Consider the following 110,553-nt stretch of genomic DNA (forward strand, 5'->3'; position numbering starts at 1 on the left):
CGGCGTTGTTGACCAGTCCGGTCACCGCACCGAACTCGGCTCCGGCGATGTCGAAGAGCCGCTCCACGCCGCACTCCTCGGAGGTGTCGCCGCGTACGGTCACGCATCGGGCGCCGGCCTCCCGCACCCGCTCGGCGGTGGCCTCGGCGGCCGCGTCGTCGTGGAGGTAGCCGAGGACGAGATCGTGCCCGTCGGCGGCGAGCCGGACGCAGGTGGCGGCGCCGATTCCGCGACTGCCTCCGGTGACGATGGTGACCGGTCGACGTGACATGTGAGCCTCCTGTGTGACGCATTACCCCGTGTCGTGCCCACACCTGGGATCGCCGCAGAGTAACACCGGGATATGTGCTGGACCAGCGGAAATGGCGTACCGCAGAGTGCTGTCGGAGCGGCGGCTCCGGCCGATTCCGCCTACCGATCCGCCCCACCGATCCGCCCTACCGAGGAGCACCCCGATGTCGACCCTGCGGGTCACCGCCGAAGAGCTCGTAGTCCATCCGCACCCGAACGCCGACGCGCTGGAACTGGCGCAGGTCGGCCTCTACCGGGCAGTCGTGGCCAAAGACGCCTACCGGACGGGCGACTTCGCGCTCTACATCCCCGAACAGTCCGTCCTCCCCGCCGAGCTGATCGAGGAACTCGGACTGACCGGCCGCCTGGCCGGCTCCGCCGCCGACCGCGTCAAGGCCGTTCGGCTGCGCGGCGAACTGTCCCAGGGCCTCGTCTGCCTGCCGCGCGCCCTGCACGGCGTGGACCTCGCGCGGGCGGCCGAGGAGGGCACGGACTTCGCCGGACTGCTCGGCGTCCTCAAATGGGTCCCGCCCGTCCCGACGATCATGAGCGGCGACGTGGAGTCGGCCCCCGAGCTGCTCCCGTGGGTGGACATCGAGAACATCCAGCGCTACCCGGACATCTTCGAGCCCGGCGAGCGGGTCGTCCTCACCGAGAAACTGCACGGCACCGCCTGCCTGTTGACCCATCTGGCCGAAGACGGTCGGGTCCTGGTCTCGTCGAAGGGCTTCGGATCCCGGGGGCTGGCCCTGCGGGAGGACGAGCGCAACCTCTACTGGCGGGCCGTACGCGGCCACGGGGTGCCCGAGGCCGCGGCCCGGCTGGCGGAACGGCTCGGGGCGACCCGGGTCGGGATCTTCGGCGAGGTGTACGGCAAGGGCGTCCAGGACCTGGCGTACGGAACCGACGTACGAAGCACGGCCGACGCGCCCCCGGGGTACGCCGTCTTCGACGTCTCGGCCGAGATCGACGGCCAGGTGCACTGGCTGGACCCGGCGGAGGTCCTCAAGGAGTCCGGACTCCCCCTGGCGCCCCGCCTGTACGAAGGCCCGTACGACCTCGACAAGGTCCTGGAGCGGGCGAGCGGCCGGGAAACGGTGTCCGGCCGGGCCGTGCACCTGCGCGAGGGCGTAGTCATCCGTCCCGCGACGGAGCGCCACAGCCCCGTCCTCGGAGGCCGGGCCATAGCGAAGGCGATCAGCCCGGCGTACCTGACGCGCAAGGGGGGCACGGAGTACGAGTGAGGCGGGGCGAGCAGCCATAGCCCCCGGGCTAGCCTGGTCGGATGCTCCGATCCGACCCCCTCGCCCGCGCGCTCGACGCCCCGGCCGACCCGCCGCTGCGCCCGCTCCCGGAGGCCGTGGCCGCGCTGCTGCGCGAGTTGGCGGCGCCGCCCCGGCTGGCGGCGCACCTGCGGCTCGTGCACGACGTGGCGTACGCACTGACGGACTGGTTCGCCCGGTCCTGCCCGGAGCTGACCTTCGACCGCGAGGCCGTGCTCTTCGGCGCGGCCACGCACGACATCGGCAAGGTCGTGCACACGGCCGAACTCGAAGGCCCGGGGTCGGCGCACGAGCCGGCGGGGCGGGAGCTGCTCCTCGCGCACGGGTTCACCCCGGATCAGGCCCGCTTTGCCGCCACCCACGGCGCCTGGGAGGACCCGGCGGTGAGCCTTGAGGAGCTGCTGGTCAGCACTGCCGACAAGGTGTGGAAGGGCAAGCGGGTCGCAGGCCTGGAGGACCTGCTCATCGACCGTCTGCTACGGGCCTCCCCGCCAGGGGCCGAGCGCTGGGAGGTCTACCTCGCACTCGACCCGCTGCTCGCCGGGATCGCGGAAGGGGCAGACGCCCGCCTGGCCTTTCAGGCGGCCCACCCGGTCCGCGTCGGGCGAACCGGCTGAGATCGCGGCAGCTCCGGGGGGCGGTCGGGCGCTGAGGGTGGGCGGCTACAGTGCCGATATGGACGCAGCGAGCACGGCCACCGGTACCGGCACCGGGACGGCCGCCGGTACCGGAACGGCCCCGACCCTGGAGGACGTGGCCCGGGCCGCCGGTGTGTCCCGGGCCACGGTGTCCCGGGTGGTGAACGGGGTCCGCAATGTGGACCCCGCCATCCAGCAGGCGGTCCAGCAGGCTGTCGCCGCGACCGGATACGTGCCGAACCGCGCGGCCCGCTCCCTGGTGACCCGCCGCTCCGGCGCGGTGGCGCTGGTGGTCTCGGGCGCGGGGGCGGACACCGGCCGGGTGTTCCAGGACCCCTTCTTCGGGCGGGTGGTGAGCGGGGTCGTACGGGCCCTGCGCCCGCGCGGCGTGCATCCGGTGCTGCTGTTCGCCGACGGGGAGGCGGACCGCGCGCAGGTGGTCGCGTACCTCAGCCAGGGCGGTGCGGACGGAGCCCTGCTCGTCACCACCGACGGCCGCGACCCGCTGCCCGGCCTGCTCGCGCGGGCCGGGCTGCCCGCGGTGCTCTTCGCCCGTCCGGCACCGGAGATCCCGCTGGACTGGGTCGACCTGCGCCACCGCGAGGGCGGGGCGCTGGCCGCGCGGCACCTCCTCGCCCGGGGCTGCCGGCAGCTGGCCGCGATCGGCGGCCCGGCGGACGTCCCGGCGAGCCGGGACCGGGTGGAGGGCTTCCGGGAGGCGCTGGCCGGAACGCCGGTACGGGTGGCCGAGGCGGACTTCACGCTGGACGGCGGCGAGCAGGCGATGCGCGCCCTCCTCGCCGAACACCCGGACCTGGACGGAGTGTTCGCGGCGAACGACCTGATGGCCCAGGGTGCCTGCCTGGTGCTGCGCGAACACGGCCGGCGGATCCCCGAGGACGTGGCGGTGGTCGGCTTCGACGACTCCGGCGCGGCGGTGGCGGCGCGTCCCCGGCTGACGACGGTCCGTCAGCCGGTGGAGGAGATGGCGGCGGAGATGGTCCGCCTCCTCCTGGACCGCGTGGCCGGAGCGGCCGCGGCGGACCCGGCGGCCGTGCTCTTCGACCCGGAGCTGGTGGTCCGCGACTCGGCGTGAGCGCCCCGCGGCACGGCGAGCCCCCGGACCGGGCACGCTCAGCAGTCGAAGGCCCACCAGCAGATGGAATTGCGCAACCGCTGGTCGTCGAGGACCAGTTCGCGGATCGGCTCCGGGAGCTGCTCGCGCTGCCACAGGCATTCCCGCCGCCCCGCGCCCATCGCGTGGCCGCCCGCCGCGCGCGACTGCGTCATCGTGACCTCGCCCCGCACCCGCGCCCGGGCGTGCTCGATCGCCTCACGCGGCCGCCGGTCCTCGGGCCGGACCGCCTCGAAGAGGCCGAGGACGTGCTAGGCGCTCCTTCGGCGGGGCCGGCTCCCGGCAGCAGCCCCGGCACTCTACCCGCGTGCCGAACCGCCGCGGGTCCGGAGGGAGGTCTGCCAGCCCGGGGCCTCCGCCGCGGGCTCCGGGGGCGTGCGCCGGCCGCCCGTGGTGAAGAAGGCGGCCAGGGGGAGGGTGGCCGCGCCCACCGTGACCGCGTCCGGGCCCAGCGAGCCCATGTCGATGGTGACCCCGGCGGCCGGATGGCGCAGCGCGTAGCGCGTCGCGTGCTCCCGTACCGCCGGGAGGATGTGCGGACCCAGCATCAGGCCCGCCCAGCCGCCGATCAGGATCCGCTCCGGCCGGAAGAGGTTGATCACGTCCGACAGGCCCGCGCCCAGGTACTCCGCGGTCTCGTCGAGGACCTCGCGGGCGACCGCGTCCCCGCTGCCCGCCGCCGCCAGCAGCGCGGCCACGCCGTCCTCCTCGTCCCCGCCGGCGACCGCGTCCCCGCCGCCGCCCCGTTCCGCCCACCGTGCGAGGAGGGACTCCGCCCCCGTGTACGCCTCCAGGCAGCCCAGCGCCCCGCAGCGGCAGCGCCGCCCGCGCACCTGCACCGTGAGGTGGCCCCACTCCAGGGGCGCGCCCTCCGTGCCGGGCCCGTCCGGGGATCCGTCGGTGATCAGGCTCGCTCCGATGCCGGAGCCGAAGAGCACGACCACCGCGTCCCGGGCGCCGCGTCCCGCGCCGAACCACATCTCCGCCTGGCCGAGCGTGCGCGCCCCGTTGTCGATGAGGTACGGGACCCCGGGGGGTACGGCTCCCGTCGCGCGCAGCAGGGCCTCCAGCGGGACCGCGTCCCAGCCGATGGTCTGCCCGTGGACGACGGTCCCGCCGGGCGCGTCGCGGTCCACGATGCCGGGGACACCGATGCCGACCCCCAGCAGCCGGTCCGTGCCGACCCCGGCCCGCTCCAGGACGGTGGCGATCCCGCTCCGTACGTGGTCGACGATCGGGCCGACGTCGTAGCAGCCTCGCGGCTTCAACGGCAGCTCGGTGCGCGCCAGTTCGGTCAAGGTCAGGTCGAACAGCTCGACCCTGACCCGGGTTTCGCCGACATCGACGCCGATCAGGTGCGCGCTGCCGGGCGCCACGCGCAGCAGCGTACGCGGGCGGCCGCCGTCCGAATCGACGATGCCGGCCTCTTCCAGCAGTCCGTCCGCGACGAGTTCACCGACCACGTTGCTGACGGACCCCGAGCTCAGCCCGGTCGCGGGTCCCAGTTCCTGCCGGCTCATGGGCGCGCCGAAGTACAACTGCCGCAGCACGGCGCTGCGGTTGCCCGTTCGCAGGTCCCGCACCGTACGTCCACCGCGCCCCGCCGCCATCTGGCTCCTTCCGCCCTGACCTCCCTCGCAAGATACCCCGGCCGGTGGGGGTCCGGGCCCGATGCCGCCGCGCCGTACCCGCCGCTCCTCCCCGGGCGGGCGCGGGTCCTCGTGGTGGGATGGGGGCGGGGGCAAGCGACCGGCTCACGGAGAGGCGAGAAGGTATGTCCGAGGACCAAGAGGGCACGATGCGGGCGATGACGTACGACAGGTACGGCGGAGTGGAGGTGCTCTCCGAGACCCGGATCCCGGTGCCCAAGGTCGGACCCAGCGAGGTCCTCGTCCGGGTCCGCTGCGCCTCCGTCAACCCCGTCGACTGGAAGATCATGGCGGGCGGCCTCGACGGCCTCATGGACGTCGTGTACCCCGTCGTCCCGGGCTGGGACGTGGCCGGCACGGTCGAGTACGCGGGCATCGACACCCCCGAGTTCACCGCGGGCGACGAGGTCGTCGCCTATGCCCGCAAGGACTACGTCCACGGCGGCACCTTTGCCGAGTTCGTCACCGTGCCCGTACGGGCCCTCGCGCCCAAGCCCGTCTCCCTGACCTGGCAGCAGGCCGCGGGGCTGCCGCTGGCCGGCCTCACCGCCTACCAGCTGCTGACGCGCCTGGACACCGGCAAGGAGGACACCGTACTCGTGCACGGGGCCGCGGGCGGCGTCGGCTCCCTGGGCGTGCAGATCGCCCGGGCGCTCGGGGCCCGTGTCATCGGCACCGCCTCCGCGCGCAACCACGACCGGCTGCGGGAGCTGGGCTGCGAACCCGTCGAGTACGGGGACGGGCTCGCCGACCGGGTCCGCGCCCTGGCGCCCGACGGGGTCACCGTCGTCGCCGACTTTGTCGGGGGAGTCCTCGACACGACCCTGGCTGTACTGGCCGAGGGCGGCCGGCACGCCTCCATCGCCGACCACACCGTCCTGGGCTCCGGGGGCCAGTGGATGTGGGTACGACCGGTCGGCGCCGACCTCGCCGAGCTGGGCCGGCTGGCCGACGCCGGGCAGCTCACCGTCACCGTCGCCGAGACCTTCCCGCTCGCGGAACTTCCGGCCGCCTTCGAGCTCAGCCGGGAGGGGCACACCGCCGGGAAGATCGTCCTGGAGGTCTGACAGAGGTGGAGTCGTGGCCCCGCCACCCCGGCGGTCAGCGCCGGGGCGGCAGGGCCGGGGGTGGTTACGGGAGGCGGCCGTCGGGGCCCAGCACGGTGCCGGCCTCCGGGTGGAACTGGTCGTAGCCGCGGTTGTTGCACTGCAGCCCGCCCTTGATGCAGTGCTCGACCATGGCGTTCAGGGTGCGCTCGTCCCACGCGTTGAAGAAGTCGTAGTGGAAGGAGTGGCCGGACCCGCTGGAGAGCCTGACCTGCGACATGTCACCGCTGACCGGGAAGGCCATCTTGAACTCGACCATCGGGACGGCGACCGGGTGGGAGGTGGGGCAGACGTTGTCGTTGTTGCCCGGCTTCGCGACCGGGTAGGCCATGTGGGCCTTGTGGTCCGGCGTGTCGAGGTTCTTGCCGTCCCAGCAACTGGGCGCCTGCATACGGATGTTGAGCTGGGTGCCGGCCGGGCAGTTGGCCGGGAACTCGGTGTTCTTGAAGCTGTCGCCGCACTCCCAGCCCTCGACCCAGCCCTTGTGCGAGCGGAACTCCGCGGCGGTCTGGGTCGGGCTGCCGACGAGGAAGCGCAGGCCCTTGGGGAAGGGGCGCACGCTCGTGTAGTCGGTGACCCCGGTCTTGTAGTAGATGACCTGGGGGCTGGTGGGCAGGATCTTCTGGTTGCCGTTGAAGAGCGTTGGCATCCAGTAGCCGGACAGGTCGCCGACCGCGGTACAGGCCGTGCCGCCGGCGCTCAGGGAGGCGGTGGTGCTGTTGGCGTCCGTGCCGGTGTTGCCCATGAAGGTGTGGTCGTGCGAAGCGCCGGGCCGGCCCGCGTACACGATCGGGTCGTCCGGTGCGGTCTTGGTGACCGAGCAGTTGGCCTGGAACTCGTGGAAGTACCGGTCCGGCGGGTTGTTCCAGGACGGGGTCACGCCGGTGACCTGCGGAACGGCCGGGATGTAGCCGTCGCCGTCGGGGTCGTCGCCCCCGGCGACCGCCGCCACGGCGGAGTGGTCCATGTTCATGTGGACGGCGCCGGAGTCCGGCGAGGCCTGTGCCGTGAGCGTGCCGGCGCCCAGGCCGGCGGCGGCCGTCACGGCGATGGCCGCCGAGACCAGGAATGCGGACAAGGTCCGCGGTCGCAGATGCATCGTTCAGCTCCTTGTAGAGGGAGGTGGGGGGGCGAGAGGGCGCCGGGTTGGGAGAGCGCTCTCTCGGATGGCCCGGAAAACGCGGGGCGGCCGGTGGCCGCCCCGCGAGCCGGGGGTCAGGGGTGGATCAGGGGAAGGAGACGACGGTCGAGGGGACGGTGGAGGTGCCGGAGGTCGGCGAGCCCGTGTTGTTGATGACGTGCTCGTACTGGCCGTTGCCGCCGAGGGAGACCACGAGGAGGTCGTGGAACTTCACGCCCGGCTTCACCGGGACCTGGAAACCGTGATCCTGACGGATCGTCGGGTCGACGTTGTAGTAGCAGTAGCTGCCCAGGCCCCAGCCCTCGTGCGTATTGACCGAGTCGGCGACCTTGTAGGCGGCGTAGCCCTTGATCGAACCGTTCTGGATCGCGGCCTGGTTGGGGGCGTCGTACGCCTTCTCGTTCTGGAAGAAGATCGTGCGGCCGCGCTCGCCGTTCCACTCCACGTCGTACTTGTTGAAGTGCTCGACGAACAGTCCGGTGGCCAGCACGTCGTCACCGTTGACGCGGAACCCGTAGTCGGAGCGGTTGGTCTCCCAGCCCACTCCGTCGCCGTGGTCGGCGCGCCAGATCCAGGTGTGGTCGACGATCGTGTCGTGGTTGTTGACGACCATGCCCACCGTGGCCTTGCCGGCGCCGGCGCCGCCGACGCGGATGAACACGTCCTGGACGGTGGTCGGGTTGGCCGCGTGGTCCGTGGTGGTGCCGGCCGGGCCGACCTCCAGCAGGGTGGGGGAGTTGACCTGGCCCGCGTCGATCAGGAAGCCGGCGAGCTTCACGCCGTCGACGTCGGCGACCTTCATCGCCGTCACCCCGTTGTCCGGGATGACGGTGGCGAGGCCGAGGCCCAGCACGACCGTGTCCGGGCGGTTGACCTGGATGGTCTGGTCGACGTGGTAGACGCCCGGGGTGAAGAGCAGGTGCAGGCCCTGGGCCAGTGCCTGGTTCATCGTCGCGGCGCTGGTGCCGGGCTTGACCACGTAGAACTGGCTCAGCGGGATCGAGGAGCCCTGCGGCGCCCCGTTGCCCCAGGAGGTGCCGCGCGCGTTGGTGCGCTTGGCGGGGACGAACACCTTGTACTCGGAGCCGTCGAGGTAGAGGAACGGCTTCTCGCGGGAGACCGGGGTGGTGTCGAGGGTGGTGTAGCGGGGCTCCGGGAAGCTCTGCGCGGGTGCGCCCTGGGTGCCGGAGAAGACCTGGTTCCAGACGCTGTTGGACCAGCCGCCGATGGAGCTGTCGCGGGTGTACCACTGCTGCTGCGAGTAGTTGCCGACCTGGCCGTCGATCTTCGAGTCGGCGATGTAGCCGCCCGAGGCCCAGCCGTAGCCGTTCGGGGCGAGGTTGAGGCCGCCCTTGATGTGCATCCGGCGGAAGGGCGCGGCCTGGGAGACGGCCCAGCGGTTGGTGCCGCTGACCGGGTTCAGCGCGAGGTTCTCGGCCGAACGCCAGAAGTTCTGGGTGGCGTTGCCGCCGAACCAGCCGGCGTCCACGGTCACGTCACCGTTGATGGTGGTGTCGTCGGGGTTCAGTCCGAGGCCGGAGATCGAGGTGTAGAAGCCGATCTGGGCGTTGAGGCCGTTGTAGGTGCCCGGCTTGAAGAGGAACTGGTAGCGCCCGGAGCCGAACTGCGCTGACTCCTGCTGGGTGAAGACCTCGTCCAGCTTGGCCTGGATGTTCGGGGTCGACGGATCGAAGACGATCACGTTGGGGCCGAGGTCGCCGCCGCCGGGGAGCGTCGGGCCGCCGCCGGCGGTGCCGTAGACCTGGAACTCCCAGAGGGAGTAGCCGTATCCGGTGGTGCGCTGGGTGCCGTAGACGCGGACGTAGCGGGCGGTGCCGGTGATGTCGTGGGTCTGGACGCCACCGGTGGCGTTGGCGGCGGAGTAGGCCGTGGACCAGTTGGTGCCGTCCGTGGACAGCTCGACGCGGTACGCCTTCGCGGCGGCGGTCTCCCAGCGCAGGACCACCTGGCTCAGCTGGGCGGAGGCGCCGAGGTCGACCTGTATCCACTGCGGGTCGGAGAACTGGCTGGACCAGCGGGTCCCGTTGTTGCCGTCGACGGCCGCGGAGGCGGGGGTGCCGGCTCCCTCGATGGAGGAGGCGGTGACGGCCTTGCCCTGGGAGAGGGGCGTGGGCGCGGCGGTCGCCGCGGTGCTCGGCAGGAGCACGAGGAGGGCCGCGACGAGCGCTCCGGCGAGCGTGGCCACGGTCAACCGGGACGGGCGCGAGGGGTGACGGGATCCCTGACGCGAAGGGTGGTGCGGGGGGTGGGGAGGGTGAGCGGAGAGGAGGGGCATGCGGGGCTACTCCTGACGTTGTGGATCCGGGGGGGATCGAAGCGTGAGTGAACTGCCCGGCGCCGGGGCCGTCAAGGGTTTGAGCGTTCATGAACTGAAGATCCAATGAGGTGTCAAACACGCATCAGGCCTGTGAACTTGGAGTTTCTTCAATCCTTGTGAAAAGTATTGACGAAAAAACTTTGCACGACTCTACTGAGGCTCTGACCGCTCCGTCCCGCCATGCCCGCTGCGGCGGGGCGGAGCTCTGGCCGGGAACCTTCGTCCTGTTCGGAGGATGCGGTCCGAAGGGTGGTTGGGCGCTCCCGTGCGTTCGTTACTTGTCGTCAGGGAAGGTCGGGGACGGCACCGCACTCCGCCCGGGCCACCTCGGTGCCGGGGAGCGTCGCCGACCAGGGTGCGGCGTGGGCCTCGAGGGTGCTCGCGTCCGGCGGCGTCGGGCCGAGGCCGATCGCGTAGCGGGCCAGGGTCGCGGTCCGCTCGAAGGGCCGGGGCCAGGCGTGGGCCTCCGTGCACCCGGCCTCCGCCAGGGCGCCGAGCAGCGCGCGCAGCCGTCCGCGGGTGCGGCCCAGGTTGTCCTCGAAGTCGCGGGGCCGGGGGCCGGTCACGGTGACCACGGCCCAGGCGGCGTGCCGGCGGTGCGGGGGCATGGCGTCGATCCCGGCGACAGTGGTGAGGGGCGCCCCGGGACTCTCCTCCAGTGCTTCCCACGTGGCGAACAGCTCCCGCGTCAGCAAGTCGGCGATGCCGGAGGTGACTTGAGCGGTGCAGCTGCGCACCGGCGCGGTGGGTGTCAGGACGGTCAGCACGGAAACGGGGCTGCCGGGGTCGGCCGCCGGCGCGGCCTGCGGCAGGTCCAGCCCCACCGGGGTGCGCCAGTCCCAGGCGGCCCAGGTGGCGAAGAAGGTGCGGAGCAGGGGGCCGGGGGAGAGGTCGGGGGCGGAGCGGACCGTCCGGGCGGCCAGTACGGACCAGGCGAGTCCGGGCAGGCCGCCGAAGGGCGCGGAGTCCAGCCCCCGGGACCGGGCCCAGGCCTTGACCTCGCGCGCCAGCCGGGCGAACGCCGCGTGCTCCGGGCCCGCGAACTCCCGTACCGCCTCGGCGTCGCTCACCGCACTCAGCGCCACCGCCGCGGCCTCGCCGAGCTCCCCCCGCCGGGCGACGGCCCGCTCCGGCGGCACGGCTCCGGTGGCGACCACCACCAGGTCCACGTCCAGCCCGGCGACGCTCAACCGCAGGCCCGGTACCCGCGCGCCGGTAACCTCACGGAGCCGCTCCGCCTCGGGCAGGGCCGCCGCGACCCGAGCCCGTACCCCCGCCAGGTCGACGGCGCCGGGCAGGGCGGCGACCAGGTCCAGATCCGCGCCCGGCAGCGCGCAGTCCATCCGGCGCGACCCGACCGCATGCACGCTCCCCTCGGCCAGGGCCACCGCGATCCGGGCCGCGACGGCCTCGGCCTGCGCGGAGTTCGTGGCGGCCCGACGGGGTGTCGTGGGGTGGGCGGGCTCGGGGCTCCAGCGGATTGCGCCCGTGCCGAGTTCCACCGTGGCGCGGATCCGCATGGGACCGTCGCCGCGGCGGGACAGGATCGCGAGGGAGTCCACGCGCGCCGACCGGGCGCCGCCGAGGCGGGCCGCGAACTCGCGTTCCGCGCGGCCGGGGTCGGAGCTGCGTCCCAGGGTGAGGTGGGGCGTGAACCCCTCGGCGCGGCCCCGGCAGCCGGGGAACCGAGCCGTCAGGGCGTTGCGGAGCTGCTGCCACGGGGCGTCACCGGCCGCCGCCGGATCCAGCCACAGGGTCGGGCCGAAGCTGTCCACGCCCTCGAGGCGCGCCGTGAACGGGGCTGTTTCCGCGGCCGCTTCGGAGAGGAGGGGCAGGGCCGCTTCGAAGGAGGACTCCGGGACGAAGCCGAAGAGCAGGTTCACGTGTGCGGGCCAGCGCTCCGCCTGCGGGTCGTGTGCGCGGCGCAGCGCCTCCACCGCCTCGTCCGGCGGCGCCGGCCAGGCCACCGCCGTCCGTGCGGTGGCGGGGACGTCCAGGACCGCGCGTCCGGAGTCGGCGCCCGGGGCGAAGTCCAGGGAGGCTTCGACCCCGTAGTGGTCGGAGATGAACAGCCCGTCGGCTGCCGGTGAGTCGCCGCGCAGCGCGGCCTGCGCCACACGAACTCCGGTGCACCGCAGCAGGATGCGGTCCAGGCGGGCTGCCCGGCCCGACAACGACCCGACCGCCGCCAGGGGATTGGCGACCGGATCGAAGGTCGGGGCCCCGTCGCCCGGCCCGTGCACCTCGGTCCACACGTCCCGCAGTCCCAGCACCGCGGCCGGACCGTCTGCCCCCGACCGGCCGTCGTTGAAGTCGCCGAGCAGGGCCACGTCGGCCGCCTCGATCCCGGACAGCCCTTCCGCGAGCTGCGCCAGTTCGGCCGTGCGGCGGTCCCCGCCCCGCTCGGTGTGATCACTCGTCAGATGCGTGGCCGCGACCACCAGTGGCCCGCCCGCCGTCTCCACGGTCACCGCGACGACCGCCTTGTGCGGCCCCAGTACGTGAACTCCGGCCTCCCGCACCGGCAGTCGGCTCAGCACCAGCAGCCCGCTCTCCGTCACGTCCCGGCCGCCCGGGTCGGCGGCGACCGTGTACCCGGACCGGACCCACGGTTCGGCGAGCAGCATGCGGAGCAGCTCGCGCTCCACTTCCTGGAGCGCGATCACATCGGCGTCGGCCGCCGCCAGGTCGGCCAGCAGGAGCGGCCTGCGCCGCTCGGTGGCGATGCGCGGGGCGTCGTACCGGTCCCAGAGGGTGTTCCAGGTCAACAAACGGATGGCGGAAGGGGGTTGGGGGCAGAGTGCGGCCTCCGGTGCGGCCCGCCACCCGCCGCCGCCGGACGGGTCCCATGCGTACGGGGTCCGTGCGGTGAAGAACGGCGCCCGCAGCAGCCTCGGATCGCGGACGCGTCCCGCCGAGGTGGTGTCGATGGTGTCGACACCCGTCGCCCGGTCCCACACCAGCTCGCCGTCGGCCTCCACGAACAGCACCCGGTGCCAGGGGATGTCGCCCCCGGGGACGAAGGACGGGAGGGACACCCGCTTGGGCGCGGCTCCGCGCTGCAGCAGTCCCAGCGTGAACCGGGCGGGATCGAAGCGGGGGTCCCAGCGGACCTGGTGGTAGAGCTCCTCGCTGGTACGCATCAGCCCTCCTCGCGGCTCGTCGCGCCGATCGTGCCCGCCGTGTCCCCGACGGTTCCGTCCGCCCCGATGTACCACGTACGGTGCGCCTCGCCGGGGTACGGCGGAGCGAACCGGCGCAGCTGCGAGGTGAGCACGGTCTCCGGCACCGGGTGCGCGCGCGTGGAGTTGCGGCGGATCAGCTCCGCCTCCTCGACCAGCAGCACGGCGTGGGTGACCAGCGCGTCCCGCCGCCGGGCGACCGCGCCGGCCAGCCCGCGCTGCTGGGCGGTCAGGGAGGTGGCGTCCCACACCACCGTGCCCCCGCGCCGCGCGGCCGAGGCGAGTGCGGAGTCCAGCCGGTCGAGGCCCTCGCGGAGCACGTCCGCGTTGTCCCGCTGATCCGCGCGCGAACCCCGGGCGCCGCGCAGGTCGTCGAGGCTGATGCAGGCCTCCACCCCGGGCAGGTTCCGGACGTAGGTGCTCTTTCCGCTGCCCGAGGGGCCGCAGAGCTGCACCAGCCGGGGGAAGGAAGTGCCGTCCCGCCACCGCCAGGTCGCCGCGACGGCTTCTTCGGGGCCGGTCAGTTTGCCCTGGCCGTAGGCGAGGCGGGCTTCGGCCCAGCAGCGGTCGGCGGCATCAAGGCTGTCGCTGTCACCGTCGCTGCCGTCGCCCATGCCGGCCTCGGCGAGGGCGGCTCGGAGCCCCGCCCGCAGCGGCTCCAGCGGCGCCGGCCCCATCAGCCCCGCCTCCTCGGCGTGCAGCGCGGACCACTCGACGCACTCGCGGGCCCCGCCGTCCCGCTCCCCGTCCCCGCCGAGTGCTCCCGCCAGCGCGTGCAGCACTCCCAGGTCGGCCGCCTCCGCCATCCGTACGAGCCCCGCCCGCCGTTCGGCGTCCGGGTACGGGAAGGGCCTGCGCAGCACCGGATGGAGCCCGGCCAGGTCCGCGACCCGGCGTGCGGTGGCCATCCCGAGCGGTCCGGCGGCCAGCCGTGACACGAGCGCGGCTCGCGGTACGCCGTGCAGGGCCGCCGCCAGGAGTCCGGACAACCGCTCCTCGCCGGACCGGCGCACGCTCAGGCCGTCGATGTGGTCCGCCACTTCGGCGACCGGTCCCTCGATTCCAGCCGCCTCGACGACCGTGTCCGCCCCCACCGCGCGGAGCAGCCCGGCCGCATCCGGATCCCCGCCGGACCGGGCGTCCCACAGGGCGGCCGCCGGACCGAGTCCGTTCGGCACCACCGGGGCGTACATCCAGTGCGTGTCCGTCCGCACGTGCCCGCCCCGCACCCATTTGGCCACGCACCGCCCGAAGTCGGCCCGCTCGAAGCCGGCCGCCGTGCGCACGACGTACCCCTCCTGCCGCTCCGTGTCGAGCCGGAGTCGCCGCAGGGCCCGCTCGTCGAAGACCCCGCGCCACAGGACGCGCGGTACCGGGACCCCGAGACCGTGCAGGAAGCGCACCGTACGGTCCCAGTCCAGGCAGTGGTCGCCGTCCCACACCGAGAACCCGTAGAACCAGGCGTCGAGTTCCTCGTACGCGAGCGAGTGCCGGGCGTAGAGGTTCTCCCCGCACACCCGCCGGCCGGCGGGGATTCCAGGGCCGATACGGCTCTGCAGGCCCTTCACCCAGGCGCGCGAGGGATGGTGCCCCGAATCGAGCGACCGCGCGTGCAGACCGTCGGAGTACAGGGTGGTGTTCTCGCCGTCGAGCTTCTCGGTGACCACCACCTCGCGCCCGGCGAAACCGGAAAGCATGCCGGGCCCGGTCGTGCGCACGTCGTCGGACGTCGCACCCGGTGACCAGGGCAGGTGCGGGGTCCGGGGGTAGTGCGTGCGCATGATCCGCTCCCTGCGGGCCGGGACTGGGGCCCGGCCACTCTAGGGAGGCGGAACCCGCCCGGACCAGCGATTATCGGCGAGCGGGGAGGGGCGGGGAGGGGGTCAGTACCCGACGGTGAACCGCTTGCCCCCGTGCGCGTCGCGCTCGATCTCGTCCAGCAGCGCGACCGCGAAGTCCTCCGTGGAGATCAGGCTGTTGCCGTCGTCGTCCACGACCAGGTCGTCGAGCCCCAGCCGGTACGTGCCCGTCCGCGAGCCGGGTTCGATGGTGGCGGCCGGACTGAGGCTGGTCCAGTGGACCTCGTCCACCGGGACGGTCCGCAGGAAGTCGAGGGCGTCCCCGTGGGCGTGCATGACGGCGAGCACCGGCGCCGGGATCCCCGCCTGGTCCCAGACCTTCGGTCCGCCGGGGGTGCGCAGGGAGCCCGCCCCGCCGACGGTGACCACGCGCGGCCGAGGCCCGTCCTCACCGAGGGACTGCACGCCGCCGATCAGGGCCTTCGCCGCGCCGACGAGGGTGCCGGGGTCCCCGGAGCCCGGACCGTACGCGCTGACCACCACGTCCTGGCCGGCCGCCGCCCGGCCCACGGAGGCGGGGTCGAGGACGTCGCCGCGGACGACGGTGACGTCGGCGGAGCTGGCTTCGGACTCGGCGAAGTGCGCGGGATCGCGTACGACGGCCGTGACCTCGTGTCCGCGTCCGAGTGCTTCGTGCATCACCCGGGATCCGATGGTGCCGGTCGCGCCGAAGAGGGCGATCTTCGCCATGGCCACTCCTGGAGGTGGGGGCTGGAGGGGCCCCGGTCGGGGTCCGCCGCGCCCATCCAAGCGAATCCCGCCGCCCGCACCCGGCAGCGCCACGCGGTCAGGGCGACGCAGAGCACCACGCGGTCAGCGGCACAGCGCGACGATGGCCGGGTCCACCCTGCCCCGGGCCGCCGCGCACAGCGGCGCCATGTCGTACGTACGGTTCGGCGCGGGCCGGGTGCCACGGGACTTCGCGGCGGGCGCCGCCGGCTTCTTCGGCTTCTTCGGCTTCTTCGGCGCGGCCCGCCGGGGCCGCTCCGGCCGGTGCCGCGGCGCGGCGGCCTTCACCCGGCTCCGCGCCCGGGCGGCGGGCGCAGCCGGCGGTGCGACCGCGGCCGGCGGCACGGGAGCCGAGGCACCCCCCGGCACCGGACCGGCATCCTGCGCGACCTCGGGCAGCGTGCCCAGCGGCCAGGCCTCGCCGACCTCGCCCGCCGCTCCCGGCAGGCCCGTCGGCAGCTCCGGCGGCAGTTCGGTCCGTACCTCGGTCAGCGCGCCGGGCCGTACGCCCTGCCGCCCGCCGGTCGGCGGCTCCGTAGCCGCCGACCGTGCTCCGGCCCCCGGCCCGGGCGGGCCCACGGTCACACATCCGGTCACACACCCGGCCGCCAAGGCCAGCGCGAAGATGATCAGGGGCACCCGAGGTCCCCGGCGCGACTCCATCCGCCCACCCTGCCCGACGAAGGCCGCCGCCCCCGCACGCGCTCACCCGCACGGGTGGTCCGGATCCCTCGACGGGAGGCCTCAGCCGCAGGTCACGCTGTCCCTCGGCGTGTAACGGGTCTTCATCGTCTCGCGCTTGACCTCCTGCCCGCCCTTCACGAACACCCGGTCGACGGCGACGTCGAAGCCCTCCAGCGGGGACTGCGGTTCGCACTTGGGGCCGGTGTCCGTGCGGGTGGCGGGCGGCTTGACGTTCGTCCGCGGGCCCTTGACCGCGCGGATCTCGTCGTACTGCTTCGTTCCCAGGAAGGTGATGGTGATGGAGGTGTCGGTCGCCTCCGCCTGGATGTAGAGGGCCTTGCCCGAGTCGTTGGCGAAGCGCAGGTCGAGGCTGCCCCACGCCACGGTGGCCTCGCGGCCCTCCGGATAGCGCTCGATGTAGAAGGAGTGCGCCCCGTACTCGACGGGCTTGATCCCGGAGAAGAACATCGCGTTGAAGACCGTGGTGGCCACCGCCGACACGCCGCCGCCCGAGGCCTTCTCGTACTGGCCGTTGTTGATGATCAGGCCGTCGACGAAACCGTTCTCCTTCGTGCGCTCGCCGACGCGGCGGTTGAAGCTCCACGTCTCGTCGGGCAGCACGAGCGAGCCGTTGATCAGCTCCGCGGCCCGCCCGATGTTCGTCGTGCGGTACGGGGCCTTCTCGAAGTCGACGGTGAAGGAGGACACCTCCTCCTTGATGCCCAGCTGCCCGACGGTGTTGGCCGTCAGCTTCGGCTGGACCTCCTCGGTCGGGACCTCGCCCGTGCGCTCCGCCGCGCCCGCCCGCGTCAGCAGCGGCAGCACGGCGGCGGACAGGCCCTCCTCGGCGACCCGGCGTCCGGCCCGGCCCTCCTCGGTGACGGAGACCGCGCCGGCGGAGTCCGTACGCAGCTTCGCCTCGACAGGGCCGGGCGTTGCCTGCCGCAGCAGGCCGGCCAGCTCCGGGTCGGCGAGCAGGGCCTTGGCGTCGAGGCCGGGCGCGAGGCGGCCCTGGCCGTCGTCCTTGAGGGTGAGGTGCTTGGCGAGGACGGCCGGGCCGACGGGTATGCGCTTGCCCGCCACGGTCAGGGTCACCGGGGCCGACACCGCGGGTTCGGCGAACTCCTTCAGCGCCCGCTCCGTCTCCTGCTGCCCGATCCGGGGCTCCGTGCTCCGGACGGGGAGCACGACGGGCCCGTCGGCGGGCCGGGTCCAGGCGGACCGGAGCACCCCGAGGGAGCCGTCGACGTCGAGGTCGGTACCGGTGACCGGGGCCACCGCCCTGGCCTTGCCCTTCTCGAAGGAGACCGAGCCCTCCCGGGCCTCCACCCGCGTCTTCGCACCGATCCCGCCCAGGGCGGAGCGGGCCGCCTTCTCGTCGAGCCGGACCACGGGCTGCACGTCGGGATCGCCGGAGGAGAACAGCCGGCCGATCACACTGACGGGGTCGGAACCGGAGCGGGCCGCCCGGTCGGCGGTGGCGCCGGTGTCCAGGGACAGGCCGAGGGTCGCCGGCTGCGCCTGCTCGGTCCGCTCCCCGATCCGCAGGGCCAGCGGGGAGGCGGCGGACGGGCCGAGCGCACGGTTCAGGGTCTGCCGGGCCTCGGCCCGGCTCATCCCGCCTATGTCGACACCGCGCACCTTCGTGCCGGCGGCTATGTCGTCGCCCGCCAGCAGCAGGCCCGCGGCGTACAGCCCGCCGAAGCCGAGGACCGCGACGCCGCCGGCCACGCTGGCCACACCCGGGACGGTCCACCGTTTGCCGGGGGCCGACGGGGTGCCCGTACGGGGTGCGCGTCGCATGGGTGGGTTCCTCCTCGGGCCGGTGACGTGGTCGGACCGGCGGTTTTCATGCCGCCAGTCCGCCCCGGGAACGTAGCAAGATCCGTGTAACCAGGTAATAAGGAGGTATAGGGGTGGCAAAGAGGAACGAGTGGATCTCCGTAACCAGGCGACCGCCCGCGCTGTTGCACAGCCCGCGGGCCCACCCGTGCGGAACGCCCCGGCGGGGCCCGCGCGATGGCCGCGCCCGGCCCGGACGACGGGGCCGCGCGGCGCCCGTGATGCCCGCGCGGTGCCCCTACGGTGAATGGAGTCCGATGCCGCAGCTGACCGACGAGGACGTGACGCAGGACACGGGCGCCGCCCCGCGCCAGGACCCGCCCCAGGCCGCGTCCCCGCCCCAGGACCCGCCTCCGCGCCCGGGCACGTGGATGACCCCCGAGGAGTACGGGGCCTCCCGCGCCACCCTCTGGACGGGCGCCGTCGTGCTCGTCACCGATGCCGACGGGCGGGTCCTCGTCCAGAGCGTCGACTACCGGCCCGACCGCCTCCTGCCCGGCGGCGCCGTGGACGCCGGCGAGGCACCGGCCGCGGCGGCCGCCCGCGAGATGTACGAGGAGCTCGGCGTCGAGGACCGCTACCCGCGCGGCCTCGCCGTCGACTGGATCCCGGCCGACGCGCCCGGCATGCCGTCCGGGATGGGGTTCCCCGGCGAGATCCTGCACGTCTTCGACGGCGGCACCTGGGCCCGGGAGCGCATCGACTCCGTCCGCCTCCCCGCACAGGAGATCACCGGCATCCACTTCGCCGAGCCGGCCGACCTGCCCGCCCTGATGGACGCGGGCGACGCCCGCCGCGCCCTGTCCGCGCTGCGGGCCCGGATCAACGGCGGCGGCGCCGCCCTGCTGGAGGACGGCCGCCCCACCAGCCCCACCGCCCTGGACCGGCTCGGTGTCCTGCGCGGCCGCCGCGTCCCGCTGCACGGCACCTGGCACTCCGGTCCCGCGCCCGCGCACCTGACGCCGCACGACCCCGCCGGCTGGCTCTTCGCCCCCGACGGGCGCGTCCTGCTGCTCATCGCCCGCGCCACCGGCGCCGCCCACCTGCCGCCCCCGACGGCGGGCCGCACCACGGGCGCGCTCGCGCTCGGGTACCGGTACGCCGACCAGGGCGCCCATCCGCGCACCGCGGCCCGGCTCACGGCGCTGCCCCCGGGCCAGGACCCGGCGTACGCCCGGCTGCTGGCCACCCCCGAACAGGTCCGCGAGCTCAGCGACTGGGGCCCGGCCGGCCACGAGGAACTCGCCGCCGTCCACGCCGCCCGCGCCCTGCTCGCCCTCCCCGCGCCGCCCCGCACCCCACCCGTGGAACTCCCTGCCGAGGGCTGCCACTGGTGAGCGCGGAACGGCTCAATCCCCGCCCGGCGGGCCCCGGTCCCGCAGCATGAGGGGATGAGCGAGACTGCGATCACCTACACCGTCTACGTCCAGGCCGACCCCGAGCGGGTGTGGCAGGCCCTGACCGAGCCCGCGTTCACCCGCCGCTACTGGGGGCTCGACTTCGAGACCGACTGGCGCGTGGGCTCGACGATGGACTGGGTGGAGCGCGGGGCGCGGACCAGCGATCCGGAGCAGGTGGTGCTGGAATGCGTACCGAACCGGCTGCTCTCCTACACCTGGCACACCTTCACACCGCAGTGGGCCGCCTCGGCGGGCATCGGCGAGGAGCTGCGCGCCGAGCTGGCCCGCGAGCGGCGCACGAAGGTGACGTACGAGATCGAGCCGGTCGGTGACACGCTCGCCCGGCTGACCATCCTCCACGAGGGCTTCGAACCGGGCGGCACCCTCATCGGCATGTGCGGGCGGGCCTGGCCGATGCTCGCGTCCAGTCTCAAGACCCTGCTGGAGACAGGCGCCCCGCTCCCGGAGGAGGGGCACGCGAACGAACAGGGTTCCGGCGGCTACGAGGCCCACGACCGGCGGGCCTGAAGCGGCCGCCGGGGCCCGCCGGGTCCCGCCGGGCCCGACCGGGTCCGGTCAGGTACGGGAGGGGACGATGCAGCGCAGCGGGCCGGCGGGGATGTCGGTGGTCTCGTCGTACGGGTCGACCACTGGCCACGGCCGGTCGGCGGCCTTCGCCTCCTTCGAGAAGTAGGGGTGGACGAAGCCGTCGACCGTGCCGCAGTCGTGGTTGCCGAGCTGCCGGCGGTAGTCGGCCGGGACCAGCTTCCCGGCCGTCACCCCGGAGGACCCGGCCGGAGCGTAGAGCAGGACCAGCTGTCTGCGGACGACGACCCGTGCCACCTCCTCCGTGTCGGGCGCCGGCCCCGGCTCGGAGGCCGGCGCCGCGCGCTGCAGGGCGTAGACGAAGGTGTAGTCGGCGTTGATCCGCAGCTGTCCGGGGACCCCGCCGGGTTCGAAGGACATCGCGCCGCGCACCCGGACGCCCTCCTCGGCCACGGTGAGCTCGGCGGGGTTGAAGCGCGTGAACATCTCGGTGGGGTCGCCGTCCGGGAGGCCGGGGGCGCGCAGGTGCTCCGCCAGCCGGTCCCGTGCGGGCTGCTGCGGATCGAGCAGCTCCAGGGCCCGGGCGGGATGTCCGCCCCGGAGCACCTCCGGATCCAGATTGGCCGCGACCACGAATTCCCGTGCCCGGCTCAGCCCCTCCGCGACCTGCTGCCGGGACAGGGAGCCGACCGCCGCGGGAGCGGGCAGCGGGAGCTCCTGCGCGCCGGTCGCCCAGCCGCGGGCCGGCGAGCCGCGCAGCGGCAGGTTGGTCGTCGCCGGCCAGGCGTCGGGCCACAGCTGCTCCTCGAGCGCGGCGGCGGCGAACGGCTCGTCAGCGGGCCGCGCCCCGGTGTTGGTCACCAGCCAGGTGGCGAGGCCGGCCAGCGCGAGGGCGGCGGCGGCTCCGACGGACGCGCGCCGCCTGCGCCGCCTGCGCCGGTCCGCGCGGAAGGCCTCCTCGCGGTCCGGGTTCCGCGCTTCTGTCCGCAGCCGCGCGATGTAGTCCACCGGATCCGACATGCTCGGCCCCCGCCCTCGTCCGTCGTTCCGGCCATCCCACAGGCGGTCGCGCAGGTGGCACAAGACATCCCATGATCACGTAATGTTCCTGTGACCTGCCTGGACGAGGGGCCCCGAGGTGTGCATGGCCGTGCGGCCGGGTCCCTGGCGACGGCGCCGCGTCCTTGATGCCACCCTGACAACCTCTCGTTCACCGGTGTCGTGTGGAATGGCCGCATGGGGAGAAGCGAGTACCTGATACGCCAAGGCGGCCCGGAGCGCCGCACCGAGGGGGCCTCGGGCCCGGTCGCGGTGGACGCGCCGTCCGAGCACTGGCGCTACGCCCGGCACCTGGAGTCCCTGGCGGCCGTCTCCGGTCAGCCCGCGGAAGCCGAGGCCGTGGCCGCCGTCCTGCGCGACCCCGACCTGGTGATGGCCGAGAGCGCGGTGGTGACGCACCTCGACCGGCGGGCGGCCGGGCTGCTGGCCGACGAAGCCTTCCCGGCCTGGGCGCAGGCCGTGGGAGCCGCCCTCGGCGGCCGCACCTTTGCGGCCCGCCGGCTGCGCGAGTGGACCCTGCTGAAGGCCGTCACGCGGGGCGAGCCCTGGTCCGCGGCGGAGCTCCTCGCCGCCTCCGACTGGTGTCAGCGCACGGCGGCCCAGTCCCTGCACGCGGACGAGGCCCTGCGGCTGCTCGCGGAGGGCGCCCGGACCCGGCGGGTCCGCAACGCGGCGGCGCAGCGACTGCTGCGCCGGGCCGCGGTGGGCTCGTGACCTGACCTGACCTGGACGTACGGGAGGGCCGGAACCGCACTGCGGTCCCGGCCCTCCTGTCGTCCTGCTCCGCCCTGCCGCGCGCTACTTCGTGCCGCGCCGTACCCGCGCCGCCGCGCGGGCCTCGGCGGCCTGCCGGGCTTCGATGGTCTTGCGGGACTCCTTGCCCCTGCCGGGCCGCCCCGGCCGGGTGCCGATCCCGCGGAAGCCGAGCTCCGAGCCCGAGGGCCGGCCCTTGGCGTCGGTGGCCGCGGCTCCGGCCAGCGGTACGCCGGAGGGGGCCTTCGCCCCGGTGATGCGGCTCAGCGCGGCCTCGCCGGAGCGGACCTGGGTGATGGTCGGCCGGATCTTGGCGTCGGCCATCAGCCGGACGATGTCGCGCCGCTGGTTCGGGGTGACCAGGGTGACGACCTTGCCGGACTCGCCGGCGCGCGCCGTGCGCCCGCCCCGGTGCAGGTAGTCCTTGCTGTCGGCCGGCGGGTCCACGTTGACCACGAGGTCGAGGTCCTCGATGTGGATGCCGCGGGCGGCGACGTTGGTCGCGACCAGGACGTTCAGCAGGCCGTCCTTGAACTGGCCCAGGGTCCGGGTGCGCTGCGGCTGCGACTTGCCGCTGTGCAGCCCCTCCGCCCGTACGCCCATGGCGCGCAGGTGCTTCACGAACTGGTCGACCCCGTGCTTGGTGTCCAGGAACATCAGCACCCGGCCCTCGCGCGCCGCGATCTCGGTCGCGGCCGAGACCTTGTCGGCGGCGTGGATGTGCAGCACGTGGTGGTCCATCGTGGACACCGAGGCGGACTGGGGGTCCACGGAGTGCCCGACGGGGTCCTTCAGGTACCGCTGGACGAGCTGGTCCACGTTGCGGTCCAGCGTGGCCGAGAACAGCATCCGCTGGCCGGCGTGGTGGCACTGGTCGAGGATCTCGGTGACCTGCGGCATGAAGCCCATGTCGCACATCTGGTCGGCCTCGTCGAGGACCACGATCTTCACGCGCTCCAGGTGCACGTCGCGCCGCCCGATGAGGTCGCTGAGCCGCCCGGGGGTGGCCACCACGATCTCGGCGCCGGTGCGCAGCGCCCCGGTCTGCTTGCCGATCGACAGTCCGCCGACGACGGTGGCCATGCGCAGCTTGAGGGCCTGCGCGTACGGGGCCAGGGCCTCGGTCACCTGCTGGGCCAGCTCGCGGGTCGGTACGAGGACCAGCGCGAGCGGCCGCTTCGGATCGGCCTGCTGTCCCGCCGTCCGGGCGAGCAGGGCCAGGCCGAAGGCGAGCGTCTTGCCCGAGCCGGTGCGCCCGCGGCCGAGGATGTCCCGGCCCGCCAGCGAGTTGGGGAGGGTCGCCGCCTGGATGGGGAACGGTTTCGCCACCCCCTGGTCGGCCATGGTCTTCACCAGCTCAGGGGGCAGGCCGAGCTCCGAGAAGGACTCCACCGGCGGCAGGGCCGGCGTGGTCGTCCGGGGCATCGAGTACTCGCCCTGGGGGCCGAGGGTCCGCGGGGTCTTCCCGCCGCCCTTCGTACCGCCCTTCGGGCTCGCCTTGGCTCCGGCCTTGATGCCGAAGCGCCCATGAGCTGACGGGTTCTTCATGCAGAACCTTCCGTGAGACGTACGAGATGTTCGAAAGCGCGGCGTGAACGTCGCGAAAAGGCAAATTTTACCATCGGGGCTATGGGGCCACCGGCCCGAGCTCCGCGGCCCGCACCCGGTCCAGATGGGCGGTGACCTCGGCGGTCGCCCTCCCGAACCAGTCGGCGATGACGGCGATCTCGTCCGGGGAGTACTCGGCGAACACCGCGCCGAGCCGTGCGTAGAAGGGCTCGTAGACGGCGAAGACCCTGGCGGCGGCGGCCGGGTCGGCGACCACCCGGACCCGGCGCCGGTCGGCGGGGTCGGGCTGCCGGCTCGCGTAGCCGGCGCGCTCCAGGCGGTTGAGGACCCCGGTCACGGCCCCGGTGGTGAGGTTCGTGAGCTCGGCGAGGTCGCCCGCGGCGAGGGGAGTGTCCCCGGCGCCCAGGATGTGGCCCAGGCAGGTCAGGTCCGTGACGTTCAGCCCCAGGAGCTGTGCCACCTCCTGCTGGCCGAGGATGCCGAGAGCGACGTACCGGTCCATGCGCGCGAGCGCCTCCTGGACCGTGGCCGCGGGGCGGGGCTTGCCCTGCACGCGGATACTCCTTAGCATCTAAGTTACTTAGCTCGTGAGATAAATGGCTTCCTCTGCAAGAGAAAGCCATTCGAGCCTACTGAACCGACGAAGCAGGGGGAGAACGATGAGCGCTCACGGCCACGTGGACCTCGGCCACACTGTGGCGGGTTGGACCGGAACCGCGATCGCCCTGGTGGGCAGTACGGCGGCGGGTGCGGCCCTGTGCCTCTCCTGGACCCCGGGTATCTGGATCGGCCTCGCGGTCGTGGCCGCGTCGGGGATCGTGACCTGGCTGCTGCACCTCGCCGGATGGGGCAAGCCGAGCGGTCCCCGCCCGGAGAGCCAGTGGGACTGGCGGGTCCGTGACACGGCCGCGCGCACCGGCCACGCCGACTGCCTCGGATGCCGGGTCAGCGGGCCCCGGCGAGCGCCCGCAGCAGCCCCTGCTCCTCGATCCGCCGCGTCGTTGCCCGCTCCGGATAGCAGCGCATGAACATCCGGGTGAAGTGCTCCCCGTAATGGATCACCGCGCCGCCCTCCCCGGTGGTTTCCCCGGCACCTTCCCCGGTGCCCGGGAGCGGGCGGATCCGGGCGCCGAAGCGCGGCTCGTGGAAGTAGGCGAGGGCGTACCGCTCCCGGTCCGCCAGCTGCACCCGGTGCGGAGTGGAGAGCAGCGCGCCGCCGGTCATGAACTGGAGGATGTCCCCGGGGAACACCGTCAGCACCCGCGGCACGGGCCGTACCGGGGTCCAGCCGGGCCGGTCCTCGGCGAAGCCCGCCGTGCTCTCGCCCGGCAGCCAGTTGCGCGGGCGGCGCTCGCCCGCCACCGGAGGCCGTACGAAGAGCCCGCCCACCTGGTCCTGGGCGGCGATCACGAGCAGCCCGTAGTCGGTGTGGGCTCCGATCCCGCGCTCCGTCGTCCGCCCCGCGGCGGGGAACCGCAGCACCCGCATGTGGTGCCAGCCGCCGCGGGTCGGGCCCGCGAGCCGGTCGATGCCGGCCGGTCCGAGGCCGAGCCCGAGGGCCACGAGCCGCAGCAGCCGCTCGCCGAGCCCGCCGACACCCGCCAAGTAGGCCTCCATGGCCGCCCGGTAGCCGGGGGAGGGCCAGGGGACCGGGCCGTGGCAGGGCAGGCCGCCGGCCGCCGCCGCAGGGACGTCCGGGGTGATGGTGAAGATCTCCGAGGCGTCCGGCCTGCCGGCCGTCACCTCCTCGCCCGAGGCGATGTACCCGCTGTACGAGGTGTCGTTGACGCACGCCGCCTTCTCCGCCGCGGGCCGGGCGAAGAACCGCCGGCTCGCCGCCAGCGCGGACCGCGTGCGGGCCTCCTGCCGCCCGTCGGCGGTCACTTGGAAGATCCCGTCGCGCTGCCAGGCGCGGACCATCGCCCCGCCGAGCATGATGTCCGCCGTCGTTCCCGTGATCCGAGCCGGCACCCGGAACGTCGCGAGCTCGCCCATGTCCGTCCCCTCCCGAAGACTCCCCGGAGTGCCCCCGCCGAAGCCCTTCCAAGGGCCGGTGCGAAGGCCTGCTCCCTCGTTCCACGGACGGGGCGGAGGAAAGTTCGAATACCCGGAAGCACCCCGGTTGGCCGCGCTTGGCGTGTGCTCGGGCGGATGAATGGGCAGGATCGGGTCCGGCCGCGTGTGCGGCCGGTGGAACGTTGTGAAGGATCAGTACAGATGGCAACAGGCATCGTGAAGTGGTTCAACTCGGAGAAGGGATTCGGGTTCATCCAGCAGGACGACGGCGGTCCCGACGTGTTCGTGCACTTCTCCGCGATCCAGACCAGCGGCTTCAAGGCGCTGGACGAGGGGCAGAAGGTCGAGTACGACGTCACGCAGGGGCCCAAGGGCCCCCAGGCGGAGCGGGTGGTCACTCTCTAGCGCCGCTTCACGAGCCAGGCCCGTGAAGGGAGCCCCGCCGGAACTTCCGGCGGGGCTCCCGCACGTCCGGGGCGGGCGGGTAGCGTGGGCCGGATGATGACCGGCACGCCGGACACCCGGCTGATCGTGCTGCGCGGCAACTCCGCCGCGGGCAAGTCCTCCGTGGCGGAGGGCATCCGAGAGCGGCACGGCCGGGGCGTCGCGCTCGTGGGCCAGGACAACCTGCGCCGGGTCGTCCTGCGCGAGCGGGACGTTCCGGGCGCGGCGAACATCGGGCTCATCGGCAGCGTGGCGCGCTACGCGCTGGACCACGGCTTCCACGTCATCGTCGAGGGCATCCTCTACGCGGACCGCTACGGCCCCATGCTCGACGCCCTGCGCCGGGCCCACCGCGGGCCGACGCACTTCTACTACCTCGACGTGCCGTTCGAGGAGACCCTGCGGCGGCACGCGGGCAAGCCGCAGGCCTCCGAGTTCGGCGAGGCGGAGATGCGCGAGTGGTACCGGCCGCTCGACCTGCTGCCCGGCGACTGGGAGAGCGTCATCGGTGCGGAGCACTCGCTGGAGGACACGGTCACCCGGGTCATGGCCGAGACCGGACTGCCCGCGGAGAGCGGCCCGGCCGGCCGGTAGACGTCCGTCCGGGTTGTGGGAGGGGAACCCTTTGAACACGGCACGATCCCCGCGCAGCGGGCTGTTCCTGGGCCTGGCCGTCACCATCGGCTGCCTGGCCGGCCTCGCGCTGCTCGCGGCGGCGTACCAGCTCTTCTACGGGTCGGAGGGCTCGTGCGAGGAGAACCGGGCCGTCGCGCGCATGGCCCAGGTCTCGGCCGCGGCGCCCGCCGCCGCGGCCGGCGGCACGCCCGTGCCGGAGCAGCCCCGTGTCGAGTGCATGGACGACAGCGGCGAGCCCTGGGTCGTCGCGGACAGCACCTACGCGTACGACACGGACGCCCGGTCCTTGGCCACCCGCTACTGGGACACCGCGAAGGGGGAGGGGTGGAAGGCGGACCGGGGCCGGGCGGACGCCCTGGACGGGTTCCGGAGCGGATTCGGCATGTGCTTCCAGAAGGAGGTCGCCGGCGAGCCGGCCACGCTCCGGGTGACGGCCGCCGGGCCGGGGCGGTTCGTCGCGAGCGTGGAATCGGCGCTGGACGGATCCTCGATCTCCTGCGACTGAACGACTGAACGACTGAACGGCTGGACCGCTGAGCGGCTGGACCGCTGACCGTCGAATTCCGGGAGTCAGCCCGCCCTGTGCAGGGCGGCGAGGAGCAGCCAGATCCGGTCCGCCAGTCCGTCAGGGTCGGCCAGGTCGGCGGACAGGTCGCCGTGCAGCCAGTCCGCCAGCACGGCGGTGAAGGTGGCCGCCACGGCCGAAGCCACCAGCTCGGGGCGCGGGGCGCCCACCGCAGCGCGTTCGGCCCGGCTGCGCTCCCGCAGTTCCCGGTACAGGCGTTCGCCGAGCGGGCCGCCGCCGCCCGGCAGGAGCAGGGTGCGGTAGAGCGCCGCCCGGTCGGCCGCGCCGCCGAGGAAGCCGGCCAGCGCGGCCGGGGGACGGGCCGGGGGGAGTGCTGACGGGGTCGTCTGCCAGGCGTGCAGGGCGTCGACCGCCGCATGGACGACATCGGCGCAGGCGTCCACCGCGAGCGCGGTGAGGTCCTCGTAGTGCAGGTAGAACGTGGCCCGGCCGACGCCCGCCCGGCGGACCACCGCCGAGACGCTGACCTCGCCGAGCGGCCGGTCCGCGCACTCGGCGAACAGGCTCTCGCGCAGCCGCTCTTTGGTACGGGCGGTCCGGGGATCGGTCCGGGGATCGCTGAGGGAGGTCATCCGGCGAGCAGGGCCGCGCCCAGCGCGAGGGCGCCGGGCAGGGCCTGGGCGAGGAGGATGCGGCGGTTGGCGGTGGCGGCCCCGTACACACCGGCGACGATCACGCAGACGAGGAAGAAGATCTGCGTGGCGAGCGAGTCGATGACGAGGGACCAGACCAGGCCGGCGGCGAGGAACCCGTTGTAGAGGCCCTGGTTCGCGGCGAGCGGGGCGGTCAGCCGGGCCGTGTCGGCGTCGAAGCCGGACAGGGCGCGGCCGGGCGGCCGCTGCCACAGGAACATCTCCAGGACCAGGAAGTAGGCGTGGAGCGCGGCGACGAGGCCGATGAGGATCGTTGCGACCGTGTGCACGGCCACCTCCCTGGGGGCGGAGTGGGTGGAGGGGAGTCCCTCCGACTTCCTGGACAACTGTACAGGAAGTCGGGTCGCGGCCGACGGCCCGCGGCGCGGCTACGCTGACCGCATGACTGCGCTCGTATATGAAGACTTCGCCCCCGGACGCCACCGCGAGGCCACGCTGATCCGGCACGCGCTCGGCAGCGTGCACGAAGAGGCCCTGGTCGCGGGCCTGGCGGGCGGTATCGGCTTCATGTACTTCGTCTTCGAGTACGCGGGCCACCCGCCGATGCCGACGATCGTCGCCCAGGCCCACCCCGACCCCTGGGTCCAGGTCGCCCTGGGCCGCCTGCACATCCCGTACGAGGCCACGCGCAGCGCCAAGCCGCGCTGGAACCGGGTCGAGGCGGCGCTCGACGCCGGCGCCCCGGTGTTCTGCACCGTGGACCGGTCCGCCCTGCCCTGGCACGGCCCCGCTCCGATGGCCGAGCTGGCCGCCGCCGATCCGTACGTGGTGGCCGTGGTCGGCTACGAGGGAGACACCTTCCAGGTCGACGACCCGGCGGCCGGCCTGGACGGGGCCGGCGGTCCGTACGCGATCGGCCGCGAGGAGTTCGGCGCGGCCTGGTCCGGGCACAAGAAGGGCCGCCACCAGATGGTGGTGACCACCGGGAAGCCCGCCGGCGAACCCGATCTGGACGCGGCGATCGCGGCCACGGTCGCCCGCCTCACCGGGCCGGTGCTCGGCAACCACTTCGACGTCAACTTCGGCTTCTCCGGCATGGAGAAGTTCGCCGCCCAGCTGCGCGACACGAGCACCAAGACCGGCTGGGAGCGCCGCTTCGCCACCCCCGAGGCCTTCGCGCTGGGCACGCAGCGGCTGTACGCCTGCCTGGAGGAGGAGTGGACCGCCCCGGGCGCCACCCGGCCGCTGTACGCGGACTTCCTCGACCTCGCCGGGCACGGGGAGGCGGCCGCGCTCTTCCGTGAGTCGGGGCAGCAGTGGTCGAGGCTCGCGGAGCTGGCCCGTGCGGCGGACCCGGAGGCGGACGCCGCGGGGCGGCGGGAGCTCTTCGACGCCTGCGCCGGACTCGTGGACGGCGCCCTGGTGCTGGAGCGGCAGGCTGTAGCACTGCTGCCGGAGGCCGCGCCGGGGGAGTGAGTGTGACGCGGTCCTCCAGCAGGGGCCGCGTCAAAAGTTGAGTCGCTCAATTTTTGACGCGGTGAAACCTCGGGGCGTACGGTGGGCAAATCGGCCCCAAGCACCCCTAACGCCCCTGAGGTCCCGTACCGCACATGGAAATGACCCTCGTCTCGATCGTCGGCGTCAGCAGCATCGTCGCCGTAGCCGCCTTCTCGAAGCGGCTCGGCCTGGCTGCCCCGCTGAGCCTGGTGGTCGTCGGCATCGCCCTCAGCTTCGTACCGGGCGTGCCGGTGCTCGCCGTCGAGCCGGAATGGGTCCTCGCGGGCGTGCTGCCACCGCTGCTGTATTCGACGGCCGTGAACATGCCCGCGTCGGACTTCCGCCGCAACATCAAGGCGATCAGCGGTCTCGCGGTCCTGCTCGTGGCCGTCACCACGCTCGGGGCGGGCTGGCTCTTCCACTGGCTCATGCCCGGCCTCGGCTGGCCCGCCGCCTTCGCCCTCGGCGCCGTGGTCAGCCCCACCGACGCCGTCGCCGCGACCTCCATGGGCAAACAGCTCGGCCTGCCGTCCCGGCTGCTGACCATGCTCGAGGGCGAGGGGCTCGTCAACGACGCCTCCGCGCTGGTGCTGCTGCGCTCCGCGATCGCCGCGATGGCCGGCACGGTCTCCCTTGTGGGAATCGCCGGGAACTTCCTCTTCTCCGTGGCCCTCGCCACCGTCGTCGGCCTCGTCGTGGGCCTCGTCAACGTCCGGGTCCGGGCGCTCCTCAAGGACAGCCTGCTGAACACGGCGATCTCATTCGTCGTGCCCTTCGTCGCCTTCCTGCCGGCCGAGGAGTTCCACGCCTCCGGCGTCCTCGCGGTGGTCGTCGCCGGCCTGGTCACCGGCCACCAGGCCCCGCGCTTCCTCAGCGCCCAGGACCGGCTGGCCGAGGCCATGAACTGGCGCACCCTCGCCTTCCTGCTGGAAAGCGCGGTGTTCCTCCTGATGGGACTCGGCCTCAAGGGGCTCCTCGACGAGGTCGCGGCGGACGGGCTGAGCGCCTGGCGCGCCCTGTCCATCGGCCTGGCGGCGTCCGCCCTGGTGATCGTGGCGCGCATGGTGTTCGTCGCCCCGCTCATCGCCTCGCTGCGCAAGGACGCGCAGCGGGCCGCCGAGAAGAAGCCGCGGCTCGACTGGCTGATGGACCGGCTCGGCGCCCCGGAGTCCGAGCAGCCGGCCAATCCGCTGCGGCCCCGCAGGGAGCTGTCGCCCCGCCGCAGGGAGCAGATGAAGCAACGCGTCACCCGGGTCTCCGCCGATGTCGACTTCAAGGTCAACGAGAACCTCGGCTGGCGCAGCGGAGTGGCCCTGGCCTGGGCGGGAATGCGCGGGGCGATCACGGTCGCCGCGGCCCAGACCCTGCCCGAGGACACCCCGTACCGCCCCCAGCTGCTGCTCATCGCCTTCGTGGTCGCCACGACCACCCTGCTGCTGCAGGGCCTGACCCTGCCCGCGGTCATCCGGTCGGTGAAGATCCCCGGGGACGACCCGGTCCGCTTCGAGGAGGAGTTCCGGCGACTGCTCGACGAGGTCGCCGCCGCGGGCCGGGCCGCGCTGGAGGAGCCGGGCCTCGTGCGGAGCGACGGAAGCCCGTACGCCCCCGAGATCCTCGCCAAGGTCCGGGAGGACGCCCGGCTCGACCGCGGGGACGGGGAGGAGGGCGTACCCGTGGTCGAAGGGGCGCGCGAACAGTACGTGGACCTGCGCCTCGGTGTGATCGCGGCCTCGCGGGACGCCGTCCTGGCCGCCCGCTCGACCGGGATCTACAGCTCGCAGGCCGTCAACCAGGCCCAGCAGGGCCTGGACCTGGACGAGGCCCTCTTCCAGCGGCTGAGCGCCGGCCCCCGGCACTGAACCATAGGGTGGGGACTGTGTCGCCGTCGGGCGCACCCTCTACGCGGCCTCGGGAGATGAAGTGGCGCTCGGCGTTGTGCTCGTCCCCATGATCTTCGCCATCGGGGTGCTCGTGGTGTGCGTCGCCATCGCCTGCTTCCAGCCGAAGGAGACCCGGGTCGGGTGCCTTCTGACCTCGGGCGGTCTTCTCTGCGTGTGCCTGGTCACCGTCGCCTGGTTCTTCCTCTCGGTGAACACGGGCACCTGATCACAGATGGGCGGAGAGGAACGCCCGCAGCTCCGCGGCCGTCATCGGGCCCGCCTGGGCGGCCACCGGCTCGCCGCCCGCGATGAGGACGGCCGTCGGGGCTCCCGTCACCTCGTACCGCCTGGTCGCCCCGGGGCAGCGGGTCATGTCCACGCGCACCGCCGTCAGCCGGGTCCCGTACTCCTGGGCCAGGACGGCGACGACGGAGTCCATCGCGCGGCAGGGCTCCAGGGCCTTCGGCCAGCTCCCGCAGAAGTAGGCGAGCACCGGCCCGTCCGTCATGCCGAGGATGAAGTCGAACTCCTGGTCCTCCAGCGGCTGGTGTACCCGACGTGCCATGGATGGTGCTCCGCTTCCCGTGCCGTGCGATCCGAACGGCTCCCATCATCGCTGCTGGGGCCCGTTGTCAGTGCCGTCTGTGAAGCTGATCGTCATGGACGACAGGATGCTCCGGCGCCGGGTCTACGGCGCCGACCACGACGACCCCGACCCGGGTCCGCTCCCGGGGCACGCCTACGGCGAGCTCGTGGGCGGCCCCCTCGACGGACTGCTGCTCGACATCACGGGGTGGAGCGGCCCGCAGCTCGCCGAGGAGGCCCGGCTCCCCACGGAGATAGGGCGCTACGGGCCCGGCGGCCGGGCCCACTACCGCCGCCGCGCCGCCGATCCCGGCCACTGGGACTGGACCGGCGACAGCCGCTGACACGGGGGCGGGTGGGCGGGACAGCAGGGACGGGGCAGCGGGCTGCGGGCGGTGTGCCGCCTCAGCCCGCCGCGTTCCGGCCGACCTTGCGGGCCCACAGGACCAGGGGGACCTGGAGCGGCAGCCGGCCCAGGGCCGCGGCCCGCAGGGCGGGGGAGCGGTGGCGGGCGTCGGCGGCCATCTTGACGTTCGCGGGGAACACCCCGACGAAGAACGCCGCCGTGGCCAGCGCCGCGACCCGGCGGGTGCGCGGGTGGGCGACCCCGGCCGCGAGGGCGAGCTCCGCCGCGCCGCTCGCGTACGTCCACTGCCGCGGGGTGCCGGGCAGTGAGCGCGGCACGATCGCGTCGAACTGCCGGGGGGCGACGGCGTGCGCCACCGCCGCACCGGCCAGCAGACCGGCGAGCAGGAGCGGTGAGGACGGTGTGCGCGGCATCGGGGGATCCTCTCGGAGGGGCCTGGGCCCGGCGATCCTACTCGCCGGTAGCACGATGTGGGGCGGTGCCCGGAATCTCCGCCGCCGCGCGCGTCCCGAAAGTCGCCGAAGATTTTTCCGGGAAGCTGTCGATCCCGGCGTCGCCCGTTCGACGCAGGGGTGAGAGGCGGGGAAGGGCCCCGTCCTCCACCACCGAGGAGTCACCATGCCGCGCTTCCTTTCGATGATCCGCATCGACGAGCAGTCCCTCACCCCCGACACCCCCTTCCCCGCCGACTTCGGCGACCGCATGGGCGCCCTGCTGGAGGAGATCACCAAGGCCGGGGTCATGCTCGACACCGCCGGCCTGCGCCCCACCTCCGAAGGGACCCGGGTGACCTGGTCCGGCGGCAAGCTCAGCTACACCGACGGGCCCTTCACCGAGACCAAGGAGGTCGTCGGCGGGTACGCCCTCATGCAGTGCAAGGACAAGGACGAGGCGCTGGAGTGGACCAAGCGCTTCCTGGAGATCCACCCCGAGAACTGGACGGTCGGCGCCGAGCTCCGCCAGCTCGACGGAAGCTGACGGCCCCCGCCGCGCTGCGCGGTTTGCCCTGCCTCGTCACGGCTGCTCTGATGGGTAGCCGTGACGGCAGTGAGTACGACCCGAGCGGTAGAAGCGGTGTTCCGGATCGAGTCCGCGCGGATCATCGCGGGCGTCGCCCGGATCGTGCGCGACGTCGGCATCGCCGAGGAGATCACCCAGGACGCGCTGGTCGCCGCGCTGGAGCAGTGGCCGGCCTCCGGAGTCCCCGACAAACCGGGGGCCTGGCTGATGACCACCGCCAAGCGCCGGGCCATCGACCTCGTCCGCCGCAAGGAGACCTACGCCCGCAAGCTCGCCGAGGTGGGCCGCACCCTGGAGGACGTACCGCCGCCGGAGGAGGAGGCCGGGCTCGCGGACCCCGAGTCCATCGACGACGACCTGCTGCGGCTGATCTTCACCGCCTGCCACCCCGTCCTCGCCACCGAAGCCCGGATCGCGCTGACCCTGCGGCTGATGGGCGGCCTGACGACCCAGGAGATCGCCCGCGCCTTCCTCTGCCCCGAACCGACCGTCGCCCAGCGGATCGTCCGGGCGAAGCGGGCCCTCGCGAAGGCGGCGGTGCCCTTCGAGGTCCCGTACGGAGCCGACCGCGAGGAGCGCCTCGCCTCCGTACTGGAGGTCATCTACCTCGTCTTCAACGAGGGCTACGCGGCGACGGCGGGAGACGACCTCGTCCGCCCCGCCCTGTGCGAGGACGCCCTGCGCCTGGCCCGGGTCCTGGCCGGCCTGATGCCCAAGGAACCCGAGGTGCACGGCCTGGCGGCGCTGCTGGAGTTCCAGGCCTCCCGCATCGCCACGCGCACCGGCCCGGACGGGGAGCCGGTGCTGCTCGCCGACCAGAACCGGTCCCAGTGGAACCGGCTGCTGATCCGGCGCGGCGTCGAGGCCCTGCACCGGGCGGGCACCGGCCCCTACTCCCTCCAGGCCGCCATCGCCGGCTGTCACGCCGACGCCGTCCGCTACGAGGACACCGACTGGCCCACGATCTCCGCCCTCTACGGACGGCTCGTCCTGCTGATCCCGTCACCGGTGATCGAGCTCAACAGGGCCGTCGCCGTCTCGATGGCCGAGGGCCCGGCCGCGGCGCTCCCGCTGGTCGACGCCCTGACGGCGGAACCAGCCCTGCGCTCCTACCATTTGCTGCCGAGCGTACGGGGAGACCTGCTGGAGCGGCTCGGCCGCCCGGCGGAGGCCCGCGCGGAGTACGAACGCGCCGCCTCGCTCACCCGCAACGCCCGGGAGCAGACCCTGCTGCGCGACCGCGCCGCCCGCCTCTGAGGCCGCCCGCCTCTGAGGCCGACTGCCGGACGCGGCCGGCCCGGATCAGCCGCGGCGGGCGAACGCCGCCACGTCGAGCGGGGTCAGCACGGGCCGGCGCGGCGGGGTCAGCGCGATGGGGCGGCGCAGCGAGCCGTGGCGGGCGATCTCCCGGACCGTCTCGCGCAGGGCCTCCAGGAAACCGTCCATCGTGCGGCGGGCGGCGGGGGTGTCCGAGTAGATCGAGTTCATGTGCAGCCCGTCCGCGTCCCGCTGGAACCAGGAGCAGGCGCCGTTGGCCTGGGCCGACCACACGTGGGAGGTGGGCCGCCAGTCCTCGTGGCGCTCGGCGCCCGGACACTTGCGCATGTCGATGTACGAGAAGAAGTTCACCGGGTACGGCCAGGAGCGGGCCGCGAACTCGCGGGGGGCGAGCAGCTCCCAGGCCCGCACGAACGGCACGTCGACATGGCTGATCATCTCGTCGAACCCGGCCCGCACCGAAGCCATCACCTGCTCGAAGTCCCGTCCCGGCGAGGCGTCGAACTCGATGGGCATGGTGTTCACGAACCAGCCCACCGAGTTGCCCCAGCCGGCCCGGCCGCGCTCGCTGACCGGCATGAAGCCCCGGTAGACCCCCGGCCCGCCCGCCTCGCGCAGGCAGACCGCGACGGCGGCGAGGACGCCCATGAACGGCTTGCCGCCCACCGCGAGACAGGCCTTCTCGAAGACCTCCGCCTCGGCAGCGTCCAGCAGCGGGGAGGCCTCGTTCACGATCGAGTACATCCGGCCGGGCTCCACGCCCAGTTCGAGCGGGAAGCGCGGGAAGAACTCCCCGCCGCCGCTCGCCATGAACTCCTTCCAGTAGTCCAGCCGTTCGTCGTCCGCGTCGATGGCGAGGTACCGGCCGCGCTGCTCCTCGGCGAAGTCGAGGTAGCTGGGGGCGGGCTCCTGCTCGGGCAACTCGCCGCGGCGCAGGGCCTCGTAGCCCTGCTCGACCTCCTGGACCACGATCGGCATCGACATGCCGTCGCAGACGATGTGGTCGAAGGCCAGGTAGACGGTGGCCGAGTCCTCGCGCAGGACGGCGCCCATCGTGAACAGCGGCCAGGACAGCGTGTCGATGCTCCGCTTGAACCGCTCCACCAGGAAGACGGTCAGTTCCTCGGTGCGGTGGAAGTCGGCGACCTGGACGGTGTCCAGGGCCAGTTCGGCTGCGGGGATCGGGGCGCACGCCAACTCCCCTGCCAGGCGCCGGAACTCGCAGCGCAGTACCTCGTGGCGGCGCACGAACGCCAGCAGCGCGCCGGTCAGGGCCTCTTCGTCCAGCGGGCCCGCGACCTCGAAGGTGACGGCGATCCAGGACGCGGTCGGGTCGTCGGCCGCGCGGCTCTCCTCGGCGACGGTGAAGTGCTTGTCCTGGTTGAAGGAGGCCCGCCTGTCCGCCGCGCCGTCCGGACCGTCCGGACCGGGCGACTGCGCCCCGGCCGTGGACCGCAACCGCCACTCGACGACCCGGCCGGGTGCCATGTGGTGCATCTCCAGAGGAAACTGCCGCATTCCGTCATCCCTTCGACCCCCGAGTCAACCCCGAGCGCCTAACGACACCCGGGGCACGGAAGTGACGCGCGGCGGGCGGTCCACCGGGAGGCGCGCCGCCGTGACCGCTCTCTGGCAGACTCGGCGGATGCCCACCGATCCCGTCGTCTGCGAGGTCCCCGACGGCCTCGGTCTCATAGAGGTGACCGGGAACGACTGGGCCAGCCTGCTGCTCATCGGGGGCTGGCCCGTCGTGCTGGAGGGCAGCGACTGCTGCGGCAGCATCGGCTGGCTGGCCTCGCGGGCCACCGGCCCGGAAGCTCCCACCCCCGCGGAGGCCAAGGCGCTCACCGCATGGCTGGCCGCACCGGAGCTCACCGCCGACCCGCTCACCGGCAACTTCCCGCCACCGGATCCGGAACGGCTGCGGCCCCTGCTCCAGCTCCTCGCCCCCGGCCGGTACACGATGACGGCCGCCCGGGCCCCGCAGCCGCTGCGCGTCGTCCACCCGCGCTCCGGGCACATCGAGAGCTGGTACGCCGACGAGGAGCTGGCCCTGCTCACCACCGACCACTGGCCCCCGCCGGACCGGGACGCCGTACGCGCCTACGTGCGGCGGATCCGGGCAGGAGAACGGCCCGCGCTGGTGGCCCTGAGCCCCGCCGGGGACTCCCTCGCCGCCTACCTGCTGGACGGTCACCACAAACTGGAGGCCTACCACCAGGCCGAGGTTCCGCCCCTGATCATCCGCCTGACCCCGGTCGACCCCGCGCCCTTCCGGCTCCAGGACTGCGAACCCGCCCACGAGGTCTTCCCCGGAGAGCCGCTGATCCGGACCTTCCGCTACATCCGCGAGGAGCGCACGGCCTGAGCCCGTTTGGGTCAGCCCGCGTCGTCGGGACGCAGCTCGATGTGGTCCGCCGCCAGGTCCACCGCCACCCGGTGCTCCATGCCCAGGGCCTCCAGGAACTTCTGCGGGAGCTGCACGCGCCCCGTGCGGTCGAGCATCACGTACTCGCGCTCGGTCACCGACTCGGCGCCGTGCTCGTCGGTGACGGTACGGCGCAGGACCTCGCTGCTGGTGCGGCCGTCGCGCATCGCCACCGTGCGCCGGACCTCGCCCGCGACGAGCGGGTCGTGGGTCACGATGACCACGGTCGCGCCCAGCTCCCGGTTGACGGTGCGGAAGGCCTCGAAGATCGCCCCGCCCGTCTCGGAGTCCAGCTCACCGGTGGGCTCGTCGGCGAGCAGCACCGCCGGATCGTTGGCCATGGCCACCGCGATGGCCACGCGCTGCTGCTGGCCGCCGGAGAGCTCGGCGGGGCGGCGGTCCGCCAGGTCGCCGATCTCCAGCGCCTCGAGGAGCTCGCCGGTCCGGACCGCGTGGCGCTTGGCGGCCGCCCGGCGCCCGCCCTTCAACTGCATCGGCAGGGCGATGTTCTGCGCCGCCGTCAGGAAGGGAAGCAGGTTGCGGGCCGTCTGCTGCCAGACGAAGCCGACCGCCTCCCGCCGGTAGCGCAGCCGGTCGCGCGCCGACATCTCCAGCAGGTCGTAGCCGCCGACGCTGGCGGTGCCGGCCGTGGGCACGTCCAGTCCCGCGAGGATGTTCAGCAGGGTGGACTTCCCGCTGCCCGAAGCACCGACCAGGGCCATCAGATCGCCCTGAGCCACGGTCAGTTCCAGCCCCTGCAGGGCTTGGACCTCGACCCCGTCGGTACTGAAGATCCGTACCAGGCGGTCGCAGGCGATGGCGGTGTCCGCGCCGTGCCGGCGGGGCTCGGCGGCGGCCAGGGCCTGCCGCTGCAGCTCCTCGTAGGTGGGCTGTTCGCTGTTCACCGCTGGTCTCCCGCTCTCAACTCGGTCGTGATCTGTCGCCTGCCGGAGACCGCCGCCTCCGCGAGCACGGCCCCCGCGACGAGGACCCCCAGGCCCAGCGCCTGGATCAGTACGGGCACGGCGAGGACCTGAAGGCCGGTCGGCACCCGGGTGCCGACCAGCGTGGACAGGTCCACGGCCGGGCCCAGCAGCGCGACGGCGCCCGCCGCGAGCAGTGCTCCGCCGAGCGCGGCGGCCAGGGCCAGGGGCACCGACTCCACCAGGATCAGCAGGACCCCCTGCCGGGGCCGCAGGCCCATGGTGCGCAGCCGCGCGAGCAGCGCCGCGCGGTCGGGAGCCGCCCGGACCAGCGTCAGCAGGACCGCCAGCAGCGCGAAGCCCGCGGCTCCGGCCAACGAGGCCCAGAACAGCCGCTCGGCGGAGCGCTGGAGCGGGTCCGAGCCCAGTGCGGCCGCCTCGGTGGAGCTGGTCCGGACGCGGTAGCGCTCCTCGGCGGCCGCCGGGTCCCCGGTGCGCACCGCCCGCTCCAGCCGGTGCTGGTCGACCTCGCCGAGCCCGAACCAGTGGTTGGGCAGCCCCATCTGCGGCACCACGGCCAGTACTTGGGGGGCGGGCAGGACCACCGTGGTGGACCTGGCGCCCGCCCGGGCGGGGGTGCCGTCGATCTCTCCGACGACCGCGAGCTTCAGCTCCCCGCCGTTCTCCAGCCGCAGCACGTAGCCGGAGGTGTCGCCGTCCGCGAGGTCCCGGCTGATCAGCGCGGGAACCGTCGAGCCCGAGGTGCCCGCGGCTCCGGCGGCCAGGAGCGCCGGATCGAACCGGCCCTTCCCGGTCGCCTCGGACAGCTTCGCGTACTCCACCGGGTCAGCGGTGATCACGGAGATCTGCGTACTGCCCGCTTTGGTGCCGTAGAGGAACACGTTGTCGTCGCTCCACACCTTCACCGAGGACCGTACGCCGGGCACCGCGGCGACGGCGGTCGTCAGGGACTCGGGGAGGGTGCCGCTGGGCGCCGAGACCTGGGCGTCGCCGCCGACGGCCGAACGGGCCGCCACGAAGCGGGCGTCGGCCACCCCGGTCAGCACCGTGGAACCGAAGCCCCCGGTGGTGACGGCCAGCAGCATGGCGATCAGCGGTAGTACGGAGGGACGCGCGCGGCCCCCGGTGCCCCGCGCGGCGCGCGCCAGCCCGAGGAAGCCGATCAGCCCCGGGCCCCGCCCGGCCGCCCGGGCCAGCGCCCCGACCAGGGCGGGCTGGAGCCGGGCCAGCAGCAGCCCGCCGCAGAGCGCGAGCAGCAGCGGGGCGGCGACCAGCAGCGGGTCCACCCCGGCGCCGGCCGGGGCGACCCCGCGCGAGCGGACCTCGAACACGGCGGCCGCGGTGGCCGCCAGAGCGAGCACCTCGGCGACGAGCCGCCGCCGGGGGCCCGGCCGGCGCTTCGGAGACAGCAGCACGAAGGCCCGTACGGGGACGGCCAGCAGAGCCAGGAGCGTGGCGGCCGAAGCGGCCAGCAGGGTGCCCTCCCAGCGGGGGGTGGGCAGCAGGAACACCGCGAGCGCCGCCGCGAGCGCGGCGGCCGGCAGGACGGTGACGGCGTTCTCCGCGAGCAGCCGGCGCACGATGCCCGCGCGGGAACCGCCGCGGGCCAGCAGGAGCCGCAGTTCGGCCTCCCGCCGGTCACCTGTGAGCCCGGCGGCCAGGCAGAACACCACGAACGCCACTCCGGCCACCCCGGCCGGGCCCATCGCGGCGAGCGGCGCGGCGGCCTGGCGCCGGGCCTCGGCCAGCGTGAACAGCTCGGGCAGGCGGGAGGTGATGTGCAGATCGCTCCGGTGGGTCTCCTGGGTCAGGCGCGTCGCGGTCGGGCCGCTCACGTAGGAGGCGACCGCCTTGGCGGTGGCGGGCAGCCGGTCGGCCCGCAGGGTGCTGGGGTCCAGGGGGATGCGCCAGAAGTCGCGGGTGCCGGTCTCGCCCCAATATCCGAACTGGTCGAGGGACTCCGGGCCGGTGAGGGCCGAGGTCTGCCAGTACGGGACCGGCGGGTGGGTGGAGGTCTGGAGCAGGCAGGCGCGGGTGAGGCAGCCGGTGTCGGCCCAGAAGTCCTCGGCCTCGTCGTTCGGGACGTAGAGGCCGACGACCTCCGCCTTGATGGTGGTCATGGTCATACCGGTGGTGGTCTCCAGCACCATCCCGACCCGTACGCCGAGGGTCTTGGCCGCACTCTGGGCCAGGGCGATCGGTACGGGGCCGCCCGGCACGGAGGCCGCGCCGGGCCGGCTTCCCTCGACGAACCGGACGTGTTCGAAGCCCTCGCGCAGGTGGTAGAGGCCGAGCCGGGGCGGGACGCCCTCGGGGGCGGCCAGTCCGGGGGTGCCGAGAGCGCGGGAGTCCGCGGAGATCCCGTGGACGGGGCCGCCGGGAACCACGCTGAAACCGGGGGCGGTCCGGGCGAGCAGGGTGCTCAGTACCTCGTCCAGCTCCTGCGGGCTCTGCTCTCCGTACCGGGGGTGGGCGCTGACCATCAGGCTGGTCTGGCTCGGCCCGCGCGACTCCAGGAAGGAGCGCAGCGCCTGGTCGGTGCCCCGGTCCATGGCGCGCGGCAGGGCCGCGGCGAGCAGGACGGCGACGAAGGCCAGGGCCGCGCCGAGCAGGGAGCTCAGGGGGGTCGCGCGCAGCCGGGTCCGCACCCAGGGCGCGGGCGGCGGCACGGCGCGCGGGGCGGACCCCCGCGGTGTCCGCGGCCCGGTCCCGCCGGGGGTGCGCCGGTCGGCGTCGGTCGCGGCCGGCCCGGTCATATGTCCTCCACGTGCCGCAGCCGGTCGGCCGGCTTCGAGCGGTTCTGATTGCGCCGGCCGCCGAAGACCGCCGACAGCAGCGGTACGGCGGCGATGGCGGCGGCGAGCAGCAGGGTCCGCGCCGCGGGCAGGTCCACCAGCACCTCGGGCACCGGGCGGCCGGCGGCCGGGGTCAGCACGGTCAGCGGTACGACGAGGTGGACGATGACCATGCCCAGCCCGATCCCGACCGCGGTGCCGAGCCCCACCAGCACGCAGCTCTCGGCGGTGGCCGTCCGGGCCAGGTCCCGGCGCCGGGCACCCAGCGCCGCCAGCACCGAGAACTCCCGGGACCGCTCGCGGGCGGCGGCCGCGGCGGAGGCGGCGAAACCGATCGCCGCCAGCACCGCGCAGGCCACCGCGAGTGCGGCCAGCGCCCCCTGCGGGCCCGCGCTGAGCGGATCGTCCAGCAGGGTTGCGGCCACCTCCTCGCGCAGCCGCACCTGCTGCGAGCCCGCGCCGGAGCGCAGTTCCGCGGCGGCTCGGGCGGGCGCCGGGTCGTCTGCCGAGGCGGCCGGCAGCCACCATTCGTCGGGCGGCGGCAGGTCCCGGCCGCCCGAGGCGAGCTGCCGGCCGGCGGTGGCCAGGTCGACGGCTATCGCCGTGTCACCGGCCACGGGAAGCGAGTCGATCGCCGCGGTGACCCGGACCGGGAGGGTGATGCCGCCCAGCTTGACCGGCACCAGATCGCCCGTGCTCCCGCCGATCGCGGACAGGTACGCCCGGGTGGCGATCCCCGGAACCTCGGCGGCCGGAGAGGGGCCCGGCACCAGGTTGGCCTGGACGCCGCCGCGTTCGCCGGAACCGTCCCGGTAGCGCAGCTTGACCAGGGTCGGGACGCCCGGCGCGGGTTCGGAGCCCGGGAGCAGTTCGGCGGCGGGGGAGCCGTCGGTGAGCGGCGGTACCGACAGCTTCCAGTCGGGCGCGGGCACCGCGAGGGGCACCGCCGCGCCGTCGCGGGTCTGCGCGAGCGCGAGGCCGCGTACGGTCAGTTCGTCGAAGACCTTGGCGGTGGCGCCGGGCTTGTCCGGGCTGGGGCCCGCGTCCGGTTCGGTGCTCGGATCGGTACCGGGGAGAAAGCCCTCCCGGTCGTACGAGAACACGAGCCCGGCCAGGCTCAGCGGGGCGGCGGCCGATCCGATGGGGGAGCCGAGCATCGGGCCGATGTGCACCGACACGGTGGCGTCGCCGTTCTCCGGGAGCTGCACCATCGCGGCCCGGTAGGTGATGCCGAACCGGTCGCGCAGCAGCAGCCCGAGGCCGGGACGGCCGCCCGCGCCGGCGGACTTCACGGAGACCGAGAGGTCGATGCGCTCCGGGGTGCCGGGGAGGGGGACACCGGTGGCGGGCGCGGAGGCGGCGGCGGGGGCCAGCGGGGCGAAGAGCTCCCGCATGCCGCGCCCGTCGCGCAGGTCGGCCCGCAGGGTCAGCCGGTCGGCTGCGGCCGCCGCGTCCAGAGCCATCACCTGGCCGGTGCGCCCGCCGGGCAGTTCCTGCGGGGCCCGCAGGACCGGCAGGGCGCGCTCCCCGCCGGGCAGCGCCGCGTACCGGCCGCCCCGGCCCAGCGGGGGCAGGTCGCTGCCGGAGATCAGCAGGCCCCCGGCGGTGGTGAAGTCGGCCTGGTCGCGCTGGGACTGGGACCAGGCGGTGTGCTGGCCCAGCGCCAGGACCCCGCTGGACACGGCGAGTACGAGCAGCAGCACCGGCCCCGTGGCTCGTCCGGGCCGGCGGGCCAGCTGCCAGCCGACGAGCGCCGGACCCAGCCCCCGGCCCCGGGCGGCGACGCGGGCGCCGAGCCGCGCCACGAAGGGGAGCAGGCGCAGCACGAGCAGGGTGCCCGCGCACAGGGCCAGCGTCGGGGCGGCGACCAGGACCGGGTCCACGCCGAACAGTCCGTCGGAGCGCGTTGCCGGGCCGGAGCCGCCCGCGCCGTACCGGGCGAGCTGCTGGTAGGCGAGTACGGCCAGGGCCACCAGCGCCAGGTCCGCGCCGGAGCGGGCGGCCCCGGCGACGAGCGCCTGGCGGCGGCCGGTCCGGTGCAGGGCGGCCGCGGCGGCCCCGCGCAGGACGACGGGGAGGGTGGTCAGCACGACGCACCCGAGGGCGCAGCCCGCGGCGACGGGCCAGAGCAGCCAGCTCCGGGTGACGGCGAAGGGGACGTGGGCCAGGGAGCCGTAGCCGCCGAGCAGGCGCAGCAGCGGCGGGGTCAGCAGCGGCGCGAGGAGGGCGGCGGGCAGCGCCAGCAGAAGCGACTGGGCCGCGGTCAGGACACCGAGCCGGCCGCGGGAGGCGCCGCGCGCGGCGAGCAGGGCGCGCTCGCCCTCCTGGCGCTGCGTCAGCAGGTGCGAGACGAGCAGCAGCGCTGCCCCGGCGAGCACGGCCAGTTGCAGGGCGCCGACCAGCAGGGTCGAGCGGGCCACGGTCAGGCCCGACCGCAACTCCCCGAGCAGCGCGGGAAGCTCGGTGGAGGGCCGCAGGCCCGCATCCCGGTGGAGTTCCTCCAGGGCCTTGGCGGAGCGGCCGCGGACCGCCTCGGCGGTCGCCGCGTCCACGGTGGAGAAGTCGGCGGTCAGGAGCACGGCGCGGCTGTCCTGGACCAGCCCGCCCGCGGTGAAGGCGGAATCGTCCACCAGCAGTGGCCCGTAGGTGGCGAACCCGGCGACCTGGAGGCCGCGGGCACCGAGCGGATCGAGCCGCCAGTACGGGGCGTCGGGGTCGGCCGCCCGGTAGACGCCGGTCACCAGCACGTCGAGGGGGGAGCCGCCGTACCGGTCGTCGAGCCGCACCCGCGCGGGCAGCGCCCCCTCGGCCAGCCCGAGCCGGTCCAGCGCCGGCTTCGGCACGGCCACGGGAACCGGGGCGCCCGGGCCGGAGACGGGCCCCGCGACGGGCTCCGGCCAGGTGCCCGCGAGAAGGCGTACGCGGTCCTTGGCGAAGGCCGCCAGCAGGGTCAGATCGGCGTCCTTGCCGGGGGTGTGCGGGCCGGGTAGCCCGTACGAACGGCTGCGCGCCACGCTCTCGGAGGCGGCCGGGAGCGGGCCGAACAGCCCGCGCGCGAAGCCCCGTAGCGCCTCGTCGTCCTTGGCGCGGTCGGCCGTCGGGTGGGAACCGGTGACCAGGACGGTGCCGCGTGCGAGACCGGGGCCCTGGAGGGCCTGGCGCAGTCCGGCGTCGCCCACTCCGCGGGTGAAGGCGAAGAGCGCCGTGAGCACGGTCGTGGTGATCAAAACCGTCAGCAGAACGACGGCTGCGAGCGGCAATCGCCCGCGCAGCCGGCGCACGACGAAGCCGAGCATGTGCCTGTTCCTCCCCCGCACCGGACTGGAGACCCCGGATAGCGGACGATGCTGCCAGATTCGAACAGATAGCGGAAGGGACTTGCGTGAATGGTGCAACGGATGAACAAATCGGCGGGGCGGGATTGCAGGAACGCCGTTTTCGTCCGTACGTACGCTTGTTGGACGCTTGGAGGGGGAGCCGCAGCATGACGCAGGACGAGGGCCGGGACCGGGACGAGGACTGGGGCGAGGACCGGAGGCAGGGGCAGGAACCGCCGATGGTGGTGGTCGACGACGTGCGGCGCAGCTTCGGGACGGGGGAGCAGGCGGTGCACGCCCTGCGCGGCGTGTCCTTCGAGGTCCGCCGCGGCGAACTCACCGCCCTCAAGGGGCGGTCCGGATCCGGCAAGACCACCCTGCTGAACCTGGTCGGCGGCCTCGACACCCCGACCGGCGGCAGCGTCGCCCTCGACGGCACCGACCTGGCCGGCCTCGACGAGGACGGCCGCCTCGCGCTGCGCCGCGACCGGATCGGCTTCGTGTTCCAGTCCTTCGGCCTGATCCCCGCCCTGACCGCCGCCGAGAACGTCGGGGTCCCGATGCGGCTGCGCAAGGTACCGGCCAAGCAGCGCGAGGAACGGGCCCGCACCCTGCTCGCCCTCGTCGGCCTCTCCGAACAGACCGAGCAGCGCCCCGGCGAACTCTCCGGCGGCCAGCAGCAGCGGGTCGCCGTCGCACGGGCCCTGGCGAACGAACCCGATCTGATCATCGCCGACGAGCCGACGGGCCAGCTCGACTCCGACACCGGCCGGCAGATCATGCGGCTGCTGCGCGCGGTGGTGCGCAGCGAGGGGGTCACGGCGCTGGTCGCCACGCACGACCCGGCGCTGATGGAACTGGCGGACCGGGTCGTGGAACTGCGCGACGGACGCATCGTGGAGGCTTCGGCGGAGGAATGAGCCGGGCTTCGGTGGGCTACTCGGTGTGCAGGGCCGCGGCGATGGTCATCCGGGCCGCCGAACGGGCCGGGACCAGGGCACCCAGGACGGCGATCGCGACCCCCGCGCACAGCATTCCGGCGAGCTGCGGCGCGTGCCAGACGGCCTTCATCGACTCGGGGAAGGCGACGATGCCCACGTTGTCCACGACGAACCGGTGCGCGACGATCCCGAGCGGGATCCCGAGCAGGCCGCCGACCAGGCCGAGTCCGGTCACCGAGGTCACCGTCATCGCGACCACCTGGCGCGGGGTCATGCCGATGGACTTGAGCATGCCCAGGTCGCGGCGCCGGTCACGGGTGTTGAGCAGCACGGTGTTGAAGACGCCGAGTGCGGCGACGAGGGCCAGCATGACCGAGAAGACCGAGGAGAAGCCGACGACCGTGGCGGTGGCGGCGTTGACATTCACCGAGTTCCGCACCTCGCCGTGCAGTCCGGGGTCGACCGCGTCGACGGCGTCCGCGTAGGCGCGGGCGTCCGCCCCCGGGGCGAGCCGGACGGTGTACTCGACCGCGCGGCTGTCCGGGGCGAGTCGGCCGAGGGTCTCCCACGTGGATTCCAGGGCGCGCGCGTCGCTGTCGATCAATTGCCCGACGATGGTCGCGGCCACCCGCCTCCCGTTGGCCTCCAGGGTGACCCGGTCGCCGACCGCCAGCCCGCGTTCGGTGAGGAAGGCGGGGCCCACGGCGATCTCGCCGGGTCCGGTGGGGGCCCGGCCCTCCACGAAGGCTTCGGCCGGGGACGGTTTCCCGCGGTAGAAGCTTCCGAACGCGGGCTGCGCGTACCCGACCAGCCCGACCTGGGTCAGCCAGCGGCCCTGCACCTCCTGCGCACCCAGCGACCGCAGCCGATCTTCGATCTGCACGTCGCTCAGCAGCGGCTTGACGGAGTTGTTGCCGTGGCCGCCGACCAGGACGATGACCACCGGTCCGCCGGCGTCGTCGCGGCCGGACTGCGCGTACGAGACCATCGTGCTGGTCAGTCCGGTCGCCAGCGTCACCGTGGTGACACCGAGGACGATGGCGGCCATCGTCATGAAGGCGCGGCCGGGGCGGGCGAACGGGTGGCCGAGACCCAGGCTGACGGAGCGCGGCAGCCGCGAGGAGGCGAGCAGGCGCTGGACGCGCAGCCCGCGCCCGGTGCGGGGCGCGCCGCCCGCGCTGATGGCCCGCGCGGCCGGCAGCCGGTGTGCGCGCAGGGCCGGTACGAGCGCGGTCAGCACGACCAGGGCGGGCATCCCGGCCAGGCACGCGGCGCTGAGCCAGGGGGAGAGGGTGCCCACCCCCGCCATCCCCGTCTCGATGCCGGAGAACGCGATCTGCAGAATGGGCCCGGCCAGCGCGTTTCCGAGCAGGGTGCCGAGAACGCAGCCGGCCACGGCCGGGACCGAGACCATCGTCAGGTAGACGGCGACGACCTGGTTCGGAGTGAAGCCGATGGCCTTGAGCACGCCGATGTGCCGGTTGCCGGAGACCACGGCGCCGCTGACCACGTTGGCGACGATCAGGGCGGAGACGAGCAGGCCGAGGACGCCGAAGAGGGCCATGAAGGGCAGATAGGCCTCCGCCCGGGCGGAGAAGGCCTTCTTGAGGGTGAGGTAGGTCTGTGCGGCCGTCACGGAGTCCGCGGGAAGTCCTTCTGTGGCCACGGCGAGCGAGTCGCGCAGCTGCGCACTGGTGGCGGAGTCGGTGAAGCGGTAGAGCATCTGCGTGGACGTGGGGTGGAGGGCGGCTGCCTGATCGGGCGTCACCCAGGCGGCGGCCGACTTGCTCATGCTCGTCGCGAAACCGACGACGGTGAGCGTCGGGCGCCCGGGCACCTCCAGCTTGGTGCCGAGGAGATCGGCGTCCGGGGTCCCGTCCACGGCCCAGTCGACGACGATCTCGCCCGGGCCTTGCGGCCAGTGCCCCATCAGGACCTCGACCCGGTCCACCGGACCCGCCGGATCGGCGCGGCCCACCACGGTGAGCGGGCCGGGCGGCATCCAGAGCCAGCTCTCGGGGACATCGACGACGGCCTGGCGGAACGGGCCCGCCGCGGCCGCGACCCCCGGTCGGTGCGCCGTCCGCTCGAGCTGGGCGTCGGAGACCTTCGCCGGGTCGTACGTGGCCACGGTGTGCGCGCCGCGCTGCGCGGTGTACGCCTTGTCGAAGGGGCCCGAGGCGGCGGAGAGCAGGCCGAGGGCGAGCAGGACGGTCGTGGTGGCGCAGAGGACGACGAGGCCGATGACGAAGGTCTGGACCCTGCGGCGCTTCACGGCGGCCCGGGCGGCCCGCCACACGGCGCTCACGCGGAACGCTCCAGGATCTCGTCGCCGGTCTCGCCGTGGCTCTCGCCGTCGAGGGCGCGTTGGCGGGCGACGCGGCCGTCGGCCATCTCGACGAGGCGGCCGGCGCAGCGGGTGGCCAGGTGGGGGTCGTGGGTGACGATCAGGAGGGTCTGGCCTATCTGGTTGAGGTCGATCAGCAGGTCCATCACCTGCTCGCCGGAGCGGCTGTCGAGGGCGCCGGTCGGTTCGTCGGCGAGGAGCAGTGCCGGACGGTTCATCAGCGCGCGGGCCACTCCGACGCGTTGGCGTTCGCCGCCGCTGAGGGTCGCCGGGTAGTTGTTGCGGCGGTCGGCGACCCCGAGCTCGTCGAGGAGCTCCAGGGCGCGGCGGCGGGCCTGGCGCGCGGGGGTGCCGGTGAGCTGGGCGGCCAGCGCGACGTTGTCGAGGGCCGGGAGGTCGTCGATGAGGTTGAAGAACTGGAAGATCATGCCGACGTCGCGGCGGCGGTAGAGGGCGAGGCCGGTCTCCGTCAGGGTGCCGAGGTCCTGGCCGTGGACGTTGATCGTTCCGCCGGTGGGCCGGTCCAGGCCGGCCACCATGTTGAGCAGAGTGGACTTCCCGCAGCCGGAGGGTCCCATCACGGCGACGGCCTCGCCCCGGCGGATCTCCAGGGACAGGGCGTCGAGCGCCAGGGTGTCGCCGTACTCCTTCGATACGCGGTCCAGCCGGACGACGACCTGGCCGGAACTGTCGTGATGAGGTGTCATGGCACGAACCTAGAAGGGCGGCCGGACCTGCGGCGTCACCCCCCGGATGTAAACGGGGGGCGGGGTCATCCTGGAGATGTAGGCGGGAGCAGAACCGGGAGGGGGATGTGGACTACACGGGGTGCCTGCGAGGGTCGGGTGGGCGAAGATCTTGGGGTGAAGATCTTGGGGTGAGGGTTGCAGGGGGAGGGGGAGTCGTCGTGACGGAGGGTTGGGTCATCGGAGTCGTGGTGGCCGCGGGGTGCGCGGTGCTGTCGGCCGGGCTCGGGCTGACCGTGGCGCTGCTGCGGGCCCGCGCGGCGCACCGGGCGGCGATCGAGGAGCGCGGCTGGCTGCTGGAGCGGGAGCGGGAGACCGCGGCCCGCACCGCGGTGGACGCGGAGCGGGCCCGGATCGCGGCGGAGCTCCACGACATAGTCAGCCACAACGTCAGCCTGATGATCGTCCAGGCCGGGGCCGCCCGGGAGGTGCTGGCGACGATGCCGGTGGAGGCGGCGGCCGCGATGGCCGCGGTGGAGAAGGCCGGGCGCACGACCATGACGGAACTGCGGCACCTGCTGGGCCTGCTCGCTCCCGCGCAGGACGGACGTGACGAACCGTACGGGGGCGGCGCTGGCGAAAAGCGTGATTCTGTAGTGGAGTTGGCGCCGCAGCCGAGTCTGAGCCGCCTCAGTCCGCTCATCGACCGGATAGCCTTCGCCGGGCTGCCGGTGGAGGTCCGGATATCCGGCGAACCGAGGCCGCTGCCGGCCGGGATCGACGTCACCGCCTACCGGATCATCCAGGAGGCGCTGACCAACGCACTGAAACACGGGGACGGGGTGAAGGCCGAGGTGACGGTGAGATACGCCGACCAGGCGCTGAGGGTCGAGGTGCTCAACAGCGGACCGAGCGTGCTCTCCGGGGACCGGGCGGGGGACCGGGCCGGGGATCGGGAGCGGATACCCGGGCATGCCGGGAAGCCGGCCCCGGCCTCGGCGGGGAAGCCCGCCCCGGCCGCGTCCACCGCGGCGCGGCCGAAGGCCGATGGCGCCGGGCACGGGCTGGTCGGGCTGCGCGAGCGGGTCGCCGTGTACGGAGGCGACTTCGACGCACGGCGCCGCCTCGGTGGCGGCTACCGGGTGCGTGCCCGGCTCCCGCTGGAGCGGCCGTGACCACCCACGCCACGGCTGCCGAGCCGGACGCGAGGGCCGCCTCGCCCCGGGTGGTCATCGCCGACGACCAGGAACTCGTCCGCACCGGGTTCCGCATGATCCTCACCGCGCGGGGGATCGACGTGGTGGGGGTGGCCGCGGACGGGGTGGAGGCCGTCTCGGAGGTGCGCCGGCTGCGCCCCGACGTCGTCCTGCTCGACATCCGCATGCCGCGGCTCGACGGGCTGGAGGCGGCCCGGCAGATCCTCGCCGAAGCACCGGAATGCCGGGTGATCATGCTGACCACCTTCGACCTCGACCAGTACGTCTACGCCGCCCTCGCCGCGGGAGCCAGCGGGTTCCTGCTCAAGGACGTCACCCCCGAATACCTCGCCAACGCCGTACGGCTCGTCAACACCGGCGACGCGCTGCTCTCCCCCTCGATCACCCGCCGGCTGGTGGAGCGCTGCGCCTCGGCATCGGCCGCGCGCGGCGGCGGGGCCCCCGCACTCCACCCCGACCTGGACGCCCTCACCCCGCGCGAGCGCGAGGTGCTGACCCTCATGGGCCACGGGCTCTCCAACGCCGAACTGGCCCAGGAGTTCACGCTCAGCGAGGCCACCGTGAAGACCCATGTGGCCCGGATCTTCGCCAAGCTGAGCCTGCGCGACCGGGCCCAGGCGGTCGTCCTGGCCTACGAGACGGGCCTGGTCACCCCTGGTACGGCCTGACCCGTCTGCGGCAGCTACCCGTCTACGGCAGCTCGCGGGTGAGCCATATGTGCTCACCCTTGGCGTCCGTGGCCACGCGGTCCTGCTCGAAGTCGAGCTTCTCCAGGACGCGGAGCGAGGGTGCGTTCCACGGGCCGACGGTCGACCAGAGCCGCTTCCGCCCGGTCGCGACGGCGGCGTCGACCACGGCCCTGGCCGCCTCGGTGGCGTAGCCCTGCCCGTGCACGCGCTGGAAGAGCTCGTAGGCGATCTCCGGCTCCTCCAGGGTGGAGCGGCCGATGATCAGCCCGCAGTAGCCGATGAAATCGCCCTCCGCGCGGCGCTCGACGGGCAGCAGGGCGATGCCCGTCTCCGCGGTCGCGGCGAGGAACTCCGCGATGGACTTCCGGATGTCCTCGACCTCGTGGGTTCCCTTGCCGCGTTCGGCGAGCAGGTCGCACAACGCGGCGGCGTCCGACTCGGCCCAGGGCCGCAGGATCAGCCGCTCGGTCTCCAGGTGGTACGCCATCGTCTCGTACGTAGTCATGCACCCCACTCTGCCCCACCGGCCATCGCGCTCCGCGGGCGGAGTGCGGGGTATGCCCTCCGGTCAGGCCGCGGGCGGGCCGGAGTCCGCCAGGAGGTGCAGACGCAGGGCGAGTTGGAGCTCCAGGGCGCGGGCGGGGGAGTTCCAGTCCTCGCCCAGGAGCCGGCCGATCCGTTCGAGGCGCTGCACGACGGTGTTCACGTGGATGTGCAGCGCCTCCTTGGCCTTGGAGAGGCTCGCCCCGTGGACGTAGTAGGCCTGGAGGGTGCGGACCAGCTCGGTGCCCCGCTGGGCGTCGTAGTCGATGACCGGGCCGAGCACCTGGTCGACGTACCCGCCGACGTCACCCTGCTCCCCGAGCAGCAGGCCGACGAAGCCCAGGTCCGGCAGGGCGGCCCCGTGACCGGTGTGGCCCAGCGCGTGCAGGGCCCGCAGGCAGCGCACGGCCTCGGCGTACACGGCGGGCAGCCCGCCCTGGTCGCCGGCCGGTCCCGCGGAGCCCACGGTGACGGGCGTGCCCACCGCCTGCCCGAGCTCCGCCGCCAGCGACCGCGCGAGCTCCCCGGGCCGCTCGGCGGGGGCGAGCAGCACGACGTGCCCCTCGTGCAGCCCGGCCAGACCGCCCCGGTCACGGGCGCGGCGTGCGGCCTCCGCCGACAGCCGGGGCCGCTGCGCCGCGTCGCAGTGGAGCACCAGGAGGGAGTGCGGGCGTGCGAGGTCGACGCCCAGTTTGCGGGCCCGGATGGTGCGGCTGCCGCTGTCGGGGGAGTGCCCGGGGCTGCGCGGAGTCAGCAGGTCGCTGAGGAGCTCGCCGCGCACCCGGTCCTCGGCGTGCGCCACCGAGCGGCGCAGCAGCAGGAGGAGCGCGGTGACCAGGCCGGTGCGCTCGAACAGCCGCCGGTCGCTGTCCGACAGGTCGGCCCGGCCCGTCAGGGCGATGCTGCCCAGCAGTTCGGGCCCGGCCAGGACCGCGCAGACCCACACCCCGTCGACCGGTACGGCCCGGCCGCCGGAGCGGGAGGCAGCCACCCCCTGCGCGGGGGCGTCGATCGGGTCGGTGGCGACCCGGGCCAGCTCGGCGCCGTCGGCGTCGTGCACGACCAGCCCGCCCCGCAGCAGCGCGGCCACTTCCCGGGCCACATCGGTGACGTCCCCGCCGCGCAGCACCAGATCGGTGAGCCGGTCGTGGGTCTCGGTGGCCAGCCGCGCCGCCTCGCTGTGGGCCCGGGCGGCCTGGGTGGCGGCGTTCAGCTCGACCAGCGCCGTACGCGTCTCCTCCAGCAGCCGTGCCCCGTCGATGGCGACGGCGGCGTGGTCGGCGAGCGAGGAGAGCAGCGCGACCGCGTCGGGGGTGAACTCGCGGACCGACCGGTCGGCCGCGTAGAGCACCCCGATGACCCGCGAGGCGACGCGCAGCGGTACGCCGAGGATGCCCCGGAGCCCCTCCTCGCGCACCCCGGAGTCGATGGTGCTGGTGTGCCGGAAGCGGTCGTCGGCGCGGTAGTCGGCGCTGGCGTACGGCCGGGCGGTCTGCGCGACCAGGCCGCCGAGGCCCTCGCCCATGCCGAGGCGCAACTGCTGGAAGGCGGCGGAGACGGAGCCGTCGGTGACCCGCATGAACGTATCGCCCACGACGGGGTCGTTGAGGGTGAGGTAGGCGCAGTCCGTGCCGAGCAGGGTACGGGCCCGCCGCACGATGGCCCGTAGCACCGCGTCGAGATCGCGCAGCGCCGCGAGGTCGCCGGCCGTGTCGAACAGGGCGGTGAGCTCCGCCTCGCGCCGGCGGTGCTGGTCGAGCGTGCGCCGGATGCCGAGGGCGACCCGGGTCGCCTCCTCCACGAGGGCCTGATCGGCGGCGCCGGCACCGGCGGTACGGGCCTGCGCGCCGGGCCGGGCGAAGTCCTCGACGGGCGCGCCCTGGGCGAGCAGGTCCAGGAGCTGCCGCAACGCGGCCGCGGGCGCGGTGGGATCGTTCACGGGAGCCATGCTGGCAGCCCTTCGGTGCGGGGTGACGAGCGGGTCCGCCCGCCGGACCGGACGTACCGGTCACGGCGGGCGGACTGCGGGGCGGGCGGACGAGGGACGAGCGGACGACCTCAGGCGGAATCGGAGACGGAGGCCGCGTACCCACTCCTCCCCGCGGCCACCTCGGCTTGCTGCTCCGCCGCGCCCGCCTTCGGGACGGACAGGTCGCGGCCCCGGGTCTCGCGGGCGAAGAGCACGGTGAGCGTGGTGACGAGGGCGGCCGCCGACAGGTAGACGGAGACCGGCACGGAGGATCCGTAGTCCTTCAGCAGCTCGACGGCGATGATCGGGGCCAGCGCCCCCGCGATGATCGAGGCGAGCTGGGAGCCCATCGAGGCGCCCGAGTAGCGGACCCTGGTGTCGAACATCTCCGAGATGAAGGCGGCCTGCGGCCCGTACATGGCCCCGTGCAGCAGCAGCCCGGCGGTGACGGCGAGGGTGATGACGGTGAACGACTCCGAGTCCACCAGCGCGAAGAACGCGAACGCCCACACGGCCATGCCGACCGAACCGATCAGCGTCACCGGCCGGCGGCCGATCCGGTCCGACAGCGCGCCCCAGGCCGGGATGGTCAGGAAGTGGACGGCCGAGCCGATCAGGAGCGCATTGAGCGCGGTGGTCTTGGGGAGTCCGAGGTGGGTGGTGACGTAGACGAGGAGGAAGGAGGTGAGGACGTAGTACGAGATGTTCTCGCCGAAGCGGGTGCCGATGGCGCTCAGCACCTGCCGCCAGTCCTTGCGGAACACCTGGACCACGGGCGCCTTCTCCGTCTCGCCCCGCGCCGCGGCCGCGGCCTGGGCGGCGAGGAAGACGGGCGACTCCGACACCGAGAGGCGGATCCACAGCCCGACCACCACGAGGAGCCCGGAGAGCAGGAAGGGGATCCGCCAGCCCCAGGCGAGGAAGGTGGCGTCCGACTGCACGGCGGCGAGCAGCGCCAGCACTCCGGTGGCGAGCAGATTGCCCCCGGGAGCCCCGGACTGCGGCCAGGACGCCCAGAACCCGCGGTGCTCGGCCCCGCCGTGCTCGGACACGATCAGCACCGCCCCGCCCCACTCGCCGCCCAGCGCGAACCCCTGCACCAGGCGCAGCAGGGTCAGCAGGATCGGAGCCCCGACCCCGATGCTCGCGTGGGTGGGCAGCAGCCCCATCGCGAAGGTCGCTCCGCCCATCATCAGCAGACTCAGCACCAGCAGCTTCTTGCGCCCGACCTTGTCCCCGAAATGCCCGAAGACGACCCCGCCGAGCGGCCGGGCGAGGAACCCGATGGCGTAGGTGAGGAAGGCGATCAGGGTGCCCGTGAGCGGATCGGCGGTGGGGAAGAACAGCTTGTTGAAGACCAGGGCGGCGGCGGTCCCGTACAGGAAGAAGTCGTACCACTCGATGGTGGTCCCGATGAGACTGGCGGCGACGATCCGTCTGATGCCGGACGGGTCCTTCGATTCGGTTCCGGGGGAGACCATGTGCACCACTTCCAGGGTGTCTGCGGGGACGTCGGGTGTGGGCACAACGTAGAAGTCCGCAGGTCAGTGGCATATGTGGCGCGTCATCACAATCAACCCCACCTGAGTGTGCCGCACCACCATACGGCCCGGACCGCCCCCCGAGACCCCTCCGGAAGCGGCGGAAAGTCCCTGTCCGAATTGCAGATTTGCACCGGTTTCCAGGGGAAGAGTGCGTTGACCTGTCATTTCATGCCGCCCCCGGCCGGGTGCAGGGCGCGCGGCCCCCTTTCCGCTTCTTGTTGCCGAAGGGGGGAGGGTCGTCGGACATTGATCCGACGGCCTTCGGGGGTGCGCGATCGAGTCTCAGGTGTTGCAGGCTGTAATCAGCTCTGGTGGGACGAATACTGACCCCCCAGGGCCCCGAGGTCGTGCGCGTAGCGGCCGGCCGCGTGGGCGATGACGTCGATGTTGACGTCGAAGGAACGCATGTCGATGTTGGCGAGGTCGTCGCCGGGCTTGTGGTGGTTCACGTCGTACGCAGTGCCCGCCTGGCCGCCGAACCTGGCCGCCTGGGCCTCGGTCTTGAGGCCGTCGGAGCCGGTGAAGGTGCCTCCCGAGGGGATGCCTGCCGCGAGGAAGGGCGCGTAGTCCGACAAGCCGATGAAGTCGGTGCCCTCGTGCGGGACGCCCTTCGCGTCGAGGAAGTCGGTGATGCCCTTCTCGAGCTGGGCGGAGCCCTCCGGGCCGGGGCCCGCGCCGACGCGGTCGGAGTCGTCCCCGTCGCTGACGAAGAACGCGCCGTTCGGCGAGGCGATCGTCTCGAAGTTCAGGTAGAGCCGGATCTGCGCGCGCTGCTCCGGCGTCAGGGCGGAGAGGTACGCCTGCGAGCCCGCGACGCCGAACTCCTGCGCCGACCACCAGGCGAACCGCACCTTGTTGCCCACCTTGCCCTGCGACTTGGCGAGTTTCAGCGCGACCTGGAGGAGCCCGGCCGAGCCGGAGCCGTTGCCGTTGATGCCGGGGGTGCCGTGCTGCGAGTCGAGGTAGGAGCCGAGGAGGACCGTGTTGGCGGCGTCCCCGCCGCGGGTCTCCGCGACCACGTTGAAGCTCCGGCGGTTCTCGCGCAGTTCGTGGATGTCGAGAGTGACCGTCACCGGCCCGGCGGCGGCCTCCGCGGTCAGCGCCGCGCCGTCCTCCTGGCTGATCCCTCCGGTGGGGATGCGGGCGAGGGAGGAGTCCCCGATGGTCCCGTTGATCTTGCCGGAGGTGTTGTTGTAGACGATCGCGCCGAGCGCGCCCGCCGCGTGGGCATTGCCCTGCTTGACGGCGAAGGAGCAGCCGCCACGCTTGACCAGGGCGATCCTGCCGGTGAACGCGCCCGCCGCGAAGTCGCCCGGCTCGCAGCCGTGGGTGTTGTCGGCGTCGACGGGGACCACGGCCAGCTCCCCGGTGACCCCGCCCTCGGGGCTGCGGGCGGTGAACGCCATGAGCTGTACGGTGACCTCGCGCGGGGTGGGCGAGTCGACGGTGAGGGATTCGGCGAGGTCCTCGGTGTAGACGAAGTCGAACTCCTGGCGGGAGGTCCGGTAGCCGGCGTTGCGCAGCACCCCCTCCACGTACGCGGCCGAGGCCTCGTGGCCCTTCGAACTCGCGACCCTGTTGCCGCCGTTGTAGTCCGCGGCCGACTGGAACACCCGCAGGTGCCGGAGGGCGTCCTTGGCCGTGGATTCCCGGACGAGTTGGGCCGCCAGGGCCGTGCCGCGGGCGGCGGCGGCCCGGCCCGGGTCTTCGGCGCCCGCGGCGGCGGGGCCGGCGAGGAGCAGCGGGGAGAGGAGTGCGGCGGCGGCCAGGGTGGCGGTCGCCGCTGCGGTACGACGTGCGGACATGGCTGGGTGCCCTCTCACGGCAGGTCGAACGGACCGGTCGGCAGGGCCGTGGTCGGCGGTCGACGATCGGGAAGAACGTGCGTGTCGGGAGGAGATCGAGGCACGCTAACCCTGCGGCGGGCCCCTGCCAAGGAGAAGATCCGAGCCGGGCCGGGCGCCCGGATTATTGGCCGAGATGCGGCGGACATACGGCTGAGGACGGCTGCCGGTTCGCAACTCAGCGGTCTTTAGAGGCAGTTGGCTGGTTCGCCCCCCTGACACCCTCACGCGTGATCCCGTATCCATTGTCGTGAGCGCCGGTGAGACCCACCGCGTGCCGACAGGACAGTGCGCCCGAGGGCGCCGGTAGCGCGAGGGTGGCAGACCAGTGCTGGCCAGAACCGAAAGATCCTCGTCAGATCCCGTCCACGGTCCTCCGGCGGACCCCGATTTACCCGGTTGTCCCGGGCCCGCCCCGGACCCGACCGGCGGGGGCGGGCCGGCCGACGGGCCGACGTACCGGATCCTGGGACCCCTGGAGGTCCGCCGGGGCGGGGTGCCGTGCACGCCCAGCTCCCTGAAGCGGCGCGCCCTGCTCACGCTGCTGCTGCTGCACGCCAACCGCCGTTTCCCGATCTGCTCCCTGATCGGCGAGTTGTGGGACGACCGGCCGCCGCGCTCGGCCGTGGCGACCGTGCAGATGTACGTGTCCGGGCTGCGGCGCGTGCTCGCCCCGGAGCACAGCAGCGGGGGCGGCGACCCCCGCAGGCACCCGCTGCTGCTCACCTCCGGCAACGGCTACCTGCTGCGCGTACAGCCGGGGGAGCTGGACCTCGACCGGTTCCGCACGCTGGCCGCGCGCGGCCGGGAACTGCGGGCCGCAGGCCACTGCACCACCGCGGCAGAATCGTTTCACCGGGCCCTGGCCCTCTCGCGGGGCACCCCCTTCGGGGACCTTGGACCGGCCTGCCTGCCCGCGCACTACACCGTCCGGCTCGAAGAGGAGCGGCTTGCCCTCGTCCACGACCGGATCGGCGCCGACATCTGCAGTGGCCGGGCCCGCGAGGTTGTCGGTGAGCTGGAGGAACTGTGCGCGCGCCACCCGCTGCGCGAGGACTTCCACGAGCAGCTGATGCTCGCCCTGGCCGCCACGGGCCGCCGCGCCGAAGCCCTGCACGCCTACACCCGGGCCCGGCGCGCCGTGGTGGAGGACACCGGAATCGAACCGGGACCGGGCCTGCGCACGGCCCAGCAGGCCCTGCTCAGCGGGGCCCGGCCCGACAACACCCGGCACGACGGCTGCCGCCCGGCGGGCGCACTCCACCCCGTGGCGCTCGGCGGCTGAGGGCCGCACGGACGCGCATCCGCAGGGCCACGAGTACGTACGGCTGCGGGTTCGCACGACCGTACCCGCACGCAGCCGTACACCAGCTCGCGCAGACAGCAGTACGCCGGTATGCGCGCTCCGCGTACCGGCGTACTCACCCTGCTGACCCGCCTACCCCGCTCAGCCCCCGAGGCTCCAGTCGAGCCGCCGCCGGAAGTACACGAGGGGGTCGTCCTCCGCCACCGCGCAGCCGACCACCTCGCCCACCACGATCACGTGGTCGCCGTGCGGGAGCACCGCCCCCGCACGGCACTTCGCGAACACCGGGACGCCCGCCAGCCGCGGCACCGTGCCGTCCCAGTCCCAGACCACGTCGGCGAACTTGTCCCCGGAGCTGCCCGCGAAGGTCCTCGCCAGCGCCGCCTGGCTGCGGGCCAGCAGGTGGACGCCGAAGTGCGCGTCCGGCCCCGCCGTGATCTCCCGGCAGGTCCGGGAGGTGCGCGCCAGCGCGACGAGCACCGACGGCGGGTCCGCGCTGTACGAGCAGACCGAGGAGACGAGCAGCCCCGAGGGCCGGCCGTCGCCCCGCCGGGCGGAGACCACCGCCACCCCCGAGACCAGCCGCGACATGGCCTCGGTGAACGCGGCCCCGGACACGGCCCCGCCGGTCCCGCGCTCCCGCTGCACCTCCCGCTGGCGCTTCCGCTGCATCTCCTGCTGACGGAGGTCCATCCCGGCCCCTACGATTGCGCGCGCTCGGTCGCGCGCAGGCAGGTCTCCCGGCGGCTGCGGGCCTCTTCGTCGTCGGTGACGGCGAGGACGGCGTCGAAGTCCGCCACAGCCTGGACCAGGCTGCCCGCCGCCTCGTGGACCACGCCCCGGTTGAACCGGAACTCTGGCCGGCCCTCCAGCTCCACCGCCCGGTTGAAATCGGCCAGTGCGGTGGCCAGATCGCCTTCCCCATAGGCGAGTTCGCCCCTGATCGCCCAGGCCTCGGCCAGCTTCGGATCGTGGCGCAGGGCCGCGTCGAGGGAGTCGCGGGCCTCGGACGTACGGCCCTCTTCCCCCCACAACCGGCCCTGGAGGCAGAGTAGATGGGGGTGCTCGGCGTCGACCAGCAGCCCGGCTTCGACATCGGCCAGGGCCGCCTTGGCCTCGCCCTGGTCGGCGAGCAGGCCCGCGCGGGCGAGGAGGGCCTCCAAGTTGCCCGGCTCCAGTTCGAGGGCCCGGTCGAAGTCGGCCAGTGCGCCGTCGAGGTCGCCGAGTTCGAGCCGGGCCTCGCCGCGGTTGTAGTGCACCTCGGGGAAGGGCGATTCCAGGGCGATGGCCTGCTCGTAGTCGGCTATGGCCTCCTCGATGCGGCCGAGCCGGCGGAGCATGCTCCCGCGGTTGAAGTAGTGGTCGGCGAAGTCGTGGTCCATGTCCATGATGGAGGCGTAGTCCTCGAGGGCGTCCTCCAGCCGGCCGCTCATGCCGTTGACCTGGGCGCGGTTGTAGCGCAGGCCGACGCGGTGCCAGGTCCGCTCGCCGATACCGAGCTCGCGGTCGAGCCGCTCGATGCCCTCGTCCAGCAGCCGCAGGGCCTCGTCGATGCGGCCGGCGCGGACCTCGACCAGGGCCAGGCCGTTGCGGTTGAACACGGAGAAGAAGGCGCGTTCCTTCAGGTCCGGCAGCAAGTCCGAGATCGCGATGGCCTGGTTGACGTACGCGCGGGCCCTGCGCTCGTCGCGCAGCTCCGGCGGGAAGTGGCGGGCGTACAGCATGCCCGTCTCGTAGGCGAGGCTCATGTGGTGCTTGGGCATGGTGGTCTGCGAGCGCGCCTCCTCCTGGACGACGGCGGACTCCTCCGGCCGTCCGGCGGCGGCCAGGCACACGCCCGTCTCGCGGGTGAAGGGCCACCAGAGTTCGGGCCGCACGTCGGGGCCCGTACGGTGGCGGCCCTCCTCGCCCATCTCCGCCGCCGCGTGGTAGAAGCCCAGGTACTTGCAGCGGAGCTGGGCCGAGCGCAGGGCGTCGAGTCCGGCGCCGTCGCCGTCGCTGCCGCGCAGCAGGTGGTAGGGGAGGGTGCCCAGCCGGAGCGAGGGCTCCTCCTCGGCGCGGGCGGCGACCTCCTCGGCCCGGCGGTCGTGCAGGGCGGCGCGCTCGGGGCCGGTGAGGGCCTCGTACGCGGCGCGCAGTGCGGGCTCGTCGCTGATGCAGTCGCCGGCCACGTACCGGGCGGCGGCATCGGCCAGGCTGCCGGACCCGGCGCCGTCGGGGGCCGGCCCGTCGGGCTCGGCGCCCGAGGGGGCCCCGGGGCGGTGGACGCGGGTGGTGCGCACGGCGAGTTCCGCGGGCAGGGACACGGAGACCATGCCCGGCGGATCTTCGAGCTCCGCGGTGTCGGTGGCGACGACCAGGGTCAGGAGCTCGGCGGGGATCCGGCGCAGGGCGGCGGCGAGGAACTCGTGGTCGGTGACGTCGGCGTGCTGCACGTTCTCCACGACGAGGGTGCGCGGGCCGTCCCCGGATCCGGGGAGGGCCGCGAGCAGGAAGTCCACGATCCCGTGCGAGACGCGCAGCGAGTGCAGCCGGGCCGGGTAGCGGCTGGCCTCGCCGGGTGCATTGGCTATCTTCTCCAGGGCGCGGATCCTCTGCGGTACGAGGGGCGCCAGTTCCGGGGTGCTCTCCTGGAGCTCGATGTAGTGGCGGGCGGCCAGTTCGGGCATGCGGCGCAGCGCCTCGGGGGCGACCTGGCGCAGCAGGGCGCCCGCCGCGGAGTAGGGGCCGCGCAACCGCCGGTGCGCGTCGACCACGGCCAGGGGGGCGGGCAGGCCGAGTCCGGCCCGCAGGCGGTCGCGTTCGCGGCGCAGGGGCGCCGCGATCCAGTAGTGGCCGGTCATCAGGACTCCTTCGTGGATTCCGCGGCCTTCGGGCCGGGGAGGATACGGAGCTCCCGCGTTGCGGGACAGGGGGAGCCGGTTCGCCTGCTGGGTGGAGCGGTCGGGGGATCGCGGCCGGAGTCCTGGCGAAGCGGGTGGTCACCGACGCGAAGCGAATGCCCGGGCGGGCGTGGCTCGTCGAGGTGGGGGGCCGAGCCGACGGGGGCGTCCGTCAGCCGATGACGTGGTGGGTGCGGGAGGAGCGGGAGGTGCGGGCGCGCAGGCGCTCCCGGGCGGCGATCCAGATCGTGAGGGCGGTCTGCCAGAAGGCCATGATGAGGAAGGTCGAGGAGTCCAGCAGCTCGACCCAGCTGGAGTCCTCGCCGCCGAAGCGGCTGACGGCTCCGGAGATCATCTCCACGAAGACGGGGGCGAGGGCCAGCAGGAAGGTGCTGAGGCTGAAGGTGTAGCCGGCCACGATCAGCCAGGAGTACCAGCGGGCGGCCCGGCGGTCTACGGGGTGCCACAGGGATTCGTCCGCCAGCCCCTCGGTGCGCCCGCGCAGCCGCAGGAAGCGGTTGCGCAGCAGGCGTACGGACGTGGTGTGCAGGTCCACGCAGCCGAGCATGGTGGTGATCAGCACGTACACGTCGGTGCGCAGGTAGAGGAAGAACTGCCACAGCACCCGCAGCACAGCGGCGAAGGCCACCGCGAGGCAGACGCGGCTGGCGGTGGTTTCGGCACCGCCGGGGCCGCGGGCGGCGTCGGCGACGGTGATGAGGAGGGAGACGAGGACGACGTCGACGACCATCCCGGCGACGATCGGCAGGTAGCGCTTGCGGCGTTCCACGGCGACGAGCCCGTCCAGGGCCGTTTCGACCACGAGGAAGTAGAAGCGGTGCGACAGCCTGGTCTTGGAGCCGATGCCCAGACGCCGGGCGGCCAAGGCGTGGAAGGCCTCGTGGATGGCGATCAGGGGTACCGCGGCTACCAGCATGACCAGGCTGATGACGGCGTAGTACTCGCTGAACAGCATGTCTTCCGCGGCCGGTACGAGGTCCGGGGAGCGGATCATGCACCAGAGCGCCCAGGCGGTGATCAGCCCATAGCAGATCCAGGCGGGCGGGGAGAACAGGGCGCGGCCGAGCCGCTGCCAGCGCACCGGGCCCGTCTGCGCGGGCTCCTCGCCCTCCTCGCGGACGAAGCCGAGTTCGCGCAGGGCGCCGATGATGTCGTCGATGTCGACCTGTTCGCCGTACTCGGCGGAGTACCAGTCGGCGGCCTGCGACGGGGTGGCGCCGGCCTCGAGGCGGCGCACGAGGTGGGCGCCGTCGACCGGGAAGATCCCGTAGGAGTCCGTGTCGGGCCGCCCGATGGTGACCTCTTCGCCGTCCTCCAGGTAGACCAGCGGGTGGAACGGCAGGGGCGTGTCCGCCTCACTGCGGATGCCGTGCTCCGGCATGGGGCCTCCCTCGGCTTGCGGTCCGGACCGGCCGCGGGCAGGGCCCGCCGCCCGGGAGGCGCCGTCGTGCCGACGGACGGCCCGAGTCGCCTCGGGCGGTCCGGGGCACGACGGCGCCGGGCCCCGGCCGATCAGGTGCCGGGGCTCAACTCGGCCAGGATCAGCTCGGGTTGGTGTAGACGTCGCACGCCGAGGAGGTCAGACGGACCGGACCGGCCTTGCGGACCTGGATCTTCTTCATGGGAATCTCCTTCACATCAGTGGGTGATGCGGACGTGCCCATCCTGGCGAGGGCCGCCATCGTTTCCCCAAATCTCCGCCAAACGCTTCACGGGGCGCGCACGAGGCGGTCGACCGGGAGCGGGAGCGGATCGACGCCGTGTACGGGCTCCCGGCCCAGCTGCTGGGCGGGCGCGCCCGGGCGACATCGCCCTGCCCGACAGCTCCACCCACGCCTGGAGCTCCGCCTTCTACGCCCTCGCGGACCTGATCGACGAGCGCACCCGGCTGGTCGGCGTGGCCCACGTCCCGACCAGCGGCGGGCTCGTCAACCCGGCCGCGCGGATCGCAGAGATCCCCCGGGCCGCCGGGGGTCCCCTACCTGCTCGACGCCACCCAGTCGGTCGGGCAGTTCCCCGTGGACGTCGAGGCGCTCGGCTGCGACATGAGCAGGCCAACCGTCTCATCGAGGCGGGATAGGGGCGGGAGAAACTGGTGGCCGCGTGCGCGTCGTAGCGAGGCGCGCACGGTCTGGGTGTCGGCCTGTGGCTCCTGAAGGCAGATCCGACGGAGGCACCGGTCAACCCGAACTCCAGCTGCGTTGCCGAGGTCGAGCTGCTGCTTCCTCAAGGGCGGCGGTCACGCGTCTTGCCGACTGCTTCCAGGATGTGTACGGCTGCGGTCCGGAGCTGAGGCCGCTCTCGCACGAAGCGGCGGACAGCACGTGCAGGCTCGCGGCTGAACCAGTGGAGAGCCGCACCGGGACTGCGCCGCAGAAGAGCGCCTTCATGAACCGTCAGCTCTCCTGTTTTGAGGGAATCCTTGTAGGCGGCGTCACCTCTGCCGAGGTCGAGCATTTCGATGCCGGCGGCAGCAGCCGCCTCGATCGTGCGGAGATGGAGAACGAGACCGGGGGAGAACTGGGCGAAACCCCGGTCGTAGGCGGGGAACCAGTACGACAGCACGGTGCGTGAGCGCAGCCCGAAGTGCGCGGCGACAGGCCTGTCGCCTGCGTAGAGCACCGATAACAGGCCCGAACAGTCGGGTGTGTCCGTGTTGGCCAGGATGCTTACCAGGTTGTTGATCCAATTCTGGGCGAATCGGTCGCGCCGGCCTGTACGGCGGTACTGGGCGGATTTCCATGCCACCAGCGTCCGCAAGGCCGCCGGATCTCGTTCGTCGAACACGAACCTCAGCGGCCCGACCCGGCGTCCCAGCCGGCGGTCCTGCGCCCGGGTCGACTTCAGGAACGTGCGGGAGCGTGTTCGGAGCAGGTTCTCGTAGTGGGTGTAGCCGCCGCTGAGATCGATGACGGGGGAGGCGAATCGCCCTGTGGCGAACGGCAGGAACAGGTCCTGGCCGCTTTCGAGATGGTTGAACTCCCAGACGCTCAGGGAGCTGGCGCGCAGGAGTTGGTGCGGATCCACGTGTACGTCGGGGTGCAGGACGGCGCCTTGGCAGTCGGAAACGCCCAGGCCGATCGCACGGCCGCGGCCCCACCGGCCCCGCTCGAAGGGGAAGAAGCCGGCGGGCTCGCCGTCTTGGCGCACGACCGCGACCCTGGCGCCCGGCCGGACACGGCCGACCGTCTGGCAGAACTCAGGGCTCATGAAGGGATTGGCGACGGGCGCCGTCCTGGCCCGCAGCGCGCTCCACAACTGCAGGTCTGTCGGGCTCATGTCGGCAGGGTGCAGCACGTCGATGCGTTGATTGGGCACGTCGGCTCCTGGTTCATTGGATTGCTCGCGGGGCCGTGGGCCGACCTGCCCACACGAGCGGTGGGTAGCGGCCGGGCCGGGCACAACCGCCGCACGGGCAAGGCCCCGGCCTGCGTCAGCGGCCCGCGCGGGGTCCCCCCTCCGGCTGCCCAGCTCGATGGCGAAGTGGCGTCGAGACGAGTGGGCTCCCATGGCCTCGCGACTGCCGAAGTGTCGGACAGCTGCAGGCGGCGACGCCGAGGCCGACCGCGGCGCACCACCGTGTCGGCCAGGAGGGCTTCGCGAGAGGGCGCACCTGTCCGAATGCTTCGAAAGCCGACGGACGGCCGTGGATCCCGCGAGCCGTTCGGGGTGATCCAGGGGACGAAGGGAGCGCCCAGACGTACGGCAAGGGAATCTAGCTCGCCTTGCACGGAGCTCCGGTGCCGTGGGCAGGTGGTGTCGACCATGCGCAGTGTCCAGCCGAAGACGGCCGTCAGCGCGAGACCATCTCCCAGGTGACCGAACCATCAGCGGGTGCTTGCCTGGGCGACGGCCATGGCACTCAGGTCGGTGGTCAGTGAACTTCTCCTTCCGGTTCGCGGCAAGGCTGCGGCGAACACGACAGTAAAGGGGGCAGCCCACGTCACACTTCTTCCGGACGCCGAAGCGAAGCGAGGGAGAAGAGGTGGGTGAAAGAAGAAGGAGCGCGCAGTCATGACCGTACCCATACTGGTCGAGAGGGTGCGTGCGGCGGCCTGGAACAAGAAGGCTGGTGTATCCGAACCTTCGCTCTAGGCCCCCTTCTAAGGGATTAGCCTGGCCGCGTAGCCCCCAGACGGCGTGCCTCACGATTCGATGTTGTGGTTCGGGCGGAACAGGTTGCCGGGGTCGTAACGGCGCTTCAGGGACCGGAGCCGGTCGTGGTTCTGCCCGTAGTTGGCGGGCACACGGTGCTGGGCCGCCGGCGCCCTGGCCACCCTGACGCTGATGCGGACGGTGCAGGACGTAGAGCGCGACTGCGCGGGCCAGGCCGAGCAACCCCAGCGCCACCCACGGCAGTGTCGGCACTCCGGCATCGCGCGCGGCGTCCAGCGCCACGCCTGTCAGGAGGTTGCCGACCGTGATGCCGATTCCGCAGATGGTGTTGTCCAGGCCGTAGTGCGTGGCCACGAGACGGTTGCCCGCGAGGCGGACGATGGTGTCCATCTCGAAGGGGTAAGCGATCATCGTGCCGAATGCGAGAAGCAGCGCCGAGAGCGCCGAGGGCGTGCCGGCCATGAGCCACAGGCCCGGCTCCTCACCGCCCAGGCGGCTGACCTTCAGCGGCAGGGACAGGTAGACCTGGAAGGCCATGACGTACGAGCGGGTCATGGCCAGCGAGATCAGCCGGGATCCAACCTTCAAGGGCCAGCCCGCGTCGTCCAGGGGGCGGGAGGCGTGGGCGAGGTATTCCTCCTTGGGCGGGGCGCTGGTCCCGCTGTGGTCCGCGCCAGGCTTGGCCCTGTCTGCACCGGACGCCGCGACCGACATCGACGTGAGCCTGCGCGACGGCATCCAGGCAGCCATCGAGATCCGCCGCCGGCTCCTCAAGGGGCACCCGACCTCCGCGGCCTCTACAAGGTCACCGCGCTGCTGGCGAAGATCCAGCTCCGTTTCAGTGGGATCGAGTGCCCCTCCGACGGTGACGCCTGACCGTCCTCCTTGACGTCGACCGGCAGGATACGAGCGACGTCACTACCGTCCGCACGGAGCGGCCCGCCGCCGAGGCGCTTGCGACCCGCGTTCTCCAGTGCTGGTTGGGCACCCTTCCCGGGGAGACGCGGTGAGCACAAGCATCAGGCGGTCCCCGACGACAGCGGTCACCTTCCACAAGCCGGCGGCGACCCGCGAAGAGGCTGACGTCGAGGCGAAGGGATGGGCCAGACCACGGGCGGGAGCGGCCTTGGCGACAGGCACACGGAGCGGTTGCTGCGGACGGTCGGGCCGTTGGGGGCGACGACGGTACCGAACCGTGACGTGAGCCGTCGGCGGCGTGCGTGTCAGCCGTGGCGCAGAGACCCCAGCAGGCCTTCCGGGAGGTGCTCCGAGTGGGCGTCGGCCACCGCCGCCGGGTCGGTGTGTCAGTCGAGAGGAGGGTGCTCGGGCCGGCGCGGCAGCGGCACGGGCTCGGCGCTTCCGAGTCGCCGGGCGACGTCCTCGCGCAGCTTCGGCAGCAGCGCGTAGAGCGTGTCACCGGGACACGCGGTGCTGTTGAAGTCCCGGTGCCCGTAGATCTCGGAGGCCGGCACGTCGTACTGGCGGCACACGCGGGCGCACAGGTCGGCGAGGACGGAGAACTGCGCCGGCGGAGGCTGCACCGTCATGTAGGTGCCCTCGTTCTCGATGCCGATGGCCACGTTGTTCTGGCCGACGCAGTGGGCGCCCCGTACCGTCTGGGCGCCGGCGTCCAGCGCGGCGAGGCTGTGGTGCCGCCCCTCGAGGACGAAGGCACCCCTGCTGATGGTGAAGTGCTGGCCGGTGTCGATCCAGCCCTGCATGTCCATGTGGTACGTCTGGATGGCACGGGCGAGCCTGAGGGCCCGGTCCCGCGAGTAGTCCGTGACGTTGGCCGTGGCCGTGTGGTGGATGATGATCTTCTCCGGCCGCGAGGCGAGCAGTACGACGGGCTCGGACGCCTCGCGGGCGCCCCAGCCGGCGCAGTCGGTGATCTCGGGTGCCGGGTGGTCGTCGCGGCGCTGGAATGCACGGGGACCGGTGGAGGCCCTGGCCGGGGAGGCGGCGGCGGGGGGCAGGATGGAGGCGGCTCCGACCGCGAGCGCGGCGGATACCAGAGCCCTGCGGGTGAGCCGGGAGTGCGGTGTGAATGTCATGGAGCAGCCGTTCCGGTGGGGGAGACGTCCCATGGAACGAGGCGGGGCCCCTGGGGGGCACGCAGGCGCTCCGGGGGCGCGGTCCGTTGATCCTTTGGGAGGACGGCGAGTCGGCCGCACGGTGTAGGGCGGCTCAGCTGCCCGGCCGGCCGGGTCACGGCCGACCCAGGTCTTGGCCCGGCCCAGGGCCCGGAGTCGTCACCGGTGGCCGCGGTGCCGCGGAGGCTCACACCCGGCCGGCACGGACGACGTCCGGCGCCGGCCCGGCAAGGCTCAGTCCGTAGGGTGAGGGTCCGGCGGGTAGCGGGTAGCGGGTAGCGGGTAGCGGGTGGCGGGTTCGCGGCTCGCGGTCCGGTCGCCGCCGCTTCTCAGGAGCCTTTGTTGAGTTCCGCGACGATCGAGGCGGGGGTGTGTCCGCTGCCGTCGGACAGGCGGTGGAAGTCGACGGAGACGAAGTTCGGAGTGCGGCCCCCGCTGGCGGTCCGGCACTGCTCCGCGATGCGGTTCCTGAGCTTGGCCCCGTTGTCCAGGGACGCGGTGAGGACCGTGGGCACGTTGCGGTGGTGGCTCATCGTGAACAGCCGCCGGAATCCGGGTTCCTGCCGGTCCAGGGGCACGTCGGGCCAGCGGGTGACGCACGCGAGGTCGTCGCCCAGGTCGCCGAGGCTCCAGTAGTTGCTCACGGTCCAGGACCTGTCGTACATGACGCCCAAGTGCTCGCGGTCGGACCGGTCCGAGAAGACGATCAGGCGCTTGCCGGTGGTGACGAGGTCGGCCACCTTCGGCCAGCCCTGCTGCCGTACGCCCCACTCGTCGGGCCGGAACAGCAGCGGGTCGATCCCGCGGACCCTGCCGAGTGACTGCCGGAGTTGCTCGGCGCTGACGTAGTCCTCGAGGAATACGGTCACCACCTCCTGCGGATGGGAGGCCAGGAAGTCGACCACTGTCTGCATGGTGCCGTGGAAGGACTGCCTCGGGAGCGCGTACGTGACTCCGGCGAAGGTCTTGCATTCGCCGTGGCACAGGTAGACGTCGCTCGGGTAGCAGTCGCTGCCGAAGCTGATGACGCACAACCAGGTGCTGCGCTCGTACCAGTGCGTGTCCAGGCTCAGGGCGCGGACACCGCCCTCGAGCTGTGCGCGCACCGACTCGGACTGGTTCACAGAACTCCAGCGGGAGTCCTCGTAGTTGGTGAAGGAGTTGTGGGTGGTCAGGAAGGAGGCCTCGTCGAGGCGGCGGTCGCCCCAGCGGGCGGCGGCCTCGCCCGCCGCCCGCTGGGGGGCGGGGGAGAGGGGTGGAGGGGCCGCGGCGGCGCCCGGTGCGCAGAGGAGGGCCAGAAGGAAGAGGCACACCAAGAGGCGGAGCCCTCTTCTTCGCGCCGATGAGGTGCCGGGCCGCCGGAGGGGCGCGCCACCCTTGGAAGGCGTGTCCATGTCAAACATGGCCGGGAGGGTACCGTGTCCGGCGAGGACATGCCTCCCCTCGGACGGCCTCGGCCGAATCCGCCCGCGGTGCGGCCTGAGGCACGCGTCGGCGGGGAGGGCGCGTTCTCGGCGTTGCGGGTGCAGTCGGTGTCGCGGTCGCCACCCTCGGCCTGGCTCCCGGACCGGACTGAAACAGAACCGCAACAGGACCTCATGGCGGCGGAATCAGGGTCGCACCGGTCCGGAAGCACGTCTCCTCGAAGGTGAATTCGGGTGCGGGAACCGCACTCGTTCCTTTCCGGAGGTGCCCCCCATGTCCGCCACCCGCTGCCGCTCCGGCTTGCGCAGGTCGCTCGCCCTCTCGCTGTCCGCCGTCCTGGTGACCGGCGCGGGCACCTGGTACGCCTTCGGCGGCGACGAGCACCCCAGCCCGAAGGCTGCCTTCGTGACCTCCCTGGCCATGTCGATGGACCTGCCGTGGCCGACGGAAGGCCAGGCGAGCGCGGAAGTCGAGGGGATCGGCAGCCTCGGCACCAAGGGCGAGCAGACGCCGGTACCGATCGCCAGTGTCACCAAGGTCATGACCGCCTACGTGATCCTCGCCGGCCACCCGATGCCCGGCGAAGCACCCGGCGCAAAAGTGATCGCCGACCAGCAGGCGGCCGACGAGTCCTACTCCTCGGTCGAGTCGACCGCCCCCGTCGTCGCGGGGCGCGAATACACCCAGCGCCAACTCCTGGAACTCATGATGCTGCCCTCCGGCAACAACGTCGCCAGGCTCCTGGCCCGCTGGGACGCGGGCGGCCAGGAAGAGTTCGTCCAGAAGATGAACAAGGCCGCCGCGGCACTCGGCATGGACCGCACCACCTACACCGGGGCCTCCGGTATCGAGTCCAGCACGATGAGCACAGCGGCCGATCAGCTGAAGCTGGCCCGCGCCGTCATGAAGAACGAGGCCTTCCGTCAGATCGTGGCCACGCCCGCCGTCACGGCCCCCGGCGTCGGCGTGCAGATACACAACAGCAACAAGCTCCTCGGGCAGGACGGGGTCATCGGGTTGAAGACCGGCTCCTCCACCCCGGCCGGCGGCAACCTCATGTGGGCCGCTACCCAGGAGGTGGCGGGCGTCCCCCGCCTCATCCTCGGAGTCGTCCTCCACCAGCGGGCCGACACCAACCCCACCGCCGGCATGGCCGCCGCCTTCGACTCCAGCCGCACCCTGATCACCGCCATCCGCGCCGCCCTCCCACAGGCCCTCGCCGCACAGACTCCGCAGACCTGACCTGGCGCAGCCGCAGCAGGACTGGGTGGAGGGCCGACGTGACCCCGTGCTGGTTCTGTGCTGGTTCAGGTGGCCCGTTCGCCGAGAAGCCGCAGGTGGTAGCTCTGATCGGATGAGTTGTCGTACCACTCGATGGTGGTCCCGATGAGACTGGCGATGACCACCACACCTCCTGAGGAGGGCTGCTTCGGACCTGCCTCAGGCGGGTGGACGGGCTCGTGCCTCGTGGCACCTGCTGGTTGAGGCCCGACCGCTCGGTGGCGAACACCGAATACCGCAGGGTCCCAAGGCCCTCGCCCGATGCGGCCATGCACTCTCCAGGGCCGAGTCCGGGCGGTACGGTCACAGCTGCTTGTCGAAGTGGAACGCCGTCACCGTCAGGCGCTCGCGGAAGTAGAAGCGGTGGGCCTCGGTACGCTGGGTCCCCGAGTCCAGGGACAGCTCATGGCACCCCAACTCCCGTGCGCGTTCCTCGAGCCGGGTCAGTAGTGCCCTGCCCACCCCCGCGGACCGCTCCGCTTCGGCGGCGACCAGGTCGTCGACGTAGAGCATGCGCAGGGTGCTGGAGTTCACGACGACCCGCCACCCCGCCACGCCCAGGCAGCGCTCGGCGTTCCCGTCGTCCGCGAAGGCCGCTGTGAAGCGCAGCCCCTGCCGGTGCCCCTTCGCGTACACGTCATGGAAGAGGTCCTCGGTGAGATGCGGGCGGAGCTCGCGCAGCACGGGCAGCACGGCGGCGAGGCGCGGATCTCCGGGCTCAAGGTCGACGATCTTCATACGGCGACCTTAGGGGGCGTGAACTGTCCGCCCACCGCGGCGGGAGTGCGACACTCACAGGCATCCGCGGACGCAGGAGCCCTGCACGCCGGCCTCCAGCCGGCTCCCGGCCTCGTGGCCGACGACTCCAGGCAGGGCAACGTTCACCACCAGGCGCCGGCGGACAGCGGTCCGACCGGCACCCTGGCGAGGGAGCCGATGTCGGATGCGCGCGCCCCGCCTTCGCTCTCCCAGGCGTCTTCCCTGTTCCGGAGGTCGGGCCGCCGGCCGATGACGGCTTCGGCGGCGATCAGTGCGCGGGGGGTCAGGACGCTGCCGGGGACGGCGGCGGCGGCCATCAGCCGGGCCGCGGCGGCGGGTGCGGCCTGGGGTGGGACGACGAGGAGGTCCCAGCGACCGACGGTGTAGGAGAGCAGGATCAGCTTGTCGGGGTCCTGTTCGGTGAACCAGCCCACGTGCACGGTGTGCCCGGCCACGGGGACCTTGGGCGGGACGACGGGCCAGCGGGTGGGGTTCACGGTGACGCGGGTGATGCGCCCCCAGGGCTCTGCCAAGGCAGCGGCGAGAGAGGCAAGTTCGGCTGCGAGGTCACGGGAGCGGGGCCACCAGGCGCCGTCCAGCTGCCCGGCGAGGGTGGTCTTCGGCGTGAGCAACAGGCGGGCGGGGCGAGGAGGCGCGGCAGCGGGCGGCGCGGGTGACGCGGCAGGTGTGGCGCGGTCCAGGGTGACGGTCATGGTGGAGACCTGTCCCCGGGCCGCTCGCAGTTCGACGGCCCGGCGTATTGATCGCCGGAAATGACACCTGAGTTGCATCCGATGCGCGAAATACTCCCGGTATTTCCATCCTACTCCGGTGCGGAGATCAAAAGGGGTTCTGACCAGGTACTTCCGTTGAGGCCGAGGACTTGTGCTCCGGCAGTCTGCGTGGCCGACCTGGTCAGGGCGCAGCTGACGTCGACCACGCACCCTGTCCTGCGCGAGCGGGAACAGCCGGCCGACCGCCTCGCGAAGGTCGTGCCGGGCGGCCCGCGCCACGACGACCTGGCCGGGGCGAACCCGTCGCGCGTCCAGAAGACGTGACGGCGACCGTGCTGACGTGGGGGCCGGTCGGCCCCCTCCTCTGGTCCCGTCGGCCCTGCCGAGCCAACGTCCCACGGGGTGACTCTGGAGTGCGGACCCCTTCCGGTTCCGCTCCCGAAGAGGTGATCCGCCATGCCTCGCATCCAGATCTCGGCACCCCGGCCACGGCCGCACCGCCCCCTGCCCCTCGACTTGCGCACGCCGTCGGGGCGCGTCCTGCCGTACTGAGAAGGCAGTAGGGAGGCAGGCCCGTGAGCGCACAGCGGATCCGCGCCGCGGCCCGTCCGATCGGCGCCGAACTCGCGGCGACCCACTGAGCGCGCCGCACCGCAGTCGGCACCGCCGCGCGGGTCCCGGTGAGCCGGCCGAAGCGGAACAGCACGCCCTGCTCGTACTGCTTGACGATCTTCAGGGCCATCGGCAGCTCTATCAGGGCAACCACGGCCACGGCGATCAGCGCGAACTGACGCAACGCCTGCTTCAGACGGGCTCTGAACGTCAGTGAGCGCCGTCCGACGTCATGAGTAAAGGGCCATCGCGTCGGAGTCGAGTCGGCCGTTCAGGTGGATGCTCGCGTCCCGGGACCCTTGGTGGCGCGTCCCGCCGGAGGTGCTCGCCCTCCCTGTGGTCCTGGTGGCTACTTTGCGGGTACGCCTTCGCCGCTGAACCACTCGCCTGCCTTGAGGCCGACGGAGTCGGCACTGATCAGGGTGCTGCCCGAGGGTGTGGGCCCGTGGGCGCCGCCCGGCAGGGACCACAGGGCGCCCTGGCCCACCGCGCCGATGAACAGTTCGGGCCGGCCGTCCTTGGTGACGTCGGCCGCCGAGAGGGTGCTGCCGAACTGGTCGCCGGTAGCGGAGGTTCCGGGGATGCCCGGCGTTCCTTGCGTCAGGTTGTAGGCGCCCGCGCCGGGCTTGTGTGAGGCGATCCCGGGGATGACGGTGACCGAACCCGCATCGGTGGCTTCGGCGATGTCCTCGCCCGGCGCTCCGATGATGATCTCGGCCTTGCCGTCCCGGTCGAGGTCGGCCACCGCCACCGAGCTGCCGAACCGGTCACCCTTCTCGTTGACGCCCGGGATGCCGGCGGAACTCTGCGAAAGCTGCACGGGCGTGGTGCTGACACCGATGCCCTGTGCCGATCCGTACCAGATGGAGATCCGCCCGCCGATGTTCGCCGTGTCGCCTGCGGTTTCGGGCTCGGACGGGTGGCCGAGGACGACATCGTTGTGGCCATCGCCGTTGACGTCCCCGATCGCGGGCATGCCCCCGCGGGCGGCCGACATCGGCAAATCGTTGGCCGGGTCACTGGTTTTGTGCGGATCCACGTACACGAGGCCGCCGCCCAACCCTTGGACATGGCCCGTGACGACGACCGATTCAGCCGTGCCGTCCTTGTTCAGGTCGCCGAGAGTCACCTGCCGGCCGCTCACTTCGACGACCTGCCGATTTCCGACCTGACCCGTGCGCCGGAACGGCCCCGTGTAGCGCAGCAGGCTGTCCTTCCCCCCGACCAGGACCACCGGCTTGCCGCCGAGACTGGTCGCGGCGACGTCCTCACCGTAGGCATGCTCTCCGCTGCCCGGTGTGTAGAGGTTGATGCCCGAGGTCAGGCCGGACTTACTGCCCCAGAGCACGGTGACCGTTCCCGCGTTCCTGTAGCCGTCCCAGTCCTCCCAGGGAGTTCCCACGACGAGGTCGGAGAACCCGTCGCCATCGAGATCCGCGGCCGAGACCGAGGAGCCGAACCGGTCCCAGGCCGCCGCCGTACCCGGAACACCCGGTGAGTTCTGCGTGATCACAGCCCGACGGGAAGCAGAAACCCCGCTGGCCGAGCCGTACAGCACCACCACAGCTCCTGCCGCCGACAGATTCCCGACTGCCGCATGCGGCGCGGGAATCGCCACGTCCCGGTACCCGTCCCCGTTGAAATCGCTGGCGACCGGACCGGTCGCAGCCTGCGCCACGCCCGCGGGCAGCACCGTACCGATCGCGGCCGCGACGATGAGCGGCGCGCTCAGACGGATCATTCTTCGCATGTGCATATGAACCCCTCCCCGACGCGCCCCATTCGCAGGGCGCGTATTGCGGTCACAGTAGAGGCACGAGGATGCCGCTCCCGAGCCGGGTTGCGGGTCAGGCGCTGTCTTCAAGGGGTCCGGGATTGTCCGTCGCCTCCCTCACTGGAGCACGACGGTGACGCCGCGCTTGCGCAGGAGGTCCACGATCACCTCGACGTAGGACAGGCCGCCGAGGTGGTGCAGGACGTGTCCGGCGAGGGCTTGGCGGGCGATGTCGGCGTGGTGCCAGACGAGGGTGAACGGGGGGACGACGGAGAGCCCGCCGCACAGGCAGTCGTCCACATCGTCCAGGTCTCTGCCGTAGTTGGCGCCAGGGCCGAGCAGGGCTTCACCGAGCGCCAGGAGCAAGCCATTCCTGTCGGTGGCGTGCTGTCCGTCCAGGTGGTACGTCCCGCCGGAGAGGTCCTGCAGCCCGTACGGGCCGACGCGGGTGAGGTCCAGCCACTCGGACCGGCCTTTGGCGTCGAACTGTGCCCACTGGTTGGGCAGGGTCGGAACACCGTCGGACCAGATCTCCCAGACTTGGCGGGCGGCCAGAGTGGGGCGGTCGTCGCCAGGGGCGGTGATGGTGACGTCGATCAAGGCTCCGCCGAGGACGGACGGGCGTGCCTCGACGGTGTGCAGGTCGAGGCGGTACCTGGTCATCATTCGGCCGTGGCGGTCGAGGGGCCAGAGCGTGATCGGGGCGCCCTTCTGTGGAAGGGGACGACTCAGCAGGGCCAGAAGCGGTGCGGCGGGTTCGCAGCCGATCAGGTGCACGGGCTGGGTGGGTCGCTGCGGGCGCGGGGTGAGCAGGCCGTCAATGGAACGGCAACTGCCCGATGGGCTGTCCCCCCGGATCGAGGGGAACCACAGGTCGAACCGCGGGCTCGAAGGCAGCCGCTTGCTGCCCCAGTAGTCGTCCTCGCTGACGCCGGTGCCCACGACGATGTCCCAGCGCCCGGGATCGCCCGGGGTGGGCCAGTGGGCCAGGACAGTCGTGTCCTCCAGGTCCCAGAAGCGGGCCGGCCCGTCGTTCGAGGGATCCACAGGCTCGATCGAGAGCATTCCTTCCCCCAGCAGCCGCACCGGTTCGGCGCTGTCCGCCACGGCCTGGACCAGCAGGCTCTCGCGTGGGCAGCCGCGCAGCGTCAGGACCTCTCGCGGCAGCGGAGGCACGTCCATGAACAGGCCTTCGACCTCCGCGCACCGCCCCCACAGCGCGGCCTCCTCCTCACCGCTGATGTCGTCCCGCACCAGGAGATACCGGACCGGGAAGTCCCGCTCCCACCCCACATGTTCCTCAGACCGCACGCTTCTCCATTGCTACCAGGCTGTCTTGGCGCGCCAACCCTACGGCTCGCTGACGCCGAAGCCCTCCGAATATCGCGTGCTTGGAATGACGCTCCCCGCCAGTCGAACAAGCGCCGAGGTCGCCGGCGCGGCGGGAGGCGTACGCCAACGACCAGAACAGCCCGGACACCCTGATCGCGGTCTCCGCCGCCCGCGGAAGACTGCCCGAACACGACCGTCGTCTACGAGAGCGCCCCGTAGGCCGCGGGACGGGACCCGCTTCCCGAACCAGCGTGGCCGCCGCGTACAGGTGTGCGGTCCTGGCAGGCTGGTTGGTGGAGCTCGTCCGGGTCTGCCTTCGCACGTCGGTCCGGGCGGGCTGCCGCCTTCGCACGGTCCAGCGTGGTCATCGGTACGGACTCCACCGTCCGAAACGGGCCATCAACCTCAACCTCCGGATGGGCGGCTGGCACGACACGTCACAGCTCGAGAGCTTCCTGACCCACCTCGGCCAGGGGGCAAGCGCCATGCTGTTCCGCTGCACCGTCTGCGGCACCCACCTCGCCTACGCCGACGCTTCATAGCCACGACCTGCCCAGCGCGCACCCTTCCCTTCAAAGGAACCGCACCCCCCCCGCGAACGGCCCCTGACCAGGCAGGAGCAAGCAGCGTCCTGCTGTTCCGCCACGCGCCCGGGCGGGCCGGAGTCCCCCACCGGCGCCCATCGGAAGGGGAACATGTGGTCATGACCACTGAACATCCTGCCGACCGGGGCGGCACCGGGCGCGACCTGTTCGCCGCCTTCTCCGAGCGGGCATCGAACGTCACTGGCTCGCCCCTGTTCTCCGCCCTGTGCGTGCTTCTGCTCCTGGGCATGGTCGCCATGCACCTCTTGCACCTGCCGTTGCCCTGGTTGATCTTCGCCGGGGACGTCTTGGCAGCCGTCAGCCTGTTCTTGCTCGCGCTGCTGACGAACACCGAGCGCCGTGACGCGCGTGCCGTGCAACGGAAGCTGGACGCCATCGCCGCGGCGTTGCTGGAGCAACGCGAAGGCACGACCCACACCGCGGCCGACGAACTACAGCGTGTCATCCGTATGGAAGAGCATCAGTAGGCCAGGTACACCGACGTCCTCATGGAGTCGCTGGAGAGAACCGCAGTTCAGCGACGTGCGGCTGCCTGTTGGCGACTGAAGCGACTCAGGCTGGGACAATCGTCCTCAAGGAGCGACGACCACCTGCCCGGGAATCCTGCTTGGACGTCCGCTTGCTGCGCGGGGCGTTCCGAGCGGTCGGTTTTGCGGCCCTTGCTGCCGGCGGCCGGTGCGGTCCTCGGTCTCCGCGTAGGCGTTGGTGGCGATGCGGACGGGTGCGGGGCCGGTGAGGTCCTTTTCGCCGGCGAGATTGTCGATCTTCAGGTCGTCGGGGACGACTTTCTCGAAGGGGACCAGGCGCATGCGCCGCCGGAACGCGAAGCCGGCGGAGCGGTGCGGGTGCGGGTGTCGTTGGAGTGGGCCGTGAGCCGGTCGATGACCGCGACCACGCCGTCCAACTGTCCGGCGAGCCGGAGCGCTACGGGAATCTGGCTGCTCTTGGACAGTCGGCCGTCCAAGGTGACGACCCCGTCGACGACACGCACGCCCACGGCATCGGCACCGATACCCATCGTGTCCGCCAGCACGTCCTCGACCAGCACGCGGCGTATCTCGTGGTCAGGGCGGAGGAACACGCGCAGCAGGTCCCGTCGGGTCACGATGCCGACCAGAGGGTCCTCCTCGTCGACGACCGGCAGCCGCGATACGCCGCGTCGGGCGATGAGGCGGGCGGCCTCGGTGACGGTCTGTTCGGCGTGGACCGTGACGGCCGGCGCGGTCATCAAGTCTTGAGCGGCGAGGTCGTCTTGGACGAGCAGATCGGCCCGCGAAATGACCCCGAGGACGCGTTCGTCCGCGTCCAGGACCGGCACGCCGCTGATGTCGTGTTCGACGAGCAGCGCGGCCACATCCGCGCACGGAGTCCTCCCGACGACCGAGACGACCTCGTCGGTCATCAGGAAGCCGACCTTGGCGTGCTTCATCTGCGGCCCTCCTGTCGGCTTCGGCCAGTGAGCGCATCTTGTGGAGCGCCCTCACCAGCCACCATCCGCCGCGTCCGCCTGCGGTGCGAGTGCCGAACGGGCCCTGTGCCAGGACTGACCGGTCCCCGGCGTCACCGCGCAGGCTCGCTGCCCCGTCGTCGTGGTGAGCGGTCCCGAGCGCATCGCCCGGAGGCCGGTGGGCAACGGCCTGCCCGGATTCGCGACGATCCGACCCCTCATGCCCGTCACCCAGGGTTCCGGCCGTGACCGGCCGACAGGGGACTACGCTGAAGACCGGGCTGGTGCGCAGAGCCCCTCGATGCCGGCGGAGGTGTCCATGGGCGGGGACGAACGCGATGCGCCGGCGAGCCGGAGTCCGCAGCCGAGGCTGGACGCGCTCCAGGCGGAGATCAGTGACGCGCGGGGTACCCGTGACCGGCTGACGGGCCTGCTGGAGGCGGTCATGTCGCTGGGGCAGGAGCTGGACCTGGCCCAGGTTCTGCGCGGGATCGTGGAGGCCGCGGTCGTCCTCGTGGACGCGGAGTACGGCGCGCTGAGCGTGGTCGGGGACGACGAAAAACTCGCCGAGTTCATCCCGGTGGGTATCAGTGACCAGCTCCGGGCGCGGATCGGTTCCCTTCCCGCCGGCCGCGGACTGCTGGGCGAGCTGAACAGGCACCCGGGGCCACTGCGCCTGGGTGACCTCTCGGAGCACCCGGCCTCGGCCGGCTTTCCCGAGCATCACCCGCCCATGCGCTCCTTGCTCGGCGTACCGATCCGGGTCCGGGACGAGGTGTTCGGCAATCTGTACCTGACGGAGAAGCGGGGCGGGAAGGGCTTCGACGCGGAAGACGAGGAGGTCTTGTCCACCCTCGCCGTTGCCGCGGGCGTCGCCGTGGACAACGCCCGTCTGTATGAGGAGGTCCGGCTACGGGAGCGCTGGCTGGCGGCCAGTTCCGATTTCACGAGCGCGCTGCTGTCGGGCTCATCCGAGATCGAGGTGCTGGAGGGCATGCTGGAGCGGGCACGGGACATCATCTCGGCCGAGATGTGCGTCTTCTACCAGGTGGGGCCCGGCGGCGAGCTGCGCGGCTCGCTCGCCTTGGGCGAGGGAGCCGAAGCGCACCGCGGGATCGTGCTGCCCGGCAGCGAGGGGATCCTGGCCGCGGTCGCCCTGGCGCGGGACGGACTGGTCACCTTGGCCGATGTGGCCACCGACGCCCGGGTCGCGGCGCAGCCGGACGTCTGGACGGGCTTCGGGCCGGCCGTGGCCGTCACGGTGGGTACCAAGGCGAAGTTGCGGGGGGTGCTGATGCTTGCGCGGCGTACCGGGCGGCCGGCGTTCGCCGCGGCCGAGGTCGCGCCCCTGCCCGGCTTCGCGGGGCAGGCGGCCCTGGCGCTGGAGCTGGCCGACCGGCGCCGGGACAGCGAGCAGGTGAGCCTGCTCGCGGACCGTGACCGGATCGCCCGCGACCTGCACGACCTGGCGATCCAGCGGCTCTTCGCGACGGGGATGACCCTGCAGAGCGCCCGACGCTTTGTGGAGCATCCGGAGGCTTCCGAGCGGCTGGACCGTGCGATCGACGACCTGGACGAGACGATCAAGACGATCCGTACGACCATCTTCGGACTCCGCGACCACGAGGTGGCGGGCGGTACCCCGAGACTCCGGGTGCGCGCGGTGCGGGCCGTGGGTGAGGCGGCGGCGCTGCTCGGTTTCGCGCCCGCCCTGCGCATGGAGGGGCTGATCGACACCGATGTGCCGGTGCCGGTCGCCGACGATGTGGTGGCTGTGCTCGGAGAGGCCCTGACCAACACGGCCCGGCACGCGCGGGCGGCGCGGGCGGAGGTCGCGATCGTCCTGGCGGACGGCGTACTGACCGTTACGGTGAGTGACGATGGTGTGGGTGTCGCGGAGGGGGGCCGTCGGAGCGGTCTGCGCAACCTCGCGGAGCGCGCCGAGGCCCGCGGAGGCGGGCTGGCCGTCTCGCCGCGCCCGGACGGTGGCGGAACCCGACTGGACTGGCGGATCTCGATTCGACCTTCCCGGTGAGCTCGGGCCTCAGCGGCCGGTTCCGTCGTGCTCGCGCACCTCGGCGGCGATGACGGCGGCCTGCACGCGGCGTTCGACGCCCAGCTTGGCCAGCAGCCGCGAGATGTGGTTCTTGACCGTCTTCTCGGACAGGAAGAGCCGTTTGCCGATCTGGCGGTTGGTGAGGCCCTCTCCGATGAGCTCCAGCACGGCGCGCTCCCGCTCGGAGAGCACCGTCAGCCGCTTGTCCCCGGGCGGCTTCCCGGCGGTCGGGTCCCGGAGTGAACTCATCAGGCGGGCGGTGGTCGCAGGGTCGAGCATCGACTGGCCCGTTGCCACCGTCCGGACTGCCGCGACCAGGTCGGAGCCCTTGATCTGCTTCAGCACGTACCCGGCCGCTCCGGCCATGATGGCGTCGAGGAGGGCCTCCTCGTCGTCGAAGGACGTCAGCATGAGACAGGCGAGGCCCGGCATGCGCGAGCGCAGCTCACGGCAGACGGTGATGCCGTCGCTGTCGGGCAGCCGGACATCGAGCACGGCTACGTCGGGCCGCAGGGCGGGCCCCCGGGCGAGGGCCTGGGCGGCCGTCGCCGCCTCGCCCACCACCTCGATGTCCGGCTCGGAGTCCAGCAGGTCGTGCAGCCCGCGCCGGACGACCTCGTGGTCGTCGAGGAGGAACACCCGGATGGGCGCCGGGGCAGCAGCTGGTGCATCGGACATCCACGCCACACCCTCGGGTCGGATACGTCTGGGAACAATTGTCTCAGATGTGGCTTCCGCTGCCGTGGGGCGCGTACAGGTCGAGCAGCCGGACGTGGGCGGAGACGAGCCGGTGGGCGAGCACCTGACCCACCCACTGCCACATCGCGGAGGCGAGCGCGGGGTCGGCGTCCATCAGCTCGCGCACGGCGGTGGCATCGAACTCGTCGGTGCGCACCGGCGTCATGGCCTCGGCGCCGAAGTGCCAGGTGTAGGGAGAGAACAGCCAGGACCAGCCGACGAGCTCGCCGGGGCCGACGGTCTCGACCACCGCGGCCTGCCGACCGGGTACGTGCACATCCATGCCCACGTTGCCCGACCTGAGGACCCAGAACCGGGCGGCGTGTCCGCCCTGGTTGAACAGGCGCGCGCCGACGGGGAAGTCCACCTCGTGAGCAAGGGCCGACAGGCTGCCGCGGTGCTCCGGGGAGAAGGCGCGGGAGAAGACGTTGGGGGAGGAGGTGAGCCGGTGGAAGGAAGAGGTGCTCATGGCGGTTCTCCGTTCGGGTCCGGTCTCCACCCTCCGCCCATGGCGGCCGGCCCGGGAAGGGCCGTTCGGTACCTTCCCCGCCCCACAAGGCCCACCCGTACCGCCCAGGGCGGGCGATCAGTAGGGCTGGTCGCACATGCTCTGGCGCAGGGCCGCCGCGCGGTCGGGGAGTCCGGGACCGCACGCTTCGTTCGTGTGGTGACGGCGAGAGGCCGGCGGGGCGGCTGATCGGGGAGGATGGGCCGTTCCCGCCGGCTGTCAGGGGCCGGTCGGAGCAGGGGCGCTCACATGCGCAGCAGCCGCAAGATGATCTCCCGGTACTGGCGCAGGGCGAGCCGTAGGTCTTCCGTCTCGGCTTCGGTGCCGCGGTCCTGGTGGGTCGAGCCGATGGCGCGCCGGCGTTCCACGAGTGCGGCCGTGACGCGGGTGGTGGCATCGGCGAAGGTGGTGTCGGCTTCCTCGACCGCTTCGCGCGGGCTGTGGACGAAGGTGCCGAGGGCGTGTTGGAGGTGCAGGGTCAGCCTGTCCCGGTCGCTCTGCGCGAGCAGTGACACCGGGACCGGGGTGTCTGTGCGGGCCTCGGGCGGCCCTTCGGAGGGTGAGGCGTGAGGAGCCGGGCCCCCGCGGGGGTCGAGCCGCCTGGGGAGCGGGGTCCGGGCCGGGGATTGCCGTGCGCGTTCCTGGTCGTAAATCATCGCGTGCCACTTCCCTCGGCGTGCTGACGCTGCGGACGGTGCCGGCCCGAGTCGGCCGGATGCCGTGCGACCAGGGCGTCGAAGAGGTTCCGGGCCCCGGTCATGGCCCTGCGGTTCTGCTCCGTGCTGCCTCGGCCGTGGACGGCCCCGTGCAGGCCGCGATAGCCGTCGACGTGCTTCGCGTGGTGCACGGAGAGCGCGGCGAGCTGCTCTTCGAACGGCCCGCCGACCGGAAAGCCCCGGTCCGACGCCAGGCGTGCCAACAGCGTGTCGGCCTCGGCGACCGCCTCCTGCGGGGATTCGACGAACCGCTTCTGGATACCGGCCCATTGGGCCGCGTACTGCTCCCGGGAAGCCGATGAAAGCGGCCGTTCCCTGACGGAACCGTGCTGCTTCAGGCGCTCGCCGAGTTCTCGGTCCGCGGCCTCGGTGTCACCTTCGTGGCGGGTCACGAGGCGTTCGTACTCGGGGCCGAAGCGCCGTTGCAGACCGCGCCCGATCCGGCGGTGGCCGAGCGTGGCCACGAGGATGACCGTCACGGCGACGAGCGTCGCGGCGACGAGGGCCGCGATGATGATCACGGCCCCGGACACGGCGGCCCCCCGACGTTCCCGGCTCGTAAGTCGTTGTGCGGCATACCGTCGACTCTCCTCGGTTGATGGCGCATCGGTGCCGGCAGGAGGAGATTCCGGAAGGGCATGGCCGGGACCTGCACAGCGGTCACAGGAGGTGGTACCTGCGTTCCGCGGGGTCCGGGCGAAGCGGAGGGTGGAAGGCTTGGCTCCGGAGCTTTCCCGGGTGGTACGGCCCAACACCGTCTGCGTCAGTCAACGCCGGGCGGTGTCGCCTGTCAATGGGCCCGAAGACTGCAGCCGGACTCCTCGCAGGACTACGCTGCGGATGAAGCCCTGGCCACCGCGGACGGCGGGGCGGCTCGGGCCGTCAGGGCGACCACCGCGGCTACGACGACGACCGCGAAGAAGCGCACTGAAGGTCAGCCGATCGGGCCGGCGAGGGGTTCGGTTCCGTCGATGAAGGCGCCGGCCAGCTCGGACAGGCGCCGGTTGTGCTCGCGGGCGTAGCTGCGAAGTGCCGTGAAGGCCTCCTCCATGCCGATGCCCTGGCGTTCGGCGAGCTTGCCCTTGGCCTGCTCGATCAGCACACGGCTGTTCAACGCGGTCTGCAACTGTTCGTTGAGGACGGTGCTCTGCTGGGAGGAGCGCTGCTGCAGGAGGCTGATGGTGGCGACGTCGGCCAGGGCCTGAGCGACGGGCGTGGCGGCCGGATCGAAGGGTCCGGGGAGGGCGCGGAACAGGTTCAGTGCTCCGACGACCTCGTCCCGCAGGCGCATCGGCAGGGCCTGGACAGCGGAGTATCCGCTGTGGCGGGCCTGCGCGGCGAAGCGTGGCCAGCGGGCGGTTTCCGTGCTCAGGTCCGGGATGGTGACGGGTGCGCCGGTGTGGAAGCACTCCAGGCACGGGCCTTCGTCGTTCTGGAGCTGGAACAGTTCGAGCAGGCGGACTTGCTCGTCGGAGGCGGCCATCACGCGGAGTTCACCGTTTCGGTCCGCGAGGAGTACGCCGGCCGCGTTCACATCGAGCATGCCGACACATCTGTCGGTCAGTATGCGGAGGAAGTCGATCAGGTCGAAGTCCGCGACCAAGTTGTCCGCAAGTTCGACGAATGCCTTGGCGAGGAGCTGCTCGTTCATCGTGTACACCTTCTGTTGTCAGGCATCGTCGGCGGCGCTCCGTTCCTCGTCCGCGTCCCGGGTCCGGCGAGAACCGCAGCCTGCGGGCCACCACGTCGGCGAGCCGCCGTCCGTGGGCATAGGCGACCGGCGCACCGGAGTAGAGGTCCAGCACTCCGGGGCTGATCCCACCGATCCGCAAGGGGAACGCGAACACCGCCACCGCGCCGGCGGTGACGGCTTCCAGGGCGAACACGGGTCATCGGAACCGTTCCCCGCCGGCCCGCAGATCGGGCGCCAGGACCCGGATCCTGGCCGGCCGGCCACCCGTCACCGCTCCGGCCGCCGGGTGCCGGATGGGAGCCCCTGGCCGTACGCGGCTGCCGGCGCCCTCCCGAGGGGCAGTACCAGCGCCCGGTGCAGCCCTGCGCCGGGCGGCCTGTGGACCTCGCCGACCTCGCGCCATCCCCAGGACAGGAAGGCCGCCACGCTCCTGACGTCGGACTCGGGCACCAGGGTGGCGCCGAGCGATGCGCGATGGTCGTCCAGCAGCCGCTCCTGCAGCCGTCGGCCGAGGATGAGGGCCTGTTCGTGCGGGGCCACCACGACGTCGGTGACGGCGAATACGTGGCCGGAGGCGGTGAGTTGCTCGATGTCCCGGGGAAGGGGCCCGAGGAACCCCCTCCACCAGGAGCCGTCGCGCCGCAGGGGGAAGCCGAAGACGCATCCGAGCAAGGTGGCCCGCTCGGCGACCAGCATGGCGAATCCGGGCTGCCGGACATCGCCCGTCAGGCGGTGCAGGAAGGCTTCCCGGCTGCTGTGGGCCGTACCCGCCAACGGGTGGGAGGACTCCACGTACAGGTCCGACACGTCCTCCCTCAGTCCCTCGGCCTGCCATCGGTTCAGCCGCCGCAGGCGGATCGAGGTCATGTCGGCGGGTCCGTACGGAGCCCCGCGGCGGCCCCTCTGAGAACGCCCCAGCGGCGACGTGTCCGTCACAGCGCACCGCCCGGGGCGGCGGGGAGGGCGGGAGCGGGACGGTCGCCGAGCAGGAAACCGGAACGGGTGATGTGGATGATCCGGACCAGTGCGGGCGGCGGGTGGTGCAGCCTCAGGACTCCTCCGGCCGCCGTGATCCGCCACCACGATGAAAGGAGGACGCTCAGGCCACTGCCGTCACAGAAGGTGACGGCGGACAGGTCGATGTCGATGGTACGGACGCCGTCGTCCAGGCATCGCGCCAGTGACGCGCGCAGCGAATGGACGGTGGAGATGTCGAGCTCACCGGCCGGAGCGATCAGAACCCGGCTGTTCTCGTCGTACCTGGGGGCGTTCGGATCGGGGACACGCATGATGGGGCGCCTCGGTTCGGGACCAGCCGGGCAGTACCGGTCGGCGCCGGACTCCCCGGCTCCCCTCCGGTCACTTCCCGGTGCGGATGTGCGCGCGCGGCGGGCAGGGCCGGTCCGGCAGCCTGCGTTCCAGGATGGGGACGAACCATGCCCTCGGATGCGTCGGGGCCGGCGGATCGTGAGTCCGGCGGCGACGCGGAGATCTGTTGCAGGCAACGCGCCGTCAGGGTCTGGAACGGGGACGTTCTGTTCGCAGCATAGCCCGGTACCGGTGCCGGCGGAGGGGCGCAAGCAGGCCTCCTCTGGCTGGTTGCCGACCGGCGCGCGGGCTTGACCGACTTGCGCCCCTGCTGCGAGCGGGCGCGGAAACGATCCGAATCCGGGTTCGGGGGCGTCGAGGACGTGGACGCGGGGATGAAGCTCGATCACCGACGTCGCCGGGGGCAGCTCGACCCAGGACGAAACGGATGGTTCGCCTCCCGACGCCGCCACACCGGGGACGGACGTCACCCGTGTGCCTCGCTCCGTAGTCGAAATGATGCAGACCGTCACTGTGCGTGTCAGCGTGGTCCGGGAGGAATCCGTACCCCACCCCCCCCGCATCAAGAGGAGTCGCCGTCATGGGCGGTAGGCAGGACAAACGCAAGGAGTCGGGTAAGGGCCGCGAGGCGCAGGAGCACCATCGCCCCGGAGACCCGGCGCGCACCCAGCCGGGCAAGTCGTCCGGCGAGCAGGGACAGAAGCCCGGCGAGAAGGAGACCTCGCGCCGTCGCGAGGACGACCTGCTGCGCGAAGAGGACCTGCACGACGAGACGTTCTGACCAGAGCACCACGCACCCCCACGCTCAGAGCCCGGCCGGCCCACAGTCACCCCGGCCGGGCTCTGTCACGTCCCGCCCTCACATGTGCCCCGGCCCGGTCGTGGGGGTGTCAGTGCCGGACCCGGGCGATGAGCAGGGCGACGTCGTCGTGGTCGCCGGGGCGGCGCAGTGCGTGGAGGAGCATGTCGCAGGTCTCCTCCAGGGATCGCGGCGGCTTTTCGAGGAGGGCGAGGAGAGCGTTCAGGCGCTCGTCGATGGCCTGGTCGCGGGTTTCGACCAGGCCATCGGTATAGAGGACCAGTTGGTCGCCCGGGTGGAGATCGAACGTGGTGGTGTGGAAGAGGACGTCGCCGACGCCGAGAGGGACTCCGGTGGGCAGTTCCAATAGTTCGGGCGGCCGTCCCGGACGCATCAACACAGGGGGCAGATGCCCCGCGTTGGAGATGAGGCAGCGGGCGTGATGGGGGTCGTAGACGGCGTAGACGCAGGTCGTGATGGTCTGCCCCATGGGGTCGGCCAGGCGGTCGAGGTGACGCAGTACCTGCGCGGGGTCGAGGTCGAGTTCGGCCAGTGTGCGGGTGGCGGTGCGGAGCTGGCCCATCGTCGCTGCGGCGCTGATGCCGCTGCCCATGACGTCGCCGACGACGAGGGCGGTCTTGTCGCTCGTCAGGGGGATGACGTCGAACCAGTCGCCGCCGACCTCGTCCGCCGCTTGGGCCGGCTGATAGCGGTAGGCGATCTCCAGGCCGGGCGGGTCCGGTGGCTCCTGGGGGAGGAGGCTGCGCTGGAGGGTGAGGGCGGTGTTGCGTGCGTGCTGGTACCAGCGGGCGTTGTCGATGCACACGGCGGCCCGCGCGGCCAGCTCGCCGGCCAGGACCTCGTCGTCGGCGGTGAACGGTTCCGGATTGCGCAGACGCTTGAGGTCGAGGGCGCCCAGGACTTCGCCGCGGGCGATCAGCGGCACGGCCAGGTAGGAGTGGAGGCCCGCGGCGGCCAGCATGCCGACGGCTTCGGGACTGCTGGCGATGCGGATCAGGTCATCGGCGTCCACGCGGGGCACGCGGACCGGGCGGCCGGTGTTCACGCACTGGGTGACCAGCCGGTCGGCGTCGTAGCGCGCCACCTCACCGGGCGGATCGGCCGCACGCACCGCCTCGCTGGGGTACGCGGCAGCCACGGCCAGGGCCCTGAACACCGCTGCCCCTTCGTGTACGGCAACGGCCGCGCGGCTGTGCAGGATGCTGTCGAGCACGTCCACCGCGGCCACGTCGGCCAGTTCCGGCACGGAGACCTCGGCGAGTTCGCGGGCGGTCTGGTCGAGGTCGAGCGTGGTCCCGATGCGCAGGGAGGCGTCGGCTACGAGCGCGAGGCGCTGCCGCGCCCCGGCTGCCTCGGCCGTGGCGCGATGCCGTTCGCTCACGTCGACGACAGAGGTCGCGACCCCGAGCACCTTCCCGTTGGGGGCCTCCAGCCGGTAGAAGGACACCGACCACACGTGCTCACGGCCCGGGTCGGCCGGGGTGCGCCCCGTGGACTCTCGGTCAAGGATCGGGATTCCGGTGGCCAGAACCTCACGCATCGCGGACTCGATGGCCCCGGCGTCCAGAAAGGGCAATGCCTCTCGGATGTTCCGGCCGACATGCTCGGCAGCCGGCAGGCCGTTGATGCGTTCCAGCGCCGGATTGACGGTCACGTACCGCAGATCGGTGTCGATCATCGCCAGCCCGATCGGGGACTGCGAAATCAGCCGGGTGGACAGCGCCAGATCCCGCTCCACCTGCCGCAGCGTCGCCTGGTCGGTGGCAAGGCCCAGGGCATAGACGCCTTTGTGGCCGTCCTCCAGCCTCATGTTCCGGAACTCCACCAGTCGCGTGGCGCCATCCTTGTGCCGCACGGGAAACACGCCCGCCCAGCTCCCCCCGCCCGCCATGACCCGGGCGAACAGCTCCACCACCAGCTCCAGGTGCTGCTCGTGGACCAGCAGCCGGCCCGCGAACCGGCCGAGAGCCTCAGCGGAGGTGTACCCGAACAGCTCCTCGGCCTGCGGGCTCCACAACGTGATCCGCCCCTCCGCGTCGAGCACCACAGCGGCGACCTTCAGGACGTCCAGCAGGCCCCCCGGCTCAGGTGAACCACCATCCGCGGGCTGGCCCGGGTAGGCCGGGAAGGATTCGGCTGCTCGCATCCCAAGGCTCCTTCCACGCCCGCCCCCGCTGGTGACCCGTACTCTCCTCGTCAGCGGAGTCGATGTGTGCCGGAGCGGCGCCAGGAAGAGCAGCCCGTCGGCGACGGCGCCGATGACCGTACGGACCCGCTGGCAGCCGCACTCCCAGCCTGCCCCCGGCTGCCGGTCGACACCACCCCAGGGACGTCACCTTCCTGGCCTCAGTTCGCCATCGGACCGGAAAATACCTGGTCAGAACCAGCTTCCGGGGCCGTGGACCGGAGTAGGGTGAAGGAACCGGGAGTATTTCGTACCTCTGCCTCCACGCGGACGTCGTTTCCGGCGATCACTGCACCGGGCCGTACGCCAACAGCCCGGGGACGGGTCCGCGCCATGACTGCGACCATCGACCGCGCGGCGTCCCGCGTCCAGGCTCCCTCTCTCCCGGCCCGCCTGTCGCTCACGCCCAAGACCACGCTCGCCGGCCGGCTGGACGGCGCCTGGTGGCCACGCTCCCGCGACCTCACCGCCGAGCTTCCGTTGCTGGCCGACGCGTTGGAGGAGCCCTGGGGGCGCGTCACCCGTGTCACGGTGAACCCCACCCGCTGGCCTCTCGTACCGCACACAGTGCCCGCCGGCGGGAACAACCTGCACGTGGGCTGGTTCACCGAACAGCACCCCGACACGCTGATCCTGCTCTCCTACACCGTCGGCCGCTGGGACCTGCTGGTGATCCCGCCCGAGACCGAACCCGCTGCGGCGGCCCGGCTGATGGCCGCCGCCGCGATCCCGGGCAGCGTCCTCACCGCCGGCGACCTCCTGGCCAACGAAGCCACCATCGGTCGTGGCCTACGGGACTCCCGAAGCCGCGTAGACGACTGGGAGGCCGAAGGCGGGGCGTGCATGTCGCCCTTCGGGAACCTGCTCGGGTCACGGGCCCTGCCCCTGCCCGGAAGCACATGGAGGTGAGGAGCGTGGAGACCATCGTCCTCATCGCAGCGGTCATCCTCATGACCGGCATCGGGATGCGCCTGATCCACCTGCTCAACGCACAGCACGACGCGCGGATCACCGCCTACCGCTGACCGGCCCAGCGGGTGGGCGCCCGCGCCCACCCGCCGACTTCTCCGCCCACTACAAAGGGAACACGCCAACGTGAAGTACATCGAGACCCAGATATCGCCGTCGCTCGGACACGCCGAGGTACGGATCATCGCGCACACCCCCGAAGCCGCCCGAGCGGTCGCGGAGGTGCTTCGCCACTGCTTCGCCGGCGCGGAACAGCGCAGCTACCCAGGTCTCGACGGCGACACCCGCCTCCACCTCACCGTGGACACGGCAACACCGGCCGGCCCCGCCCGCTCCTGGCTGGCCACCAGCAGAACCCCCGTCGGCGCCGGCATCCACTCCGACGAGACCTGAGAGCCAGGGCCCGGAAGCCCACCCACCCCGCACACGAGAGGACGCGGTCATGGCCACCCTGCACGAACGCAAGACCTACCGCGATCAGGTGCTCCGGGTCCTGTACGAAGCAGTCGAAGGCAACCGCCTCCTCGGCATCACCGGAGCCCAGCTCCGCCATGACCTCCACGTGCCGGAACAGGACCTGGCCGCCGCCTGCACCTACCTGGCAGGCGAGGGCTTGATCACGGTCGACTGGGAGCCGGGCAACACGCCCGCGATGGTCACCCTCACGCACGAGGGAATTCGGCGCATGGAGGCCGAGGAGGAAGAACGCGGCTGAGCGGTCCTTCAGCCCCGCCGCTCGGCCGCGCACGGCCGGCGGCCAGGCGGATTTGGCGTGCCGCAGGACGACCGGGCGCCGGGGGCGCCCGGAGTCATGGCGTCGCCTGGTGCTGGTGACCGACCTCGCGTACGAGGTCCAGCCCGAGCACGCGGTCGAGGAAGGCGAACGTCTCGAACTTGGCGCCGGCCGGTACATCAGCGCGTGTCGCCACGTCGGCCAGCAGGTCCAGGACGGCGGGGACGCCGAGATCGTCGGCGAGCACGGCCTGAGCCTGCCGCAGCTCGTCGGCAGGAATCGGCCTGGACGGCTGCTGCGCCCATTCGGCCACCTGCTGACGCCAGTGCGTCAAGGTCCGCCGGGCCTCGGCAAGCGCGGAGCCGGTGACCGTGACCGGCAGGCCGTAGGCATGGCCGAGCAACAGCATCCTCACAGCCAGCGGATCGGTCCCAGCCGGGGCGAATCCTTCCGGGGGCGGCGGGCTGACCTGGCCCACCTCGATCCGGACTCCGTCGGCCGCGTCCGGCAGGACGGTGTCGTGCGCGAGGACCTGCACGTCGGCAGCCGCGCAGAACGTCTCGGTCAGCTGGTGAACACCGATGGTGGCGGGCGGGTGGATGCCGAGAGCAGCCACGGCCCGATCGAGCACCTGGTCTTGCTCATGCGGGAGGTCCGGCGTGGTGAGGGCCGTAAGAACCTGCAGGCCGTGCAACTCCGCGGCGCGCGCCAGCACGTCGCCGACCAGAAGGGCCCGCAGATGCGCCAAACCGATCCCCGTATCGATGACCGGCAGGTGGACACAGATGCGCAGCAGATGCCGGTGGGCGGAAGGAATCTCCACGAACCGGCCGGTGCGGGTGTCGGCGAAACGAAGCATGATGCGGAGGCTAGTCCTGGAAACCTCCGGTACCGGGGAGGACCCGTTCCTGCGTGAGAACCAGTTGTGCGACCGGATCCGGGGGCGACCCGGTCTGGTGATCTTGCAGGCTGAGCCGAAGACGGACGTGGCACTGCCCCACGTGGTGCGGATCGCCCAGGGGAGTGAGGTGTGGCTGTATCTGCAGCCGACGATGTCCACGCGTCACCGCACGGAGACCGTGGAGATCATCGACGGAGCCCGTCTGGACAAGCCCCAGCTCCACAGCCAGGCCGCACATGCCGCCTTAGCGCATCGGCGTAGTCGCGAAGGTGCACTGCTCCGCTACGCGGGCAGTGGACCGGCGAGGAAGTCGGCGTCTTGGGAGCGCTGTGCGCGTTGCTCGATGAGGCGGCGGAAGCTCGCTACGGTGTAGCGCTCTCCGGTGGAGGAGCCGGGCCCGGGGATGCCGGCGACCTGGGCCATGAGCTGCTGGGGCTGGGGCTGCCAACCGACTGCCAGGAAGCGAAGACCAAGGCATTCCGCGCGCCGGTGCAGGTCCAGAAGGTGGAGCAGGCCGGAGGCGTCCATGGTCACCACGCCGTGCAGATCGACCATGAGGTCCCGTGCATCGACGGCGATGCCATCCAGCGCCTGCTGGAACACCACCCCCGCGTGCTCGTCGAGCTTACCTCCGGCGCTGATCAGGACCGAGCTGCCGCTGTGCTGGACGTCCGTGGTGATCACGCAAACTCCTTCCCCCGGAGGCACCAAGGCCCACGGGGCTCCCATCTTGGCCCGGCGCTCACCAGCGGGGGTGAGGGACGCGCTGAACCGTGGGTTCGAACGCTCGGCGATTCGCTCGGCGGTGCGGCCCCGCCGTCGGTCGCGGCTTGGCGGGCCAGGCCGTCGGGACGATGCGGACCGCCCTCCCCTCACCATTCGGCCAGGAGATGCCTCCGGCATGTGAGAGGTCGGGCTGGGCCACGGCGATCCCTTGCTGGAGCACCGGCTTGAAGTCCCAACGGGAGCAGAGTCGTTCGCCCGTTGCGATGGGGATGGTGGTGGAGCGTACGACCTCGCCGATGCGGGCGCTCATCTCGGGACCACAGGTTTCTCGACGAAGAACGGCAGGTACGGCTTCAGCAGGGGGAGCACCCGTCGAGCCATGGGGCGGCAATACGGTGCGCGGCCGGGTTCGGCGGCGTCGGGTCGGTGGCTGCTTGGACTAGGCGCACGGTGCAACCGCCCCTCTGGCATTCGCGGTTATGATTTCGGGCAGCGTCGCGTGCCGGTGGCGGATGAATCGTCAGGCATGGAGGCGTCGTATCGAAAGGTGGCTACGGCCATTCCCACCCCAATTTCACCGAAGGTCACGCTTTACCCCGCTGAGGACCGGTTCCTCGGCACCCGACCCGCCGTCCTCGTCCTGCCCGGCGGCGGCTTCCGGGAACTCCCACCGCACGAGGGCGAAGGCTACGCGCGCTGGCTGTCCGGCCTCGGCATCCACGCCTTCGTCCTGTCCTACCGGCTACTGCCGGACCGGTTCCCGGCCCCGCTCGAAGACGCCCGGGCCGGGTTGGATCACATCCGCAACGGCGACCACGGCCTCGACGTCGGCCGGGTCGGCGTCATCGGGTCAAGCGCGGGCGGCCAACTCGCCGGCCTGCTCATGACCGGCCGGGTCCTGTCCATGGAGGAGAGCGTCGCCGACCCGCCCCGTCCGGACTTCGCGATCCTGGCCTATGCGCTGGCCGACCTCGACCTGCTGCCGCCGTCGGTGGTCGAGAACCTGCTCGGTGACCTGCTGCCCATGAAGGACGAGCTGTCCCCGGCCAAGCATGTGGATGCGTCGGTCTGTCCGACCTTCGTATGGGCCACCGCTCAGGACCCGCCGGGCCTGCCCAACGCCCTGGAGTGGACCCGGGCGCTGGCGGCGGCCGCGGTACCGGTGGAGTTGCACGTGTACCCGGGCGGCAGCCACGGCATCGGCCTGGCCGACGGCGTGGAATACGCTGGCGAGCCACATAAGTTCATTGCGCACGAGCCGCATACCGCGTCCTGGACGACCGCGTGCGCGGCCTGGCTGCGACGGGAGGGCGTTCTTGTCGACTGACCGCGTCACCGCCTGGGGCGGGGAGCTGAAGAAGGTGCACGGCAAGCTGCGCACTGCGTTGGCGCTGGCGCGGGCGGCACTGGACGGCGGTGACCCCGCCGACGCCGCCACCGACCTGCTGTTGTTCTGCCACGGGTTCTGCGCTGCACTGTCCGGCCACCATCGCGCCGAGGACGGTTCGCTGTTCCCGGAACTGGTGCGGGCGCGACCCGACATGGCGCCGGTGGTCGCGAAGCTGAGTCAGGACCACAACATGATCGAGTACCTCATCGGTGGATTGCAGAAGGCGTTGGCCGACTTGACCGACCCGGAGGTGGCACACCGCCATCTGGACGGGATCGAGGCGGTCATGGAGACGCACTTCAAGTACGAGGAGAAGCAACTGGGACCGGTGCTGGACGGCATGGATGCCGACTTCGACCGCACCGAGATCTTCGGCCCGATCAACTGAGCCGCGTCCCGTTCGCGCCGCCCGCCGACGGCGCGAACGGGAATCCACCTGGGTTCGCGCGGAACCTGACGGGCATCGCCCTTGGCCTGCTCGGTCTTGGCTCGGGCCTTCTCGTCCTTCGACACGGCCGACACCAGGTCAGGCGGGCGGGACAATGAACGGGATGCGGGAGAGGTAGTGGGTGCCCAGGGCTTCGCGGCGGTGGGAGTTCCCGAGGTTCTTGTCCTGATGGAACTCCGGGGCGGACTTGATCTGTTCCTTGGTGCGGTCCACGTAGACCTTCTCCGCCATGTGGTCGATCCGGGTCACCAGACCGGCGGGCAGCAGGACCTCTTTGCCGAGGATCCACACGCCGGTGTCGACGACCAGATAGGCGTCGGTGACCTCGTCGGAGTGCTTGTCGACCTTGCCGATGCTGCCGTCGAGCGCCTCGACCCCGTAGCCGGTGAGATCGCCTGCCAGATGGTCGACGCCTGCGCGGTAGGCCCACACGTTCTCCGCCATGCCAAACAACTCCTTCGATCGGAACCGTGGCCCCTCCATCCCGTATCCCAGGGAAGGCAGGAACCTCCGTCTACGGCGCGCCTGCCCCGGGACCCGCAGCTCCACTCCCCCCATCCGGGGTTGTCGGCTCGCTCTGACAAACAGTGGGCTTCGACCGTTTGGGCCGACGAGGAGTGGCCATAAGCGTGGTCATGGGAGTCCGCGACGGTGAGCGGCGCGGATTTCCGGGCAGGCCCGAGTCGCGTGGTGGCATCCCCCCCGCCATCACGCGACCGGGACTCCTCCGCACCACAGGCACGACAGCCGGCCGTCCTGGCCCCGCACGGTGACCGAACGCTTTCGGTCGGTGCTCTTCCCGATCGATTCGCGCAGCGGCTCGGTACACCCCCGTCGCCGACGCTTCAGCAGTCGGCCGCGGGCGGCGAGGACCAGGGCGGCAGCTCGGCAATGTCCTCCACGATCTTGTCGTCATCGGTGCGGGATACGGCAATGCCGTCGTCGACGACTCGTTTGCTGATCTGGACGTCAGGGCGCTCTCGCCCTGGTCTGATCCCTGGTTGCAAGGGACGGCGGGTGCTGACGCGTCTCAGTTCGTGATGAGAGGCCCGTAGGGGAAACCCTCCGGCGCGAAGATGAGGATGAAATCCTTGCGCATCCGAACGGCTACCGCCCACAGGCGGGCCAAGACGTATGCCTGGGACGGAAGGTCGAGGCCAAGGGCTGCGGCAGCACGGTCTCTCCGGGGTACGAGGTCTGGCACGTCCCGCAGGTACTCGGCTTCGAGCTTTCGACTCTCCTCGTCCGTGAACGTTCGGCTTGAGGTCGATCGGGGGATTCCCACGACCACGCCGACACGGAAGGTAACTCTTCGCGCCATTGGTGTCACGGTGCGTCGTGAGTGGGTCGCGATCCCAGCCCGTCGTGTCGGCAGGCGCACACTCGCCCGGCGTGAGGATGAGCTCGCGCAGCCCCTTCCACCCTGACCCACAGGAGCCCTGTCATGCTCGAGCGCACGCTTCGCAAGGACCACACCGAGGTCACCTTCATCCTTCCCGCCGACACCCCGCCAGGGCCGGTGAGCGTCGTCGGGGACTTCAATGAGTGGCAGCCCGGGGCTCATACCCTCATGCCGCGCAAGGACGGTAGGAGGGCGGTCACCGTGATGCTGCCGGCCAAGACCACGCACTCCTTCCGCTATCTGGCAGCCGGCGACTACTGGTTCAACGACGAGAGCGCAGGGGACCGGGAGGGTCCCAACAGCCGCCTCCACACCTGAGGCCGCAGCCGACCCCGTCACGCGCGCCTGCCGGCGCCGCCCCGGAGCACGCTGCCCGTACGGATCAAACCCCCGGCCGGGGTGGGCCGCGCGGGGCCGCACCGGGTAGACGGAGTCTGGGCGGTGGGTCGCACTGCCCGGCCGGCCGATGCTGAGGAGGACCCGGTGGACGGGATCGTGCTGCTCAAGGAAGACCACAAGACGGTCGAGAAGCTGTTCAAGCAGTTCGAGAAGGCCGGCGACGGCGCGCACGCGGAGAAGCGAAAGATCGCCGACAAGGTGATCGACGAGCTGACCACGCACACCTGGATCGAAGAGAAGATCTTCTACCCGGCCGTTCGGGAGGCCGCTCCCGAGACCAAGGACCATGTTCTGGAGAGCATCGAGGAGCACCACGTCGTGCTGTGGATGCTCTCAGAGCTCAAGGACCTCGACGCGGCCGACGAACGCTTCGACGCCAAGATGACCGTCCTCATGGAGAACGTCCGCCACCACGTCGAGGAGGAGGAGAAGGAGTGGTTCCCCGACGTCCGCAAGGCCATGGGCCGCAACCGCCTCACGGACCTCGGCCGGCAGATGGAGGAGGCGAAGAAGCGGGCTCCGGGCGAGCCGCTCGCCGTACCCAGCGCCAAGAGCTGACCCGCCCCCGCCCCTGCGCCGACTCACGGCACCCAGCGGAGGGCGCCGCCTTCAGGCAGTCCGGGGAACCGGCGAGGGCACTCGCCGGGCAGCTCTCCCGGGCGCCGTCCCACCAGGCCACCACGCCCGAAGAGGCGCGGCAGCAGGGCGGGGGCGACAGCCGAAGCTGTCGCCCCCGCCCTGGGGTGCCGGTGTCCGCGCCCTGTTAAAGGCGGTGCGGGCCTTCGTAGTAGCCGCCGACCTGGCGGTGGTAGTCGGTGTCGTGGAGGTGCTTTTCCTTGTCGAACTCGGGAGCGTTCTTGATCTGCTCCTTGGTTCGGTCGACGTAGATCTTCGCATCGTTCGCGTCGATCCGGCTGATCGTGCCCGCCGGCAGGAGGACTTCCTTGCCGAAGATCCACGGGCCGGTGTCGACCACGATGTAGGAGGAGCCGACCTCGTCGGAGTGCTTGTCGACCTTGCCGATGGAACCGTCGCTCGCCTCGACCTTGTATCCCGTCAGGTCCGCACCGGCCAGACGGCCGGCGGTCTCGCGGTAACCCCAAAAATTCTCAGTCATGCGAAGAACAACTCCTCCGGTTAATGGGAGACTGAGGGGAAGAATTCCCCGGCGGCTCTCCCTTTTCCGTGTTGTGTTCACGGCGGAAATCGCGTTCCGTTCTGACCTCCGCCTGCCCTGCATTTTTGCCCTTACACTTCCGGGCCCACATCCGGACCAGACTGGGGCGTCTGTCAGGCAGCTACCAGCGGTACCACCGGCTGCTGCCGCCCTTCGGTCGGGCGACGAATCCGATCAGCCACAGCACGAGGACCGCAATTGCGACCCACCAGAGAATCTTGAGCGCGAAACCCGCACCGGCGAGAACCAGAACCAGCAGAAGAACGAGAAGAAGGGGAACCATATTTATCAACCTCCGAGCAGTCATCTGCCCGGCCGTCACTCGAACATGCGCGCAGAGATTACTTGCCTCTTATCGGTGCGGGCGGGAATGCGCGCGGCCGCATCGGTGAATCAAGGCCGCTTCGAGGTGGATACCTCCGGTGTTTCCTCCACGACTGTGGCCAGGCGGGCGAGCATGCCGCGATGGCGGATCTGGAGGGCTGCTTCGCTCAGCGGGTTGTGGAGGGCTCCGCTCAGTCCGCGCAGGGGGTGCTCGTCGCAGATGATCAGGGTTTCCTCACCCCACGGCCGCAGCTGGAGGAAGATGCGCGCCGTGCCGAGCGGTTTGAACGACGCCTCCAGTTCCAGCTCGGTGCCGGGCTCCAGATGACGCACGGTGGTAGTCCCCTCGGCGGACCAGGGGCCCAGCCGCAGGGTGTAGCGGAGCCGGGAACCGATCGCGGGCCAGTCCTCATCGAGGGGTACGGATTCCGAGGGCCCTACGACCCACCGCCCGTACTGGGTCGGATCAGCCAGCACGGCCCACACGGCGAACGGAGCCCGCCGGATCAACCGATGGCGTACGGCCATGACGATTGCCTCCTCCCGGACAGATCGGTCTGTCCGTGGTCAGCGGCCGAGGGTGTTCTTGAACTGTTGCTCGGCCATCGCCGAGCGCATGTCAGTCGGTCGGCTCCTGGGGCTTGGCATTGCCAGGTCCGGCAGCCGGTTGCTCGCCCTGTGTGCCGTTGTCCGCTGCCTTGCCGTTCTCCTGGCTGCGGCCCCTCTCGGGGCCGCCGCGCCCGGCCCGTCCCTGCTCGGCGTCGGGGAGATCGGGGGCTCCCGGACCGGAGGGCGGCAGATCAGGGGTGACGGCGTCACGCTTCTCCGGCACACGGTCGGGAAGCTCGGGCTGAGACGGGGGCCTTCGCATACCAGGTCTCCTTGCTGTCAGGGGCGGCGGCACGACAGGGGAGGAGAGAAAGCAGGCGCCGCCGGTGTCCTTCCTGCGCCTGCCCCGATCCCGGCTCCGCACTCGTGCGGAAGGATGGACAGCGTGGACGCGTGATCCGAGGGAGCTCGGAGCCAGTGCAGCCGGTGCGACAGGGCGCTCACCTCCCGGAGATCACCGGCGTCTTCCAAGGTGGGCGTGATGTGACGCATGAGGGCGCACAGGGCGTCGCCGCTGCTGCGCGGTCGACCGTCCGGCCCCACGAGGGTGCCGCTCAAGCCGTACCGGGCCGCGTGCCGGTTGGCGACCTGGAGCACCTCGGGATCGCCCGCAGGGGCCGGCGGCATGCCCGCCGTCTCCTCGGCGAGCGCCGTGGCGACCAAGGCCCGGATGATGCCGGCGAGCAGCACGGCGTCGTCCGCCCGCAGTTGTACGTCCGGGCAGCGCACTTCGGCGGTCGGGTAGCGGTCCGAAAGAGCGTCCCCAGCCAGGCCCGGACCCGGTTCAGCACGGCGACGCCCGCTTCCCGGTCGGGGACTGCCATATGGACGTGCATGTCGCAGTCGGAGCAAGTGGCCCCCGACCTCGTCGAGTTGGGACCGCGTCCTGGAGGCGCTGAAGGCCTGGGGCCACGACACCAGCGAACTGGAGGAAGCGTCCGACATCGTGGCCCGCGAGCACTACGCCCACCTCAGAGCCGCGCGTGCTTCCTGGGGCGGCGACGGGACAGGCCGCGCGACTGAGCGGGTCGCGGGCACATGGAAGGCGTGGCGCGGGACATACGTACGCCAACAGGCCCGCACGCGGCCGCAGTCGGGCCACCCGTTCGTACCCGCACGGAGAAAAGGAGACGTCGTCGTGCCGCTGACATTTCGCAAGAGCTTCAGGATTCTGCCGGGCGTCCGGCTCAACATCAACCGCAAGTCGTGGTCGATCACCACGGGAGGAAAGCACGGCCCCCGCCGGACTCGCAGCAGTACCGGACGCCGTACCACCTCCATGAACCTGCCCGGCCCCTTCGGCTGGCGGAAGAGCCGGCGCGGCTGATCTACGCGGTGCGTACCGCGCCCGCCATGTCCACGTTTGCGTTTCGACCAGGAGATCCGATGCCCCGTACGAAGGAGTCGGCCGGTCCGGCCGCCGGCGCTCCCCGATCACCCCTGGTGTCGTCGGCCGAGATGCGGGGGGCCCGGCTGAGGCGGCGCCTGGAGCGGCTGATAGGGATCGCGGCGACCGAGGGCAACGCGCTCACCCCCCTGCGGAACGGAGACGAGATCTTCGCCGCGATGCTGGCCGCGATCCACCGTGCCCAGCACACGGTGGACATGATGACGTTCGTGTACTGGAGGGGTGACATCGCCCGCGACTTCGCCCGGGCCCTCGCCGAGCGGGCCCGCGCCGGGGTGCGGGTACGCCTGCTTCTCGACGGTTTCGGCAGCCGCCTGATCGAAAGAGGGCTGTTGGACCACATGGAGCGGGCCGGCGTGAAGGTGGCGTGGTTCCGAAAGCCGCTGTACCTCTCGCCGCTCAAGCAGAACCACCGCTGCCACAGAAAGGTCCTCGTCGTCGACGAGGAGACCGCGTTCACCGGCGGGGTCGGGATCGCCGAGGAGTGGTGCGGTAACGCGCGCAACACACATGAATGGCGCGACACGCACGTCGAGGTCCGCGGACCCGCCGTCGACGGGATCGCCGCCGCGTTCGCGCAGAACTGGGCCGAGTGCCACGACGAACTCTTCGACGACCGGGACCGGTTCGTCGACCACCGCCCGCAGGGCGAAGCGATCGTCCAGGTTGTACGTGGCTCGGCCAGCTTCGGCTGGCAGGACATGCAGACGCTGATGAGGGTCATGCTGGAGTCTGCCGAGGAGCGCTTCCGCCTGGCCACCGCCTACTTCTCACCGGACACGTACTTCATCGAGCTGCTCTGTGCCACCGCCCGGCGCGGGGTCGAGGTGGAGATCCTGCTCCCCGGCCCGCACACCGACAAGCGCGTCTGCCAGCTTGCCGGCCAGCACCACTACACCGAGCTCATCGCCTGCGGGGTGAGGATCTACCAGTACCAGCCGACGATGATGCACGCGAAGGTCATCACCGTTGACCACGTCGCCACCCTGATCGGCTCGACCAACTTCAACCGCCGCTCCCTCGATCACGACGAGGAGGTCATGCTCGCCGTGATCGACGAGCATTTCACCAACGTCCTCGACGGACATTTCGACGAGGACCTGGCCGCGAGCGAACTGATTCAGGAAGGCCGCTGGAGGCGACGCCCCGCCCTCCAACGTGCCCGTGAACTCGCCGTGCAGCCGGTGCGCCGCTTCCTGTGACTACCGTCACGATGGTGGAGTCCACCGACACGGGTCGGGACCAATGCCTGGTGCCTAGGCTGGGTCGGACTGCAGCAGTCGTAGGACTGCCCGTTCGACGGCACCGTGCGTGGCGGGCTGGCCGAAGCTGCCGTCCTTGCCCAGTTTCCCGAGGGCATCCGCGATGGTCCGGCCGTCTTCGTAGAGCTCGATGAGGCGGGGATGGATGTAGGAGGCCCGGCACACGGCGGGGGTGTTGCCCAGGTAGTCGCTGACCTCGCGTACCGCGCGGGCCACTACCTTGCCGCGACGGGCGCTGGACTCGTCCGCGGTGCTTTCGGAGACGGCGAGGGCGACCGCCGCCAGCACGGTGGCGTACCAGGTCCGGAAGTCCTTCGCCGTCAGGTCCTTCCCCGCACCGTCCTGCAGGTAGGCGTTGAGGTCCCCGGCGTGGACGTCGTGCCAGGTTCCTTGTTCCCAGTAGGCGAACAGCCTCGGGCTCTCGTCCTGGCGCCGCAGGAGCGCCCGGACCACTGCGTGGGCTTGCTGGTCCACCATCGTGCGGGTGACCTCCTTGCCCGACTTGGCGGGGAAGCGAAGCCGGATTTCGCCCCTCCTGCAGGCGGCGTGCTCTCGCAGGAGCGTGGTGAGCCCGAAGCTGCCGTTGTCGCGGGCGTAGCGTTCGCCGCCGATGCGGAGGAATCCCAGGTCGAGGAGGCGGGTGATGCAGGCGAGTACGCGGGTGCGGGTCAGGCCACGGCCGGCGATGTCCTGCGCGACCTGCTTCCGCAGGCGTGGCAGTGAGCGGGCCACTTCCTGGACGTGCTCATGCTTCGCGGCGTCCTGCTGTTCCCGGAATGCGGAGTGGTATAGGTACTGTCGTCGCCCGGCGTCGTCCGTACCTACGGCCTGGATGTGGCCGTTCGGCCACGGACAGATCCACACGTCCTGCCACGCCCGCGGAATGACGAGGGCGCGGACCCGTTCCCGGTCAGCCGGGGACAAGGGAGTCCCGGCCGTGTCCAGGTAGCGGAAACCGCGGCCGTGGCGCACACGGCGCCACCCGGGTACGTGCGGATCACTCGTCCGCAGTCGCACGGCAAGTCATCCATCCGCGTCGGGATGGGCCCGGGTACGCAGCTTCCATGCCTGCCCGTGGCAGTCGTACGGCAGCGGGGGGAACCGGTGTCCGCGGACATCTGTGCTCTTGCTCCAGAGGTGCTCCTTGCCGCAGTCACAAGCGTAGATGTCGCTTTGTGGCACTATTTCGCCGGGTTTCCAGCTTTTTGTCTGATTCATGCGAGGCGTATACCCCGCAGCCGACGTCGCACCCCATTCGCCTGCGTTCATGATGCGGCCGTCACGCCTCACGAGCGGGCGAGTGGCAGGGCCGTGCCGACCAGGACCACGCTGCCGGCATGGTCCGCATCCGTGATCGGTTGCCCGAGGGCATCGAGGAAAACCCGGGTGACCTGGCGGGCACCCGCGACGGAAACGAGGGAGCGGAAGGCTGCGCGGGCGGCGGACACGGTGAACGAGGCACTGCCCGCCCACGAAGGTGCCGCGCTGTACGCCGCCGCCGAGGCCGCCGGGCTCAACCCGCGGTTTCCGCTCACCGGGGTATGGCTCTGCGTGTCGCAGGCGGCCGGATGAGGTGCGCACGATGTTCCTGCTCTGCCTGGCCGTCGTGTTCGGCGGCCTCGCCTACGCGTTCACGGTGGGGCTGATGCAACGGTGATCGGATTCAAGCAGTTCGTCCGTGAGAACGGGCTCACCGTCGCCTTCGGCACCGGCTTCCTCCTCACCCTCGCGGGCCAGTCGCTCGCCGGCCACGCCGAGCTGAACAGCGTCCTGACCGCGCAGAGCCTGCAGCCGCTGTCGTTCCCCGACTACCTGTTCACCTCGGACTTCATGGTCGACGTCACCGAGAACTGGCAGTCGTGACCTCGGCGGAGTTCTGGAACCGCACGCTGCAGAACTGGCAGTCCGAACTCCTCGCCGTCGCCTCCATGGCGATCCTCGCGGTCTACCTCCGCCAGCGCGGCTCACCCGAATCCAAGCCCGTCGGAGCGGCCCACACCGCCACCGGCATCGAAGGGTGAACGCCGGGACTCGCCCGCCTCCGCTGACATGAGTGGCACCAACCTGGAAAGCCGCCAGGTATGACACGTACATCGAAGCCAGGTCCCGATGAAGACGATCAGGTCGAGGAGGCCGGCGGCCGTGAAAGCACGGCGGGTCCGGACCCGCGGGTGGAGGAGCGGGCACCCGACCAGCTGACCGGGCTGCCGAAGCGTTCGTGGAAGGCGGTGCTGCGCGGCACTGTGAAGGAGTTCAAGGACGACGAGCTCGCCGACCGGGCCGCGGCGCTCACTTATTACGGGGTCCTGGCGCTCTTCCCCGCCCTCCTGGTGCTGGTGTCCTTGGTTGGCATCGCGGGGGAGTCCGCGACGAAGCGGGTCCTGGACAACCTGCAAAAACTCGCTCCCGGCTCGGCGCGGGACGTGGTCAGCGATGCGGTGCAGCAGCTCCAGGGACGCTCGGGGGTCGGATCGCTGCTGGCGATCGTCGGGCTGGTCCTCGCCCTGTGGTCGGCGTCCGGCTACATCGCGGCGTTCATCCGCAGCTCGAACGCCGTCTACGACATGCCCGAGGGCCGCCCGGTGTGGAAGATCCTCCCGCTGCGCCTGGCCCTCACGGTCACGCTGATGGTCCTGGCCTGCGCCAGTGCGCTCATCGTCGTCTTCTCCGGTTCTCTGGCCCGGCAGGCGGGAACCGCCCTGAGGATCGGGGACACCGCCCTGACCGTGTGGTCGGTCGCGAAGTGGCCGGTCCTGGTGCTCCTCGTCACCATCATGATCGCGATCCTCTACTGGGCCGCTCCGAACGCGAAGGGCCGCGGATTCAAGTGGGTGACGCCGGGCAGCTTCCTCGCGCTGGCCATCTGGATGGCCGCCTCGGCCGGCTTCGCGCTCTACGTCGCCAACTTCGCCTCCTACAACAAGACCTACGGCACCCTCGCCGGCGTGATCATCTTCCTGGTCTGGCTGTGGATCACCAACCTGGCGATCCTTCTCGGCCTGGAGTTCGACGCCGAACTCAGTCGCCAGCGCGCGATCGCCGGAGGGCTGCCCGCGGACGAGGAGCCCTATGTGGCACCCCGCGACACCCGCGCCTGGAGCGACGGCGACCGTCGCCGCATGGAGCAATGACCCACCGTTCGTAAGCCGCCGAGCGCCCGAGCGGGTGACGGGGCGGTTGCGGGGTAGTCGCGTCGCGAGGACGGCACGAACCCCAACGAGGAAGACGAGGTGTCCCCATCATGAGCACGGCAGAGCAGGAACCCCACACTGCCCACGACTCGGTCGGCGTCCTGGTCTCGCGCGCCTCGCAGCAGATCTCCGAACTGGTCCGCGAGGAGATGCGGCTGGCCCGGACGGAGATGACTGACAAGGGCAAGCGTTACGGGAAGGGCGGCGGCCTCTTCGGCACGTCGGGACTGCTCGGCATCCTGGCACTCCAGGCCCTGACCGCGACCTGTATCGCCGCGCTCGCGCTGGTCCTCCCGGCCTGGGTGTCGGCCGTCGTCATCGCCGCGGTTCTGGGAATCGTGGCGGCAGTGGCCGCACTGGCCGGGCAGAAGCAGGTCACGCAGGCCGGCTCGCCGGCTCCCGAGCAGACCATCGACAGCGTCAGGGCAGACCTGGCCGAGATCAAGGAGAAGGCACACCGATGAACGACGACGCCCGAACCACCATCGGCACCCCTATCCCCACCCCCGCCCCCAACGGCTCCGCGGAACTGCGCGAGCAGATCGAGCGCACCCGTGACGAGCTCGGCCAGACCGTCGAGGCCCTCGCCGCGAAGGCCGACGTCAAGGCCCAGGCGAAGGAGAAGACCGCTGCCATCAAGGACCAGGCCGCGGAGAAGGCGGAACAAGCAGCGGCTGTCGCGCGCGGCAACCGCACCCCGCTCCTCGTGCTCGGAGCCGCCGTGGCCGTCTTCCTGGTGGTGCGCCGCAGCCGAGGACACCGCCGGTGAACACGGCCGAGATCGCCTACAAGCCGGTCGGGCTGGCCCTCGGCGCCGTAAGCGGCATGATCGCGGGCGCGGCGTTCAAGCAGGCCTGGAAGGTCATCGAAGGCGAGGGCGATGCTCCCGACGCCACCGACGAGGATCGGCCCTGGAAGCAGATCCTGCTCGCCGCGGCCATCCAGGGAGCGATCTTCGCCGTGGTCAAAGCCTCGGTCGACCGGTCGGGAGCCGTGGCCGTACGGCGCCTGACGGGTACCTGGCCGGGCTGACCCGGGGCGTCGCGCCTCGGTCAGTTCGGGGCGGCGTGGTCGAGCCGGGTGGTGACGGGTGTGGCCGCAATTCCGTGCAGGAGCACCGACAGCAGCACGGTGAAGGTCACCACCGCCCACAATTCACGGGCGGGGGCGGCGAAGTCGGCTTGGCCCAAGGCGTAGGCGAGGTAGAAGAACGAACCGATGCCCCGGATGCCGAAGAAGGCGATGGCGGCCCGCTCTTTGCCCGTGGCCTTGCCGCGGATCTGGACGGCCCAGCCGACGGCCGGGCGGATCAGCAGGAAGAGCACCAGCCCGAGAACCGCTCCGCGCCAGGTCAGTGCGGCGAGGCCGCCGTCGGCGATGAAACCGCCGACGAGGAAGAGGATGGCTGCGGTGAGGAGCCTTTCGATCTGATCGGTGAAGGCGTGCATGACGCGGTGGTACCGGTGAGAGCGCTCCGCGTTGCGGATCGTGCAGGCGGCGACGAAGACGGCGAGGAAGCCGTAGCCGTGCAGCAGCTCGGTCAGCCCGTACGCCGTGAACGTCGCGGCCAGCGCGACGAAGCCCTCGCGGTGCTCGGAGAGCCGAAGCGCCTTCCATGAGGCCTGGAAGAACATCCAGCCGAGGAGTCGTCCCACACCGAGCCCGACCGCCAATCCCACCGCGCTGCGCACCAGGATGTCGCTCCACACCCAGTGCCAGAGGCCGTCCGTGGACCAGCCCGTCGCCGACGCCGTGGTCAGCGCGATGGCGGCCAGGACGAACGGGAAGGCCAGACCGTCGTTGAGTCCGGCCTCGCTGGTCAGCGCGAAGCGGACCTCGTCCTCGTCGTCCTCGTCATCGGTCGGCTCTCCCACGCGCACTTCCGCTGCCAGTACCGGGTCCGTGGGCGCGAGGGCGGCTGCCACCAGCAGGGCCACGGCCGGCGGCCACTCCACCAACCACCCCGCTGCGACCGCGGTGAGCAAGATCGTCAGGGGCATGGCCAGGCCCAGCAGCCGCCACGTTGTCGACCAGGTACGCGGGCCCGGCGGGCGGTTGATGGCCAGACCCGCGCCCATCAAGGCGACCACGACGCAGACCTCCGTCAGGTGCTCCACCACGCCGCGGTGCCGGATGGGGTCGAGTGCCGGGAGCGCGTCGAGCGGCAGCAGGAACACCAGGAACCCCGCCGCCAGGAACACCATGGGCAAGGACAGGGGCCGCTTGGCGAGGGCGGTGGGAAGCACCGCCGCGCACAGAGCTCCCAGCCCCGCGCATGCGTACACCACGTCAATTCCCATCAAACCCAGCAAGTCCGATCACCGTTCCCATGCGAAGCCCTCGTGGGGACCCGCCTACCCGATCTTGTGCCGGGCAGCCTCAGCACGTCCTGCTACTTGAGTGCGTAATGATCGCCGGGAGTCTACGGACGTGGCAGACCCGGTGCTGGCGGAACCGGCGGCCGTGCACGTCTGGGGCGCCGAGTTCGTTCCATTGGCGGGCGAGGTCGGCGGTGCCGTGTGCTGCGAGGGGAGGGGTTTCCATACCCGCGCCGGCCTGCAGCCCGGCGAAGAACTCCTTGTCTGGAAGCGCAGGCCCGGCAGGTCGGGCACGGCGGGGATGAGGCGGGCGCGTACGAGGCGCCCGGGGACCAAGCGTCCGGCGAAGATCCGGCGCTGCTCGGAGGCGGCTTCCTGCTTGAACAGGAACCCCGGGCGCATGCGTATACCGCGGGACTGGGCCTCATTCAGACCGAGGTGGGGAACCTGTCCCAGGCGCGGTGTCCTGTCAGCCCCTGGGTGATGCCCTTGAGGGCGGCGGCGGGGCTGGCGGCGAACGCGATACCGGGATCGCCCTCTCCGATGCCGGCTGCTTGCAGGATGCGGGAGGAGTCGTTCCAGCCGCCGATTGCCTTGCCGTGGCGGTAGGCCTCCGCGAGCAGCAGTACGACGCGGGGGTCGGGGCCGTCCGGGTCCGGGGCTCCGGCCTTGGAGTCGCGGGCGCCGCGGGCGTCGGCCGCGGACGCGGGCGTGCCGGCGAGGAGGAGGGCGTCGAACTCGATGGAACGGGTGGCGGCGAACGTCCGCTGGACCGTGACCGGGTTCTTTCCGGTTCCGAGTGTGCCGCCGGTGGGGGCGATCACGAGGGGGACCATCCCGGCCTTCGCGATGGCGTCCCGTACGGCGCGGACACCCTTCAGGTCGGAGCCGGCGTCGGTGACGATGCCGATGACGCGTCCGTCGAGCGGCCAGGTCCCACCGACTTGGGACAGCGCCGGGCTCGGGGCCGGCTCGGTGAGAGGCTGGGTGGGGGTCGGCGCGGGAAGTCCGAGCCCGGTGGCCACCTCCGCGCACAGTTGCGGGTCGATGTTGGCCAGGACGGCCAGGGCGCGTTCCTTGACGGCCTGTTCGCGGCACTTGGTGAGTTCGAAGGTGTAGGCGGCGATGATGTGTTCGCGCTCCACCGGCGTCATGCTCAGCCAGAACAGGCGCGGCTGGGTGAAGTGGTCGTCGAACGAGGCGGGAGCCTCGCGGATCTTGCGCGCTACGGGCAGTTCGAGGGGCACCTCGATGGAGGCGCCTGTGTCGGGTCCGGCGAGGAAGGGGCAGCCGCCGTCGAGGCTGTTGGGCCGGTACGGTGCGGTGCCGGCGTGGACAGCGGTCTGGTGCATGCCGTCGCGGAGCATGTCGTTGACGGGGGCGTGTGGCCGGTTGATCGGAATCTGACCGAAGTTCGGGCCGCCGAGCCGGCTGATCTGGGTGTCGAGGTAGGAGAAGAGCCGGCCGGCGAGCAGCGGGTCGTCGGTGACGTCGATGCCGGGGACGAGGTGGCCGGGGTGGAAGGCGACCTGCTCGGTCTCCGCGAAGTAGTTCGTCGGGTTGGCGTTGAGCGTCATCAGGCCGATGGGCCGGACAGGGGCCAGCTCTTCCGGAACGATCTTGGTGGGGTCGAGCAGGTCGATGCCCTCGAAGGTCTGCTCCGGGGTGTCGGGGAAGGTCTGGATGCCCAGTTCCCACTGGGGGAACGCACCCGCCTCGATCGCGTCGGCCAGGTCACGGCGGTGGAAGTCCGGGTCCATGCCAGCCGTGATCTGAGCCTCCTCCCAGACCAGGGAGTGCACCCCGAGCTTCGGCTTCCAGTGGAACTTGACCAACGTCGTGGCGCCCTTGGCGTTGACGAGGCGGAAGGTGTGGACGCCGAAGCCCTCCATCATCCGGAACGAGCGGGGGATCGCCCGGTCCGACATGTTCCAGATGGTGTGGTGCGTGGCCTCGGTGTGCAGGGACACGAAGTCCCAGAACGTGTCGTGTGCGCTCTGCGCCTGCGGGATCTCCCGGTCGGGGTGCGGTTTGCCGGCGTGGATGACGTCGGGGAACTTGACCGCGTCCTGGATGAAGAACACCGGGATGTTGTTCCCGACCAGGTCGAAGGTGCCCTCACCGGTGTAGAACTTCGTCGCGAACCCGCGGGTGTCGCGCACCGTGTCCGCCGAGCCGCGCGACCCGAGGACCGTGGAGAACCGTACGAAGACCGGCGTCTCGACGTCCTTCGCCAAGAACGCCGCCTTGGTGACCTTCCCCGCGGTGCCGTAGCCCTGGAAGATCCCGTGGGCGGCCGCGCCCCTGGCGTGCACCACGCGCTCGGGAATCCGCTCGTGGTCGAAATGCGTGATCTTCTCCCGCAGGTGGTGGTCCTGCAGCAGCACCGGCCCCCGCGCACCCGCCTTCAACGAATGGTCGCTCTCGTACAGCCTGGCGCCCTGCGCGGTCGTCAGGTACGCGCCGCCCTGCGCCACCGCGGCCCGGGGCACGCCGGTGGCCTGTCCCGTGGGACTGAGGCTGCCCGGGCCCTCCTGGTCCGGTTTCGGCGGCAACGGCTCGCGCGGGACCTCCGGCCCGGCCGCCGCGGGCGGTCGCGGGGAGGATCGGCCGGAAACGCCGCGGGAGCCGGCCCGCTTCCTCGGCTCGGCAGGCGCGGCCTTCTTTGTCGTGGCCTTGGTCTCCTTCTTCTGCACCATGTGTGACGTCTCCTCCTGGGCGGACTGCGAAGTCTGCGAGATCGCATGCCGTCTACCCGGCCTGCGGCAGTCATGCCCCGGGTGCAAGCCTTCGGCTTCTGATGGCCCGGGGCACGCCGAGTACGTCCATTTCGGCTAAGACGTCTCCAGCGGGGTTCTCGGCGGCGGCGCGAGACGGCAGAGGTGGTGCGGGGTGGACTGGTCCGCACCGCGGAGGTGTGCGGACCAGTCTCCGGGGGAGGCCCGCCCGTGAATGCTGCGGACTCCGCTGCCCGCTCAACGAAAAGGACGACGATGACAGAGGGAACACCGCAAGCCGACTCCGCCCTCCGAGGCACCGGGGAGAGCGGTGACAGCGCGGCTCGCCGGGAAGCCGAGGACGCCATCGTCCCCGTCACCAAGGACGGTGAGGCAGGCGATGCCCTGGGCCCCAGCCCCGACGCCCGGCGTCGGACCGCCCGGCAGGGCGAGGGAGACGACGGGAACGACACGAAGTAGAGCGCGTGCGGGCGGGCCGTCGGGCGGCGTCAGGCTTCGACGGGACCAGCTCGGCGGGGTTCACGCTGCCGCTGCGGCCGGGGCCCGGGCAGCCGAGAGCGCGGTGGCGGCCAGGGAGCGGGAGGGCTGGATGACCAGCCCTTCGGACCCGGTCTGCGTCTCCAGCGTCCGGCGCGTTTCGGAGGCCGCCGTGACGACGGTCAGCTGCGCGCCTGCGGAGCGGCACATGTGGTGGGTTCGTACGACCGTGCTCAACGCGGCAGTACTCAGCGGTGCGTCCGAGAGTTCCAGCATGACGGGTGCGGACGGGTGGGCGGCAAGGTAGCCGTCGACGGCCCAGGCGGCCGTGGCCCGGTCTGCGATGTCCAGGTCGGCTCGCAGACGGATGATCAGGACACCGCTTTCGGTCACGTTGAAGGGCAGCACGGACACTCCTTGTCTTCGCGCACACATCGGCTGGGTACCGTGCGGATGCCCTGGCCTCGGACCGGTATGCGTTTTCCTCGGTGGTCGGACCGCTGGGGGAGCGGAGACGGCCGGGTGATCACCCCGCCCCCGGGCGCCGTTCGGGGAGGACGTGCCTCATCCGCGGAGGGCGGGGAGGAGCTTGTCGCGGCAGGCGGCGAAGAAGGCGTCCTGGCAGGGGCCGATCTGGCCGATGTAGACCTCGTCGAAGCCCGCGTCCAGGTAGGCGCGTACGGCACCCGCACCGCTTCCGACGTTCACCCTCGGGGCCGCAGGCGGCTGAGCCGTGAGGGGGTCGGAGGGCTCCCCCTCCGGTGCCGTCCCGTACGGTGCTGGTCGGTCAGCTGGGCGGGTAGGGGGTGGCCTTGAGCTGGCGGGCGAGGTGGGCGGTGTTGGCGGCGAGGGTCTTGGTGGTGGCGGCGGTCTTTTCGGGGGTCTTGTCGAGGTCCTGGTAGTCGGTGTGCTGCATGGCTTCGCCGACCCAGTAGGTGACGGCGTTGGGGGCGAGGGAGAAGCCGGCGTCGTTCAGGCCCTGGTAGAGGTCGGCGCTGACCTTGTGGGCGCCGTCCTCGTTGCCGACGACGCAGACCGCGGCGGCCTTGCCGTAGGTGAGCATGCGGCCTTCGTCGTCGGTCTCGGAGATCTCCGCGTTGAGCCGCTCCATGACCTTCTGGGCGATGCTGGAGGGGTGTCCGAGCCAGATGGGCGTGGACAGGATCAGGATGTCGGCGCCGAGGATCGTGTCGCGGATCTCGGGCCAGGCGTCACCGTCGCCGAGGTCGGTGCTGATTCCGGTCTTCACGTCGTGGTCGGCGATCCGGATCGTCTTGCCCGTGACTCCGTGGTCGGCCAGCGCGGCCATCGTCTGTTCGGCCAGCAGCTGGGAGCTGGACGGCTTCGGGGACGGGGACAGGGTGCAGACGAGGGCGACGGCCCGCAGGGGTGTGTTGTTCATGTACGCCCGGCTACCCCGTCCTCAAGCCTGATATCAGCCCGGCACCAAATTGGTCCTTTCAGATGTCTCTCCAGGTCCGGGCGCTGCTCAGAGGCCTGAGGAGCGTGGAGGGGAGTATGGCGAAGCCCGACTGAGGGCGGGATGCGCCGCACAGGAGCATGCGCCGCCGACTCGGGGGCACGCGTCTGGCATGCACGGACATCATGCGCGTCCCACGAGCACCTTGTTCCGTACGACTCCGTCCCGCGAGGGGCCTCCGGCGGGTGCGGGTCGGCACACGGGCGGGGGAGGGATACTCCGCCGGCTGCGCCGCCGGATCCTCGCCTACCGGCACGTCGAACTGCTGTCCTCGCGCATCCCTGGGGACACCGGCACCGGCGACGAGGTGCTGCTCCTCATCCACATTCAAGGTCGTCGGCGAGGTCCACTACCGGATGTGCCTCACCTGCGCCGAGGCCGTGATCGGCGCAGTCGACATCGACCCGCGCTTTCTCGGCACGGGCCTGGACACCCGAGCCCTGTCGCACCTGCGGGCACGCCATCCGGGCCTCGCCTGGCACAGCACCCTGGACCTGCGCGGCACCCGCGACCTCCTGCGCCGATCACGCATCCTCGACGGCAATGGGGTCTGCCAACATCTACGCGTCCCGGCGGTCCAGGTTCAACCGTCCCACTGACCACGGCAGGAAGCGGGGACTGCAGTCCGCGGCGTCCCCGGCCGGAGTCAGTCGAGGGCCCGTCGAGCGATCGGTTCTGTCAGGGGCTGGCCTCATGGGCGGGGTGGACGACGAGCAGCCACTCGTCCCCGCGGGTCTCGACGGTGAAGTCGGCGGCCCGGAATGCTGCTGCGAGTGCGATCCCGAAGGCGCGGCGCAGGCCGGGCAGGCCAGGGTGCTCGTTGGAAGGGGCACGGCGCGCTCCGCGCCGCCGATCCCGCCGTCTTGCTCCACGACGCTGCCCGGGTGGGGCCTGTCGAAGAACAGACAGCAAGGTGCGGCGGCGCTGCCATTCACCCACCACCACTCCGATCAGAGCCGCACCGGCCAAGATCGGTAGAGCCATCCACGGCAGTCCTCCCAGCGCGACTACCGGTACGAGAGGTCCCAGGCTGAGAACGGGCAGAAGCTGTTGTCCCTTCACATCAATCAAGTCGTTCGGCACGGCCAAAGTGTTAAAGCTCAATCCTCCTGGCGATCTGCATCAGACGGCCGGCCAGAGATCGATCAACACCGATCCCGATCATGCGTTGGCGGCCGGGGGCCGGTCAGGGACGATCCTCGGCCTTCGGGCCCTGTCGGTGGGCGAGGACCACCACGGTGGGGGAGTGTGACCGAGAACCACCGGTTCAGCAGTGACCAACCCCGCACCTGCGGCGAAGGGGAGAACCATGCGGCACATCACACTGAGCAACGGCCTCCAGATGCCCGTTCTCGGTTTCGGCGTCTATCAGATCCCGGCGGAGCAGACCGAGCGAGCCGTCACCGACGCGCTCGCCGCCGGCTACCGCCTGCTGGACACCGCCGCCGCCTACGGCAACGAGGAAGCCGTCGGCCGAGCCGTCAGGAACAGCGGCATCTCCCGCCAGGAACTCTTCGTGACCACCAAGCTGTGGGTCCAGGACGCCCCCGCCGAGCGCAACACCCGGCGGGCTTTCGAGACCTCCCTGACCAAGCTCGGCCTCGACCATGTCGACCTGTACCTGATGCACCAGCCCTTCGGCGACGTCTACGGCCAGTGGCGAGCCATGGAAGCCCTCAACAGGGAGGGCCTCGCGCAAACGATCGGCGTCGCCAATTTCTACCCCGACCGGCTGATCGACCTGATCCTCAACAACGAGGTCGTCCCGGCCGTCAACCAGATCGAAACCCACCCGTTCTTCCAGCGCGCCGACTACCAGGACCTGATGCGCGAGCGCGGTGTCCAGATCCAGTCCTGGGGCGGCTTCGCCGAGGGCAAGAACGACCTCTTCGCCAACCCGCTCCTTGCAGAGATCGGTCAGGGGTACGGAAAGTCCGTCGCCCAGGTCGTGCTGCGCTGGCTGACCCAGCGCGGCGTCGTCGCGATCCCGAAATCGGTACGGGCCGAGCGCATGGCCGAGAACATCGACGTCTTCGACTTCGAACTCACCGACGAGCAGATGACGGCCATTGCCACCCTCGACACCGGCAGCTCGCTCTTCTTCGACCATCGTGACCCGGCCATGGCCGAGAGGCTCGGCAAGCACCGAATCGACGCCTGACCAGCCCTACGCATCCGGACGGCGCGCGTGGAGGCCACGGCGCAAGTGACGGCGAGCACCCACCGTTGTGACCCAGGGTCTTCCCGGCCGGCAGGCCACCGGGACAGGTTCGACTGGAACTGAGGCCGTGGTCACCGTCAGGTGACGAGATGTGGTTGGCGTCGCCGCCCCCTGAACACCCGGCCGGGTGATGCGACTCGCCACACAGGCCGCGTAGCCCCGTCAACGCCGGTGCGGGAGCCAAGATGCCTGAGCCGTATTTTCCGTTCTCTTCGTGCTGGAGACAGGTCCGTGCTCGAACGCAAGCAGCTCAAGAACCGTGCTCAAGTCACCTTTGTCCTTCCCGAGGACACCCCGGACGGCCCGGTCAGTGTGGTGGGGGACTTCAACCACTGGAACCCCGCCGCCCACCCCCTCGAGCCCCGCGGCGACGGCACGCGTGCCGCGACCGTCATGCTCCCCCGCCACAGCATGCACTCCTTCCGCTACCTCGCGGCCGGTGACTACTGGTTCAACGACGATGCCGCCGACAGCCATGTCGGCGACAACAGCCGCCTCCACACCTGAACGAGTCACCCGCGAGAGGAGGCCCGGGGGTCAGCGTCCAAAGTTCCCGGTCGTCTCCTCACCGGCCGAGG

The 110,553-nt window shown here is 72.0% G+C and carries 109 protein-coding genes and 2 pseudogenes (2 of these 111 cut by a window edge); 47 read left to right on the forward strand and 64 right to left on the reverse strand.

Annotated features, from left to right (window positions below):
- Positions 1-271 carry the start of an SDR family NAD(P)-dependent oxidoreductase gene (locus tag NLX94_RS06115; protein ID WP_254381558.1) on the reverse strand. It extends 473 nt beyond the left edge of the window, so 271 of the gene's 744 nt are visible here — the first part of the coding sequence; the start codon lies at positions 269-271; the stop codon falls past the left edge of the window.
- Positions 272-455: 184 nt separating this feature from the next.
- On the opposite strand from NLX94_RS06115, the gene NLX94_RS06120 reads away from it, so the two are divergent.
- The 3 genes from NLX94_RS06120 to NLX94_RS06130 are packed head-to-tail and all read left to right on the forward strand — an operon-like array spanning position 456 to position 3,308.
- Positions 456-1,535 carry an RNA ligase (ATP) gene (locus NLX94_RS06120; protein WP_254381559.1) on the forward strand — a complete coding sequence of 360 codons (1,080 nt, stop codon included), beginning with the start codon at positions 456-458 and terminating at the stop codon, positions 1,533-1,535.
- A gap of 41 nt (positions 1,536-1,576) precedes the next feature.
- A complete protein-coding gene (locus NLX94_RS06125) occupies positions 1,577-2,191 on the forward strand; it encodes an HD domain-containing protein (RefSeq protein ID WP_254381560.1) in 615 nt (204 codons plus the stop codon).
- Between the two features lie 58 nt (positions 2,192-2,249).
- Positions 2,250-3,308: a LacI family DNA-binding transcriptional regulator gene (locus NLX94_RS06130; RefSeq protein ID WP_254381561.1), complete on the forward strand. Its 1,059-nt coding sequence runs from the start codon at positions 2,250-2,252 to the stop codon at positions 3,306-3,308.
- A gap of 38 nt (positions 3,309-3,346) precedes the next feature.
- On the opposite strand, the pseudogene NLX94_RS06135 reads toward NLX94_RS06130, so the two are convergent.
- Positions 3,347-3,586: pseudogene (locus tag NLX94_RS06135) on the reverse strand (putative immunity protein); the annotation flags it as partial.
- A gap of 60 nt (positions 3,587-3,646) precedes the next feature.
- Entirely contained in the window at positions 3,647-4,957 is a 1,311-nt protein-coding gene (locus NLX94_RS06140; RefSeq protein WP_254381563.1) for an ROK family transcriptional regulator, read from the reverse strand.
- 188 nt (positions 4,958-5,145) lie between these two features.
- On the opposite strand from NLX94_RS06140, the gene NLX94_RS06145 reads away from it, so the two are divergent.
- Positions 5,146-6,063 (forward strand): NADP-dependent oxidoreductase, encoded by a 918-nt coding sequence (locus NLX94_RS06145; protein WP_254381871.1) that lies wholly within the window; start codon positions 5,146-5,148, stop codon positions 6,061-6,063.
- Positions 6,064-6,127: 64 nt separating this feature from the next.
- On the opposite strand, the gene NLX94_RS06150 is transcribed toward NLX94_RS06145, so the two are convergent.
- The 7 genes from NLX94_RS06150 to NLX94_RS06180 all read right to left on the reverse strand — a co-directional run bounded on the left by NLX94_RS06150 (position 6,128) and on the right by NLX94_RS06180 (position 17,838).
- Entirely contained in the window at positions 6,128-7,201 is a 1,074-nt protein-coding gene (locus NLX94_RS06150; RefSeq protein WP_254381564.1) for a DUF1996 domain-containing protein, read from the reverse strand.
- 127 nt (positions 7,202-7,328) lie between these two features.
- Complete coding sequence (locus tag NLX94_RS06155) at positions 7,329-9,539, reverse strand: discoidin domain-containing protein (protein ID WP_254381565.1); 2,211 nt, start codon at positions 9,537-9,539, stop codon at positions 7,329-7,331.
- 326 nt (positions 9,540-9,865) lie between these two features.
- Positions 9,866-12,724, reverse strand: a complete 2,859-nt coding sequence (locus NLX94_RS06160; protein ID WP_254381566.1) for a poly(A) polymerase — start codon at positions 12,722-12,724, stop codon at positions 9,866-9,868.
- Positions 12,724-14,544, reverse strand: a complete 1,821-nt coding sequence (locus NLX94_RS06165) for an RNA ligase family protein (protein ID WP_254381567.1) — start codon at positions 14,542-14,544, stop codon at positions 12,724-12,726. Before NLX94_RS06165 ends, NLX94_RS06160 begins: the two co-directional genes overlap by 1 nt.
- Before the next feature lie 102 nt (positions 14,545-14,646).
- Positions 14,647-15,312, reverse strand: coding sequence for an NAD(P)-dependent oxidoreductase (locus NLX94_RS06170; protein ID WP_254381568.1), 666 nt, complete (start codon positions 15,310-15,312; stop codon positions 14,647-14,649).
- A 123-nt stretch (positions 15,313-15,435) separates the two neighbouring features.
- Positions 15,436-15,990, reverse strand: coding sequence for a hypothetical protein (locus NLX94_RS06175; protein WP_254381569.1), 555 nt, complete (start codon positions 15,988-15,990; stop codon positions 15,436-15,438).
- A gap of 105 nt (positions 15,991-16,095) precedes the next feature.
- The gene (locus tag NLX94_RS06180) at positions 16,096-17,838 is read right to left on the reverse strand and encodes a VanW family protein (protein ID WP_254381570.1); all 1,743 of its coding nucleotides are present in this window, start codon (positions 17,836-17,838) and stop codon (positions 16,096-16,098) included.
- 296 nt (positions 17,839-18,134) lie between these two features.
- On the opposite strand from NLX94_RS06180, the gene NLX94_RS06185 reads away from it, so the two are divergent.
- Positions 18,135-19,214 carry an NUDIX domain-containing protein gene (locus tag NLX94_RS06185; protein ID WP_254381571.1) on the forward strand — a complete coding sequence of 360 codons (1,080 nt, stop codon included), beginning with the start codon at positions 18,135-18,137 and terminating at the stop codon, positions 19,212-19,214.
- 54 nt (positions 19,215-19,268) lie between these two features.
- Entirely contained in the window at positions 19,269-19,805 is a 537-nt protein-coding gene (locus NLX94_RS06190; RefSeq protein WP_254381572.1) for an SRPBCC family protein, read from the forward strand.
- Positions 19,806-19,853: 48 nt separating this feature from the next.
- Here the strand turns inward: NLX94_RS06190 and NLX94_RS06195 are convergent, their stop codons facing one another.
- Complete coding sequence (locus NLX94_RS06195; protein WP_254381573.1) at positions 19,854-20,843, reverse strand: hypothetical protein; 990 nt, start codon at positions 20,841-20,843, stop codon at positions 19,854-19,856.
- A gap of 216 nt (positions 20,844-21,059) precedes the next feature.
- Here NLX94_RS06195 and NLX94_RS06200 point away from each other — a divergent pair, with 216 nt between their 5' ends.
- Positions 21,060-21,596 carry a hypothetical protein gene (locus NLX94_RS06200; protein WP_254381574.1) on the forward strand — a complete coding sequence of 179 codons (537 nt, stop codon included), beginning with the start codon at positions 21,060-21,062 and terminating at the stop codon, positions 21,594-21,596.
- A gap of 84 nt (positions 21,597-21,680) precedes the next feature.
- On the opposite strand, the gene NLX94_RS06205 is transcribed toward NLX94_RS06200, so the two are convergent.
- Both NLX94_RS06205 and NLX94_RS06210 read right to left on the reverse strand, forming a co-directional pair.
- Complete coding sequence (locus tag NLX94_RS06205; protein WP_374683906.1) at positions 21,681-23,183, reverse strand: DEAD/DEAH box helicase; 1,503 nt, start codon at positions 23,181-23,183, stop codon at positions 21,681-21,683.
- A 79-nt stretch (positions 23,184-23,262) separates the two neighbouring features.
- Positions 23,263-23,757 carry a MarR family transcriptional regulator gene (locus NLX94_RS06210; protein ID WP_254381575.1) on the reverse strand — a complete coding sequence of 165 codons (495 nt, stop codon included), beginning with the start codon at positions 23,755-23,757 and terminating at the stop codon, positions 23,263-23,265.
- Positions 23,758-23,863: 106 nt separating this feature from the next.
- Here NLX94_RS06210 and NLX94_RS06215 point away from each other — a divergent pair, with 106 nt between their 5' ends.
- The gene (locus tag NLX94_RS06215; RefSeq protein WP_254381576.1) at positions 23,864-24,232 is read left to right on the forward strand and encodes an HGxxPAAW family protein; all 369 of its coding nucleotides are present in this window, start codon (positions 23,864-23,866) and stop codon (positions 24,230-24,232) included.
- Here the strand turns inward: NLX94_RS06215 and NLX94_RS06220 are convergent.
- A complete protein-coding gene (locus NLX94_RS06220) occupies positions 24,150-25,199 on the reverse strand; it encodes a 2-oxoglutarate and iron-dependent oxygenase domain-containing protein (protein ID WP_254381577.1) in 1,050 nt (349 codons plus the stop codon). The genes NLX94_RS06215 and NLX94_RS06220 overlap by 83 nt on opposite strands.
- 222 nt (positions 25,200-25,421) lie before the next feature.
- On the opposite strand from NLX94_RS06220, the gene NLX94_RS06225 reads away from it, so the two are divergent.
- From NLX94_RS06225 to NLX94_RS06235, 3 genes are all read left to right on the forward strand, one after another.
- A complete protein-coding gene (locus NLX94_RS06225) occupies positions 25,422-25,625 on the forward strand; it encodes a cold-shock protein (RefSeq protein WP_254381578.1) in 204 nt (67 codons plus the stop codon).
- A 96-nt stretch (positions 25,626-25,721) separates the two neighbouring features.
- Complete coding sequence (locus NLX94_RS06230; protein WP_254381873.1) at positions 25,722-26,258, forward strand: kinase; 537 nt, start codon at positions 25,722-25,724, stop codon at positions 26,256-26,258.
- Positions 26,259-26,289: 31 nt separating this feature from the next.
- Positions 26,290-26,805 (forward strand): hypothetical protein, encoded by a 516-nt coding sequence (locus NLX94_RS06235; RefSeq protein ID WP_254381579.1) that lies wholly within the window; start codon positions 26,290-26,292, stop codon positions 26,803-26,805.
- 65 nt (positions 26,806-26,870) lie between these two features.
- On the opposite strand, the gene NLX94_RS06240 is transcribed toward NLX94_RS06235, so the two are convergent.
- A complete protein-coding gene (locus tag NLX94_RS06240; RefSeq protein ID WP_254381580.1) occupies positions 26,871-27,458 on the reverse strand; it encodes a TetR/AcrR family transcriptional regulator in 588 nt (195 codons plus the stop codon).
- Positions 27,455-27,808 carry a DUF1304 domain-containing protein gene (locus NLX94_RS06245; protein WP_254381581.1) on the reverse strand — a complete coding sequence of 118 codons (354 nt, stop codon included), beginning with the start codon at positions 27,806-27,808 and terminating at the stop codon, positions 27,455-27,457. Before NLX94_RS06245 ends, NLX94_RS06240 begins: the two co-directional genes overlap by 4 nt.
- 112 nt (positions 27,809-27,920) lie before the next feature.
- On the opposite strand from NLX94_RS06245, the gene NLX94_RS06250 reads away from it, so the two are divergent.
- From NLX94_RS06250 to NLX94_RS06260, 3 genes are all read left to right on the forward strand, one after another.
- Complete coding sequence (locus NLX94_RS06250; RefSeq protein WP_254381582.1) at positions 27,921-28,955, forward strand: BtrH N-terminal domain-containing protein; 1,035 nt, start codon at positions 27,921-27,923, stop codon at positions 28,953-28,955.
- Between the two features lie 134 nt (positions 28,956-29,089).
- On the forward strand, positions 29,090-30,835 hold the full coding sequence (locus NLX94_RS06255) for a sodium:proton antiporter (protein WP_254381583.1): 1,746 nt from the start codon (positions 29,090-29,092) through the stop codon (positions 30,833-30,835).
- Between the two features lie 61 nt (positions 30,836-30,896).
- Complete coding sequence (locus NLX94_RS06260) at positions 30,897-31,082, forward strand: hypothetical protein (protein ID WP_254381584.1); 186 nt, start codon at positions 30,897-30,899, stop codon at positions 31,080-31,082.
- Here the strand turns inward: NLX94_RS06260 and NLX94_RS06265 are convergent, their stop codons facing one another.
- The gene (locus tag NLX94_RS06265; RefSeq protein WP_254381585.1) at positions 31,083-31,421 is read right to left on the reverse strand and encodes a co-chaperone YbbN; all 339 of its coding nucleotides are present in this window, start codon (positions 31,419-31,421) and stop codon (positions 31,083-31,085) included.
- Between the two features lie 94 nt (positions 31,422-31,515).
- Here NLX94_RS06265 and NLX94_RS06270 point away from each other — a divergent pair, with 94 nt between their 5' ends.
- Positions 31,516-31,785, forward strand: a complete 270-nt coding sequence (locus NLX94_RS06270) for a hypothetical protein (protein WP_214951747.1) — start codon at positions 31,516-31,518, stop codon at positions 31,783-31,785.
- Between the two features lie 61 nt (positions 31,786-31,846).
- On the opposite strand, the gene NLX94_RS06275 is transcribed toward NLX94_RS06270, so the two are convergent.
- On the reverse strand, positions 31,847-32,221 hold the full coding sequence (locus tag NLX94_RS06275; protein WP_254381586.1) for a hypothetical protein: 375 nt from the start codon (positions 32,219-32,221) through the stop codon (positions 31,847-31,849).
- A gap of 205 nt (positions 32,222-32,426) precedes the next feature.
- Here NLX94_RS06275 and NLX94_RS06280 point away from each other — a divergent pair, with 205 nt between their 5' ends.
- Together NLX94_RS06280 and NLX94_RS06285 are read left to right on the forward strand one after the other, a co-directional pair.
- On the forward strand, positions 32,427-32,786 hold the full coding sequence (locus NLX94_RS06280; protein ID WP_254381587.1) for a YciI family protein: 360 nt from the start codon (positions 32,427-32,429) through the stop codon (positions 32,784-32,786).
- Between the two features lie 69 nt (positions 32,787-32,855).
- Positions 32,856-34,085, forward strand: coding sequence for an RNA polymerase sigma factor (locus NLX94_RS06285; RefSeq protein ID WP_254381588.1), 1,230 nt, complete (start codon positions 32,856-32,858; stop codon positions 34,083-34,085).
- Between the two features lie 45 nt (positions 34,086-34,130).
- Here the strand turns inward: NLX94_RS06285 and NLX94_RS06290 are convergent, their stop codons facing one another.
- Complete coding sequence (locus NLX94_RS06290; RefSeq protein WP_254381589.1) at positions 34,131-35,624, reverse strand: condensation domain-containing protein; 1,494 nt, start codon at positions 35,622-35,624, stop codon at positions 34,131-34,133.
- Positions 35,625-35,751: 127 nt separating this feature from the next.
- On the opposite strand from NLX94_RS06290, the gene NLX94_RS06295 reads away from it, so the two are divergent.
- Positions 35,752-36,474, forward strand: a complete 723-nt coding sequence (locus tag NLX94_RS06295) for a hypothetical protein (protein WP_254381590.1) — start codon at positions 35,752-35,754, stop codon at positions 36,472-36,474.
- An 11-nt stretch (positions 36,475-36,485) separates the two neighbouring features.
- On the opposite strand, the gene NLX94_RS06300 is transcribed toward NLX94_RS06295, so the two are convergent.
- The 3 genes from NLX94_RS06300 to NLX94_RS06310 are packed head-to-tail and all read right to left on the reverse strand — an operon-like array spanning position 36,486 to position 43,569.
- Positions 36,486-37,439, reverse strand: coding sequence for an ABC transporter ATP-binding protein (locus tag NLX94_RS06300; RefSeq protein WP_254381591.1), 954 nt, complete (start codon positions 37,437-37,439; stop codon positions 36,486-36,488).
- Positions 37,436-40,234 carry a hypothetical protein gene (locus tag NLX94_RS06305; RefSeq protein ID WP_254381898.1) on the reverse strand — a complete coding sequence of 933 codons (2,799 nt, stop codon included), beginning with the start codon at positions 40,232-40,234 and terminating at the stop codon, positions 37,436-37,438. Before NLX94_RS06305 ends, NLX94_RS06300 begins: the two co-directional genes overlap by 4 nt.
- Complete coding sequence (locus NLX94_RS06310; RefSeq protein WP_254381592.1) at positions 40,231-43,569, reverse strand: FtsX-like permease family protein; 3,339 nt, start codon at positions 43,567-43,569, stop codon at positions 40,231-40,233. Before NLX94_RS06310 ends, NLX94_RS06305 begins: the two co-directional genes overlap by 4 nt.
- A gap of 260 nt (positions 43,570-43,829) precedes the next feature.
- On the opposite strand from NLX94_RS06310, the gene NLX94_RS06315 reads away from it, so the two are divergent.
- Positions 43,830-44,510, forward strand: coding sequence for an ABC transporter ATP-binding protein (locus NLX94_RS06315; protein ID WP_254381874.1), 681 nt, complete (start codon positions 43,830-43,832; stop codon positions 44,508-44,510).
- A 16-nt stretch (positions 44,511-44,526) separates the two neighbouring features.
- Here NLX94_RS06315 and NLX94_RS06320 read toward each other — a convergent pair whose 3' ends face one another.
- Both NLX94_RS06320 and NLX94_RS06325 read right to left on the reverse strand, forming a co-directional pair.
- Entirely contained in the window at positions 44,527-46,839 is a 2,313-nt protein-coding gene (locus NLX94_RS06320) for an FtsX-like permease family protein (protein WP_254381593.1), read from the reverse strand.
- Entirely contained in the window at positions 46,836-47,585 is a 750-nt protein-coding gene (locus tag NLX94_RS06325) for an ABC transporter ATP-binding protein (protein ID WP_254381594.1), read from the reverse strand. Before NLX94_RS06325 ends, NLX94_RS06320 begins: the two co-directional genes overlap by 4 nt.
- Positions 47,586-47,785: 200 nt before the next feature.
- Here NLX94_RS06325 and NLX94_RS06330 point away from each other — a divergent pair, with 200 nt between their 5' ends.
- Positions 47,786-48,739: a histidine kinase gene (locus NLX94_RS06330; protein WP_254381595.1), complete on the forward strand. Its 954-nt coding sequence runs from the start codon at positions 47,786-47,788 to the stop codon at positions 48,737-48,739.
- The gene (locus NLX94_RS06335) at positions 48,736-49,449 is read left to right on the forward strand and encodes a response regulator transcription factor (protein ID WP_308402386.1); all 714 of its coding nucleotides are present in this window, start codon (positions 48,736-48,738) and stop codon (positions 49,447-49,449) included. Before NLX94_RS06330 ends, NLX94_RS06335 begins: the two co-directional genes overlap by 4 nt.
- A gap of 22 nt (positions 49,450-49,471) precedes the next feature.
- Here the strand turns inward: NLX94_RS06335 and NLX94_RS06340 are convergent, their stop codons facing one another.
- The 4 genes from NLX94_RS06340 to NLX94_RS06355 form a co-directional block, all read right to left on the reverse strand.
- Complete coding sequence (locus NLX94_RS06340; RefSeq protein WP_254381596.1) at positions 49,472-49,975, reverse strand: GNAT family N-acetyltransferase; 504 nt, start codon at positions 49,973-49,975, stop codon at positions 49,472-49,474.
- 63 nt (positions 49,976-50,038) lie between these two features.
- Entirely contained in the window at positions 50,039-51,961 is a 1,923-nt protein-coding gene (locus NLX94_RS06345; RefSeq protein ID WP_254381597.1) for a GAF domain-containing protein, read from the reverse strand.
- 110 nt (positions 51,962-52,071) lie between these two features.
- Positions 52,072-53,463, reverse strand: a complete 1,392-nt coding sequence (locus NLX94_RS06350; protein WP_254381876.1) for an MFS transporter — start codon at positions 53,461-53,463, stop codon at positions 52,072-52,074.
- 365 nt (positions 53,464-53,828) lie between these two features.
- Positions 53,829-55,331 carry a M28 family peptidase gene (locus NLX94_RS06355; protein ID WP_254381598.1) on the reverse strand — a complete coding sequence of 501 codons (1,503 nt, stop codon included), beginning with the start codon at positions 55,329-55,331 and terminating at the stop codon, positions 53,829-53,831.
- A 535-nt stretch (positions 55,332-55,866) separates the two neighbouring features.
- Between NLX94_RS06355 and NLX94_RS06360 the strand changes: the two genes are divergently transcribed.
- Positions 55,867-56,655, forward strand: coding sequence for an AfsR/SARP family transcriptional regulator (locus NLX94_RS06360; protein ID WP_254381599.1), 789 nt, complete (start codon positions 55,867-55,869; stop codon positions 56,653-56,655).
- A gap of 162 nt (positions 56,656-56,817) precedes the next feature.
- Here the strand turns inward: NLX94_RS06360 and NLX94_RS06365 are convergent, their stop codons facing one another.
- From NLX94_RS06365 to NLX94_RS06395, 7 genes are all read right to left on the reverse strand, one after another.
- The gene (locus tag NLX94_RS06365; protein WP_254381600.1) at positions 56,818-57,369 is read right to left on the reverse strand and encodes a flavin reductase family protein; all 552 of its coding nucleotides are present in this window, start codon (positions 57,367-57,369) and stop codon (positions 56,818-56,820) included.
- Between the two features lie 8 nt (positions 57,370-57,377).
- Positions 57,378-59,519 (reverse strand): tetratricopeptide repeat protein, encoded by a 2,142-nt coding sequence (locus NLX94_RS06370; RefSeq protein ID WP_254381601.1) that lies wholly within the window; start codon positions 59,517-59,519, stop codon positions 57,378-57,380.
- 211 nt (positions 59,520-59,730) lie between these two features.
- Positions 59,731-60,960: a hypothetical protein gene (locus NLX94_RS06375; protein ID WP_254381602.1), complete on the reverse strand. Its 1,230-nt coding sequence runs from the start codon at positions 60,958-60,960 to the stop codon at positions 59,731-59,733.
- Between the two features lie 845 nt (positions 60,961-61,805).
- Positions 61,806-62,897 carry a GNAT family N-acetyltransferase gene (locus NLX94_RS06380; RefSeq protein WP_374683907.1) on the reverse strand — a complete coding sequence of 364 codons (1,092 nt, stop codon included), beginning with the start codon at positions 62,895-62,897 and terminating at the stop codon, positions 61,806-61,808.
- Positions 62,898-63,724: 827 nt separating this feature from the next.
- Complete coding sequence (locus NLX94_RS06385) at positions 63,725-63,856, reverse strand: BBE domain-containing protein (RefSeq protein WP_374683908.1); 132 nt, start codon at positions 63,854-63,856, stop codon at positions 63,725-63,727.
- 1,143 nt (positions 63,857-64,999) lie between these two features.
- On the reverse strand, positions 65,000-65,749 hold the full coding sequence (locus tag NLX94_RS06390) for a peptidoglycan recognition family protein (RefSeq protein WP_254381603.1): 750 nt from the start codon (positions 65,747-65,749) through the stop codon (positions 65,000-65,002).
- Between the two features lie 368 nt (positions 65,750-66,117).
- Positions 66,118-67,101 carry a PI-PLC domain-containing protein gene (locus tag NLX94_RS06395; RefSeq protein ID WP_254381604.1) on the reverse strand — a complete coding sequence of 328 codons (984 nt, stop codon included), beginning with the start codon at positions 67,099-67,101 and terminating at the stop codon, positions 66,118-66,120.
- Positions 67,102-67,486: 385 nt separating this feature from the next.
- Between NLX94_RS06395 and NLX94_RS06400 the strand changes: the two genes are divergently transcribed.
- Positions 67,487-68,455 (forward strand): D-alanyl-D-alanine carboxypeptidase family protein, encoded by a 969-nt coding sequence (locus tag NLX94_RS06400; protein WP_254381605.1) that lies wholly within the window; start codon positions 67,487-67,489, stop codon positions 68,453-68,455.
- Between the two features lie 342 nt (positions 68,456-68,797).
- Here the strand turns inward: NLX94_RS06400 and NLX94_RS06405 are convergent, their stop codons facing one another.
- Complete coding sequence (locus NLX94_RS06405) at positions 68,798-69,232, reverse strand: GNAT family N-acetyltransferase (RefSeq protein ID WP_254381606.1); 435 nt, start codon at positions 69,230-69,232, stop codon at positions 68,798-68,800.
- Between the two features lie 143 nt (positions 69,233-69,375).
- Positions 69,376-69,966, reverse strand: coding sequence for a DUF5994 family protein (locus NLX94_RS06410; RefSeq protein ID WP_254381607.1), 591 nt, complete (start codon positions 69,964-69,966; stop codon positions 69,376-69,378).
- Positions 69,967-70,155: 189 nt separating this feature from the next.
- Between NLX94_RS06410 and NLX94_RS06415 the strand changes: the two genes are divergently transcribed.
- Positions 70,156-70,311, forward strand: a complete 156-nt coding sequence (locus NLX94_RS06415) for a hypothetical protein (protein WP_254381608.1) — start codon at positions 70,156-70,158, stop codon at positions 70,309-70,311.
- Between the two features lie 637 nt (positions 70,312-70,948).
- On the opposite strand, the gene NLX94_RS06420 is transcribed toward NLX94_RS06415, so the two are convergent.
- A complete protein-coding gene (locus NLX94_RS06420) occupies positions 70,949-72,277 on the reverse strand; it encodes an FG-GAP-like repeat-containing protein (protein WP_254381609.1) in 1,329 nt (442 codons plus the stop codon).
- 213 nt (positions 72,278-72,490) lie between these two features.
- Positions 72,491-73,684, reverse strand: a complete 1,194-nt coding sequence (locus NLX94_RS39295) for a barstar family protein (RefSeq protein ID WP_254381610.1) — start codon at positions 73,682-73,684, stop codon at positions 72,491-72,493.
- Between the two features lie 724 nt (positions 73,685-74,408).
- Between NLX94_RS39295 and NLX94_RS06430 the strand changes: the two genes are divergently transcribed.
- A complete protein-coding gene (locus NLX94_RS06430; protein WP_254381611.1) occupies positions 74,409-74,777 on the forward strand; it encodes a hypothetical protein in 369 nt (122 codons plus the stop codon).
- 105 nt (positions 74,778-74,882) lie between these two features.
- Here the strand turns inward: NLX94_RS06430 and NLX94_RS39575 are convergent, their stop codons facing one another.
- The gene (locus tag NLX94_RS39575; RefSeq protein ID WP_374683923.1) at positions 74,883-75,119 is read right to left on the reverse strand and encodes a hypothetical protein; all 237 of its coding nucleotides are present in this window, start codon (positions 75,117-75,119) and stop codon (positions 74,883-74,885) included.
- Positions 75,077-75,739, reverse strand: coding sequence for a CBS domain-containing protein (locus tag NLX94_RS06440; RefSeq protein WP_254381612.1), 663 nt, complete (start codon positions 75,737-75,739; stop codon positions 75,077-75,079). The genes NLX94_RS39575 and NLX94_RS06440 overlap by 43 nt, the downstream gene beginning before the upstream one ends.
- A 337-nt stretch (positions 75,740-76,076) precedes the next feature.
- Between NLX94_RS06440 and NLX94_RS06445 the strand changes: the two genes are divergently transcribed.
- Entirely contained in the window at positions 76,077-77,792 is a 1,716-nt protein-coding gene (locus NLX94_RS06445) for a GAF domain-containing protein (protein WP_254381613.1), read from the forward strand.
- Between the two features lie 9 nt (positions 77,793-77,801).
- Here the strand turns inward: NLX94_RS06445 and NLX94_RS06450 are convergent, their stop codons facing one another.
- The 7 genes from NLX94_RS06450 to NLX94_RS06480 all read right to left on the reverse strand — a co-directional run bounded on the left by NLX94_RS06450 (position 77,802) and on the right by NLX94_RS06480 (position 82,757).
- The gene (locus NLX94_RS06450; RefSeq protein ID WP_254381614.1) at positions 77,802-78,491 is read right to left on the reverse strand and encodes a response regulator transcription factor; all 690 of its coding nucleotides are present in this window, start codon (positions 78,489-78,491) and stop codon (positions 77,802-77,804) included.
- A gap of 43 nt (positions 78,492-78,534) precedes the next feature.
- On the reverse strand, positions 78,535-79,020 hold the full coding sequence (locus NLX94_RS06455) for a Crp/Fnr family transcriptional regulator (RefSeq protein WP_254381615.1): 486 nt from the start codon (positions 79,018-79,020) through the stop codon (positions 78,535-78,537).
- Between the two features lie 284 nt (positions 79,021-79,304).
- Entirely contained in the window at positions 79,305-79,574 is a 270-nt protein-coding gene (locus NLX94_RS06460; RefSeq protein WP_254381616.1) for a hypothetical protein, read from the reverse strand.
- A gap of 137 nt (positions 79,575-79,711) precedes the next feature.
- The gene (locus NLX94_RS06465) at positions 79,712-80,308 is read right to left on the reverse strand and encodes a hypothetical protein (RefSeq protein WP_254381617.1); all 597 of its coding nucleotides are present in this window, start codon (positions 80,306-80,308) and stop codon (positions 79,712-79,714) included.
- Between the two features lie 401 nt (positions 80,309-80,709).
- A complete protein-coding gene (locus tag NLX94_RS06470) occupies positions 80,710-81,426 on the reverse strand; it encodes a GAF and ANTAR domain-containing protein (RefSeq protein ID WP_254381618.1) in 717 nt (238 codons plus the stop codon).
- A gap of 309 nt (positions 81,427-81,735) precedes the next feature.
- Positions 81,736-82,335, reverse strand: a complete 600-nt coding sequence (locus NLX94_RS06475; RefSeq protein ID WP_254381619.1) for a hypothetical protein — start codon at positions 82,333-82,335, stop codon at positions 81,736-81,738.
- A gap of 65 nt (positions 82,336-82,400) precedes the next feature.
- Positions 82,401-82,757: an STAS domain-containing protein gene (locus tag NLX94_RS06480; RefSeq protein WP_254381620.1), complete on the reverse strand. Its 357-nt coding sequence runs from the start codon at positions 82,755-82,757 to the stop codon at positions 82,401-82,403.
- 620 nt (positions 82,758-83,377) lie between these two features.
- Between NLX94_RS06480 and NLX94_RS06485 the strand changes: the two genes are divergently transcribed.
- Entirely contained in the window at positions 83,378-83,578 is a 201-nt protein-coding gene (locus NLX94_RS06485; RefSeq protein WP_254381621.1) for a hypothetical protein, read from the forward strand.
- Positions 83,579-83,687: 109 nt separating this feature from the next.
- Here NLX94_RS06485 and NLX94_RS06490 read toward each other — a convergent pair whose 3' ends face one another.
- Positions 83,688-85,763, reverse strand: a complete 2,076-nt coding sequence (locus NLX94_RS06490; protein ID WP_254381622.1) for a SpoIIE family protein phosphatase — start codon at positions 85,761-85,763, stop codon at positions 83,688-83,690.
- A 372-nt stretch (positions 85,764-86,135) separates the two neighbouring features.
- On the opposite strand from NLX94_RS06490, the gene NLX94_RS06495 reads away from it, so the two are divergent.
- The 3 genes from NLX94_RS06495 (at position 86,136) to NLX94_RS06505 (ending at position 87,486) form a co-directional block, all read left to right on the forward strand.
- Positions 86,136-86,711, forward strand: coding sequence for a DUF5994 family protein (locus NLX94_RS06495; protein ID WP_254381623.1), 576 nt, complete (start codon positions 86,136-86,138; stop codon positions 86,709-86,711).
- Between the two features lie 186 nt (positions 86,712-86,897).
- Complete coding sequence (locus NLX94_RS06500; RefSeq protein WP_254381624.1) at positions 86,898-87,164, forward strand: hypothetical protein; 267 nt, start codon at positions 86,898-86,900, stop codon at positions 87,162-87,164.
- A 49-nt stretch (positions 87,165-87,213) separates the two neighbouring features.
- Positions 87,214-87,486: a hypothetical protein gene (locus tag NLX94_RS06505; protein WP_254381625.1), complete on the forward strand. Its 273-nt coding sequence runs from the start codon at positions 87,214-87,216 to the stop codon at positions 87,484-87,486.
- Positions 87,487-87,580: 94 nt separating this feature from the next.
- On the opposite strand, the gene NLX94_RS06510 is transcribed toward NLX94_RS06505, so the two are convergent.
- The 3 genes and pseudogenes from NLX94_RS06510 to NLX94_RS06520 form a co-directional block, all read right to left on the reverse strand.
- Positions 87,581-88,363 (reverse strand): hypothetical protein, encoded by a 783-nt coding sequence (locus tag NLX94_RS06510; protein ID WP_254381626.1) that lies wholly within the window; start codon positions 88,361-88,363, stop codon positions 87,581-87,583.
- Positions 88,364-88,687: 324 nt separating this feature from the next.
- Entirely contained in the window at positions 88,688-89,089 is a 402-nt protein-coding gene (locus NLX94_RS06515) for an STAS domain-containing protein (RefSeq protein ID WP_254381627.1), read from the reverse strand.
- A gap of 202 nt (positions 89,090-89,291) precedes the next feature.
- Positions 89,292-89,512, reverse strand: a pseudogene (locus tag NLX94_RS06520) (enolase C-terminal domain-like protein); the annotation flags it as partial.
- Between the two features lie 166 nt (positions 89,513-89,678).
- Here NLX94_RS06520 and NLX94_RS06525 point away from each other — a divergent pair.
- Both NLX94_RS06525 and NLX94_RS06530 read left to right on the forward strand, forming a co-directional pair.
- Positions 89,679-90,458: an alpha/beta hydrolase gene (locus tag NLX94_RS06525; protein ID WP_254381628.1), complete on the forward strand. Its 780-nt coding sequence runs from the start codon at positions 89,679-89,681 to the stop codon at positions 90,456-90,458.
- On the forward strand, positions 90,448-90,909 hold the full coding sequence (locus NLX94_RS06530; protein WP_254381629.1) for a hemerythrin domain-containing protein: 462 nt from the start codon (positions 90,448-90,450) through the stop codon (positions 90,907-90,909). Before NLX94_RS06525 ends, NLX94_RS06530 begins: the two co-directional genes overlap by 11 nt.
- Before the next feature lie 138 nt (positions 90,910-91,047).
- Here the strand turns inward: NLX94_RS06530 and NLX94_RS06535 are convergent, their stop codons facing one another.
- Positions 91,048-91,413 carry a PRC-barrel domain containing protein gene (locus tag NLX94_RS06535; protein WP_254381630.1) on the reverse strand — a complete coding sequence of 122 codons (366 nt, stop codon included), beginning with the start codon at positions 91,411-91,413 and terminating at the stop codon, positions 91,048-91,050.
- 1,000 nt (positions 91,414-92,413) lie between these two features.
- On the opposite strand from NLX94_RS06535, the gene NLX94_RS06540 reads away from it, so the two are divergent.
- Together NLX94_RS06540 and NLX94_RS06545 are read left to right on the forward strand one after the other, a co-directional pair.
- Positions 92,414-92,689 (forward strand): isoamylase early set domain-containing protein, encoded by a 276-nt coding sequence (locus tag NLX94_RS06540; RefSeq protein WP_254381631.1) that lies wholly within the window; start codon positions 92,414-92,416, stop codon positions 92,687-92,689.
- A 165-nt stretch (positions 92,690-92,854) separates the two neighbouring features.
- Positions 92,855-93,328: a hemerythrin domain-containing protein gene (locus tag NLX94_RS06545; protein WP_254381632.1), complete on the forward strand. Its 474-nt coding sequence runs from the start codon at positions 92,855-92,857 to the stop codon at positions 93,326-93,328.
- 205 nt (positions 93,329-93,533) lie between these two features.
- Here NLX94_RS06545 and NLX94_RS06550 read toward each other — a convergent pair whose 3' ends face one another.
- The 4 genes from NLX94_RS06550 to NLX94_RS06565 all read right to left on the reverse strand — a co-directional run bounded on the left by NLX94_RS06550 (position 93,534) and on the right by NLX94_RS06565 (position 95,609).
- Positions 93,534-93,887 carry a PRC-barrel domain-containing protein gene (locus tag NLX94_RS06550; protein WP_254381633.1) on the reverse strand — a complete coding sequence of 118 codons (354 nt, stop codon included), beginning with the start codon at positions 93,885-93,887 and terminating at the stop codon, positions 93,534-93,536.
- Between the two features lie 181 nt (positions 93,888-94,068).
- Positions 94,069-94,254, reverse strand: coding sequence for a hydrophobic protein (locus tag NLX94_RS06555; protein WP_254381878.1), 186 nt, complete (start codon positions 94,252-94,254; stop codon positions 94,069-94,071).
- A gap of 86 nt (positions 94,255-94,340) precedes the next feature.
- Positions 94,341-94,799 carry an SRPBCC family protein gene (locus NLX94_RS06560; RefSeq protein WP_254381634.1) on the reverse strand — a complete coding sequence of 153 codons (459 nt, stop codon included), beginning with the start codon at positions 94,797-94,799 and terminating at the stop codon, positions 94,341-94,343.
- A 360-nt stretch (positions 94,800-95,159) separates the two neighbouring features.
- The gene (locus NLX94_RS06565) at positions 95,160-95,609 is read right to left on the reverse strand and encodes a hypothetical protein (RefSeq protein ID WP_308402388.1); all 450 of its coding nucleotides are present in this window, start codon (positions 95,607-95,609) and stop codon (positions 95,160-95,162) included.
- A 409-nt stretch (positions 95,610-96,018) separates the two neighbouring features.
- Here NLX94_RS06565 and NLX94_RS06570 point away from each other — a divergent pair, with 409 nt between their 5' ends.
- Both NLX94_RS06570 and NLX94_RS06575 read left to right on the forward strand, forming a co-directional pair.
- Positions 96,019-96,207 carry a DUF4236 domain-containing protein gene (locus tag NLX94_RS06570; protein WP_112447837.1) on the forward strand — a complete coding sequence of 63 codons (189 nt, stop codon included), beginning with the start codon at positions 96,019-96,021 and terminating at the stop codon, positions 96,205-96,207.
- 59 nt (positions 96,208-96,266) lie between these two features.
- Positions 96,267-97,490, forward strand: coding sequence for a phosphatidylserine/phosphatidylglycerophosphate/cardiolipin synthase family protein (locus tag NLX94_RS06575; protein WP_374683909.1), 1,224 nt, complete (start codon positions 96,267-96,269; stop codon positions 97,488-97,490).
- 54 nt (positions 97,491-97,544) lie between these two features.
- On the opposite strand, the gene NLX94_RS06580 is transcribed toward NLX94_RS06575, so the two are convergent.
- Entirely contained in the window at positions 97,545-98,567 is a 1,023-nt protein-coding gene (locus NLX94_RS06580) for a DNA topoisomerase IB (RefSeq protein WP_254381635.1), read from the reverse strand.
- 432 nt (positions 98,568-98,999) lie between these two features.
- Between NLX94_RS06580 and NLX94_RS38840 the strand changes: the two genes are divergently transcribed.
- The 7 genes from NLX94_RS38840 to NLX94_RS06605 all read left to right on the forward strand — a co-directional run bounded on the left by NLX94_RS38840 (position 99,000) and on the right by NLX94_RS06605 (position 101,773).
- Positions 99,000-99,122, forward strand: coding sequence for a hypothetical protein (locus NLX94_RS38840; protein ID WP_302168850.1), 123 nt, complete (start codon positions 99,000-99,002; stop codon positions 99,120-99,122).
- Positions 99,123-99,203: 81 nt separating this feature from the next.
- Entirely contained in the window at positions 99,204-99,413 is a 210-nt protein-coding gene (locus NLX94_RS39300; protein ID WP_308402389.1) for a DUF6766 family protein, read from the forward strand.
- Positions 99,410-99,571 carry a DUF6766 family protein gene (locus tag NLX94_RS39305; RefSeq protein WP_308402390.1) on the forward strand — a complete coding sequence of 54 codons (162 nt, stop codon included), beginning with the start codon at positions 99,410-99,412 and terminating at the stop codon, positions 99,569-99,571. Before NLX94_RS39300 ends, NLX94_RS39305 begins: the two co-directional genes overlap by 4 nt.
- A gap of 60 nt (positions 99,572-99,631) precedes the next feature.
- Positions 99,632-100,681, forward strand: a complete 1,050-nt coding sequence (locus NLX94_RS06590; protein ID WP_254381636.1) for a YihY/virulence factor BrkB family protein — start codon at positions 99,632-99,634, stop codon at positions 100,679-100,681.
- Between the two features lie 110 nt (positions 100,682-100,791).
- Positions 100,792-101,205, forward strand: a complete 414-nt coding sequence (locus NLX94_RS06595) for a phage holin family protein (RefSeq protein WP_254381637.1) — start codon at positions 100,792-100,794, stop codon at positions 101,203-101,205.
- Positions 101,202-101,510, forward strand: a complete 309-nt coding sequence (locus NLX94_RS06600; RefSeq protein WP_254381638.1) for a DUF3618 domain-containing protein — start codon at positions 101,202-101,204, stop codon at positions 101,508-101,510. Before NLX94_RS06595 ends, NLX94_RS06600 begins: the two co-directional genes overlap by 4 nt.
- Positions 101,507-101,773: a DUF4235 domain-containing protein gene (locus NLX94_RS06605; protein ID WP_254381639.1), complete on the forward strand. Its 267-nt coding sequence runs from the start codon at positions 101,507-101,509 to the stop codon at positions 101,771-101,773. The genes NLX94_RS06600 and NLX94_RS06605 overlap by 4 nt, the downstream gene beginning before the upstream one ends.
- A gap of 20 nt (positions 101,774-101,793) precedes the next feature.
- Here NLX94_RS06605 and NLX94_RS06610 read toward each other — a convergent pair whose 3' ends face one another.
- Positions 101,794-103,041, reverse strand: a complete 1,248-nt coding sequence (locus NLX94_RS06610; protein WP_254381640.1) for a sodium:proton antiporter — start codon at positions 103,039-103,041, stop codon at positions 101,794-101,796.
- 446 nt (positions 103,042-103,487) lie between these two features.
- Entirely contained in the window at positions 103,488-105,758 is a 2,271-nt protein-coding gene (locus NLX94_RS06620) for a catalase (RefSeq protein WP_254381641.1), read from the reverse strand.
- A 294-nt stretch (positions 105,759-106,052) separates the two neighbouring features.
- Here NLX94_RS06620 and NLX94_RS06625 point away from each other — a divergent pair, with 294 nt between their 5' ends.
- Entirely contained in the window at positions 106,053-106,256 is a 204-nt protein-coding gene (locus tag NLX94_RS06625) for a hypothetical protein (protein ID WP_254381642.1), read from the forward strand.
- A 60-nt stretch (positions 106,257-106,316) separates the two neighbouring features.
- On the opposite strand, the gene NLX94_RS06630 is transcribed toward NLX94_RS06625, so the two are convergent.
- The 3 genes from NLX94_RS06630 to NLX94_RS06640 all read right to left on the reverse strand — a co-directional run bounded on the left by NLX94_RS06630 (position 106,317) and on the right by NLX94_RS06640 (position 107,676).
- Entirely contained in the window at positions 106,317-106,682 is a 366-nt protein-coding gene (locus NLX94_RS06630; RefSeq protein ID WP_254381643.1) for an STAS domain-containing protein, read from the reverse strand.
- A gap of 156 nt (positions 106,683-106,838) precedes the next feature.
- On the reverse strand, positions 106,839-106,982 hold the full coding sequence (locus NLX94_RS06635; protein WP_254381644.1) for a hypothetical protein: 144 nt from the start codon (positions 106,980-106,982) through the stop codon (positions 106,839-106,841).
- A gap of 79 nt (positions 106,983-107,061) precedes the next feature.
- Complete coding sequence (locus NLX94_RS06640) at positions 107,062-107,676, reverse strand: flavodoxin family protein (protein ID WP_254381645.1); 615 nt, start codon at positions 107,674-107,676, stop codon at positions 107,062-107,064.
- Between the two features lie 434 nt (positions 107,677-108,110).
- Here NLX94_RS06640 and NLX94_RS06645 point away from each other — a divergent pair, with 434 nt between their 5' ends.
- The 3 genes from NLX94_RS06645 (at position 108,111) to NLX94_RS06655 (ending at position 110,482) form a co-directional block, all read left to right on the forward strand.
- Entirely contained in the window at positions 108,111-108,353 is a 243-nt protein-coding gene (locus NLX94_RS06645) for an N-acetyltransferase (RefSeq protein ID WP_254381646.1), read from the forward strand.
- A gap of 710 nt (positions 108,354-109,063) precedes the next feature.
- Positions 109,064-109,915 (forward strand): aldo/keto reductase, encoded by an 852-nt coding sequence (locus NLX94_RS06650; RefSeq protein WP_254381647.1) that lies wholly within the window; start codon positions 109,064-109,066, stop codon positions 109,913-109,915.
- Positions 109,916-110,206: 291 nt separating this feature from the next.
- A complete protein-coding gene (locus NLX94_RS06655) occupies positions 110,207-110,482 on the forward strand; it encodes an isoamylase early set domain-containing protein (protein ID WP_254381648.1) in 276 nt (91 codons plus the stop codon).
- 58 nt (positions 110,483-110,540) lie between these two features.
- Here the strand turns inward: NLX94_RS06655 and NLX94_RS06660 are convergent, their stop codons facing one another.
- A protein-coding gene (locus NLX94_RS06660) for an HAD family hydrolase (protein WP_254381649.1) crosses the window boundary here: on the reverse strand, positions 110,541-110,553 show its end. Its footprint extends 665 nt past the window's final position; 13 of the gene's 678 nt are visible here — the last part of the coding sequence; its start codon lies beyond the right edge, outside the window; the stop codon is at positions 110,541-110,543.

Source organism: Streptomyces sp. TBY4 (assembly GCF_024213195.1).
GTDB lineage: Bacteria > Actinomycetota > Actinomycetes > Streptomycetales > Streptomycetaceae > Streptomyces.

Bases quoted from the DNA above. Each gene is read 5' to 3' on its own strand.
- NLX94_RS06120 (WP_254381559.1), top strand. From the start codon at position 456: ATGTCGACCCTGCGGGTCACCGCCGAAGAGCTCGTAGTCCATCCGCAC.
- NLX94_RS06125 (WP_254381560.1), top strand. From the start codon at position 1,577: ATGCTCCGATCCGACCCCCTCGCCCGCGCGCTCGACGCCCCGGCCGAC.
- NLX94_RS06130 (WP_254381561.1), top strand. From the start codon at position 2,250: ATGGACGCAGCGAGCACGGCCACCGGTACCGGCACCGGGACGGCCGCC.
- NLX94_RS06140 (WP_254381563.1), bottom strand. From the start codon at position 4,957: ATGGCGGCGGGGCGCGGTGGACGTACGGTGCGGGACCTGCGAACGGGC.
- NLX94_RS06145 (WP_254381871.1), top strand. From the start codon at position 5,146: ATGCGGGCGATGACGTACGACAGGTACGGCGGAGTGGAGGTGCTCTCC.
- NLX94_RS06150 (WP_254381564.1), bottom strand. From the start codon at position 7,201: ATGCATCTGCGACCGCGGACCTTGTCCGCATTCCTGGTCTCGGCGGCC.
- NLX94_RS06155 (WP_254381565.1), bottom strand. From the start codon at position 9,539: ATGCCCCTCCTCTCCGCTCACCCTCCCCACCCCCCGCACCACCCTTCG.
- NLX94_RS06160 (WP_254381566.1), bottom strand. From the start codon at position 12,724: ATGCGTACCAGCGAGGAGCTCTACCACCAGGTCCGCTGGGACCCCCGC.
- NLX94_RS06165 (WP_254381567.1), bottom strand. From the start codon at position 14,544: ATGCGCACGCACTACCCCCGGACCCCGCACCTGCCCTGGTCACCGGGT.
- NLX94_RS06170 (WP_254381568.1), bottom strand. From the start codon at position 15,312: ATGGCGAAGATCGCCCTCTTCGGCGCGACCGGCACCATCGGATCCCGG.
- NLX94_RS06180 (WP_254381570.1), bottom strand. From the start codon at position 17,838: ATGCGACGCGCACCCCGTACGGGCACCCCGTCGGCCCCCGGCAAACGG.
- NLX94_RS06185 (WP_254381571.1), top strand. From the start codon at position 18,135: ATGCCGCAGCTGACCGACGAGGACGTGACGCAGGACACGGGCGCCGCC.
- NLX94_RS06190 (WP_254381572.1), top strand. From the start codon at position 19,269: ATGAGCGAGACTGCGATCACCTACACCGTCTACGTCCAGGCCGACCCC.
- NLX94_RS06195 (WP_254381573.1), bottom strand. From the start codon at position 20,843: ATGTCGGATCCGGTGGACTACATCGCGCGGCTGCGGACAGAAGCGCGG.
- NLX94_RS06200 (WP_254381574.1), top strand. From the start codon at position 21,060: ATGGGGAGAAGCGAGTACCTGATACGCCAAGGCGGCCCGGAGCGCCGC.
- NLX94_RS06205 (WP_374683906.1), bottom strand. From the start codon at position 23,183: ATGAAGAACCCGTCAGCTCATGGGCGCTTCGGCATCAAGGCCGGAGCC.
- NLX94_RS06215 (WP_254381576.1), top strand. From the start codon at position 23,864: ATGAGCGCTCACGGCCACGTGGACCTCGGCCACACTGTGGCGGGTTGG.
- NLX94_RS06220 (WP_254381577.1), bottom strand. From the start codon at position 25,199: ATGGGCGAGCTCGCGACGTTCCGGGTGCCGGCTCGGATCACGGGAACG.
- NLX94_RS06225 (WP_254381578.1), top strand. From the start codon at position 25,422: ATGGCAACAGGCATCGTGAAGTGGTTCAACTCGGAGAAGGGATTCGGG.
- NLX94_RS06230 (WP_254381873.1), top strand. From the start codon at position 25,722: ATGACCGGCACGCCGGACACCCGGCTGATCGTGCTGCGCGGCAACTCC.
- NLX94_RS06240 (WP_254381580.1), bottom strand. From the start codon at position 27,458: ATGACCTCCCTCAGCGATCCCCGGACCGATCCCCGGACCGCCCGTACC.
- NLX94_RS06250 (WP_254381582.1), top strand. From the start codon at position 27,921: ATGACTGCGCTCGTATATGAAGACTTCGCCCCCGGACGCCACCGCGAG.
- NLX94_RS06255 (WP_254381583.1), top strand. From the start codon at position 29,090: ATGGAAATGACCCTCGTCTCGATCGTCGGCGTCAGCAGCATCGTCGCC.
- NLX94_RS06265 (WP_254381585.1), bottom strand. From the start codon at position 31,421: ATGGCACGTCGGGTACACCAGCCGCTGGAGGACCAGGAGTTCGACTTC.
- NLX94_RS06270 (WP_214951747.1), top strand. From the start codon at position 31,516: ATGGACGACAGGATGCTCCGGCGCCGGGTCTACGGCGCCGACCACGAC.
- NLX94_RS06275 (WP_254381586.1), bottom strand. From the start codon at position 32,221: ATGCCGCGCACACCGTCCTCACCGCTCCTGCTCGCCGGTCTGCTGGCC.
- NLX94_RS06280 (WP_254381587.1), top strand. From the start codon at position 32,427: ATGCCGCGCTTCCTTTCGATGATCCGCATCGACGAGCAGTCCCTCACC.
- NLX94_RS06290 (WP_254381589.1), bottom strand. From the start codon at position 35,624: ATGCGGCAGTTTCCTCTGGAGATGCACCACATGGCACCCGGCCGGGTC.
- NLX94_RS06295 (WP_254381590.1), top strand. From the start codon at position 35,752: ATGCCCACCGATCCCGTCGTCTGCGAGGTCCCCGACGGCCTCGGTCTC.
- NLX94_RS06305 (WP_254381898.1), bottom strand. From the start codon at position 40,234: ATGACCGGGCCGGCCGCGACCGACGCCGACCGGCGCACCCCCGGCGGG.
- NLX94_RS06310 (WP_254381592.1), bottom strand. From the start codon at position 43,569: ATGCTCGGCTTCGTCGTGCGCCGGCTGCGCGGGCGATTGCCGCTCGCA.
- NLX94_RS06315 (WP_254381874.1), top strand. From the start codon at position 43,830: ATGGTGGTGGTCGACGACGTGCGGCGCAGCTTCGGGACGGGGGAGCAG.
- NLX94_RS06325 (WP_254381594.1), bottom strand. From the start codon at position 47,585: ATGACACCTCATCACGACAGTTCCGGCCAGGTCGTCGTCCGGCTGGAC.
- NLX94_RS06340 (WP_254381596.1), bottom strand. From the start codon at position 49,975: ATGACTACGTACGAGACGATGGCGTACCACCTGGAGACCGAGCGGCTG.
- NLX94_RS06345 (WP_254381597.1), bottom strand. From the start codon at position 51,961: ATGGCTCCCGTGAACGATCCCACCGCGCCCGCGGCCGCGTTGCGGCAG.
- NLX94_RS06350 (WP_254381876.1), bottom strand. From the start codon at position 53,463: ATGGTCTCCCCCGGAACCGAATCGAAGGACCCGTCCGGCATCAGACGG.
- NLX94_RS06355 (WP_254381598.1), bottom strand. From the start codon at position 55,331: ATGTCCGCACGTCGTACCGCAGCGGCGACCGCCACCCTGGCCGCCGCC.
- NLX94_RS06365 (WP_254381600.1), bottom strand. From the start codon at position 57,369: ATGGACCTCCGTCAGCAGGAGATGCAGCGGAAGCGCCAGCGGGAGGTG.
- NLX94_RS06370 (WP_254381601.1), bottom strand. From the start codon at position 59,519: ATGACCGGCCACTACTGGATCGCGGCGCCCCTGCGCCGCGAACGCGAC.
- NLX94_RS06375 (WP_254381602.1), bottom strand. From the start codon at position 60,960: ATGCCGGAGCACGGCATCCGCAGTGAGGCGGACACGCCCCTGCCGTTC.
- NLX94_RS06390 (WP_254381603.1), bottom strand. From the start codon at position 65,749: ATGACATTCACACCGCACTCCCGGCTCACCCGCAGGGCTCTGGTATCC.
- NLX94_RS06400 (WP_254381605.1), top strand. From the start codon at position 67,487: ATGTCCGCCACCCGCTGCCGCTCCGGCTTGCGCAGGTCGCTCGCCCTC.
- NLX94_RS06405 (WP_254381606.1), bottom strand. From the start codon at position 69,232: ATGAAGATCGTCGACCTTGAGCCCGGAGATCCGCGCCTCGCCGCCGTG.
- NLX94_RS06410 (WP_254381607.1), bottom strand. From the start codon at position 69,966: ATGACCGTCACCCTGGACCGCGCCACACCTGCCGCGTCACCCGCGCCG.
- NLX94_RS06430 (WP_254381611.1), top strand. From the start codon at position 74,409: ATGACCACTGAACATCCTGCCGACCGGGGCGGCACCGGGCGCGACCTG.
- NLX94_RS39575 (WP_374683923.1), bottom strand. From the start codon at position 75,119: ATGCGCCTGGTCCCCTTCGAGAAAGTCGTCCCCGACGACCTGAAGATC.
- NLX94_RS06440 (WP_254381612.1), bottom strand. From the start codon at position 75,739: ATGAAGCACGCCAAGGTCGGCTTCCTGATGACCGACGAGGTCGTCTCG.
- NLX94_RS06445 (WP_254381613.1), top strand. From the start codon at position 76,077: ATGGGCGGGGACGAACGCGATGCGCCGGCGAGCCGGAGTCCGCAGCCG.
- NLX94_RS06450 (WP_254381614.1), bottom strand. From the start codon at position 78,491: ATGTCCGATGCACCAGCTGCTGCCCCGGCGCCCATCCGGGTGTTCCTC.
- NLX94_RS06455 (WP_254381615.1), bottom strand. From the start codon at position 79,020: ATGAGCACCTCTTCCTTCCACCGGCTCACCTCCTCCCCCAACGTCTTC.
- NLX94_RS06470 (WP_254381618.1), bottom strand. From the start codon at position 81,426: ATGAACGAGCAGCTCCTCGCCAAGGCATTCGTCGAACTTGCGGACAAC.
- NLX94_RS06475 (WP_254381619.1), bottom strand. From the start codon at position 82,335: ATGACCTCGATCCGCCTGCGGCGGCTGAACCGATGGCAGGCCGAGGGA.
- NLX94_RS06480 (WP_254381620.1), bottom strand. From the start codon at position 82,757: ATGCGTGTCCCCGATCCGAACGCCCCCAGGTACGACGAGAACAGCCGG.
- NLX94_RS06485 (WP_254381621.1), top strand. From the start codon at position 83,378: ATGGGCGGTAGGCAGGACAAACGCAAGGAGTCGGGTAAGGGCCGCGAG.
- NLX94_RS06490 (WP_254381622.1), bottom strand. From the start codon at position 85,763: ATGCGAGCAGCCGAATCCTTCCCGGCCTACCCGGGCCAGCCCGCGGAT.
- NLX94_RS06495 (WP_254381623.1), top strand. From the start codon at position 86,136: ATGACTGCGACCATCGACCGCGCGGCGTCCCGCGTCCAGGCTCCCTCT.
- NLX94_RS06505 (WP_254381625.1), top strand. From the start codon at position 87,214: ATGGCCACCCTGCACGAACGCAAGACCTACCGCGATCAGGTGCTCCGG.
- NLX94_RS06510 (WP_254381626.1), bottom strand. From the start codon at position 88,363: ATGCTTCGTTTCGCCGACACCCGCACCGGCCGGTTCGTGGAGATTCCT.
- NLX94_RS06535 (WP_254381630.1), bottom strand. From the start codon at position 91,413: ATGGCGGAGAACGTGTGGGCCTACCGCGCAGGCGTCGACCATCTGGCA.
- NLX94_RS06540 (WP_254381631.1), top strand. From the start codon at position 92,414: ATGCTCGAGCGCACGCTTCGCAAGGACCACACCGAGGTCACCTTCATC.
- NLX94_RS06550 (WP_254381633.1), bottom strand. From the start codon at position 93,887: ATGACTGAGAATTTTTGGGGTTACCGCGAGACCGCCGGCCGTCTGGCC.
- NLX94_RS06555 (WP_254381878.1), bottom strand. From the start codon at position 94,254: ATGACTGCTCGGAGGTTGATAAATATGGTTCCCCTTCTTCTCGTTCTT.
- NLX94_RS06560 (WP_254381634.1), bottom strand. From the start codon at position 94,799: ATGGCCGTACGCCATCGGTTGATCCGGCGGGCTCCGTTCGCCGTGTGG.
- NLX94_RS06575 (WP_374683909.1), top strand. From the start codon at position 96,267: ATGCCCCGTACGAAGGAGTCGGCCGGTCCGGCCGCCGGCGCTCCCCGA.
- NLX94_RS06590 (WP_254381636.1), top strand. From the start codon at position 99,632: ATGACACGTACATCGAAGCCAGGTCCCGATGAAGACGATCAGGTCGAG.
- NLX94_RS06595 (WP_254381637.1), top strand. From the start codon at position 100,792: ATGAGCACGGCAGAGCAGGAACCCCACACTGCCCACGACTCGGTCGGC.
- NLX94_RS06600 (WP_254381638.1), top strand. From the start codon at position 101,202: ATGAACGACGACGCCCGAACCACCATCGGCACCCCTATCCCCACCCCC.
- NLX94_RS06610 (WP_254381640.1), bottom strand. From the start codon at position 103,041: ATGGGAATTGACGTGGTGTACGCATGCGCGGGGCTGGGAGCTCTGTGC.
- NLX94_RS06620 (WP_254381641.1), bottom strand. From the start codon at position 105,758: ATGGTGCAGAAGAAGGAGACCAAGGCCACGACAAAGAAGGCCGCGCCT.
- NLX94_RS06625 (WP_254381642.1), top strand. From the start codon at position 106,053: ATGACAGAGGGAACACCGCAAGCCGACTCCGCCCTCCGAGGCACCGGG.
- NLX94_RS06640 (WP_254381645.1), bottom strand. From the start codon at position 107,676: ATGAACAACACACCCCTGCGGGCCGTCGCCCTCGTCTGCACCCTGTCC.
- NLX94_RS06645 (WP_254381646.1), top strand. From the start codon at position 108,111: ATGTGCCTCACCTGCGCCGAGGCCGTGATCGGCGCAGTCGACATCGAC.
- NLX94_RS06650 (WP_254381647.1), top strand. From the start codon at position 109,064: ATGCGGCACATCACACTGAGCAACGGCCTCCAGATGCCCGTTCTCGGT.